Raw genomic sequence first — 110,696 nt, 5'->3', positions numbered from 1 at the left:
CCTGCACCCAGGCACCGCGGTCGGTTTGGATACCGAGCGTGGTAGACCTGGGTCTGCTGGTTGAATTCAGACGTTCGAGCTCGCCGCCGAGGTGCTGACCACGTACATCTACCGCGTTCGCGCGGCCGCGAAGCCCTTCCACTCTGGCACCGTGATGATGCTGCGAGCAAGATCGCCGACCTCCCGCACGCGGCGCACGCGAACGTCAGAATCGGCGTTGTGTCTAGCGCCGATGATTACGCCTGGTTCGAGAACGCCGAGCTGGGTCTGGCGGTTGCGTCTTGTCTGACCTTCGTCAGAGACGCTTCGGCGGCTGAGGTGGTCCGTCGGCTGGGCGGAGCTGAGGTTGCCCGGTCGGAGGGGCTGGACCGGTTCGAGCGGTACTCGGACGCGGTCACGGTGCCGCCGGAAGCCTACGGCGAGAGCTTCGACCACGGTGCAAGCACGGGCCGGGAGTTCGCCGCCGTCTGTGACCTGCCCGGTGGCGCCTTCATGCTGGAGGCTTACGGCGCGCTGGGCAGCAGAGATGACGTCCTCGGACGGTTGTCATCGGGAACGTCGGTCGCCGCGGTGTTCAGCACCGAGCACACCGATCCGCGGTTCGCCTGGGCTGAGAACGGAGTTGTCCGGGTTGCGTTCGACCCGTTCCAGGCGGGGTGGCGCGAGGGCAGCACACCTGACGCGCTTCTCCCACAGATGCAAGAGCTGGGCTTCAACCTGATCGACGAGGACATCGATCCGGACGACCCGTCCCCGGTTGCACGTCGTCGGACCGGACGAGGAGGGCTCAGGTGATCGAGTCGGTTCTGGAGTTCGACGAAATGAAAGGCTCGGCCCGCTACAACCGCTACCGGGGCCGAGCCGCAAACGGAGGCGATCACATCTGCTCCACGTACCCCATGCCATCGATCTTCATGAGTTGAGATCGATGAGTGAATATCGATGGCATGGGGCTGCGCGTGTTTCAGCGGATTGTCGCGGCGTTACGTTCTCGCATCACCGCGGCGAGTTGGCTCCGGGCGACACGGGGGAAGGCGAAGTGGTGTCGCCGGGCCGTCCGCGTGGATCAGTAGTAGGCGATGCCGCTGAAGTCGCGGTCGCGATTTTCATTGGTGTAGTCCTCCGGGGCGAACCAGATGTAGAAGTCCTGCCGCCCGGCACTGTTGGCGATGATGTGCGCGCCCGTCTCGCCTCTGCGCCAGCAGACCTCATTACCGATCTGGGCGCCGGTGCTGGAATTCACGAACCAGATGCAGAGGCCGTCGGCGATGTTGTTCTGCAGGTTGACCTTGATGGCGCTCGTGTCGGTCTTGTGCCGGACGGCGCCGTGCCGCGCCGTGCCATTGGCGTTCGTGGTGCCCGAGATGCTGTTGTTGCCGGCGGCGAGTGCCGCCTCCGGCACCACGAACACGGCCGCCGCCATGGCTGCCGTGATGGCCGCAGCCGCTCCCAAGATGCGCTTCATAGCTTTCCAATCTGTGACGTGGACATCCCTCACCCTGATCGATGTCTTCGATCTTCCGGGGACGCTGTTCCAGGATTGGCGGTCGCCGCCGCGGGGCCAACGCCCATCTGTCCCCGTCCTGGTCAGATGTGTCTTCAGGGGACAGCTAGGTTTGAGCTCCCCCCGGTTTGGTGGAGCTTCTCAAGCTGGAGCGTTGCTTTTCCTGCGATACGACTCTCATCGGCAGATACGGACGCTCGGAGGTGCCGGACCGCGGTTCGCGCGTGGCCTGCTGTCTGGAAGGCCTGGGGCCGGTAAAGCCATTGAGCACGGACACGTGCCAGCCGAACGGATCTGCCACGGGTCCCGGGTCCGGACACCCCCCGCCCACCTCTTCCACCGGTCACAACGAGTCGCCCGGTTCCGTCGCGCCGTGGGGACAATCGGCGAGGTCGGGACGGTAACCGGGTCGACTATGGCCTCGGGCGCCTGGTGCGCCTGTTGTCGGGACCAGGTGATTGTCATATGCAGGCTGCGACAGCCGATGGTCAGCGGGGCGCGACGGTCACCGTGATCGTGTCCCCGCGGCTCGGATCGATGCCGGCGGCGGCGCTGACCATTCGCTCTACCTGAGCGAGATCGATGGTGGCCGAGGCGCCAGGGAAGATCCGGACTACCACGTCGAGCCGCATCATCAGTCCCGGCTCTGAGCTGCGGACCTCATCGACCTGGTTGATCGCGTTGTTCCGGGTCATCCCGTCACCCGGTGCCGCCTCCGCATGGCTGCTCCCGAGAGCAGCGACGGCCGGGTCCGGAATCGAACTCGACGCGGACGGGCGGAGCTCCGCGGTCGTGACCACGGTGCTGTTGCCCGGACCGAGAACGCTGTCCAGCATCTTCTGCAGCGACCGATCAAGCTTTCCCTGAACCGCCTGCGCCGCTGGATCGACCACGCGCGAGGGCACACGCGTCCCGCCCGACCCGGCGGTCGAAGGCCGCGACGCGCTGGGCCGCGCTGACCGTACGCCGAAGAGGACTCCGACACCGAGAAGCGTGACGACCAGGACGGCGATCAGCGAGAAGGTGCGCGCCCGGCCACCGAGGTTCGCCATGTCGGACCCTGCCATTCGTGTTCTGACAATGCCGTACTGACCCATCGGCACGTGATGCGCCAACTTGACTTTCTCGGGCATCTCATCAGCACACGCTCACAACCATCGGGGCTCAAGTCCGAACGCACGGAAAGCGAATGGGAGCGCCTGACGCACCGGAGCTCGATTGTCAAACCGTCGAAGTGGATCTCGCCTTCGTCACCGAAAAGTACACGCCGCTCCCCGACATCGAGGGCGCTCGCCCGGCGATGCCGCAACACCACGTCGAGACTGTTGAAGAAATGCCGGTCTCGCAACACCAGATCATCGGCGGAGGCAGCGCCAGACAAGATCTTCTTGGACAGCGGTGGACGGTCGTAAGGCAGACCGGGCTCTTCGCCGATCAGCGACAGCCTGCCCGAGAAGCCCTCCAACCGGAGAGCTTCGACAGCGCTCACCCACGCAGCCCACCCAGTACGGATCCGGCCGGCTGGGCCGGGCGGCCACAATGTCCCGCCGGCCACGGGGCTCGTCTGCTTTCCTGGAAACGTGACCTACGCCTGGCTCGACGCTCCCGCGACCGCAGTCGCCGACACCGCACGCCAGCTCCTCGGCTGGCTGGCGGTCGCCAACGGCGTCACCATCCGGATCACCGAGACCGAGGCATACGCAGGACTGGGCGGCGACCCCGCCAGCCACGCCCATCGAGGCCGAACATCACGTAACGCGGCCATGTTCGGGCCGGCCGGCCACCTCTATCTCTACCGCATATACGGAATGCACACCTGCGCCAATGTGACATGCGGATCGGCCGGGCAACCCGCGGCCGTCCTCCTACGCGCGGGGCACGTCGTGCACGGTGTCGACCTCGCCCGCTCCCGACGGCCCGCCGCGAAGCGCGACGCCGATCTCGCCTCAGGACCGGCCCGCCTCGTCGAGGCACTCGACCTGCCACTCACCGCCTACGGCACCTCGGTGGTTGACGGCACCGGCCCACTGACCCTGCATCCCCCGACCGAGCCCGTCCCGGACGAACGCGTCCTGGCTGGCCCTCGAGTCGGCGTAACCGCCGCACACGATCTAGCCTGGCGATTCTCGATCGCCGGCGACCCGACCGTCAGCGTCTACCGTCGCCACGTCCCGCGTAGCGGTGCCAAAGATCCTGAAAGTATGCCTTGACCCATTTTGCAAGGTAGACGTACGAGATCCCGGCCGGCCCGAACATCACCCGATTGCGCCCGGTCACGCCCCGATGCGCGTGCGACGCCGGCTGGTGTGGGGTTTGAAAGGGTGACCACTTAAGCACGTAGCCCGAAGGGCCCTCGGCGTGAGCGACGGTCAGCACCACCCACCGAGCTACGACATCAGGACCTTGATCTTGGTGTTGCAGCTCCGGGATCACCGGGTTTCGCGGCGGCCCGGCGGGTTCGGGCCGGCGGCCAGTTCACTGACGGCGGACGGCCCGGCGGACCGGTCGACGTCGAGCGCGGTCCGCAAGTATGCCGTGGTCAGCCGCTGGAACCGAGCAGTGTGGACACGGTCCGCGCGCCCCCACGAATGGCCGGCCACCGCGACGCGCGACGGGTCGGCCGGCACCGGCAGCCGGTCGAGCCGCGACACCACTTCGGAGATCTGGGCGATGCGGGTACGCCAGACGTGCGGCGCCAGCGGGTCGGCGGCACCGAGCCGCCGCGAGTCCGGATGTGTGGGCTCGGCGGCGGCCCAGTGGTCGGTGAGCGGGCGTACTCGTCCATCGACCAGGCGAAGCCGTGCGAGAAGACGATTACCTGCCCCGATCATCCGGACCCACCACGCCGAGACGCCGCCCCGGATCGAGTACGAGATCAGTTCGTTCGGCGCCAGCCTGGGGCCGCTCTTCGACCAGCTGTCGGACTGGGGCAGAAGGGCACATGCCCGACATCGAGAAGGCGCGGGCGGTCAGTTCATCTGGGTGATCTGGATCAGGTTGCCGCAGGTGTCGTCGAAGACGGCCGTGGTGACCGGGCCCATCTCGGTCGGCTCCTGGGTGAATCGCACGCCCAGGCCGCGCAGCCGTTCGTATTCGGCCCGCACGTCGTCGACGGCGAAGAACGTGTAGGGAATCCCGTCGCCGGCCAGCGCCTCCTTCCACGGCTTGGCCGCCGGGTGGGCATCCGGCTCGAGCACCAGCTCGACGCCGTCCGGGTTCTCGGGCGACACGACGGTCAGCCATTTGTGCTCGCCCAGCGGGATCTCGGTCTTCTTCACGAAGCCGAGCGTCTCGGTGTAGAACTTGAGCGCCGCGTCCTGATCGGACACGAGAATGCTGGTCACGGTGATGCGCATGTCTACTCCTTGGCCGGGCGCCAGCGATCGGTGAGACGCCCGAGCGGTCGCGTGTCGATGTGGTGAAATTTGTAGCGGCCTTCGCGCCGGCTGCTGACCAGCCCCGCGCCTTCCAGCACGTCGAGGTGCTGCGAGACGGCCTGCCGGGACGAACCCAGCCCGTGCTTCATGGTCAGTCGCCCGCAGAGCTCGAACAGCGTCTGGCCGTCGCGCTCGGTGAGCTCATCCAAAATCTTCCGCCGCGTCGGGTCGGCCAGCGCCTTCCACAGCCCGGCGTCGTCCTCCACACGCCGCATCATAGGCAAGCGGCGACTTGCCTATCAACCCAACTTCAAGATCAAGAGCTTGATGTCGTAGCTGAGTGGGTGGTGCAGACCGTCGCTCCCGCCGGGTCGCTTCGCTCCACCTGCGTGCGTGGTCACCCTGTTTGACGAGCGCCCGCGGGGAGTCCAGCCTCGGCCGGGACGGCTACCGGCACACCGACATCACCGATATCACCGACATCACCGACTTCTCGCCGATGCGATGCGCGACGCGATCCCGGGCCGAGCCGAGCGGGCAGCCCGTGCCGACACACGGTAAGCAGCAACAATGCGACGTGACTGGCGAGCACCGCCTGAGCCTGGCATGGCGTACCGCCACCCGTCCCGAGTCGTCGCGGTCCGGAAACGCCTCAAGCGCGGCGGCCGGAGCGGGCCACGAACGGGATGACCGCCAGCGCCAGCACACCCCCGGCGATGGACAGCGTCGCATACGACGTGGCCGCCATGACGAAGCCGCTGCTGATGCCCGCCCCGGCGCCGGACAGGGCGATCAGCAGGTCGACCGTGCCCTGGGTCTTCGGCGACGCCGCGTCGGCGATCATGGCGGTACCGGCGACCAGGCCGAGGTTCCAGCCCAGGCCGAGCAGCGCCAGGGCCACGATGAGCAGGGGCACGGACTCCGAGGGGGCGGTCGCGCTGACGACCCCGGCCGCCAGCAGGGTGAGTCCGGCGGTCACGGCGACGGGAGTACGCCCGAAGCGATCGACCAGGATGCCGGTGACCGGCGACGGCAGGTACATGGCGGCGATGTGCACGGCGATGACCAGGCCGGTCGCCTGCAACCCGTGGCCGTGGTCCTGCATGTGCACGGGGGTCATCGTCATCACCGCGACCATGACCAGCTGGGTGAGCACCATGGTGGCCGCCCCGGCGATGATTCCGGTGCCCGCCCGTGGCCCGGCGACCGGCGCCGTGACCTGACGCTCCCGGGCGACCAGCAGCGGGTCGGGCCGGAGCAGCAGGGCCAGGATGAGGCCGGCCACCGCGTACGCGATCGCGGCCAGGGCGAACGGCCCGGCCAGGGCGGGGATGCCGAACGACGTCGCGGCCCGGCCGATCGGCGCGACCAGGTTGGGCCCGGCGACCGCACCGAGCGTGGTCGCCACCAGCACCGAGCTGATCGCGCGACCCCGCCGGGACGGCTCGGCGAGGTCGGTACCGGCGTACCGGGCCTGCAGGTTGGTGGCCGTGCCGGCGCCGTAGACGAGCAGCGACACCAGCAGTAACGCGACACTGCCGAGGGTGGCGGCCAGCACCACGCCGACCGCGCCGGTGGTGGCCAGGGCGTACCCGAGGGTCAGGCCGGCCCGGCGGCCGGAACGCTGGGAAAGCCGGCCGACGGCGAGCGCGGTGCCCGCCGACCCGAAGGTGAACAGGGCGCTGGGCAGGCCGGAGAGGCTGGCCGTGTGCAGCATGTCGGCGGCGAGCAGGGCGCCGACGGTCACCCCGGCGGCCAGCCCGGCCCCGCTGAACACCTGGGACGCCATCACGACCGAGATCGCGCGGTGCTGAATCGAGCCGACGGAGGGGGTAGCGGTCACGAGGTCGGTCCTTAACGTCTCGTCATGGTCGATCGTGATCGTCTCAGCAAGCCGCTCGCGCGGGAACGGGACAACTTCGCCGCCGATCTGCTTGGCTGACCCGGTCCGGCTGCCGATCAAAGAGCCATGCAGCGGGTCACGACGGTCGCCGGTGCCGTGCTGTTCGCCTTCAGCACGGCGTGGTTCGTGATCGGCCTGGGGCACGTCTGGTCCCACCCGCTGGTGGGCTGGCTGCCGCTGCCGGTGATCACGCTCCTGGGTGCGTACTCGTGTCTGCGGGTGGCCTGGCGCGACGGGATGGCCGAGCCGGTCCGCCGGTTCTGGCGGGACATGGGGTCGGGGTGCGGGCTCCTGTTCGCGGCCGTGATCTCCAACACCTACGACGCGCTCGGTCACGGCGCGGCGAACCAGCGGATCGGCGCGCTGACCTCAGCGCTGTACGTGGGCGCGGTGGCGATCGCGATGTGGGCGCTGCTGCGGCTGCCGGCCGGTCGGCGGACCGCCGGGGAATGGGCCCGGTTCGCTCTCGACTCCGGGATCGTGGTGCTGGCCAGCGGCGTGGCGATGTGGCACTTCTCGTTGCGCGGCATGTCCGCGTGGTCGCAGAAGAGCGGCTCGGTGGTGCCGGTGCTGTGCGTGATCGTCATCGCGTCGGTGTCGATCATCGCCCTGGTCAAGGTGGCGTTCGCTGGGACCGGGGGCCTGGACCGCGGCTCGCTGCGGCTGCTGTCGGCCGGGACCGCGCTGGCCACGGTCAGCGGCGCGGCGCTGACGCTGCTGAACGGGCGCGCGTACCTGTCCCTGACGATCCTGGCCGTGCCGATCGGCCTGATGGCGTTGATCCTGGCCGCGACCCGGCAGCTGACCGCCGGGCCGGGCCTGCCCCGGGCCGCCCCGGTCGGCCGCCGCATCAGTGTGCTGCCCTATCTCGCGGTCGCCGGGATGGACGCGTTGCTGCTCGCCACCCAGAGCGACGGCGACAGCGAGACCTGGCTGATCGTGCTGACCACGGTGGCGCTGACCGCGCTGGTGGCGGCCCGGCAGCTCGCCGCCCTGCGGGAGAACGCCCGGCTGCTGACCCGGGACACACTGACCGGCACGGCCAACCGGACGTTGTTCGCCCAGCAGGTCACCGACCGCCTGGCCACCGGCGAACGGTTCCATGTGGCGCTGCTCGACCTCGACGACTTCAAGGAGATCAACGACCGGCTCGGGCACGGCACCGGCGACGCGCTGCTGCGGGCGGTGACCCAGCGGCTGCACGAGGGCCTGCGCGCCGCCGACACGGTGGCCCGGCTCGGCGGCGACGAGTTCACCCTGCTGCTGCCGGGGATGAGCAACGGCGAGGTGGCCGCGCTGCTGCAGCGGCTGGTCGACCACGTGCAGCGGCCGCTGCTGCTGGACGGCGTCGAGACGGTCGCCCGGATCAGCGTCGGGGTCACCGAGTCGGCCGGCGGCGACTGCCCGGAGGAGCTGATCCGGCGGGCCGACGTGGCCATGTACGCGGCCAAGCACAGCGGCGGCGGCCGGTGGACCTGGTTCGACTCGATCATGGACCGAGTCGCCGATCTGGACGCGCGGCTGGCCGCCGACCTGCGCCACGCGATCGACCGGGCCGAGCTGTCGGTGGTCTACCAGCCCATCGTCGAGCTGCCGACCGGCCGGATCAGCGGGGTCGAGGCGCTGGTGCGGTGGAACCACCCGGACCACGGGCCGGTGTCGCCCGAGGTGTTCATCCCGCTGGCCGAACGCAACGGCTTCATCGTCGAGCTCGGCCGCTGGATCCTGGAGCAGGTGGTCGCCCAGGCCGCCGCGTGGCGGGAGCGGTTCGCCGGCGCGGCGCCGGAGACGGTCAGCGTCAACATTTCCGCCCGGCAGCTGCGCGAGCCCGGCTTCGCCGTCTCGGTCGCGGCGATGCTGGCCGCGGCCGGGCTGGACCCAGGGCATCTGCTGGCCGAGGTGACCGAGACCGCGGTGCTGGGTACCGGCGCCGGGCTGGACGCGGTCCGCGAACTGCACGCGATGGGCCTGCGGGTGGCCCTGGACGACTTCGGCACCGGCCAGTCGTCGCTGTCGTTGCTGGTCAGCTGCCCGGTGGACGTGCTCAAGGTGGACAAGTCGTTCGTCGCCGGGGTCACCGACCGCAGCCCGCAGGCGGTGGTGGTGGACGCGTTGATCGCGATCACCGACGGGTTGGGCGTACGCGCGATCGCCGAGGGCGTGGAGACCGCCGAGCAGTCCGACCGGCTGTACCAGGTCGGCTACCGCTACGCGCAGGGCTTCCACTTCGCGCGACCGGTGCCGGCCGAGCACATTGATGCCCTGCTGGCCGACATGGCCGTTCCATCGTCGTAAGTTCTCGAATCACGTTCGCGCGTTCTCTGTTTCGAGTGCCGCCGAATCTGGACCGGGCCGGGCACCGGCGGCAAAGTCTGGCCATGACCAGCTATCTGAGCCGGCGCGCGTTGTTGCGCGGTGCGATCGGTCTGGGCGCGGGTGCGGCCCTGGCCGGCTGCTCGACGCCGGTGCTCAGCGGGTTCGGCACCGGCGGAGACGCGGCCGGCTCGCTCGCCTACTGGAATCTCTTCGGCGGCGGTGACGGCGTCCGGATGACGTCGATGGTCGATGCCTACCGCGCCGCCAACCCCGCGATCGACCTCAAGGCCGTGACGCTGGCCTGGGGCAATCCCTACTACACCAAGTTGTCGCTGGCCACGCTGGGCGGGAAGCCGCCCGACGTGGCCGTCGCGCACCTGACCCGGGCCAAGACTCTGGTCGCCTCCGGGTTGCTCGAGGAGCTCACGCCGGACGAGCTGGCCCAGGTCGGCATCACCCCGGCCCAGCTCGATCCGACGGCCTGGAACGCGGGGCTGGTGGACGGGAAGGCGTACGCGGTCCCGCTGGACACGCACCCGTTCGTGATGTTCTACAACACCGACATCTGTCAGAAGGCCGGACTGCTGGACTCGTCCGGGGCTCTGGCCCCGCTGGACAGCCCGGAGAAGTTCACCGAGGCCTTGAAAAAGGCCAAGGACGTGACCAAGGGGTACGGCGGAACTGTCGCGATCACCGCCGACACCTCGACCCCGTGGCGGATGTTCCAGTCCTGGTACAGCCAGCTCGGCGGCCAGGTGCTCGCCGACGAGGGCCGCCGCGTGGTGATCGACGACGCCAAGGCCACCCAGGTGCTGACCTTCATGCAGAGCCTGACCGAGCAGGGACTGGTCGCGCCGACCCTGGACTACCCGGGTGCGATCGCCGCGTTCGCCACCGGCCAGGCCGGCTTCTACTTCCAGGGCGAGTGGGAGATCTCGACCTTCCAGACGGCCAAGACGCCGTTCTCGATGACGCTGTTCCCCAACCTGTACGGCGGATCCAAGTACGCCGTGCAGGCCGACTCGCACACCCTGGTGATCCCCAAGCAGCACCGGCCGGACGAGGCCCGCAAGCTGCGCGCCCTGGGCCTGATCAAGTCGTTCCTGGACCAGAGCAAGACCTGGGCCGAGGGCGGGCACGTGCCGGCCTGGCTGCCGTTCCGGGACAGCGCCGAGTTCAAGGCGCTGCAGCCGCAGGCCAACTACGCGGCCGCGGCCGAGGGGGCGTCGTACGACCCGGACGGCTGGTACTCCGGCTCCGGCTCGAACTTCGAGATCGTCACCGGCTCGAACATCGCCACCGTCCTCAACGGACAGCAGAAGCCGGCCGCCGCGCTGGCCCAGATGCGTTCCGCGCTCACCAATCTCGCCAATACGGCTTCGCCGATCTAGGGGGTACGACGGTGTCCACCACCGAAACCGCGGTACGCCCGCGGGCCGGCGCATCGGCACCCGAGCCGGCCGCCCGGCCGCGCGGCAACGGCCTGCCCGCCGCCGGGTTCCTCGCGCCGTTCCTGATCCTGTACCTGGCCTTCATCATCGGACCGGGCCTCTACGGCCTGGTCATGAGCTTCTTCGACACCAGCCTGGTCAAGCCCGGCCTGGGCTCGTTCGCCGGCCTGGGCAACTACGCCGAGGCGTTGCGGAGCCCGGACTTCTGGTCGGGGCTGTGGCACACGATCTGGTTCACCATCTTGACCACGCCGCCGCTGATCATCCTGGCCTTTGTGTTCGCGCTGCTGGCCGACCGGGTCAAGCGCGGGCGCTGGTTCTTCCGGCTGGCCTTCTTCCTGCCGTACATCCTGCCGTCGGCCGTGGTCGCCCTGATCTGGATCTTCCTTTACACGCCCGAGCTGGGCCTGCTCGACACCGGGCTGACCGCGATCGGCATCACGCCGCCGAACTGGCTCGGCGACCCGGGCGCGGCGATGCCGTCGCTGGCCGTCACCACGATCTGGTGGACGCTCGGCTTCAACTTCGTGCTCTACCTGGCCGGCCTGCAGGACATCCCGCGTGACCTCTACGAGGCGTCGGCGATGGACGGCGCCGGGCCGTGGCAGCAGATCTGGCGGATCACCGTCCCGATGCTGGGCCGCACCACCACCCTGGTCGCCGTGCTGCAGGTGATCGCCTCGCTCAAGGTCTTCGACCAGATGTACATCATGACCCAGGGCGGCCCGAACTTCGCCACCCGGTCGGCCCTGGAGTTCATCTACGACGAGGGCTTCACCAACCTCCGTACCGGCTACGCGGCGGCCGCGTCGATCCTGTTCTTCATCGTGGTGCTGGCTGTGTCCGCCATCTGGTTCGGGATCGTCCGCCGCCAGCAGAAGGAGGCCTGATGACCACCGTGGATGTGGGCCGGGTGGAATCCCGTACCAAAGTCTTCAACCGGGTCTGCGCGGGCGTGCTGATCGCCTTCGCGCTGATCTGGCTGGTCCCGATCGCCTGGGCGCTGGACACCGCGTTCAAGCCCAACGAGGAGACCACACAGACCCGGTGGCTGATCGACAACCCGACCTTCGACGCGTTCGGCCGGGTGCTGCGCGACACCGACATCCTGCGCTGGTTCGGCTCCAGCGTGATCATCGCGACGATCACCGCGCTGGGCACCGTGCTTGTGGCCTCGATGGCCGGGTTCGCTCTGTCCCGCATGCGGTTCCGTTACCGCAACGTGCTGTTCTGGGTGGTCCTGGCCGGCATCATGATCCCCAGCCAGGTGCTGATCGTGCCCCAGTTCCGCGAGATGGACTCGCTCGGCCTGCTGAACACGTTCTGGGCGGTCAGCGCGCCGCAGATCCCGACCGCGATCGCCGTGTTCATCTTCAAGCAGTTCTTCGACGGCCTGCCCCGCGAGCTCGACGAGGTGGCCCGGGTCGACGGCGCCGGTTTCTGGCGGATCTACCGCCGGGTGATCCTGCCGCTGTCCCGTCCGGCCATATCCGCGGTGGTGATCTTCGCGTTCGTCCAGTCGTGGAACGACCTGCTGTGGCCGCTGCTGGTGCTGAGCAACCCGGACATCATGACGATCCCGGTCGGCCTGGCCACCGTCCAGGGCTCGTTCGGCATCCGCTACGCCGACGTGATGGCCACCGCCGTGCTCGGCGCCGTCCCGCTCGTAGCGGTCTTCCTGCTGTTCCAGCGCAACATCGTCGAGGGCATCGCCGGCACCGGCCTGAAAGGGTGATCCATGCTCAACGCCTCCTTCACCGTCGACCCGTCGTTCCGGGTGGGTGAGGTCGACCCCCGCCTGTACGGATCGTTCGTGGAGCACATGGGCCGTTGCGTCTACACCGGCATCTACGAACCCGGGCACCCGTCGGCCGACGATTCCGGCTTCCGGCAGGACACGGCTGATCTGGTACGCGAACTCGGCGTGCCCCTGGTCCGCTACCCCGGTGGCAACTTCGTCTCCGGCTACAACTGGGAGGACGGGATCGGGCCTCTGTCCTCCCGGCCACGGCGGCTCGATCTGGCCTGGCGGTCGGTCGAGACGAACCAGGTCGGCGTGCAGGAGTTCATGAAGTGGGCGTCCTCGGTGGGCGTGGAGCCGATGATGGCCGTGAACCTCGGCACCAGGGGCATCGACGCGGCCCGGGACCTGGTCGAGTTCTGCAACGTGCGCGGCGGGACCGCATGGTCGGACAGGCGGGGCGGAGACCCGTACAACATCAAGCTCTGGTGTCTCGGCAACGAACTCGACGGTCCCTGGCAGATCGGGCACAAGACCGCTTCCGAGTACGCCCGGCTGGCCCACGAGACGGCCAAGGCGATGCGGCAGGTCGACCCCGGCATCGAGCTGGTCGCCTGCGGCAGCTCGAACCTGAACATGCCGACCTTCGGCACGTGGGAGAACATCGTGCTGACCGAGGCGTACGACGCCGTCGACTACGTCTCCATGCACGCCTACTACCAGCAGCACGGCGACGACCGGGACAGCTTCCTGGCCTGCGCGGCCGGCATGGACCGCTTCATCGACGCGGTGGTGGCCACGGCCGACCACGTCCGGGCGGTCGGCCGCCACCAAAAGAAGATCAACATCTCGTTCGACGAGTGGAACGTCTGGTACCAGAGCCGCTTCGCCGGCGAGAAGAACCTTTCCATCGAGGAAGCGCCCCGCCTGATCGAGGACGTCTATTCGGTCACCGACGCCGTGGTCGTCGGCAACCTGCTGATCAGCCTGCTCCGGCACGCCGACCGCGTGAAGATCGCCTGCCTGGCCCAGCTGGTCAACGTGATCGCCCCGATCATGACGGAGCCCGGCGGCCCCGCGTGGCGGCAGGCCAGCTTCCACCCGATCGCCCTGACCGCCCGCCACGGCCGGGGCACGGTCCTGCGGGTGGAGCCCACCGCGCCGGTGCACGAGACGGCCGAGCAGGGCGAGGTGCCGTTCCTGGACGCGGTGGCCGTCCTCGCCGACGACGGTGCGGTCACCGTCTTCGCGGTGAACCGGTCGCAGACCGACTCCTTGCAGCTCGACGTCGACCTGCGGGCCACCTCGCTGTCCCGGGCCACGCACACGGCCCTGGCCGACGACGACCCCGACGCGGTCAACACCATGGCCGCACCGGACCGGGTCGGCCCTCACCGGCGCGCGGACCCGAAGCTCGACGGCGGCCGCCTGCAGGCCGTGCTGCCGCCCCTGAGCTGGAACATGATCCAGCTCAGCTGACGTTTTCGCGGCGCCGGTCGCGGGCATCCGGTGGGTATGTTCCCCGCTGAGAACCTGCGCGACTGGCGCGGCGAAAAGGTCATCGACCCCAACGACGACAAGATCGGTGACCTGGAGGCGGTGTACGTCGACACGGCCACCGACGAGCCCGCCTTCGCCACCGTCCGGGTGGGGTTCATCGGCCGCCACAAGCTGGTCTTCGTCCCGCTCGAGGGCGCGACGGTGAAGCCGGCCGCGATCCGCGTCCGCTACGACAAGAAGCGGGTGGCCGACGCCCCCAGCATCGACCTCGACGGTGAGCTGACGGCCACCGACGAGCCGCTCGTGTTCGCCCACTACGAGTTGCCGTACCAGACCGGCGCGGCCGGCGAGCGCCGCCTGGCCCGCCGCTGACCCGCTCCCCGGCATCACGCCCGCCGCCGACGGCCCGCCCGGCCGCAGCACCCAGCCCGCCGGCTGCCACTCTCAGACCACCGGCCACTCTCAGACCACCGGCTGTTCTCAGGCCGGCGGCTGTTCTCAGGCCGGCGGCTGTTCTCAGACCACCGACTGCTCTCCGGCCGCGGGCAGGGAGCGGCGCCGGGCGATCACCAGCGTCGTGAGAATGATGGCGGCCGCCCCAGCGACCAGGAGGACGGCGGCCGGCCCGAACCGGTCGACCGCCACCCCCGCGACACCCGCGCCCACCGCGATGGCGCCCAGCCCGGTCGCCGTCAGCATGGTGAACGCCTCGACCGTTCGACCGTCCGGGCCGAGCCTCCCGACCAGGCCGAATCCGATCACCCCGGCCGGGCCGAGACACGCCCCGAGGGCGACCAGAGCCGTCGCGAACGCGATCGGGGAGGTCGTCACCGACGCGACGCTCAGCACGACCCCGCAGATAGCGGTCAGCGCGGCCAGACGGCCGGCCGGGCGGCCACTCTGAAGCCGGGTGCCGAGGGTCACCGCCCCGGCGAGGCTGCCGGCCGACAACGCCGCGTAGAGCATGCCGGCGATGCCGGTGAACCGCGCGGCCGCCGACACCTGGACCGCCCCGAGGATCATCCCGTGCCCGGCCGCGACGAGCAGCACGGTTCGCACCCGGCGCCTCGAACAGCACTGACGACAGGGTCATGGCCGCGGGCAGCAACGGTGGCGGCACCAGCGCCGGCCACAGGGCCCGGAGGCTGGCGTTCACCTGCGGCTCGCAGGCGCCGGTGAGGAAGGCGCACGCGAGCACGACGGTGACCGCCCCGGACCACGCGGCGACGACCAGGCCGGTCATGCCCAGCACCTGTGCTCCGGCCGCCGGGAGCAGGACCGGGGTCGGGCCGTACCGGTCGATCAGCCGGCCCTGCACCACCATGCCGAGAGCGGTTCCGGCGCCCAGCAGGCCGGCGGCCAGACCCGCCGACCCGAATCGGCCCTCGGCCTGCCGCACGAGGAGCAGCACCGCCAGGCCGAGCATGCCGATCGGGACGGAGGCGAGGACCGCTCCGGCGGCGGGGCGCAGCGTGCCGGGCCGGCGGAGGACGGCGAGAAGGGCGCCCGAGGCCAACCGGAGTCACTCCCCGATGAACGTAGGTCACCGGTGTCCGGGCGGGCACCGCGCACGGTCACCGCAACCGGAACCGTGGCGCGCCATTCATCAAACACCCGCCGACGGTCAGCTGGCCAGGCCGGCGACCGCGCGCCAGCCGTTCTCGTCGCAGAGGCGGCGGGCCGTCGCGACCAGGGCGACGGCGTGCCGGGACGGGTTCTGCGCCCGCCACAGCAGTGACCACGGGTAGTGCGGCACGGCCGGCTCCAGCGGCAGCCAGGTGAGCTCGTCGTCGCCGCGGCCGGCGGCCGAGCGGGGGACGCAGGCCACGCAGGTGTTCTGCAGGACCAGGTCGGCGGCGGCGCGGATGCTCTGCACGCTGCCGGGGAACATGGCCGGGAAGAAGCCGGCGGCGCGGCAGATGTCGGCGACGAACTCGTTGAACTCGGGGGCGCGGTCCTCGTCGGCCAGCAGCAGGGTCTCGTCGCGCAGGGCGCCGACCGGCACGGCGGTGCGGCCGGCCAGCGGGTGGTCCGCGCGTACCAGAACGCCCAAGGGGTCGAGGCGGAACAACTCGGAGGCCAGGGCGGGCGGGGCACCGGTCACCCGCCCGACGCCGATGTCGAGGCGGCCGTCGGCGAGCAGGCGGCACTGCTCCGGTACGCCCGCGGTGACCTGGTGGATCTCCAGGTCGGGGTGGGTGGCGCGGACGGCGCGGAGGATCGGGCGGATCGCGTCGTACCCCTCGTCGAGCACTCCGATCCGCAACGTGGGCGGGGTGGGCGCCGCACCCAGCGCGACCATCGCCGCGCGGTCGACGTGTTCGAGGATCTGCCGGGCCTCGATCAGGAAGCGGGCGCCGGCCGCGGTGAGCGAGATCTGCCGGCCGGTACGGTCGACCAGCAGCACGCCCAGCGTCCGTTCCAGCCGCTGCAGCTGTGTGGTCAGCGCCGACGGCGCGATGTGTTCACGGTTGGCGGCCCGGCCGAAGTGGAGTTCCTCGGCCACCGTCACGAAGAACCGCAGTTGGCGCAGTTCGAGACGGCCGCCGTCGGACATGGCGCGCACGACCCCGCTCCGGCTGGTCATGGGGACCTCCTCGACGGGATCGATCGGCTCCGCTGTCGACGAGTGTTATCGCTAACAATTCTGTAGTCAAGGCGTAAGAACTAGGAAACCTGGTGGATACGAGTCCCCTGTTAACGGTCACAACCCCGCGGCTCGATAGGCGGCGTCCTTGTCCAGCGTCTCGGCCTTGAGCAGGGCCCGGGCCAGCCGTTCGAGCTGGTCGCGGTGGGCCCGCAGCAGACGTACGGCCTCGCCGTGACATTCGTCGACAATGGCCCGCACCTCGCTGTCGACCAGCTCCCGGGTGGCCGGCGCGACACCGTCCAGGCCCAGCGGCGACTCGCTCCCGGGCGGCGGCAGCACGGTCACCGGCCCGATCGCGTCGGACATGCCCCACCGGCCGACCATCTGCCGGGCGATGTTGCTGACCTGGTCGAGGTCACTCTCCGCGCCGGTGGTCACCTCGCCGAAGACGATCTGCTCGGCCGCCCGCCCGCCGAGCGCCCCGATGATCCGGCCGCGCAGGTAGTCACGGGAGTACCCGTACCGGTCGGTGTCGGGACTCTGGAAGGTCACGCCGAGCGCCTGCCCGCGCGGGATGATCGAGATCTTGCGGACCGGGTCGGCGCCCGGCGTCAGCATGCCGAGCAGGGCGTGGCCGGCCTCGTGGAAGGCGGTGCGCTCCTTCTCCTCCGGGGTGAGCATGATGCCGCGTACCGTACCCAGCAGAATCTTTTCCAAGGCGTCGCCGAAGTCGGCCGCGGTGACCGTCTCGTGCCGCCGTCGCGCCGCCAGCAGGGCCGCCTCGTTGACCAGGTTGCGCAGATCCGCCCCGACCATCCCGGGCGTGGAAGCGGCCAACGACGCAAGATCGACATCGGGGTCCAGGGGTACGCCGCGCGTGTGCACGCGAAGGATCTGCTCCCGCCCGGCCAGGTCCGGTGGGCTGACCGTGACCCGCCGATCGAAGCGGCCGGGCCGCAGCAGCGCCGGGTCGAGGATCTCGGCCCGGTTGGTGGCGGCCAGCACCACCACGCCCTCGCTGCCGGTGAACCCGTCCATCTCGGTCAAAATCTGGTTGAGCGTCTGCTCGCGTTCGTCGTTGCCGCCGAGCGACTGCGCGCCACCCCGCGCCCGCCCTATGGCGTCCAGCTCGTCGATGAAAATGATCGCCGGCGCGACTCGTTTCGCCTGCTCGAACAGGTCGCGCACGCGGCTGGCGCCGACCCCGACGATCATCTCGATGAACTCGGACGCGGACATCGAGAAGAACGGCACCTTCGCCTCGCCGGCCACCGCCCGCGCGAGCAGCGTCTTGCCGGTGCCGGGCGGCCCCGACAGCAGCACGCCGTGCGGGATCCGCGCGCCCAGCCGCCGGTAGCGTTCCGGGTCGCTCAAGAAGTCGACGATCTCGGTGACCTCCTGCTCCACCTCCTCGATGCCGGCCACGTCGGCGAAGGTGGTCCGCGGCCCCGCCTCGGGCGAGAACAGCCGCGCCCGGGACCGGCCGAACCCGCCGATGCCACCGGCCGCGCCGGCCGCGGCTCGCCGGAAGAACCACACCATCAGGCCGATGATCAGCAGCGCCGGCCCGATGCCGAGCAGCAGCTGCTGCCAGAACGGCGCCGGGGCGTCCGGCGGGTTGGCGTTGACCGCCACGCCGTGCGCCTGTAGCAGCGCGAACAGGTTGTCCGCGGCGAACGTGGGTCGTTCCGTGGTGAACCGGTCGACCTGCTTCTTCTCGTACGTGACCTTCGCGCGGAACGTCCCCTCGATGGTGTCGCCGGTCGACGTGATCTCGGCGACGTTGGCCCGCTGGGCCTGCGTCACGAAGAACGTGTACGACACCGGGACCCGGGGCTCGGGCCGCAGCAGCGTCGAGGTGACCACCCAGTTGACCACCAGCAGCAGGAGCAACGTGACGGCGAGCCGCATCCACGGCGGGCGGGTGCGCTTCGGTGGGCCGCCTTCGACACGCCAGGGTTTCGGCGGGTCCGGCGCCGGTGCTGTCATGATCCCGGTTTACCCCCTGTCGGCCCTCCCCTGCCACCGCTATGTTCACTTCTCCGACTGGCTTAGTAGACTTCGGGAATGGATCTCACCCTGGCGCTGGCCGGTCTCGGCGTCGGCATCGTCGTAGGGCTGACCGGCATGGGCGGCGGCGCCCTGATGACCCCCATCCTGGTGCTGTTCTTCGGCGTCCCGCCGGTCGCCGCGGTCTCCAGCGACCTCGCCGCCAGCGCGGTGATGAAACCATTCGGCGGTTTCGTGCACGCGCGGCGCGGCACCGTCGACTGGCGCCTGGTCGGCTGGCTCTGCGCCGGCAGCGTGCCGTCGGCCTTCCTCGGCGTGCTGCTCCTGCGGGCGATCGGCGACGACGCGACGGTCCAGCACGCGATCAAGATCGCGCTTGGGGTGGCGTTGCTGCTGGCCGCCGGGGGCCTGCTGCTCAAGGCCTGGGCGGCCCGGCGCCGGCCGGGCGGCGGTCCGGCTTCCCGCGTCCGGGTACGCCCGGCGCCCACCCTCCTCCTCGGCGCGGCCGGCGGCCTGATCGTCGGCCTGACCTCGGTCGGCTCCGGTTCCCTGATCATCGTGGCGCTGCTCGCGCTGTACCCGGCCCTGCGCGCCAACGACCTGGTCGGCACCGACCTGATCCAGGCCGTCCCGCTGGTCGCCGCGGCCGCCCTGGGCCACGCCCTCTTCGGCGACCTGCACCTGGACATCGCCGGCGCGGTCCTCCTCGGCTCGATCCCGGGCGTCCTGATCGGCGCCCGCGTCTCCTCCCGCGCGCCGGCCGCCCTGGTGCGTTCCGCCCTGGTCATCGTCCTGCTGGCCAGCGCCCTCAAGCTCCTCGACGTCCCCAACGAGATCGTCGGCGTCGTGGTGGCCGCCGCCCTCCTCCTGGCCGCTGCCGTCGCGGTCGTCCGCCGCACCCGCCGCCGTAACGACGTAGCCGTGCCGACCCAGCCCACGAACACCGCCCAGTCCCAGCCGGAGCGCGCCGCCCCGCGCTGACCGCCGCTCGCGAAGAGCCCCCGCTCCACGAGCCGAACCGCGCATTCCCGGCCAATCCACCCGGCCGACCCTCCCGGCCACCCCTCCCGGCCGACCCTCCCGGCCACCCCTCCCGGCCGACCCTCCCGACCGACCCGACGGCCGACCGCGACCGGCCGCGACCGGCCCGCCGGCCAACCCATCCGCCCGACCGCGACCAACCCGGCCGACCAACCGCGGCCAACCTTCCCGGCCGACCGCGACCAACCCGCCGGGCCGACCGCGACCGACCGTCTCAGGTGAGCAGGGCCTCGGCCACCGCGTCGGGGTGCGTCAGCATCGACTCGTGGCCGCCGGGCAGCATGCGCGGCGTGCGGCCGATCCGGGCGGCCAGCTCGGTGCCGGGCCGGGCCAGCGCCAGGTCGTTCTCACTGAGCAGATAGTCGACGGGCACACCGAGACCGGTCACGTCGTCCACATCGATCGCCTCGGTGAAGTAGGTGCCCGGATGTGGGACGAGCAGGTCGAAGAACAGCCGCCGCGTCTCCTCCGAGCTGTCCGGCAGCAGCAGCGGCACCTGCTCGGGCACCACGGCGACGCTGCCGTCGGGCGAGGCCGCGATCGCCGCCCGAAGCATCTGCCGGTAGTCGGCGTTCTCGTCGATCAGCGGAACACCCCGGCGCGGGACGATCGCGTTGTAGTAGACGATCCGGCTCACCCGCTCGGCCACCTGGTGCGCCGCCGCGGTGAGCGGGTATCCGCCCCAGCTCTGCCCGACCAGGACCACGTCCCGCAGGTCGCGGTCGTCGATGACCGAAACCACGTGCCCGGTCGCGTCGGCCAGGTGCAGGCCGGTACGGGCGTCGCCGTCGGCCAGGCCGGGCAGGGTGAGCGTGACGGCGGCCCGCCCGGCGGCGCGCAACCGCCGGGCCACCGGCTGCCAGGACCAGGCCCCCTGCCAGGCGCCGGGGATGAGGACGTAGGTCGAGCGATCGGAGTTCATCGGGTTGCCTCCCGGGTCGATGGTGCGGTCATCGACACGAGTCGGCGCAACGCCTCAGGGTTCGGTGGCGGCGCGATGAAAAAGCCGCAACCCGCACACCCGGCCCACGCCCAGAGACATCAGCCGGTCGCGGCACGATGAAAAAGCCGCAACCGGCACACCCGGCCCGCATCCAGGGACATCAGCCAGTACGCGCGGGGCGGGCAGCCGTCGGCCAGATCCGCCGGATTGAGCACGTCGAGTTCCCACAGCACCAGGCCACGGGTGGCGGCGACGTCCGCGACCCGCTGCCGGATGCCCGCCGCCATGCTGACGTTCATGACCTCGACCAGCGGCGCCGTCCCGCGCAGGCGCAGCCCGCTGGCCCAGGCGGCGTCCACGTCGGCGTGCCAGCCCGCCCGTAGGTAACTCTCGAATGTGCCCGCATGCCCGGCCGCGACCGCCTGCTCGGCCTCGGCGCGACGGCCGGCGATCCGCCCGGCGCCGTCGACGGCCCGGTCGCGGGTGGCCAGCAGCGCCGACGTGAGCACCCGCCGCGACTCGTGCAGCCGGCGCTTGACCGTGCCGACCGGAACTCCGCAGAGCGCGGCGATGTCCTGGTGGCTGGTGACCGTGCTGAAGTACCGCAGCAGCGTGACCGTACGCAGTGGATCAGTGAGTTGCCCGACGGCGTACGCCACCCAGTCCCGCATCGCGTGCCGTTCCAGCAACTCCGCCGGGTCGGCCGAGAGTGCGCGCGGTTCCGGCACCTGGGCCATCGGAACCGCCTCGCGGGCACGTAGCCGCGCCCGGCTGTGGTTGCGGACGATGGTTTTCAGCCAGGGTCCGGCCGCGGCCGGGTCGCGCAGCTGCCCGATACGGGCCAGCGCTGTGAGTGCGGCCTCCTGGACCACGTCCTCGGCGTCATCGGGGCGGCGGAGCACGCTCAGCGCGACGGCCATCATCGCCGCCCGGTGCTCCCGCAACAGCGCGCCCAGCGCCGGCACGTCGCCACTCCGGGCCCGCTCGGCGAGTTCCCGCCCGGCGTCCGTCACGCCGCCGAAGGTAGCAGGCATCCGGTTGCTAATAGACGTATACGTCTATACGGTTGGGCTGTGCCTCTGGACGCGTCCCGCAACAGTCTCGTCGTACCCCTGCTTGGTCTGCTCCTGGAGCAACCCACGCACGCCTACGCCTTGACCGCCAGCCTGACCAGCCGTTATCCGCAGCTCCGGGCGACTCGGAGCACCGTCACGACGCTGCTGAAGAGCATGGAACGGGCCGGTACGATCGCCCCGCGCACGCCGGAGAGCGTCGGCAACCGGCCCCCGCGCACCGGCTACGAGCTGACCGCGGCCGGCGTGGCCGAGTTCAGCCGCCGGATCGAGGACGGCCTGCGCGACGCCCAGCCCGCGTCCACCGAGCTGATCGTGGCGGTGGCCTATCTGGGCATCCGGCCCGCCGCCGACGTCGCGGAGCTCCTCGACGCCCGCGCCGACCGGCTGGGGAACGGCCGGTTCGAGGTACCCGCCGGCATCCCCGAGGTGCAGATGCTCGAAGTGGACTACTGGAACGCCGTCGTCGACGCCGAGATCACGTGGCTGCGCACACTGGCCGGCCGCATCCGGACGCGCGACATCGCCTGGCTGGAAAGGACCGCACCGTGAAGTTCGGCATCTACCCCGGTGGCCGCGCCGGGACCATGTGCTCCCGCCCGTCCGAGCCCGAGGCGGTCGGCCGACTGGTCGACGAGTTGGCCGGCGGCGGCCCGTTCGTGATCCGCGAGTACGTCCACTACCTCGGCGACGACCCCGCACCCGAGAGCGTCGCGGCGATCGGGGCGGAACACGAGCTCACCCGCCTGACCATGCCCGACGACTGGTATGCGCGCGACGGCCGCGAGCTCGACCTGGTCGCCAGCTACCTTCCGCCGGCCGCCGACCTTCCGGGCTGGCTGCGGTTCCTCGACCGGATCATTGACCGGTACGGGCACCTGACGCGTTTTCTCCAGGTCACCCTCGAGCCCAATTTCCCCGTACCGTTGATCGACGGCAGCTCCCCCGGCGTGCTCGACGCGCTGACGCGGGGCCTGCCGCACGCCCGCGCCGCGCTCGACCGTCGAGGCCTCGGCCACGTCCGGGTCGGTTTCTCGGTGGCCGAACCGGCCGAATGGCTGGGCGGCGACGACGCGTTCTGGCAGCACTTGGCGGCGATCCCCGGGAGCGCGTTCGCGGCGCACCTGGACTACGTCGGCCTGGCTCTCTACCCGGACGCGTTCTCACCCGTGGCCCCGGAACACGTCGCACCGATGACCGCCCACGCGATCGAACAGTTGCGCGCCCGCATCCCGGCCGGCGTGCCGATCCACGTCGTCGAGAATGGTTCACCGAGCGGCGCACCGATCCCCCTCGTCGAAAACGCCCCGCCGCCCGACGCACCGAACCACGCCGTCGAAAACACCCCACCGCCCGGCGCCCCGAACCACCTCACCGAAAACACCCCACCGACCAGCGCACCAAACCACCTCACCGAAAACACCCCACCGATCGGCGCCCCGAACCACTTCGACGAGAACGGCTCACCGACCGGCCGGCCGCGCACCGAGGCCGATCAGGCGCGTTCGCTGCGGACCATGATCGAGACCATCCGGGCCGCCGGCGTCGGGCAGTACGAGCTGTTCGGCCTGCGCGACGCCGACAGCGGATCGCCCGAGCCGCTGGGCCATCTCGGCCTGGTCACCGACGCGTACCGGCCCAAGGAGGCGTTCGCCGCCTACCGCGACATCGTCACGACCAGCTTGCCGACCGTGTGATCGCGGGTGAAGTCGACCAGTGCCCGCACCCCGTCGTCGAGCCGGTAGCGGCGGCTGATCGTCGGCGTCAGCCCCGCCACCTCGGACATCCCACCGAGCGTGCCGTCCACGTCGAGCACGAGTTCGAAGTGGACGTCGGCACGGTCGAGGAACTCGGGCCGCGGAGGCGGGAAGGTGATCGTATAGAGGCGCCCACCCGGTCGCAGCGCCCGGCCCGCGCGGTGCAGGCGGTCGCTCGGAAGCACCAGGTTGAGGACGAGGTCGACGCCGTCCGGGTAGTCGTCGTCGTACCCGATGATCTCGCTCGCGCCCTTGGCTCCGAGGAGGGCGGCGTCGCCCGGGCGGCCGGTCGCGATCACCCGGTGGTCACGGAGCAGCGGCAGCAGGGTGGTGCCGACGCCGCCGGTCGCACCGATCACCAGGATGGTGTCGCCGGTCCCGGGGCGCGCGGTGGCGAGCAGGGCGTTGGCGGTCAGGCCGACGGTGGGCAGCGCGGCCGCGTCGGCCACGTCCAGGCCGGCCGGGCGGTGCGCGAGAAACGGGGTGTCGGCCTCGAAGACCGCGTACTCGGCCAGCGTCCCCGTGGTCATGCTCGGTCGCTGGGCGCCGGCCATCCGAGCCAGGGCCCGCGGCACGGCATGACCAAAAATCTCATCACCCTCCGTGTACGCGGTGACGCCGGCCCCCACCGCACTGACGGTGCCGGCGAAGTCGTTGCCCGGCACATGCGGAAACGTCAGCGGCGCGGTGTCCCGGTAGTCGCCGCGCGGGATCACCACGTCGCCCGGGTTGATCGACGCGGCGGCCACCCGAACCTGAATCTGACCCCGCCCCGGCTCGGGAACGGGCAGATCGTCAACCCGGAAGCTCTCCGGTTCCCCGTAACCGCGGGCGACAACAGCCTTCATGATCTTCTCCTCTAACCGGACCGGGTGGTCAGGTTAGCCATAAGCGGACCGCGCGGTCAACTTCGCGTCCCGGCCTCCGCGCGACCCAACGCCCCGCATGATCGCGGCCAACGTCGCATGCCGGCCTCCCCGCGAGCCGGCGCCCCAAATGATCACGGCCAACATCGCACGCCGGCCTCCCCGCGAGCCGGCGCCCCAAATGATCACGGCCAACGACGCACGCCGGCTTCCGATGCCCCGCATAATCGGACCACCCGGTCAACTTTTGTATGCTGGCCCTCGTGCGAGCCGATGCCCTGCGTAACCGGACGGCGTTACTGGCCGCGGCCGAGGCCGAGTTCGCCGACCGCGGTATGGACGCCTCGGTCGCCGACATCGCCCGCCGCGCCGGCATCGGCAAGGGCACCCTGTTCCGTCATTTCCCGACCAAGGACGACCTGCTGGCCGCGGTCGTGCTGGACCGGATCACCGGTCTCACCGCCCTGGCCGGCGACCTGAGCCGAGCACCCGACCCCGGGGCCGCCCTGGCCGAGTTCATGGCCGCCGCGGCCGGCCGCCAGCAGCAGCTCGACCTGTCTTTCCTACGCGCGTCCGGCGCCCTGAACGACCGGCTGGCCGAGACCCGCGAGCAGCTGTTCACCGCGATCCTGACCTTGGTCACCCGGGCCCAGCAGTCCGGCGCACTCCGCACCGACATCACCGGCATGGACGTGATCCTGTTGATGTGCGCGCCCAACCACGTGGTCAGCTTCGTTCCCGACGCCCCACCCGACCTGTGGCGCCGCTACCTGGCCATCATTCTCGACGGCCTCGCCCCCCAGGGCGCCCGCCCACTCCCCGCCCCACCACCCGGCGCCTGACTCCTTCCTACCCCAGTCGTCTCGCGGCTCCCGACCTGGCTCAGACAGCGCCGCCACCGAGCCGAAGCCCTGCCCGCGTCAGCCGCCTGGACCGCGCCAACCGACCGGCCGATCCCGAACCATCACAGCTCAACCCCGACAGCCACACCACTACCACCCGAGCGGCGACACCCACTCACGACACCCCAACCACCGCCCCACAACCACCCAAGCAGCCACACCCACTCACGACACCCCAACCACCGCCCCACAACCACCCAAGCAGCCGACTCCGACGGCCGCGCCACACACACCACCCGGGGCGGCCGCACCCCACCGACTCACTCCAACGGCCGCGCCGCTGGGCCGCGACCCCCGGCGGCGTGCTCACACATGCGGGCCCGCCGCCGGGGACCTACCGTCCTACCCCGCCGCGACGCTGGCTCCGGCCGCCTTGACCAGGGCGATCGTCTGCTCGATGGTCTGCGCCCGGTCGGCCGCGAACGCCTGGTCGATGATCACCAGCGGGTCGGCCGGGTAGACCAGAGCCGAGATGTGCAGGTGCCCGCCCGGGATGTCGGTCGCACCCAGGGCCAGCCGCAGCCGGTTGGAGCGGTACATGCTCTCGTTGGACAGATAGTTGCCGCCCCCACCCGACTGGGCCTGGCCGCCCGGCGTCGGGCCGGTGGTCTTGCAGGTCACCGTGCCAGTTGGGCGGTCGCCGGCGGCCCACTCGCAGATCTGCTGGTTAAGCCGGGTCGGCCATGGCGTGGTCCGGGCGTCGATCATCGCCTGGTACGGCAGCGTCGTCTCGATGAACTCCGGCTGCGGGCTGGGCTGCGGCCAACCGGCGGCGGGCGGGATCGGCTCCGGCGTGCCCTCGTTGTTGTTGTCCGGGCTGCCGCCGCGCCAGGCGCCGGCCCACTGCTCGATGTTCATCGTGCCCCGGTTGCCCTGACTGATCGTCATGATCAGGTCGGCCCGCTGGCCGCCCGCGTCCGGCGCCAGGTGCGGGCCGAACGCGTCCTCGACGATGCCCGCGTTGAAGCCGGACCAGGTCACCGGCAGGGCCACGGTCTGGATCTGGATCGTCCGGTGACCAGATTTGAACGTGACGCCGTCGAGCTGCAGCGCCGATGCCCCGGACGGGTTGGAGCGCCGGATCTCATTGTTCAGCTGGTACGGGTCGAAGCCGCTGACCAGGACCTTGGTGACCGCTTCGCGGTTGGGGAACTTGCTGGTGGTGATTCCACGCGAGGCATATTCGAAGGTACGCAGCAGAGCGGCACGTGAGTCGGCCGAGACGGTGAACGAGGGACGCCACTGGCGGAGGTCGCGCGTACCCATCAGCCGGGCCCAGTAGAGCGGGCGGTCGTCGTACCTCTCGATCGTGCCCATCCACAACCGGCCCTGGGCCCGCTCCACCGCGTCGTGCCACAACGTCTGGCCGCGCTGTTTCAAAAGCCGCTCCGCCGCCGCGACCGAGCGGGCCTGGCAGAGATCCTTACGCAGCCCATCCACATAGGAGTCGAAGCCACCCGCGGTGACCAGCGCGGACGGCACCTGCGGCCCGCCCGGCAGCGCGGGCGTGTCGATCCGCGACTCCTCGAACGTGGCCGGCGCCCCGCGGTCGAAGCAGGAGGGCGGCGCAGCCGACGCGGCCGGCGCGGCGACAAGGGGCCCAGCCAGCGCGATAGCGGCCGCGGCAAGCTTGCGAGACATGATCAAGGTGACCTCCGATCGATGTCCGCCGATCCTATCGACCGGCGAGCCACCCGTCAGCGCGCGTCGATCAGCCCGGCCTGAACGACGACGGGGCGGCGGGGCCGGGTGCCGACGACCACGTTCGCCGCCAGTCGCCCCGAGAAGCTCGTCCACCAACGGGTGTCCAGGCCCGGCGAGGTCGCGACGATCTCCCGATAGATGTCGTCGGCGACCGGGCCCGGCAGCGCGACCTCCTGAGCGGCCCAGGCTTCAAGCGCGTCGTCGAGATTCATGGCTGTTCCACCTCCTGCTGCTTCGGCGCGTGCCTCTCCGGCGCGCGTCGCACCGGCACGTCCTGATTCTGCGCGTGCTTCTCCAGCGCGTGCTTTACCGGCGCGTCCTGCTTCGGCACGTGTTTCACCGGCGCGTCCTGATTCTGCGCATGCTTCTCCAGCGCGTGCTTTACCGGCGCGTCCTGCTTCGGCGCGCGTTTCACCGGCGCGTCCTGATTCTGCGCATGCTTCCCCGACGCGTGCTTCCCCGACGCGTGTTTCTCCGGCGCTTCGTCATAGGCGACCAGGGCTTTGGACAGGGTGCGGCGGGCCAAGGACAGGCGGTAGCGGACCGTGCCGGCCGGGACGCCCAGTGCCGTGGCGATCTCAGCGCTGGTCAGCCCGCCCGCCGCGGTCAGCGTCAGGGTGACCCGCTGCTGCTCCGGAAGCTGCTTGATCGTGTCGGCGACCACGGCCACCCGTTCCGCGGCGATTACCGGGGTGCTGGCCGGCGGCGCCACGTCGGACGGCTGGGCGCGGAGCGCGGTGGCGGTGGCGGCACGCGTACGGGCGGCCCGATGCTCGTCGATCGACAGGTTGCGGGCAACCGTGAAGATCCACGCCCGCTGCCCGTCGCCGCTCAGCCCGGTCAGCTCTGGCAGCCGCCGCCACGCCCGCAGGAACGTCTCCTGCATCAGGTCAGCGGCCAGCCACCGGTCACCGACGCGCCCAGTGAAGTAGGCGTGCACGGCCGCCCGGTGCGCGTCGTACAGCCGGCGGAACTCAAGTGTGCGATCCATCAGCGACCCGGATCTGGCCCATGAGGGCCGTGGCCAGCACCTGGATGGCCGGGACAGCCCCGGCCGGCGCGAGAACGTCGCCGAGCAGGACCAGGTCGGCCACGTTCTCGCGGATCAGGTCGGTGGTGACACCGGCGCCGATGGTCAGATCGCCGAACACGACCAGGCTGATCGGGTGGTCGAGCAGCCGGAAGAAATCCGGGCCAAGCTCGATGTCGTCCAGAAAGATCCGTGGGTCGCCGGAGCGGTACCAGACCGTCTGCCCCTGCGCCTCCATGCATGATTCGAGCTGCGCCTGGGCCGCCTCCGGGGCGACCACCTGACCGGCGATGAGGATCTGGCTGTAGCCGACCGGCCCGACCTCACCGGTGATGATCACCTGGCCGGCCGCGACCAGGATGTCGCTCGGGTCGCCGCCCTGGTTGGCCAGGGCGGCGCCGGTCAGCCGGACCTGGCCGCTGAGCATCTTGACGTGCGGCCCGTCCGAGCCCTCGGGCCGGCGGTAGTAGGTGACCGTCCCCACGCCACCGCCCGACACCCGGCCGAGCGCCGCCTCACTGCCCCGCGGCGCGTACACCGATCCGATGACGCTGATCCGGGCCGGCAGTTCCCCGGTGACCGGCCCGGTGACCACCAGAACACCGACGACGATCAGCATCTCGTCCGGCCGCCCTATCCCGTCCCCGCCGACGACCAGCGGCCCGACGTGGATCCGGGCTTTCAACCCGTCGGGCACGAAGACCGTCACGCCGACCTCGGAGACCGGGATCGCCGCGTACGCCCCCGCCAGCCTCTCGGGCACGACGACCGCGCCCACCTCGCTGATCCGGCTGATCGCCGCCAACTCGTCCGCGCTGGTCAGATGGCTGAGGTCGAGCACCGCCCGCTCCCCGATCACGCCACGCTCGTCGCTCATCGCGCCCCTTCCACAACATTGCCGGCCACCTCGGGCGAGAGCCGCCGCGCCGCCGCCACCAGCCACTGTGCCAGCACGATCCGCGACCGGCGCACCGTCCTGAAATCCGCCTGAGGCGCATTCCCCCGATATGCCATCTCCACCTCACGCCGCAGTTCCTTCATTCGCACCGCGGCGAGCAGATAAAGGTCAGTCATCCGTCTCACTCCCTTCATGGAGTACGACGGGCGCCCCCAAAAAGTGTTGGGCCCGGCCCGCCCCGCAGCCAGCCGCGCCATCGCCCACAGGCCCGCACCCGCCCCGCGCACCCGCGCCCCGCCCCGCACTCCCCCGCGCACCCGCGCCCGCACCCGCCCCGCGCACCCGCGCCACAGGCCCGCACCCGCCCCGCGCCACAGGCCCGCACTCGCCCCGCGCACCGCGCCACGGGCTCACTTCGCCTATTCGCGTCGCGCGCCCGGGCCGGAAAGTTCTCACGGACGCCCGATGGGCGCGGCCGCGATAGCCCTCCCGGCCAGCCGGACCGCCGTCCGATCAAAAAGGCTGACTTTTCATGCGAGCTGCCAACTCTTGTTCCTGCGCAAGCATCTTCACCGTGAGCAAAGTCATCCGCGCCGCCGGCCTGGCGCTGCTGCTGGCGCTGGCCGGCTGCGACGACTCCCACGCCGCCTCCCCTGCCCCGGCGGCCTCGCCGGCCGCGAACTCGCCCAGCGACTCACCCGCCCCGAGCGCCCCCGCGCCGTCCGGGACGCAGCCGGCCTCCGGGACGCAGCTGGCGACCTTCGGCGGCGACGGCCGGCTCACCGCCGTGTCGAACGTCCACAACGACGGTTTCGTGGTCGTCGACAGTCTGCTCTCGGCCGGGGCGGAGCAATCGACCCTTCAGGTGTACGACCGGTCCGGCCATCCGCTGGCGCAGCTCCCGGCGGGCAGCTTCACCGGCGAGTGCGGCGCGGCCGACGTGCTCACCACCCGCGGCCGGCTGATCGTCACCGAGCTGGCCACCCAGAAGCCGGCCGAGGGCATCGCCAAGGCGACCAACGCGCTCACGCTGACCGCCACCGACGCCGCGACCGGCAGCACCGTGTGGACCGCCGACGTCGTGACGAAGTCCGAGGATCCGTTGCTCTGCCAGGCCTTCGACGGCGAGTTGTGGAACTTCAGCGCCACCCTGGACGGCCGTTGGGGCGCTCTGCTCTGGGACTCGGGCGACACTTCGATCGCCGTCGCGGTCGATCTGGCCACCGGCAAACTGCACCCACGCAAAGATCTGATGGGTACGCTCGGCAGCTTCCTGGTCACCGGCAGCAAGGACGCGGCTACCCTGACGACTCCTGACGGCTGGGCGCGGCTGGGCCGGCTCAAGACCGACGGCTCCTCCGGCGGCTCGGTTCCGCTCGACGGTCCCGGCGAGTACGCCCCCACCGGCCAGCTGGCCAACCGCGGCTTCAGCAACCCGCCGCGGATGGAGGTGACACCCGACGGTTCGGTCCTGGCCGGCGTCCTGGAGTCCAACGACGGTTCCGACTCGCACATCGACGGCTATGCCCTGCCCTCGATGCGCCGCCTGTGGCGGGTGCCGACGGCGGGTTCGTCCACCGACACGGTCGCCGGCATCAACGGCAACATCCTGCTCATCAACCGCGAGACGAACGGCGCGAGTGGCGGCGCCCTGCTGGCGCTGGACGTACACACCGGCAAGAAGCTCTGGAGCATCGACGTGGACGGCGGCACAGTGTGTGACGTCACCGGCAGCCAGGTGCTCGTCAACACTCACGACCAGCTGGCCACCTTGAGCACCGCCACCGGCGAGCAGCTCTCGTTCGCCGACAACCCGTACCGCGATCCGGCCACCGGTGTCACCGACTGCCCGCACACCCTCGAAGGCGCCCTGGGCGGCGTGGGCCTGGGCGACGGCACTGTCGTCCAGCTCCTCCAGCCCTGACCACCCCCGACCATCCAGGAGTCCACCGTGAAGTCTTTCCTCATAGTGGTTGGTTTCATCGTGATCATCGTCGTCGTGCGCATGGTCGTCTCCCGCGTCCTGGGCCTGGCCTTCAACCCTCTCGAGGCCAAACTCCGCCAGAAGCTCCTCGGCACGGGTCCCGCCCCCACCACCCAGACCACCACCGGCGGTGGCACCACCGACTGGACCACGACCACCACCCGGCCCAGCACCACGGGATCCATCGGCGGAGCAGCCTCCCGCACAGTCGCACCGCCGGCCGGCAACGACGTCGCCGCGGATCCGGCTCTTTCCGGGCTGGAGTCCTTCCAGGTGGTCAACCGAGCCGTCACCGCGCTCGCCATCCACCTGCCCGAGGCCGCCACCGCCAGCGGCGCAGCCCGAGCCTTATTCGACGCCGTGGCCGAAGCACTGCGCGCCGAGGACGAAGCCTCCCTGCTGGACGATTTCGTCCGCAACCCGCAGGACGACAGCCAGGTCAAGCGGACACTCCGCCAACACCTTCGCAGCCACCCCGAGACCGCCGCTGAACTCTCCCGCCTCACCGCCGCCGCCTGACAAGAGCCACAAACCGCGCCGGTCATACGGAGGCCAAGGCCGGCGCAGCCCCGGCCGACGGAGCCAAAGCCGGCGAGGGCCCCCAAAGAAGCCAGCCGACAGAGGCCAAAACCAGCGAAGGCCCCCAAAGAAGCCAGCCGACAGAGGCCAAAACCAGCGAAGGCCCCCAAAGAAGCCAGCCGACAGAGGCCAAAACCAGCGAAGGCCCCCAAAGAAGCCAGCCGACAGAGGCCAAAACCAGCGAAGGCCCCCAAAGAAGCCAGCCGACAGAGGCCAAAACCAGCGAAGGCCCCCAAAGAAGCCAGCCGACAGAGGCCAAAACCAGCGAAGGCCCCCAAAGCCAGCGAAGGCCCCCCAAAGAAAGCCCGGCCGAACGGGGGCACAACCGACGGCGGGCGCTAGGACGAGATCTCGGCCCGCGCCTGCTCGGCCATGCGGGCGACGACCGAGGCGTCGTTCCCCGCAGCGAGCCGAGCGGCCTCGTCAGCGAAGGCCAGCCCTTCCTCCCGGTCGCCCTGGGCTGCGGCGACATAGGCCAGCCCGACCAGATTGGCCGCCACCCCGGGCAGAAAGCCGAGCTCGCGGCGCAACCGGTTGGACTCCTCGAAGCGCCCCCGCGCCTCGTCGAACCGCCCCGCACCGTGGTCGGCGATCGCGAGGTGGCGCAGCGCGTACGACACCGTCAGCGAGTCGCCCAGCTCGCCCGCGCGTTCCAGCAGTGGAAGGGCCGCCCCCTCGTCGCCCCGGACGACCTGGTGGAACAGACCGGCCCAGAGCCACGCCGCCCCTTCACCGCGGGCGTCACCGGCCGCACGATACAGCCTGGCCGCCCGCTCGAAGAGTTCCAACTCGTGCTGGTCCTCGGCGCGGTCGGCCAGGAAGCGGGCGTGGAGCACCTTTCCCCGGGCAAGGGCCAGGTCGGCCTCGACCCCGTCCAGGTGCCGCTCGGCGACCGCAAGCCCGTCGTGCTCGCCGCCGAACATGGAGCGTTCGGCGAGATGTGCTGCCAACGGGATACGGTCGTCGCTGGTCAACGCGGCCCCCGGTGCACGCCGCCGAACACGAAGCGCTCGGCGAAGTGCGCGGCCAACACGCCGCCGAACACGAAGCGCTCGGCGAAGTGCGCGGCCAACGGGATACGGTCGTCGCTGGTCATCGCGGTACGACTGTCTCGATCGCCCACTGGCGGCAGGTGTCGAGGCGGTGCTGGACCAGGGCCAATTGCTCGGCCACCGGGCCGGGGCCGGTCGAGCCGGGTGTGGTCCGGGCGGCCAGCGCCGATCGCACCGAGAGGACCTCGCGCACCGACGGGTCGAGGTGCTCGCTGATCGTCTTGAGGTCGTCGTCGGAGACGTCCTCCAGCTCGCACTCGCGGGCCGAGCACAGCGCCACCAGCTTGCCGGTGATCTCGTGGGCGTCGCGGAACGGCACGCCCTTGCGGACCAGCCAGTCGGCGACCTCGGTGGCCAGGGAGAACCCGACCGGCGCGGCCGCGGCCAGGCGGTCGACCCGGACGGTCATCGTGGAGATCATGCCGGCCAGCGCGGGCAGCAGGAGCTGGAGCGTGTCGACGGCGTCGAAGGCCGGCTCCTTGTCTTCCTGCATGTCGCGGTCGTAGGTCAGCGGCAGGCCCTTGAGCATGGTCAGCACCGCCACCAGGCCGCCGGTCAGCCGGCCGCTCTTGCCGCGGGCCAGCTCAGCGATGTCCGCGTTCTTCTTCTGCGGCATGATCGACGAGCCGGTGGCGAAGGCGTCGTCCAGTTCCACCCAGCCGAACTCGGTGGAGGTCCAGAGCACGACCTCTTCGCCCAGGCGGGACAGGTGCACGCCGATCAGGGCGGTGACGAAGAGGAACTCGGCCACGAAGTCGCGGTCGGCCACGGCGTCCATGGAGTTGGCCGCGGGCGCGGTGAAGCCCAGTTCCTTGGCCACGGCGGCCGGGTCGAGGGGCAGCGAGGACCCGGCCAGGGCACCGCTGCCGAGCGGGGAGATCGCCGCCCGGCGGTCCCAGTCGGCCAGCCGGTCCAGGTCGCGGATCAGCGGGTGGACGTGGGCGAGCAGCCAGTGCCCGAAGCTGACCGGCTGGGCGTGCTGGAGGTGGGTCATGCCGGCCGCGGGGGTGTCCACGTTCAGCGCGGCCTGCTCGGTCAGCGCGTCGGCCAGCTCGATCAGCGCGGCGGCCACCCCGCGGGCGTGGTCGCGCAGGTAGAGCCGGAGGTCGGTGGCGACCTGGTCGTTGCGGGACCGGCCGGCCCGCAGTTTGCCGCCGAGCGAGCCGAGCCGTTCGAGCAGGCCGCGTTCCAGCGCGGTGTGCACGTCCTCGTCGTCGACGGTGGGCCGGAACTCGCCGGACGCGCACGCCGCCTCGAGGTCGTCGAGGGCGGCGAGCATCTTGCCGAGCTCGTCGGGGTCGAGCAGGCCGGCCGCCGCGAGCACCCGGGCGTGGGCGCGGGAGCCGGCGATGTCGTAGGGAGCCAGCCGCCAGTCGAACTGCACGCTGACGGAGAGCCGGGCGAGGGCCTCGGCCGGGCCGCCGGCGAACCGGCCGCCCCACAACGAGGTCTTGTTGTCCGATGAGCTCATGCGAGCCGCTTGTCCCGCGCCGACGCCATCCGCGAGGGCAGCCCCCACAACTGCACGAATCCCTTTGCGAGGGACTGGTCGAAGGTGTCCCCGGTGTCGTAGGTCGCCATCCCGAAATCGTAGAGGCTGGCCTCGGAGCGCCGTCCGGTGACCACCGCACGGCCACCGTGCAGGGTCATCCGCACTTCGCCGGTCACGTGCTGCTGGGTCTCGGCGATGAACGCGTCCAGGGCGTTACGCAGCGGCGAGAACCACAGGCCGTCGTAGACGAGCTCGCCCCACCGCTGGTCGACGGTGCGCTTGAACCGGGCGACGTCCCGCTCGACGGTCACCGCCTCCAGTTCCTGGTGCGCGGTAATGAGTGCGATCGCGCCGGGCGCCTCGTACACCTCACGGCTCTTGATCCCGACCAGGCGGTCCTCGACCATGTCGAGCCGGCCGATCCCGTGCGCGCCGGCCCGGCGGTTCAGCTCGGCGATGGCCTCGAGCGGGGTGACCGTCTCGCCGTCGATCGCGACCGGGTTGCCCTGGTCGAAGGTGATGGTGACCTCGTCGGCGTCGCGCGGCTCGGCCGGGTTCGACGTGTACGAGTACAGCTCCTCGATCGGCGCGTTCCAGATGTCCTCGAGGAAGCCGGTCTCGACCGCGCGCCCCCACAGGTTCTGGTCGATGGAGTAGGGCGACTTGTGCGACACGTCGATCGGCAGGCCCTTCTCTTCGGCCAGGGCGATCGCTTTGTCCCGGGTCCACGCGAAGTCCCGGGCCGGGGCGATCACCCGCAGGTCGGGGGCGAGCGCGCCGATGCCGACCTCGAAGCGGACCTGGTCGTTGCCCTTGCCGGTGCATCCGTGCGAGACCACGGTGCCGCCGTGCTGCTTGGCCGCCTCGACCAGGTGCCGCACGATCAGCGGCCGGCTGAGCGCCGAGACCAGCGGATAGCGGTCCATGTACAGGGCGTTGGCGCGCAGCGCGGGCAGACAGAAGTCGGCTGCGAACTCGTCGCGGGCGTCGACCACGACGCTTTCCACGGCGCCGCAGTCGAGGGCCCGCTGCCGGATGACCTCCATGTCCTCGCCGCCCTGCCCGACGTCGAGGGCGACGGCGATCACCTCCCCGCCCAGCTGGTCGGCGAGGTACGGGATGGCGACGGAGGTGTCCAACCCTCCGGAGTATGCGAGGACGACCCGCTCGGTCACGGGATGCTCCTTTCGATGGTGTCGTTGGTGTGGCCGGCCCAGTCGGCGAGTTTGTCGGCCAGGGCCTTGCCTCCGGTGACGTCGCGGGATACGACGAGGATCGTGTCGTCGCCGGCGATGGTGCCGACGACGTCGGAGAGCCCGGAGCGGTCCAGCGCGCTGGCCAGGAACTGCGCCGCCCCGGGCGGGGTTCGGAGGATCGCGAGGTTGCCGCTGGCGTCCACCCCGGTGAGAAGTTCACGGAGCAGCCGGATGAGCCGGGCCGGCGCGTGTTCGGCGTCGCGCAGCGGGCGGCGGCCGTCCTCGGGAATGACGTAGGCGCCGCTCACCTTGACCGCGTTCAGCTCTTCCAGGTCGCGGGAGAGCGTGGCCTGGGTGACCTGCACCCCGTCGGCGGCCAGCAGCTCGCCCAGCTCGGTCTGCGAGCGGACCGCGCGCTCCCGGATCAGCTCGACGATGCGGGCGTGCCGGCCGGCCCGCGTCCCGGGCCCGGTCACGACTCCTCGCCGTGTTCGACCAGCCAGGCGAGCAGTGCCTTCTGCGCGTGCAGCCGGTTTTCGGCCTGGTCGAAGACGGCGCTGCGCGGCCCGTCCATCATCTCGTCGGTGATTTCCTCGCCCCGGTGGGCGGGCAGGCAGTGCAGCACGATCGCTTCGGGCGCGGCGGCGGCCAGCAACTCGGCCCGGACCTGGTACGGCCGGAACGGCGTGAGCCGGTCACGACCGTCGGACTCCTGCCCCATCGACGTCCAGGTGTCGGTGGCGACCACGTCGACCCCGTCGACCGCCTCGAACGGGTCGCGCAGCACCTCGACCGAGCCGCTGGTCCAGGCGGCGATCTCGGCCGCCCGGGCGACCACGGCGCTGGACGGGTCGAAGCCGGCCGGCGCCGAGACCCGTACGTGCATGCCCGCTGTCGCCCCGGCCAGCAGGTAGGAGTGCGCCATGTTGTTGGCCGCGTCACCGACGTAGGCCAGCTTGACCCCCTTGGTGCCGCCCAGCCGCTCGCGCACGGTCTGCAGGTCGGCCAGGAGCTGGCAGGGGTGGTAGCCGTCGGTCAGCGCGTTGACGACCGGGACGCGGACGTCGGAGGCCAGCTCGGCCAGCCGGTCGTCGCCGTGGGTCCGGAGCACGATCGCGGACACGTAGCGCGACAGCACCCGCCCCGCGTCGGCCAGTGTCTCGCCCCGGCCGAAGTGCGTGTTCTGGGTGTCCACGATGATCGGGTTGCCGCCCAGCTCGGCGATGCCGGCCTCGAAGGACAGCCGGGTCCGCAGGCTCGGCTTGTCGAAAATGACCGCGACCGACTGCGGGCCGGCCAGCGGCTTGTAGCCGTACCGGTCGGCCTTGAAGGTGGCGGCCAGGTCGAGCACCGCACTTTGCTCGTCGGGCGACAGGTCGTCGTCGGCGAGGAAGTGCTTGATCACGGGAGTACCCCTTTCAGGGCGGCGAGGAAGGAGTCGGCCTGGTCGGCGGAGAGGATCAGCGGAGGGGCCAGCCGGATCACGGCCGGCTGCACGGGATTGACCAGGAAACCCTTGTCGCGCAGGGCCGTCGCGAGGCGGGCCGAGTCGGGGCCGGCCAGCTCGATGCCGAGCAGCAGACCCGATCCGCGTACGCCGAGCCCGAGCGCCTCGATGCCGCGCCTCAGCTGCTCACCGACCCGCTTGACGTGGTCGAGCAGCCCGTCCCCGGCGATGGTCCGGATCACCGCGAGCGCCGCCGCGCAGCACACCGGGTTGCCACCGAAGGTGGTGCCGTGCGAGCCCGGGGTGAAGAGCTCGGCGGCTCGCCCGAAGGCCAGGCAGGCACCGATCGGCAGGCCACCGCCGAGCCCCTTGGCCAGCGTGACGATGTCGGGTTCGATGCCGTCGGCCTGGTGGGCGAACCAGTGCCCGGTGCGGCCGATGCCGGTCTGCACCTCGTCGAGCACGAGCAGCGCGCCGGTGGCGGTGCAGATCTCGCGGGCCGCGGCCAGGTAACCGGCCGGTGGGACGACGACACCGTTTTCTCCCTGGATCGGCTCCAGGATCACCATCGCGGTCTCGCCCGTGACGGCGGCCCGCAGCGCGTCCACGTCGCCGTACGGGATGTGGGTGACCTCGCCCGGCAGCGGCCGGAACGGGTCGGCCTTGGCCGGCTGCCCGGTCAGCGCGAGCGCGCCCATCGTGCGGCCGTGGAAGCCGCCCTGGGTGGCCACCACATGGGTACGCCCGGTCAGCCGGGACAGCTTGAACGCGGCCTCGTTGGCCTCGGCGCCGGAGTTGCTGAAGATAACCCGGCCGTCGCGCCCGGCCAGGGCCAGCAGGAGCTCGGCCAGCGCGACCGGCGGCTCGGCGATGAAGAGGTTGGAGACGTGGCCCAGCGTCGTGATCTGCTTGGTGACGGCGTCGACCACGGCCGGGTGGGCGTGCCCGAGCGCGTTCACCGCGATGCCACCGAGCAGGTCGACATAGTCACGGCCGTCCTCGTCGGTGACCACGGCGCCGGAGCCGCGGACCAGCGCGAGCGGCGGCGTGCCGTAGTTGTCCATCATGGAGTCTTGCCAGCGGCCGGTCAGCCCGCTCATGACGGCGTCACCATGGTCCCGAAACCCTCCGACGTGAAGACTTCCAACAGGATCGAGTGGGCGACGCGACCGTCGACCACATGCGCGGCGGGCACCCCGCCGCGGACCGCGCGCAGGCAGGCCTCCATCTTGGGGACCATGCCGGACTCGAGCGACGGCATCAGCTTTTCCAGGTCGGCGGCGTCGATCCGTGTGGTCAGCGACGAGGTGTCGGGCCAGTTGGTGTACAGGCCGGGCACGTCGGTGAGGACGACCAGCTTGCGGGCGCCGAGCGCGACGGCCAGCGCGGAGGCGGCCGTGTCGGCGTTGACGTTGTGCACGACGCCGTCCACGTCGGGGGCGACGGTGGCGACGACCGGGATGCGGCCGGCCGCGATCAGGTCGTCGACCGCCGAGGTGTCGACCGCGGCCACATCGCCGACCTGGCCGATGTCGACCGGCTCGCCGTCGACGATCGCGTGCCGCCGCTCGGCGGTGAACAGCCGCGCGTCCTCGCCGGAGAGCCCGACCGCGAACGGGCCGTGCTGGTTGATCAAGCCGACCAGCTCGCGGCCGACCTGGCCGGTGAGGACCATGCGGACCACGTCCATCGCCTCGGGCGTGGTGACTCGCAGCCCGCCCTTGAACTCGCTGGCGATGCCGAGCCGGCCCAGCATCGCGTTGATCTGCGGGCCGCCGCCGTGCACCACGACCGGCTTGATCCCGGCGTAGCGCAGGAAGACCATGTCGGCCGCGAACGCCGCCTGCAGCGCCGGGTCGATCATCGCGTTGCCGCCGTACTTGATGACGACCGTCTCGCCGTGGAACCGCTCGAGCCACGGCAGCGACTCGATGAGGACCGCGGCCTTCTGGTGCGGGGTCATGGTCATGACGAGTACGCCGAGTTCTCGTGCACGTACGCGTGGGAGAGGTCGGTAGTCCAGATCGTCGCCGACATCTCGGCCTCGTGCAGGTTGACCTGGATGGAGACGTCGCGCCCGGAGAGGTCCACGGTGGAGCGATCCTCGGCCGCCGCCCCGCCCTTGCACACCCACACGCCGTTGACCGCCACGTCGATCCGGTCGGGCTCGAACGCCGCCCCGGTGGTGCCGACCGCGGCCAGGATCCGCCCCCAGTTGGGGTCGTTGCCGAACAGCGCGGTCTTGACCAGGTTGTTGCGGGCCACGGTCCGGCCGACCTCGACCGCGTCGGCCTCACTGGCCGCACCGAGCACCTCGATCGCGACGTGCTTGGTGGCGCCCTCGGCGTCGGCGATCAGTTGCTGGGCCAGGTCGTGGCAGACCGCGGTGACGGCGGCGGTCAGCTCGGCCTGGCTGGGCTGGACGTCGGAGGCGCCGCTGGCCAGCAGCAGCACGGTGTCGTTGGTGGACATGCAGCCGTCGGCGTCGATCCGGTCGAAGGTCAGCCGGGTCGCCTCGCGCAGCGCCTCGTCGAGCGCGTCGTTGCCGGCGACCGCGTCGGTGGTGACCACGACGAGCATGGTGGCCAGCGCCGGCGCGAGCATCCCGGCGCCCTTGGCCATGCCGCCGACGCTCCAGCCATCACCGGTGACGACCGCCGATTTCGACACGGTGTCGGTGGTCATGATGGCCTCGGCGGCGGCCGTGCCGCCCTGGCCGGACAGCTCCTTGGCCGCGTGCGCGACGCCGGGCAGCAGTTTGTTCATCGGCAGCAGCTCGCCGATCAGGCCGGTCGAGCAGACCGCGACGTCGCCGGCGCCGATCAGCATCGGCTTGGCCCCGCCGCGGAGAACGGCCGCGGTGTGCTCGGCGGTGGCGTGCGTGTCGCGGAAGCCCTGGCTGCCGGTGCAGGCGTTGGCGCCGCCGGAGTTGAGCACGACGGCCCGGACGACACCGCCCTTGAGCACCTGCTCGCTCCAGAGCACCGGCGCGGCCTTGACCCGGTTGCCGGTGAAAACGCCGGCGACGGTGAAGTCGGGGCCGTCGTTGACGACCAGCGCGACGTCGGACCGGCCGCCGTCTTTGAGCCCGGCGGCGACGCCGCTGGCCCGGAAGCCTTTCGGAGTGGTGACGGTCATGGCGCGACTCCCAGGGCGGACAGGCCCGCGGTCTCCGGCAGGCCGAACATCAGGTTTGCGTCTTGCACGGCCTGCCCGGCCGCGCCCTTGCCGAGGTTGTCGAGAGCGCTGACCACGATGATCCGGCCCGAATCGATGTCGACCGTTGCCTGCAGGTGACAGGAGTTGGAACCGGCGGTGGCCGCCGTGTGCGGCCACACGCCCTCGGGCAGGACGTGGACGAACGGTTCGTCGGCGTAGGCGGCGGCGAGCACCGCGCGCGGGTCGGGACCCAGAGCTTTCGCGGTGACCGTGGCCAGGATGCCGCGCGGCATCGGGGCGAGCACCGGGGTCATCGACAGGGAGGTGGCGCCGGTGGCCTGCTTGATCTCGGGGACGTGTTGGTGGGCACCCACCTTGTAGGGCGACAGGTCGCCCATGACCTCGCTGGCCAGCAGATGAGTCTTGGCCGAACGGCCGGCGCCGCTGCTGCCGGAGGAGGCGACCACGACCACGTCGGCCGGGTCGGCCGCCCCGGCGGCGATCAGCGGGGCCAGCGCGAGCGTGATCGTCGCCGCATAACAACCCGTGTTGGCCACTCGGTCGGACGCCGCGATCGCCGCGCGCTGACCCGGCAGCTCGGGTAACCCGTAGGTCCACGTGCCGGCGTGTTCGCCGCCGTAGTACTTCGTCCACAGGGCGGCGTCCTGCAGCCGGAAGTCGGCGCCCAGATCGACTATCTTGACGCCGGCCGGCAGCTGCGCCGCGAGAGCGGCCGACTGCCCATGGGGCAAGGCGAGAAAGACCAGGTCAGCGTCGGCCAGAGCGGCCGGATCGGTCGAGCCCAGCACCAGGTCGAGACCGGTCAGCTGCGGGTGCACCGCGGCCACCGGCAGACCGGCCTGACTGTGGGCGGTGGCCGCCACCAGCTCGAGCTCGGGGTGGCCCGAGATCAGGCGCAGCAGCTCACCGCCCGCGTATCCGCTCGCTCCCGCGACCGCGACTGAGTAACCCATGCAGCCCTCCGTATGACTATGCAGAGGACCGTATCAAGTAACAGGACGCGGCCACAACCGTGCCGTACGTCACCAGTCGTGCAGGGTGCCGTCCTTCAAGCGGTTGATGGGCAAATAGGCGGTTTGGTAGGGAAAGCGACCAGCGGCATCGAGATCCAGGCCCACGCCGAGGCCCGGAGCGGAGCCCGGATGCAGAAGCCCATCGGTGAAGGTGAACGACTGCGAGAAAACAGAGTCGGTCAGGGCGCCATGCTTCATGTATTCCTGGATGCCGAAGTTGTGCACGGCGAGACCGAGATGCAACGCCGCCGCCATGCCCACCGGCGAAATGTCGGTCGGCCCGTGAATGCCGGATTTGATGCCGTACTGCCCCGCGTACTCCAGAATGCGTTTGAGGTGTGTGATCCCGCCCGTGTGCGTCACCGCCGACCGGACGTAGTCGATCAGCCGCTCCGAGATGAGCGACCGATAGTCGTAGACCGAGTTGAACACCTCACCGATCGCCAGCGGGGTCGTGGTGTGCTGCCGGACCAGCCGCAACGCCGACGTGTCCTCGGCCGGCGTGCAGTCCTCCAGCCAGAACAGGTCGTACGGTTCCAGCTCCTTCCCCAGCCGCGCCGCCTCGATCGGCGTAAGTCGGTGATGCACGTCGTGCAACAGCGGCAACGAGGGCCCGAACTCGGCCCGCACCGCCTCGAAAACGCCCGGAATGTGCCGCAGATAGGACCGGCTGTCCCAGTCTTCCTCGACCGGCATCGGCACTCGTCCCGCCGGTTCGTACAAGGCAGAAGAGCCGACGCCGTAGACCTTGGAAAGGCCCGGCACGCTGGTTTGCACGCGAATGGCGCGATAGCCCTCTTCGAGCAGCTGATGAATGGACTCGAACAACGAAGGGAGAGAGGGTCCGGACGCGTGACCATAGGCGAGGAGGCCGGTCCGCGACGCCCCGCCCAGCAGCTGGTAGAGCGGCATTCCCGCGGCCTGCGCCTTGAGGTCCCAGAGGGCGACGTCCACGGCGGCGATGGCGGCCATGGTGACCGGCCCGCGCCGCCAGTACGCCCCGCGGTAGAGGAACTGCCAGGTGTCCTCGATGCGGTGCGCGTCGCGGCCGACGAGCAGCGGCGCGACATGCTCGGCGAGGTACGCCACCACGCTCCGCTCGCGCCCGTTGAGGGTCGCGTCGCCCAGCCCGACCAGCCCGTCGTCGGTGGTCAGGCGGAGCGTGACGAAGTTGCGGTCGGGGCTGGTCACGACTACTTCGGCGGATTCGATGATCATGAGCGGCCTTTCCGGGAGGGTTCCGGGCGAACCGTAGTAGAAAGAGCATGTGGCCAACGAGGTGACGGTCCCGCTGCTTCCCTGCCGGGACGTCGACGAGATCATCGCCTTCTACGCGGTGCTGGGCTTCCGGGCGACCTACCGGCAGCCCGGGTACGTCGCGCTGCGCCGCTCCGACCTGCATCTGCACTTCTTCGTGGTGCCCGAGTTCGAGCCCGAGACCTCGTACGGCTCCTGCCTGGTCCTGGTGGACGACATCGGCGCGCTGCACCGGGCGTTCGCCGACGGCATGCGGACCGCGTACGGCCAGGTCCTGGTCTCGGGCGTGCCGAGGATGACCAGGCCACGGGTACGCGCGACCGCGCTCAGCGGCTTCAGCATCGTCGACCCGGCCGGCAACTGGATGCGGGTGATCGCCCGCGGCATCGAACGCGCCCCCGGCCCGCAGACCCCGCTCGCCCGCGCCCTCGAACACGCCGTGGTGCTGGCCGACGTGCAGGACGACCACGAGCGGGCGGCGACCGTGCTGGACGGCGCGCTCGGCCAGGTGCCGCCGGACGAGGACCCGGCGGTGATGGCCGAGGCTTTGGCGTACCGTGCGGAACTTGCTTTGATCCTCAACGACGAGCGCACCGCCGCCGCGGCCCTGGAGCGGGCCCGCGAGCTCGACGCGACCGGGGCCGAGCTGGCCGAGTTCGCCTCGGAGCTGGACCGGCGGGTGCGCGACGTCACCGCGACGGTCTGAACGGGCAAACCACTGACACGTGTAGGTTCCGGAACCGTCCCGGGGTGACGGAACCGGTTCCGGGCTGTCAGACTGCGGTTTAGCCCCAAATCCGACCGCTGCCCCACCGCCACCCTTGACCGGACTAAAAGACTGCGTCCGTCGATCTTCCCGGAGGACCCCCACAGTGCCCGCTGACGATCCCTACCGTAATCCCGCGCTCACCGTCGACGAGCGCGTGGCGGATCTGCTGGGCCGGATGACCCTGCCCGAGAAGGTCGGGCAGATGCTCCAGCTCGACTCCCGCGGCGACCTCAAGGAGATCGTCACCGACAAGCTGGCCGGGTCGATCCTGCACACCTCGCCGCAGAAGCTGCTGGAGGCCATCGACCTCGCCGCCGGCACCCGGCTCGGCATCCCGCTGATCACCGCCGAGGACTGCATCCACGGGCACTCGTTCTGGCCCGGCGCGACGATCTTCCCGTCGCAGCTCGCGATGGCCGCCAGCTGGGACGCCGGCATGGTCGAGCGGGTGGCCCGCACCACCGCCGTCGAGGTGTCCGCCACCGGCGTGCACTGGACCTTCTCCCCCGTCCTGTGCATCGCCCGCGACCTGCGCTGGGGCCGGGTGGACGAGACGTTCGGCGAGGACCCGTTCCTGATCGGCGAGCTGGGCGCGGCGATGGTCCGCGGCTACCAGGGCGGCGGGCTCACCGACCCGACCGCGATCATGGCCACCGCCAAGCACTTCGCCGGGTACTCCGAGACCCAGGGCGGCCGGGACGCCAGCGAGGCCGACCTCACCCCGCGCAAGCTGCGCGCCTGGTTCCTCCCGCCGTTCGAGCGGGTGGCCCGGGAGGGCGTGGCCACGTTCATGCTCGGCTACCAGTCGATGGACGGCGTACCCATCACCACCAACCGCTGGCTGCTCAACGACGTGCTCAAGCAGGAGTGGGGCTTCACCGGCACGCTGGTCACCGACTGGGACAACGTCGGGCGGATGGTCTGGGAGCAGCAGGTCGCGGCCGACATCGCGGAGGCCGCCGCGGCCGCCGTCCGGGCCGGCAACGACCTGATCATGACCACGCCGAGCTTCTTCGAGGGCGCGCAGGAGGCGATCGAGCGCGGGATCCTCGACGAGGCCGAGATCGACGAGGCCGTCCGCCGGATCCTGCGGCTCAAGTTCCGGCTCGGGCTGTTCGAGAACCCGCGCGGCCCCGACTCGGCCCGGCAGGCGGCGGTCATCGGCGCGCCCGAGCACACCGGGCTCAACCTCGAGATGGCCCGCCGCTCGCTGGTCCTGCTGCGCAACGACGGCACGCTGCCACTCCGGAACAAGACGAAGATCGCGGTGCTCGGCCCCAACGCCGACGACGTGTCGGCCCAGCTCGGCGACTGGGCCGGCGACTCCGGCCAGGTCGACTGGCTGCCCGACGGGCACCCGCGGGAGCTCACCGAGACCGTGCTGGACGGCTTCCGCGCGCTGGGCGCGGACGTGACCTACGCCCGCGGCGCCGGCATCGTCGAGCTCGTTCCCGACCCCGCGGGTACGCACTTCCCGGACGGCCAGCCGCGCCCGCCGATCGCCCAGGGCATCGCCGTCGACGAGACCGAGCTGGCCGAGGCGGTGGCCGCTGCCCGGGCCGCCGACGTGGCCGTCGTGGTGGTCGGCGACACGGTCGCGCTGACCGGCGAGAGCAAGTCGACGGCCACGCTGGAACTGCAGGGCGGCCAGGCGGCGCTGCTGGCGGCGGTCGCGGCCACCGGAACGCCGATGGTCGTCGTGCTGATCAACTCCAAGCCGCTGGTCCTGCCGCCCGCGGCGGTCGGCGCGGCGGCGCTGATCCAGGCCTTCAACCCCGGTATGCGCGGCGGCCGGGCCATCGCCGAGCTGGTGCTGGGCGCGATCGAGCCGACCGGCCGGCTGCCGATCACCATGCCCCGGCATGTCGGCCAGCAGCCGGTCTACTACAACCAGATCCGGGGCCAGCACGGCCGCCGCTACGCCGACCTGACCCAGGAACCGCAGTTCGTCTTCGGCGAGGGCCTGAGCTACACCACCGTCGAATACTCGGACCTCGTCCTGGACCAGACCGAGCTTCCGGCCGGCGGCACGATCCGCGCGACGGTCAAGCTGACCAACCTCGGCGACCGGCCGGCGCTCGAGACCGTGCAGGTCTATCTCTCCGACCTCGTCACCAGCGTGACCTGGGCCGAGCGGGAGCTGAAGACCTACCGCCAGGCCACCGTCCCGCCCCGGGGAGAGACGACCGTCGACCTCGAACTGCCGGTGCGGGAGTGCACGCTGGTCACCGCGGACGGGCGCCGGGTGGTCGAGCCGGGCGCGTTCGAGCTCCAGGTCGGACCGAATTCTCGTGACCTGATCGTCGCGCGTTTCTCGGTCACGGCCTGACAGAATCGGGCGGGTGCAGAGCCTGCCCGACGACTTCGACACCGATGAGCTCGCCGCCGCCGTGACCCGTGAGTGGGGCGTGGCGGTGGCGAAACTCGAGCACGCGCCGGTCGGCTTCGGCAGCCATCACTGGACGGCGATCGACCCGGCCGGTGGGCGCTGGTTCGTGACCGTCGACGACCTCGAGATCGGCCGCTTCGCGGCTTCCGAGAACCACGACGACGCGTACGCCCGGCTGAGCCGCGCCCTGACCACGGCCCGCGCGTTGCGGGACGGCGGCGCGACCTTCGTCGTGGCGCCGTTCCCGACCGCGGGCGGCCAGGCGACGGTCCGGCTCGCACCCCGCTGGGCGGCGGCGTTGTACCCGCACGTCGACGGCACCGCGTACCAGTGGGATCAGTGGGCCGGCGACGAGCATCGCCGCGGCGTACTCGACATGGTTGTCTCGGTCCACGCCGCACCACCCGCCGTGCGCGAGAAAGCCGGCGTGGACGACCTCGTCGTGCCCCGCCGCGACGCGGTGGCGGCCGCCCTGGCCGGCGAGCCCGGCGGCGACGGCCCGTACGCCACCCGCGCCGCCGGCCTGATCCGCGAGCACGCCGACGCCGTGGCCGCCCGTTACGCCCGCTACGACGAACGCCGGGCCACTGTCGACCGCGGCGGCGACGTGCTGACCCACGGCGAACCGCACCCCGGCAACACGATGCGCACGCCCGGCGGCTGGCGCCTGATCGACTGGGACACCACGCTGGTCGCCCCGCCGGAACGCGACCTGTGGCTGCTCGGCCCGGCCATGGAACAGCCGTACGCCGAGGCCACCGGCCGCCCGCCGCGCCCCGAGGTCCTGTCCCTCTACCGCGAGTGGTGGGACCTGGCCGACCTGGCCATCGGCGTGGCCCGCTTCCGCGGCGTCCACCACGGCGGCACGGACGACGACGACACCTGGGAGATCATCTCCCGCGTCGTCGCCGAGTCATAACCTCACTTCCAGAGCCGTTCGGTGGCGATCCGGGCGCCGTCGCTCATCGCCCGGAACTTCGCCCACACGACGGTCGGGGCGATGGCGTCCATTCCCGCGACCGGGCCGAACCCGCAGTCGGTGCCGGCCACCACGTTCTCCCGGCCGACCACCCCGGCGTACTGGACGAGCCGCTGCGCGATCCACTCCGGATGCTCGACGACGTTGTTGCCGATGTCGACCATGCCCGGGATCAGGTACTTGCCGTCCGGCAGCCGGGTCTCGGCGAAGACCTCCCACTCGTGGGCGTGCCGGCCGTTGGCCGCCATCACCATCAGGCCGGCCGGCTTGGCCGGCAGCAGGTCGTCGATGATCTCGTGCAGCCCGATGTCGGTCGTCCGCGGCATCTCGCCGCCACCCCAGCAGACGTGCATGCGCACCGCTTCGGCCGGGATGCCGGACAGCGCGTGATTGAGCGCCTCGACCCGCATCCGCACCTGCCGCCGGAAGTCTTCGACCGAGTCGAAGACCGGTGCCACCATGGCCAGATCCGGGCAGTCGACCTGCAGGACGAAGCCCGCGGCGTGAATCGCCTCGTACTCGACCCGCATCGCCTCCGCGAGGGCGAAGAGGTAGTCCTCCTCGGTCGCGTAGTGCCGGTTCGGGGCGAACTGGGCGAGCAGGCCCGGCGACGCGGCGGTCATGAAGACCTCGTCGGTGCCGGCGGCCCCGGCCGCGGTCCGCAGGGTGGCGATCTCGGCCGCCACCTGCTCGTGGCCGATGTAGGACACCGGTCCGTCACAGGCGTACAGCCGCAGTTGAACCGCCGACCCCATCACGCCCAGGAGACGCTCGGCGAAGTCCGGGAAGTCGCGGATGGCGATACCCATCCAGCGCGCGAAGTTCGGGAATCCGTCCGCCGGCGGCACGGTGTCCGGTACGAACCCGCTGAGCCGGTCGACCGCGTACGACACGAACGCCGCCTTGCCGAACTCGCCGTCGTTGAGCACGTCGACGCCGGCCGCCGCCTGCTGCCGGGCGACCTCCTCCACCGCCGACCGCACCTCGTCGCTCAGCTTCCCGGCGTCGACGTCCTCGCCGGCCTCGCGCCCCATGACAAGATCGACCAGGCCCCGGGGCCGCGGGAGGCTGCCGGCGTGGGTGGTCACGATTCGGTCGGTGGTACGCAGCGCTGTCATCGTTGTCCTTCGGTCGAGCCGATCCAGATTCGGCCGCCACGCTAGACGCTCGAAGATCGAATTCCGCCGCGCTGCGGCCCGGTCTTCCCCGACGCACCGCCGGTCGTGCGCCGAACGGCCAGGCCTCTCCTCCCATCGTCACCGAGCCCTCACAGCGCGATCAGATGCGCGGGCCGAGTCGATCTACCTCACGGCCGCCAGGCCGCCACGATGTCGTCCGGACCCCAGACCACGGCTCCGGCGCCGGCGCCGGCGGGCAGATCAACGCCGGACCGGCTGACGACGAGCAACCCCGTGTGCACGGGACCGAAGCCTGGGACCCGGGCGGCGCCCTCCCGAAGCTGATGCAGGTCACGCGGGTCGAACGGGGTCCCCAGCCACTTCAATGATCCACAGAAGTGGATCCGTGCCGCCACCGGGAGCCGATCGGCGCCCACCACGTCGATCTCCGGGTCGAACTGCCGGTTCCACCACCCGCCGGGCGATGTCCGGGTTGGGGAACCCGACGAACTTCGGAAACCCACTCACGTAGGCTCAATCTACGTAGATTGAATCTACCTCACCACCGCGGGCTGGGCGGTCATCAGCGGGCGAAGGCTGTAGCCGAGGCGCCGGTAGGTGCGCTGGGCCGCCTCGTTCCAGACGTCGGTCAGCAGGGCCACCCGGCCGGCCGAGCGCATCAGGTCGTTGGTGACGAACCGGCACAGCGCGCCGGCCAGACCCTGCCCGCGCCGGTCGGGGTGGGTCGCCACGCCGGCGATGAAGCCCAGGCCCGGTGCCGACCACGCCTCGGCCGCCGTCGCGATCAGGGCGCCGTCGTCGTCGCGGACCGCCGCCCAGCGCCGCACGCCGGTGCCACCGGGCATCGCGAACGATCGCGGCGCGGCCATGGCCAGGAACTCGGCCACGCCGTCGTCGGTCTCCAGCCAGGCCCCCCGCTCGTCCCCGGGGGCCGGATCGGTCGTATCCATCCACAGGAAGTGCCCGGTCGCGCCGAGACCGGGCAGGGCCGCCATCACATCCTCGTCGCCGACGGCGTGATAACCCGGTCCCGTTTCGGCGTACGCCTCGGCCAGCAACCCGGCCACCGCCGCGGGCCGGCCGGACACCACCAGCCGGTCCCGCCGGGCCAGGTCGGGCGCCGCGACCACGATCGCGTCGTCGTTGCGCCAGCGCCTCGTCTCGGCCTGGGCCGCCCATTCGATCAATGGATCCACCCGTCCTTTCTACAAGTCTTGACCGGGGGTGAGAGAGTCGGCCCGTGCTGAGGAAATGGTTCCGCCGGGTGATCGTCGCGGGCGCGCTGGCCGTGGCTGCGGCGGTGCTGACGATGGCCGCCGGCGCCCTCTGGGTCAAAGGCGTCTCCGCAGGTCATGTGCACGCCACGGCGGCCGGCGCACCGACTGCGCCGGTGGCTCTGGTGCTGGGTGCAGAGATCTACCCGCACGACGTTCCCTCACCGTTCGTGGTGGCTCGGCTGGAGATCGCACGGCAGCTGTACGCCGCCGGCAAGGTCAAGGTGATCCTCGTCTCCGGGGATCACGGGCAGTGGACGTACAACGAGCCGGGCGCGATGTTCCAGTGGCTCGTCGAGCACGGTGTCCCGGCCGGGCGGGTGGTGCTCGACCACGCCGGCTTCGACACCTACGACTCGTGTGCACGGGCGCGGCAGATCTTCGGCGTACGGAAGGCCATTGTCGTCACGCAGAGCTACCACATCGAGCGGGCGGTGGCGCTGTGCCGGAAGCTCGGCGTGGACGCGGACGGGGTCGGCGACGACTCGGTCCGGATCTACCGGCAGCCATGGCTGTCCAGCTCCGGCCGGGAGCGGATGGCCGTCGTCAAGGCCATGCTGGACGTCGTGTCGGGCCGCGATCCGGTGTTCCTGGGGCGGCACGAGACGTCCGTCGACGATGCCCTGCGCTGATCGCCGTCCGTATGCATCATTTGACATAGATGACCGTAGACACGCAAGGCGATGTAGACCAAAGTGTCCGGTATGGCAGACCGGCGAGCCTTTCTTTCCGCGTCCGCCGCGGCAGCCGTCGCGGCTCCGTTCCTCGGCCGCCCCGGCCAAGCCCTGGGCAGCACCGAGGCCAGCGCGTCGCCCCGCACCCGGCTCAGCCCGCAAGAACCCGACCGCCAGCTCAAACAGGTGCTACGTGAGATCGATCCGCGGCGCATCGAGCGGATCGTCCGCCGCCTCGCCGCGTTCGGCACCCGGCACACGCTGTCGGCGCAGGACGACCCGGCCCGCGGGATCGGCGCCGCCCGGGACTGGATCTTCGAGCAGATGCAGGGGTACGCCGCCGCGTCGGCCGGCCGGATGACGGTCGAGCTCCAGTCGTTCATCCAGCCGGTCAGTCCCCGGGTGCCGGAGCCGACCCGGATCACCAACGTCGTCGCCACCCTGCACGGCACCACCGATCCCGGCCGCACGTACGTGGTCACCGGCCACTACGACTCACGGGTGACCGACGTGATGAACGCGACGGCCGACTCCCCCGGCGCCGACGACGACGCGTCCGGCGTGGCCGCCGTGCTGGAGATGGCCCGGGTCTTCGCCACCCGGCCGACCGAGGCGACGATCGTGTTCGCCGCCGTCGCCGCCGAGGAGCAGGGCCTGTACGGCTCGGACCACATGGCCCAGGCGTTGAAGGACGCCGGCTCCGACGTGCAGGCGATGTTCAGCAACGACATCATCGGCACCGGTGACGCGCACGACGGCACGCCGCCCGAGCACCGCACGGTCCGGCTGTTCGTGGAGGGCGTACCCACCTCGGAGACACCGGCCGAGGCAACCACCCGGCAGTCGGTCGGCGGCGAGAACGACGGCCCGTCCCGCCAGCTCGGCCGGTTCGTCCGCGACGTGGCCGAGAACCCCGACACCGGCATGAAGATCCGAGTCGTCTGGCGTCGCGACCGCTACCTCCGCGGCAGCGACCACGTCTCGTTCCTGCGCCGCGGCTACCCGGCCGGCCGCTTCACCGAGCCGCGCGAGAACTTCCGCCACCAGCACCAGGACGTCCGCGTCGAGGACGGCGTGCAGTACGGCGACCTGCCCCGGTTCTGCGACTTCTTCTACATCGCCCGGGTGGCCCGGGTGAACGCCGCGGTCCTGTGGTCGCTGGCCCAGGCCCCGTCGACACCGCGTGACGTGGTCATCGACACCACCCAGCTGACCAACTCGACGACGCTGCGCTGGCGGGCCGGCACCGACGACGACCTGGCCGGCTACGAGGTGGTCTGGCGCGAGACGACGGCCCCCGACTGGACCCACGGCACCCTGGTCGGCGCGGTCACGTCGGCCACGGTCGACATCTCCAAGGACAACGTCCAGTTCGGCGTACGCGCGATCGACCGCGCCGGCCACCGCAGCCCGGTCGCCGCGCCTCGCCCCAGCAGCTAGAAAAGCCGCCTGCTCGGGCCGAACGCGTCGGCGCGCCGTTCCCCGAGCGCGCGAACACGGACGGCGCGGTCACGTTCCTCCTGGACCGGATTCGTTCCGCCGGTTGCGGCGGGCCGCACCCCAGGCGTTCAGGCCGACGGCCCACACCACGGCGACGACCGCCCACCGCACCCAGGACAGGGCCGTCATCTCACCGGACAGCAGGTGCAGGACGGTCGCGTACGGCGTCACCCACTCCCGGACCGGCCGCAGCGCCGGCGCCAGGCCGAGCAGCAGGTAGAGACCCAGCGGCAGCACGATCGTGGCCAACCCCGCGATCACCGGCCGCCGCGGCAGCAACAGCCCGAACCCGGTCCCGACGAACTGGGCGACCACCTGGACGAGCACCCCGCCCACGGCGACCAGCACGGCGTCGTCCCAGTCGCCCGACGTCGCCAGCACGGCCACCACGGCCAGCACCACACCGAACCCGCCGACCGCGACGGCCAGGAACGTCGCGCGCAGCCACATCTCCGGCAGCCGCACCGCCGCCCGCGCCAGCAGCACCCCGGTGAACGGCAACGTGACCGACATCAGCATCTGCACCGCCTGCGACACCAGCACGAACGTCGCGTCGTCGGGAGCCCCCGCCGCCAGCCCGACCGCGCCCAGCACGCCGAGCAGCAGCGTCACTCCAAGTAGGACCCGTAGTGCCATAGCGTCAGGTTGCCGTGCCCGGCGCCCCCGTTCAAGGTGATTTGATGGGCGGCATGGATTACTTGGTCGTCGTGGCCGCCGTGCTGTCCGTCGCCGGCCTCGTCATGCTGATCGCCGGTTCGCGCGGACAGGACCGCCGCGCCACCGCGCTCCGCCTGGCCGCCATCGAGCGCAAACTCGACCTGATCATGAAGCATCATGGCATCGTCGAGCCCCGCGCCGAGGAACCCGACGTCCTCCAGCACCTGATGCGGGGCCAGAAGATCCAGGCCATCAAGGTCTACCGCGAGCGCACCGGCGTGGGCCTGGCCGAGGCCAAGGACGCGGTCGAGCGCATCGCCCGCGAACGCGGTCTCGACGCCCGCTGACCCGCACCCGCGGCCGGCCGGCTAGGGGCGTTGGTCGAGCCGGGCGACGCGGCGGACGCCGGCGGTACGCCGATAGCTGGCGTCCAGCAGTTCGGCGATCTCGGCCCAGTCGGTGTCGTCGCCCAGGTCGACGCCCAGCCAGCCGGACGGTCCCAGGTAGGCCGGCACGAAGCAGCGGCCCGGCCCGGACAACATCGCCGCGCGTTCGTCGGGGTCGGTCAGCACCAGCAGGGCGCGTTCGTGGCGGATCCATTCGCCGTCGCGTTTGACCGAGCCGCCGTAGTACGCGAACACCTTGGTCGTGTAGAAGGCCGGATGCCCATGCGAGATCTTCTCGGCCGCGTCGGGGAAGGCGAGGGCCAGGTCGCGGACGCGGGTCAGCAACGGATCGTCGTCGTCGAACATGATCGGGTGCGTCACGGTCAGCAGCCTGGCACAGATCGCCGGTGGCGGCCGCAAAGGGCTCGGCCGCCACCGGAAAAAGCATCGTCCGGGGCTGATCCGGACAAAACCCTACGAACGGTCTTAAAACTCAGGCCCCGCGCAGGACCGCCCCGGTGCTCTCCGCCGCGGCCGCCACGGCCGTGTCGCGAGCCGCCACCGCCTCCTCGACGGTCAGCGTCCGGTCGGGGGCACGGAACGTCAGCTTGTAGGCCAGCGACCGCATCCCCACGCCGAGCTGCTCCGACGCGTACACGTCGAAGAGCCGGACCGACTCCAGCAGCGAGCCCGCCCCGGAGACCAGCGCCGTCTCGACCTCGGCGGCGGGAATGTCGGCCGGCACCACCAGGGCCACGTCGATCAACGCCGGCGGGTACGTGGTCAGCCGCCCGGCCTGCGTCACCTCGCGCGGCGGGACCGAGTCGAGGTCGAGTTCCATGGCACAGACCCGCTTGGGCAGCTCGAGCGCGCTGAGGACACCGGGGTGCAGCTCTCCGGCGTACCCGACGATCTCGCCGTCGACGCAGACGGCCGCGCACCGGCCGGGGTGCCAGGGCGCGTACTCGGCCGCGCGTACCGACACCCGCCCGGAGGGCACGCCCGCCGCCGACAGAGCGGTCCGCGCCGCCTCCACCGCATCGCCCCACGTGGCCGCGCGCCCCTCGCCCCACCACCCGGCCGGGTCGAGCTCGCCGGTCAGCACCGCCGCGAGATGCCACGGCTGGTGCGGGACCAGGGCGTTGGCCGCCGCCCACTCGTCGGCCGACGGCCGGCGGTCGACCCCCAGGACCGGCGGCGGGGTGTCCACCGCCTGCGGGAGGACCACCTCACCGAGCTCGTAGAGGGCCAGGTCGCGCAGACCCCGGCCGAGGTTGCGGCGGAGCGTGCCGAGCAGGGTGGCCAGCAGCGACGTACGCAGCTGGGGTTCCTCCTCGGACAGCGGGTTGGTCAGCCGGACGGCGCTGCGCCGGGGGTCGTCGGCGGCCAGGCCGAACGCGTCGTGGACGGACGGCGCGACGAACGGGTACGACAGCACCTCGACGTAGCCGTTCTCGGCCAGCGCCCGGCCCACCGAGCGGCGGCGTTTCTGGGTGGCGGTCAGCCCGCCACCGCCCGGCGCCGGCGGCAGCACGCTGGGGATGTCGTTGTAGCCGCCGAGCCGCGCCACCTCCTCGACCAGGTCGGCCGGGTCGATCAGGTCGGGCCGCCACGACGGCGGTGTGACCTCCCAGGTCGACGCGACAGTGCAGCCCACCCGGGCCAGCAGCCCGGCGACGTCGTCGTCCGAGTAGGCCAGCCCGATCCGCCGCGACGGCAGCCCGGGGTCGAACTGGATCGGCGCGGACGCGACGACGTTGTCGATGTCGAGCACGGATGGATCCGGTTCGCCGCCGGCGAACGAGGTGAGGATGTCGACCGCCCGCTGCAACGCGACCAGCGGCAGCCGCGGGTCGACGCCACGCTCCCAGCGCTTGGCCGCCTCGCTGAACAGCTTGTGCCGCCGGGCCGTGCGCCCGACCATCACCGCGTCCCAGTGGGCGGCCTCCAGCAGCACGTCGACCGTGCCCGGCTGCCACTCGCTGGTCTCGCCGCCCATCACCGCGGCCAGCGAGATCGGCCCGGTGTCGTCGCAGATGACCATGTCCTCGGCGTCGAGCACCCGGGCGACGCCGTCCAGGGTGGTCAGTTTCTCGCCCGGGGTGGCCCGCCGGACGACCAGGCCGCCGTGCAGCCGCTGCAGGTCGAACACGTGCATCGGCTGGCCGAGCTCGACCATCAGGTAGTTGGTGATGTCCACCGGCAGCGAGATCGACCGGATCCCGGCCGCGGTGAGCCGCCGTTTCATCCAGTCCGGCGACTGTGCGTCGGGGTCGATCCCCCGGACGACGCGGGCGGCGAACCGGTCGCACCCGATCGGGTCGTCGATCCGCACCGGCCAGGGTGACTCGTCGGTCTTGGGCGCCGCCGCGACCAGGGCCGGATCGGTGTAGGCCGATTCATAGGCGTAGGAGAGCTCGCGCGCCATTCCGCGCATGGACATCTCGTAGCCCCGGTCCGGCGTGATCTCCACCTCGACCAGCACGTCGTCCAGCCCGATGACCGGCCGCGCGTCGGCCCCCGGCTCAGCCGTGCCGGCGGGCAGCACGAGGATGCCCGCGTGATCGTCGCCGATGCCGAGTTCCCGTACCGAACAGATCATGCCGTTGGAATTGCGCCCGTAGGTCTTCCGCGCCCCGATCTTGAACCCACCCGGCAGCTCGCCGCCGGGCAGGATCACGACAACCAGGTCATCGACGGCGAAGTTGGAGGCCCCGCAGACGATCTCCTGCGGCTCGGCCCGCCCCACATCGACCCGGCAGAAGCGGATCGGCTTCTTGAACCCGGTCAGTTCCTCGATCTCCCGCACCCGGCCGACCACCAGGTCACCGAGCACGGTGGCGGCCTGGTCGACGACCGACTCGACCTCCATGCCCAGGTTGGTCAGCGTCTCGTCCAGCTCCGCGGCGGTCAGCGACGCGGGCAGCTCGACATAGTCACGAAGCCACGACAGTGACGTCTTCATCGCGTCAGACCTCCATTCCGAACGTACGGGTGAACCGGGCGTCGCCCTCGACCATCTCGCGCATGTCGCTGACCCCGTTGCGGAACATCAGCGTGCGTTCCACACCCATCCCGAACGCGAAACCGGAATAGCGCGCGGGGTCCAGGCCACAGGCCGTCAGCACCCGCGGGTTGACCATGCCGCAGCCGCCCCACTCAACCCAGCGCGGCCCGTCCCGGTGCTGCTCGAACCACACGTCGAACTCGGCCGACGGCTCGGTGAACGGGAAGTAGTGCGGCCGCCACCGGGTCTTCGCGTCCGGCCCGAACATGGCCCGGGCGAAGTGGTCGAGCGTCCCGCGCAGGTGGGCCATCGTGATGCCCTCGTCGACGACCAGGCCCTCGATCTGGTGGAAGACCGGACTGTGGGTGGCGTCGAGCTCGTCCGACCGGTAGGCCCGGCCCGGGCTGACCACATAGATCGGCGGGGTCCGGGTGAGCATGGTGCGCACCTGCCCCGGCGACGTGTGCGTGCGCATGACCAGGCCCGGCAGGTCGACATAGAACGTGTCCATCGACCCGCGGACCGCGTTGTCCGGCCCGATGTTGAGCGCGTCGAAGTTCGCCCACTCGAGTTCCAGCTCAGGGCCGTCGACGATCTCGTAGCCCATGCCGATGAACAGGTCGGCCATGTGCTCCATGAGCGTGGTCAGCGGGTGCCGGGCGCCGCGCGGGCGCCGGTCCCACGGCAGGGTGACGTCGACGCGCTCCTCGACCAGCACGCGGGCGGCCCGCTCGAGCTCGAGGTCGGCCTTTCTCTGGTCGAACGCGGCTTGGATCGCGACCCGGGCCTCGTTGACACGCTTGCCGGCGTCGGACTTGGCCGCCGGCGGCAGGGAACCGATCTCTCGGCGGGCGAGCGAAACGGGCGAGCGGTCACCGAGATGCGCCGGTTTCAGACCACCGAGCGCGTCGAGATCTTTGGCCGCGTCGAAATCCGCTGTCGCGGAGGCCACGGCGGCGTCGAGCGCGGCCGGGTCGAGCAGGGCGGCCTGCTTCGGATCGTACGGATCGTTGCGATAGGACATGATGCGGCGAACTCCCTCACACCGGATGAGCCATCGGGCAGTTTACGGACGGCTGTGCCGCAGCCCGCCGGTCGGTATGAGGAATCGCGCAAGGAGAGACCCGTCAACCAGCGGGCCGCGTAAACCATCTCCCTATCGCCATGCCGAGAATCATAGACCACCCCTCAAGATCAAGAACTCCATATTCCCGCCCAGGTGCGGGTACAGACCGTATGCTCCCGCGGGCTCACGGTGCGTGATCCCCAAGGTCTCCGCTCCAAGGCGGCTCCCCCTTAGTGGTAGCCCAGCGTGCCATCCGCACCCCAAACACCGCCCGGCCCACCACCAAGAACCACGGTGGTAGCCCAACGCGGCATCCGGGGCCCGGGGCTCCGCCCGGGCCTACCACTGGGGTCAGCGGTTGAAGCGCTCGCGCCGCACCGTAGGCCGCTTGCCGCGGATAGTGCTGTGCTGCAGCGAGCGGATCACCCGATCGGCATCCGCCTCGGGCACCTCGACCAGCGCGAACCGATCCGTGATCTGAATCGCCCCGATCTCCCGCGACGTCAGCCCGGCCTCACCGGTGATCGCGCCGACCAGGTCCTGCGGCCGCAGCCCGGACCGGCGCCCGATCCCGACGAACAACCGGGTCGTGTCGTCGGGGACCGACCGGTTGCGCCCCCGCCGGTCGTCGTCGCTCCGCTTCCCGCCCGGGCGCCGCTCCTCACGCTCCCGGACCGGGGCCGCCGCCGGGATCTCCGGTTCGTCGATGTCGCCACCGTTGGCGTCGTGCAGCAGCTTCAGCCCGGCCAGGGCCACCAGCTCGATGTCGGCGTCGTCGATCAGCCGGTCGAGGATCGGCCGGAACCGGTCGAGGTCGTCGTCCTCCAGCGCCTCCTGCACGGTGCTGCGGAGCAGTTCCAGGCGGCGGGCGCGCAGGTCGGTCACGGTGGGCAGCTTCTCGGGGGTGATCCGCTGCCCGGTGAGCCGTTCGATGGCCTTGAGCATGCGCTGCTCACGCGGCTCGGCCAGGGTGATCGCGGCGCCTTCCCGGCCGGCCCGCCCGACCCGGCCGATGCGATGCACGTAGGCCTCGGGCGCCGACGGGACGTTGTAGTTGATCACGTGGGTCAGCTGCTCGACGTCGAGCCCGCGGGCGGCCACGTCGGTGGCGACGAGCAGTTCGGTGGCGCCGCTGCGGAGCCGGCTCATGACCCGGTCGCGCTGGTCCTGGCTCATGCCGCCGTGCAGCGCCTCGGCGCGGTAGCCCCGGCCGTTCAGGCTCTGGGTGACCTCGTCGACCTCTTCGCGCGTACGGCAGAAAACGATCGCCGCCTGCGGCATCTCGACATCCAAGACCCGCCCGAGAGCGGCCATCTTGTGGGCTCGGGCGATCAAGAACGCACTTTGGCGTACGCGGGGAAGGGTGTCCGCCGCGGCGGTGTCCCGGCCCATGGTGATCCGCAGCGGATCGCGCAGGTGCCGCCGGGCGATCGCATCGATCCGGGGCGGCATGGTCGCCGAGAACAGCACGGTCTGCCGGCCGGCCGGCGTCTCGGCCAGGATCGCCTCGATGTCCTCGGCGAAGCCCATGTCGAGCATCTCGTCGGCTTCGTCCAGCACCACGGCACTGATCTCGCCGAGCTGGAGCGTGCCCCGCTCGATGTGGTCGAGGACCCGGCCCGGGGTGCCGACGACGATGTCGACCCCGCGCCGCAGCACCTGCAACTGGCGGCTGATCGGCTGCCCGCCGTACACGGGAAGAACCCGCACCCCCAGCTCCCGGCCGTAGCGGTGAACGGCCTGGGACACCTGCTCGGCCAGCTCGCGGGTCGGCACCAGCACCAGCGACGCGGGTTCGTTCCGCTCGCCGCCGGTGAACCTCTGCAGCAGCGGCAACGCGAACGCCGCGGTCTTTCCGGTGCCGGTCGCGGCCTGTCCGACCAGGTCCTTGCCGGCGATCAGGGGTGGGATCGCCTCGCGCTGGATCGGTGTCGGTTCCTCGTAGCCGAGGCCACTCAGCGCGGCGAGCAACTCTTGTCGCAGTCCGAGCGCGACGAAGTCCGCGGCGGCATCAACATGGCCATCATCCATGCGCACCAGCTTACGAAGGCTTGCCGAAACCTCCCCGAGTGGTGTCGGATCGGGCTACCGCCGTTCGTTGGAGATGACATGACTGGATATCTGATCGCCTTCAACGCTGACTGGGTTCCCGACCTCACCGACGAGGACATCCGCCGGGCTTCGCAGGCCAACGGCGTGGTGATGGCCGAGATGAAGGCCGCCGGGGTGCTGGTCGCGGCCGGGGGCTTCGACGGCTCGACCCCGGTGTTCAGCGTCGACGCGTCGAGCGGCACGCCGCTGTTCACCGACGGCCCGTACGTCGAGTCCAAGGAGCATCTCGGCGGGTTCACCGTGGTGGAGGTGGCCGACGAGGCGGCGGCAAGGCATTGGGCCGGGAAGATCGCGGCGGCCTGCGGCTGGCCTCAGGAAGTGCGGCTGTTCCGATAGAGGTAGCCGCCTCAAGGCGCGTTCTGGGCCGACCCCGCCGACGCCGCCACGCGGGCCGGCGCGTTCGACGGCCCGCCGGCCGCTGCGGCCGGCGGGCACGTTGGCTGGGTGGGCGCTGACCAGGTGGTTCGGCCGTCCTCAGGCCAGGAAGTCGTCACCGAGCATGGCGCGCAACCGGGCCAGCGCCCGCTGGTTGCGCATCTTCACCACCGACACCGAGACCTTGAGGATCGTGGCCACGGTCTCGACGCTGTGGTCCTCGGCGTGCCGCAGCACCAGGACCGCGCGGTCCTCGACGCTCAGCCGGGCCAGCACGTCGACCAGGGCCATCCGCAGCTCGGGTGAGCCGGCGCCGGCCCGGTCGGGCTGGTCCGGCAGCTCGGCCAGGACGAGTTCGGAGCCACTGCGCCGCTTGTGCTGGTCGAAAACCAGGTTCATCAGAACCCGGCGGCTGTACGCCTCCAGGTTGGTGCCGGTGCGCAGGCGCGACCAGGCGGCGTACATCTTGGCGAAGGTCTGCTGGGTCAGGTCCTGTGCGAGGTGCCAGTCGCGGCACATCAGGTATGCGCTGCGCCGCAGCCGGGTGCCGGCCGAGGCCACGAACTCGGTGAACTCGGCGTCCTGGGCGGCTTTGGCGCGGCGGCGGCCCGCACCCCAGCCCTTCCGGGTCGCCTCGGCGGGGTTCTCCACGGGCCGGGACTGCGTCACGGTGCTGGTCACAGAACCCCTCCGACCGGCGCGCTCTCCGGGCAGGAGCGGCCGATGATGTCCTGTACGCCGGCCTTCCGCCCGTAATCGCGGTTGAAGGCGACGAACGTGGCCGGGCTGGCCAGCCGCAGCCGGAACGACTCGGGCAGCGACCGGGGCGTCACCGACTTGACGAAGTCGGGGTTGTCGGCCCAGAGCTTGACGAACTTTGCGTACGCCTCCTGGCGGCTCTCGAAGAGCACCTTGGTGACCCGCGCGTCGTCGTTGAGCGCTTTGCTCAGCGCCGTCCGCTGCCGGTCGGTCACTTCGTCGGTCAGGAAGATGGCCACGTCGGTGGCGTCGGTCTCGACCGTCCGCACCGAGCAGTCCGGCGCGGCCAGCATCATCCCGGCGGCGATCGTCTCCCGTGGGTGGTCGGGCACCCTCGTGCCGAGCAGCGGGCCCATGCCGGCCGCGGTGACCAGCACGACCACCACGCCGGCGGCCGCACCGGCGATGGCCAGCTGCCGTCGCTTGCGCCGGCTCCGGCCGCCCTGGGCCATGGCGGCCGCCGCCATCTCGCCCGGGTCGGCGCCCGGGTCGGCGATGACCGCCAGGTCGAAATGCTTGCGCAGGTTCGGTTCCACTGCCGCGTCTCCTCGTGTCCGTTCCGGTCCTGATTGATAGGACCGGATGGCACCCCGTTCAGGTCACACCCGCCGACCGGACCCGCGAATTCTATGGCTTAAGATTCGGACATTTCGGGCAAGGAGGACTCATGAAGATTTCCATCGCAGCCGCCGCCCTGGGGGCCGCGGCCCTGGTCGCGACCACTGCCGTACCGGCCTCGGCGGCACCCGCCTACACACCGGCTGGAGTCTGCGGCGCCGGCTACGGCGTCCAGCGTTCGAAGGCACTCCCCGGCGCGGTGACCTACCAGCTCTACAACGGCTCGACCACCTGCGTCGTCACCATCAAGACGGCCGACAAGGGCAAGTCCACCCGAGTCACCGCCGGCCTGCAGGTCAAGGGCGGCGGCTGGTCCTACGACACCGGCGACTACAAGTACTACGCCGGCCCGGTCAAGCGCGCGAGCAAGGGCAAGTGCGTCCGCTTCTTCGGCTATTCCCGCGGCACGAGCTACACCAGCGGGTACGCCAACTGCGGCTGACGCCCAGGGCTGTTGCGCGAGCACGTTCGGGTCGCCGTAGGCCACGACCACCGAGCCGCCGGCTCGCAGGCGCATGGGGTGCCGGTCGGCGGTTCGGCTGGCCGGGAAATTCGGTCTCGATCGAAGCGCCCGCACGCGAATCAGCGACAGCCCCTGGAGCAAAGCAACAGCGCTAGGGCCTAGAGCAGAATCGTTGTGATCCCGGCCTGGGGCGCCGGACGGTCCATCGCCATCAGGGCCGCCGGCGCCTCGTCGAGCGTGATCGTACGACCGACCAGAGCCGCCGGGTCGAGCCGCCCGTCGGCTACCATGGCCAGCATGTCCGGGTAGCCGGCGGCGGCCATCCCGTGCGAGCCATAGATTTCGAGCTCCCGCGCCACCACCAGGTCCCAGGGCAGCGCCGCGTTCGCGTCGGGCCCGAGCATCAGCCCGACCTGCACGTGCCGGCCGCGCCGGCGCAGGCTGCGCACCGCGGCGTCGGCCGTGACGGCGGAGCCGGCCGCGTCCAGCGTCACATGCACCCCACCCGGCACGATCGCCTCGATCACCGACGGATGGTGCAGCGTCAACGTCGACGAATAGGCAGCGCCGCCCGAGTCATCCGCGCCGGAAACGTCATCGCCAACCGCGCCGAAGACGTCAGCCGCGCCAGCCGCACCAGAGACGTCAGCCGCGCCAACCGCACCAGAGACGTCAGCCGCGCCAACCGCACCAGAGACGTCAGCCGCGCCAACCACACCGAAGACGTCGGAGCCGTCAGCCGCACCGGAAACGTCAGAGACGCCGGCCGCGCCGACCCAGTCGGAGACGTCAGCCGCGCCGGAGAAGCTGGTCGTGATCTCGACGGCGTGGTCGGCGCCGAGGGCGACGGCCCGCGCCCGGGCGGCCGGCGACGGGTCCACGGCGATCACGTGCGCCCCGAGCGCCTTGGCGATCAGCACAGCCGACAGGCCGACGCCACCGCAGCCCACGATCGCCACCCACTCGCCCGCGGCCAGCCTGGCCTGGGCGGTCAACGCCCGGAAGGCCGTGGCGAACCGGCACCCCAGCGCGGCCGCGCCCGCGAAGCCGAGATCGCCGGGCAGCCGCACCAGGTTGGTGTCCGCGCCCCGCACCACGACCAGCTCGGCGAACGACCCAGGGTCGGTGAATCCGGGCTGCGTCTGGTCCGGACACACCTGGGCGTCGCCGTCCCGGCAGTACCCGCAGACCCCGCACCCGTTGACGAACGGGCTGGTGACCCTGTCCCCCACCGCGAAGTCCCGCACCCCGGCACCGACCTCGACGACCTCACCGGCGAACTCGTGCCCGGGGATGTGCGGCAACGCCACCGGTTCGTGCCCTCGCCACGCATGCCAGTCCGACCGGCACACCCCGGTCGCCCGCACCGCCACGATCGCCCCGCCGGGCGGACACTCCGGCGCCGCCACCGACTCGATAACAGGCGCCGCCCCGACCTCGTGATAAACAACCGCCCGCATCAGCACCCCACCCGGCCCGCGCAGAAACCGACGCCCGCGCGATGAACAACGGCCCCGCGATGAACGACGGCCGCGTGATGAACAACGGCCCCGCGATGAACAACGGCCGTGTGAGAGACAACCGCCCGCATCAGCGCTGAGCCCGAGCCGAGGCATAGAGGCAGACCGCGGCGGCCGCGGCCAGGTTGAGACTTTCGGCGCCGCCATAGATGGGCACGCGCACCCGCGCATCCGCCGCGCCCAGCAGTTCGTCCGACAGTCCGTGCGCCTCCGACCCGAACAGCCACGCGGTCGGCGCCCCCAGCGACCCGTCGTCGACCAGCTCGTCCAGGCTCACGTCGCCGTAGCCGGTGGCCGCGAGCACCCGCACCCCGCCCGATCGCAGCGTCGACACGACGTCCACAGCGGACCGCGACCGCACCACGTCGACGTGGAAGAGCGACCCGGCCGACGCCCGCACACACTTGCCGTTGTACGGATCCACGGCCTCCCCGGCGAAGACCACCGCCTCGGCGCCGGCCGCGTCGGCCGTACGCAGAATCGTGCCCGCGTTGCCCGGGTCGCGGATGTCGGCCAGCACCGCGGTCAGCCGGCGGGCCGACAGCGTGGCCTCGGCCTGCTCGCACACCGCGACCACCCCCTGCGGGTGCACGGTCTCGGCCAGCGCGGCCAGCGCGTCCTCGGCCACCGCGGTCGCGGCCGAGGCGAACGGGTACCGGGCGATGGCGTCGGGCGTGGCGAACAGCTCGACCACCACTCCGGCGGTCAGGGCGGCGGCGACGGCCTGCGGCCCTTCGGCCAGAAAGCGGCCGGTCTGGTCCCGGTCACGCCGGCGTTGCAGCCGCCGGGCGGCGACGATCCGGGGGGTACGGGACGTGAAAAGGCGCCCTCCACCAGGGGAGGACGCCTCTGTCACGGGCAAGGTGCTCAGGCGGCCTGGGCAGCGGCGCCGCCGGTGCCCTCGGCCGCCACCGCGGCCCGGGCGACCTCGACGATCGCGGCGAACGCGGCCGCGTCGTTGACCGCCATGTCGGCCAGGATCTTACGGTCGACCTCGACCTCGGCCAGGCGCAGGCCCTGGATGAGGCGGTTGTACGTCATACCGTTGGCCCGGGCGGCCGCGTTGATGCGGGTGATCCACAGCTGGCGGAAGTCACCCTTGCGGTCGCGCCGGTCGCGGTACGAGTACTGCATCGAGTGCAGCACCTGCTCCTTGGCCTTGCGGTACAGGCGCGAGCGCTGTCCACGGTAGCCACTGGCGGTTTCGAGCAGCGTGCGGCGCTTCTTCTGGGCATTTACAGCCCGCTTGACGCGTGCCATCTTCGACTCCTAAATGGTCTAAAAAGGGCGCGTCAGCGGCCCAGCAGCTTCTTTACTCGCTTGGTGTCGGCCTTGGCCACCACAACGGTGCCGGTCATCCGGCGGGTGACGTGGGACGACTTGCCCTCGAGCAGGTGGCGCTTGCCGGCCTGCTCGCGGACGATCTTGCCCTTGCCGGTGACCCGCACCCGCTTACCCATGCCGGTGTGGCTCTTCATCTTCGGCACTTCGAACGCCTCTTTCCGTGCTCCCCGGAGGGAGGCTGTCTACTCTGCGGTGGTGTCGGCGGTTGTCACGGCCGGCGCAGCGCCGGCACCATCGCCCTCCCGCGGCGGGCGGGTCCTGCTGCCCTGGGCCGCGGTCTCCGCCGCCACAGCGGCGGCCTTGGTGGCCCGATGCGGGGCCAACACCATGATCATGTTGCGGCCGTCCTGCTTGGGACTGGCCTCGACGAAGCCGAGCTCGGAGATCTCCTCGCTGAGCCGGCGGAGAAGCCGGAAGCCCAGCTCGGGCCGGCTCTGCTCACGACCACGGAACATGATCGTGACCTTGACCTTGTCGCCCGCCTTGAGGAAGCGGACCACGTGACCCTTCTTGGTCTCGTAGTCATGCGGGTCGATCTTCGGCCGCAGCTTCATTTCCTTGATGACGGTCTGTTGCTGGTTACGCCGGGCTTCGCGCGCCTTGAGTGCCGACTCGTACTTGAACTTGCCGAAGTCCATGAGTTTGCACACGGGCGGGCGGGCCATCGGCGCCACCTCGACCAGATCCAGATCGACGTCCGCGGCCAGCTGCAGGGCGCGCTCGAGCGGGACGATGCCCACCTGCTCACCCTCAGGACCGACCAGTCGGACCTCTCTCGCCCGGATCTGCTCGTTCACGCGTGGTTCGACGCTGATGTGGCCTCCTCAGAACGGTTCCTCCACCACGGTCTGTGGCGAAGGCGTTGCCAATGTCGGTCGGCCATCACGACGCCCCGGGTACGGGCGCCGGGAAAGCAGAAGGCCCCGACGTATATGCCAGGGCCCGCTCGACCGGTCATCGGCGCCCCTGTGAGGACGCGCACCGAACCCCGGTTATTCCCGAGGGCGGTTGACCGGACCCGACCGCTAGTCGCGGCACAGGTGGGAACCAGCGGGCTCCTCTTTCGCACGAGCACCCATCGAAACGGACACACGTGTGGTCGACTGCAGGCGAGTCTACCAGGCAGAGCGTGACATCGTCCGGCGGGGCCACACGTTGTCACGCTCGGCCCGACACGTCAGGCCGCGGCCGCACCCGCGTGCAGGGCCCGGAGGACGCGAACTGCGCCCACCGCGTACTCCTCAGGCCGCGGCCGCACCCGCGTGCAGGGCCCGGAGGGCGCGGACGCCATCCACCGCGTACTCCTTGTCGGCGGCCTGCAACGCGTGGACCGAGACCGTCTCGTCGTCGTGCAGCTCGAGGGTCGCCCAGGGCGAGTTGCGGTCGAAGCGCACCGCCCGCACCGCCGACCACGGCAGGTCGTAGCCGCCGACCACGTTGCGGATCACCACGTGCTCGGCGTCGGCGGTGACCCTCGGCCGGGTGAAGGCGAGGACACCGAGGCCGATGAGCACGCCGAGGCCGATCATGGCCAGCTGGTCGCCCCGCTGGAACTGGCCGAACCCGTCACCGGTGGCCCCGTGCAGCCCGAAGCTCAGCACCGTGAACAGCAGCACGACGGCACCGGCGATGACGCCGGCGACCCAACGGATCCTGCGGGGCTGGAAAACCACGATCTCGATGGTACGCATCAGAGCCGGCAGTTCGAGATGTCGGTGGCGATGATCGCGCGGGCGCCCAGGTCGTACAGCTCGTCCATGCTCCGGTGCACGTCGTCGCGCCGGACCATGGCCTGCACGGCCACCCAGCCCTCGCGGGCCAGCGGTGACACGGTCGGCGACTCGATGCCCGGGGTCAGCGCGGTCGCCTTGTCGATCAGGTCGGCCCGCACGTCGTACGCCAGCATCACGAAGCTCCGCGCGACCAGCACCCCCTGCAGGCGCCGGATCAGCTGCGCGGCCCGGGCCCCGACGTCCTCCGAGGCCGAGGCCCCGCCGATCAGGATGGCCGACGACTTGAGCAGCGGCTCGCCGAGCGTGACGAGCCCGGCCTGCCGCAGCGTGGCGCCGGTCTCGACGACGTCGGCGATCAGGTCGGCCACACCCAGCCGGACCGCGTTCTCGACGGCGCCGTCCAGCCGCACCACCTCGGCGGTGATGCCGTGCTCGGACAGGTGCCGCTGAACCACTCCCGGGTACGCGGTGGCGATGCGCCGCCCACCGATGTCGTCGGCCGAGTCGAGGGTTCCGGCCGGCGCCGCCCAGCGGAACGTGGCCCCGCCGAACCCGAGATCGAGCAGCTCGGTGGCGGGGACGCCGGAGTCGACCAGCAGGTCGCGACCGGTGATGCCGAGGTCAAGGTCGCCGGTGCCGACGTAGGTCGCGATGTCCCGAGGGCGCAGATAGAAGAACTCGACGTCGTTGGGCTCGTCCCGGCAGATCAGGTCTTTCGGATCGGTGCGCTGACGGTAACCGGCATCTCGCAGCATCTGGGACGCCGGGGCAGACAGGGTTCCCTTGTTCGGAATGGCTATGCGCAACATCTCTGTGTGCTCCTGGTCACGAATCGAATAGGACAAAGCAGGAGGGTCTTCGGTCCCGCCGAGGTGGTGGCGGGGCCGCGGACGGCACATCACAGATGTCGGTACACGTCCTTGAGGTCGAGTCCGGTGGCGATCATCAATACCTGCGCCTGGTAGAGCAGCTGGGAGATCTCCTCGGCGGCCCGCTCGGGTCCTTCGTGCTCGGCGGCCATCCAGGACTCGGCGGCCTCCTCCACCACCTTCTTGCCGATGAAATGCACGCCCTTGTCGAGCGCGGCGACCGTGGACGAACCCGGGTCGCGCTGCTCCGCCTTGGCCCGCAACTCGGCGAACAACTCCTCGAAGGTCTTCACGAGAGGCGATTGTTGCAGCTCATTACTTAACGGCCACGGACGGCCCCACGTGGTGAGACGTGCCCTAGGCTGCCGTTCATGGTCAGGAGTTCTACCCTTGCCGCGCTGGGCAGCGCGGCAGTCATCGTCGCCGTCCTCACGGCCTGCGCCCCGGTCGACGAGAGCACCGGAGCCAAGGCTTCCCCCTCCCCTTCGGCCGACCCTTGCCCGCAGGGTCAGCTGCCGACCAAGGTGACCGGCAAGATCACGATCGGCACCGACAACCCGGCCTACGAGCCGTGGTTCACGGACAACAAACCTCAGAACGGTCAGGGCTTCGAGGCCGCCGTGGCCTACCAGGTCGCCGACCGGCTCGGCTACAAGGCCCCGAACGTGGTCTGGACTCAGGTTCCGTTCAACAACGCGATCCAGCCCGGGCCCAAGGCGTACGACTTCGACGTCAACCAGTTCTCGATCACGCCCGAGCGGAAGAAGGCGGTCGACTTCTCGTCCGCCTACTACCTGGTGCGGCAGACGGTCATCACCACCAAGGGCAGCAAGATCGAGAACGCGACCTCGATCGCCGCACTGAAGGACGCCAAGCTCGGCGCCCAGGTCGGCACGACCAGCCTGCAGGCGATCAACGACCTGATCAAGCCGACGGCCCAGGCGCAGGTCTTCAACAGCAACGACGACGCCAAGAAGGCGCTGCAGAACGGCACGATCGACGGTCTCGTGGTCGACCTGCCGACGGCGTTCTACATGACCGGCGCCGAGCTCGACAACGGCGTCATCGTCGGCCAGTTGCCGCAGGTCGGCGTGCCCGAGCAGTTCGGTCTGGTCCTGGACAAGGACTCGGCGCTCACCGACTGCGTGAAGGACGCCGTCGACGAGCTGCGCCAGGACGGCACCCTCGCGGTGCTGGAGAAGACCTGGCTGGCCGGCAGCACCGGGGCACGCGAACTGCAGTGACGGTCAGCGACGTCCAGAGGGAGCGAGTCGCCTACCGCCGGGGCCGGGCGATCCGCTCCGTTCTGCTGGCCGCCGTGTCGACGCTGATCACCGGCACGGTGCTGGTGCTCGCGGTGACCGGGTCGCCCGGGTGGGACCGGGTGCGAGAGTCGTTCTTCAGCTTCGACCTGGGCCGGGACGCCCTGCCGGCGGTGCTGGACGGGCTCTGGCTGAACATCCGGCTGCTGGTGGTGTGCGCGCTCGCGGCGCTCGCGCTCGGCTTGCTGGTGGCGATCCTGCGTACGCTGCGCGGCCCGGTCTTCTTTCCGGCGCGGGCGCTGGCCACCACGTACACGTACACGTTCCGTGGCGTCCCGCTGATCATCGTGATCTACCTGTTCGCGTTCGGCGTGCCCGGCCTGCGGCTGCAAGGCACGCCCGGCGTCCTCGTGCTGGGCGGGGCAGCGCTGGTGGTGACCTACGGTGCGTACCTGGCCGAGGTGTTCCGGGCCGGCATCGAGTCGGTGCACCCGAGCCAGCTGGCGGCGGCCCGGTCGCTCGGGCTGACCTACCGGCAGACGATGCGCCACGTGGTGCTGCCGCAGGCGGTCCGCCGGGTCGCGCCGCCGCTGCTCAACGACACCGTGGCCCTGCAGAAGGACGTCGGGCTGGTGTCGCTGGCCGGTCCGATCGATGCGGTACGCGCGGCGCAGATCTCCACCGCCGAGACGTTCAACTACACGCCCTACATCGTCGCCGCGGTCCTGTTCGTGCTGCTGGCGCTGCCGCTGATCGCGGTCACCGACGGCGTGACGATGCGCGCCGCCCGGCGACAGAACGCGGGCTCCTGATGCTGCTGTCGGTGACCGGGGTGCGGAAGGTCTTCGGATCGTCGGTCGTACTCGACAATCTGGATCTGACCGTCGACGAGCATCAGGTGGTGGCGCTGATCGGTGCCTCCGGCTCGGGCAAGTCGACCCTGCTGCGCTGCGTCAACCTGCTGACCGAGGTCGACGACGGGGTCATCCGGCTCGACGGCGAGGACATCACCGACCCGCGCGTCAATCCCGATCGGGTACGCCAGAAGATCGGTATGGTCTTCCAGTCCTACAACCTGTTCCCGCACATGACCGTGCTCGACAACATCACCCTGGCACCGACCCGCGTCCATCGGCGGGCGGCGAAGGAGGCCCGGGACCAGGCGATGGAGTGGCTCGACCGAGTCGGCCTGTCCGACAAATCAGGCAGCTACCCGGACCGGCTGAGCGGCGGCCAGCAACAGCGCGTGGCCATCGTGCGGGCGCTGGTCAACGGCCCCCGCCTGCTGCTGCTCGACGAGGTCACCAGCGCCCTCGACCCCGAGCTGGTCGGCGAGGTGCTCAGCATGATCCGCGACCTCAAGACCGAGGGCATGACCATGGTGCTGGCCACCCACGAGATGGGTTTCGCCCGTCAGGTCGCCGACCGGGTCGCGTTCCTGGACGGCGGCAAGGTCCTCGAGGAGGGCCCACCGGAGCAAGTCCTGGGCGACCCGGCCGAAGCGCGTACCCGCCAGTTTCTGTCCCGCATCATCGAAGCCGGCCGCCTCTAAAAGAGGCAGCCAAACGCCCCCCACCCCGCGCTACCACCAACACCACCAGTGGCAGCCAGACCCGGCATCCGCAGCCCAGACACCACCCCGCGCTACCACCAACACCACCAGTGGCAGCCAGACCCGGCATCCGCAGCCCAGACACCGCTCCTCGGGGCTACTACTTTGTTCAGCTCAGGGAGCGGATCGCCACGGCGGCGTCCAGGGCGGCCACGGTCGACTGCCAGCCCTTGTCCTCGATCGAGTCCTCCAGGCCGGCCCGGTCCTTGGCCTGGCCCAGCGACTCCACCGTCAGCACGCCGTGCGCGACCGGCGTCCGCTCGTCCAGCGACACCCGGGTCAGGCCGGCGGTCACCGCGTCGCAGACGTACTCGAAGTGCTTGGTCTCACCGCGGATGACCACGCCCAGCGCGACCACCGCGTCGCACCGCTGGGCCAGGGCCTGCGCCACCACGGGCAGCTCGACCGAGCCGGCCACCCGGATCACGATCACGTCGTCCACCCCGCACGCCTTGCCGGCCTGCTGGGCCCGGTCGACCATGTGGTCGACCAGGTTGCTGTGCCAGCGCGAGCCGACGATGCCGAGTTTGAGCCCGGCGGCGTCGACGGTCTCCATGTGCGGGTCACCGAAGCCGGCCATGTCGCCATCCCTTCGTAGGTGTGGTCAGTCTCCACCCGGCGACATCCGTGTCGCCGGGGAACTGCGATTAAGAGGCCCGTACGGCCGGACGGCCCCTCAGCCGAGCGCCTCGAACAGGTGGCCCATCCGGTCACGCTTGGTCCGCAGGTAGCGGACGTTCTCGGCGTGCACCCGCACCGGCAGCTCCTCGCGGCCGGTGACGGTCAGCCCGTACCCCTCCAGCCCCGCCCGTTTCGCCGGGTTGTTGGTCAGCAGCCGCATCGAGCGCACGCCCAAGTCGTAGAGGATCTGCGCGCCGGTGCCGTAGTCCCGGGCGTCGGCCGGCAGCCCGAGCTCCAGGTTGGCGTCGACGGTGTCCAGGCCTCGGTCCTGCAGCTGGTACGCCTGCAGCTTGTGCAGCAGCCCGATCCCCCGGCCCTCGTGCCCGCGCATGTAGAGCACCACCCCGCGCCCGGCCGCGGCCACCCGCTCCAGCGCCGCGTCCAGTTGCGGCCCGCAGTCGCAGCGCACCGAGCCGAAGACGTCACCGGTCAGGCATTCCGAATGCACCCGGACCAGCACGTCGTCGCCGTCGCCGAGCTCACCGAGGACCAGCGCCACGTGCTCGGCGCCGTCGGACAGCGCGCGGTAGCCGACCGCGGTGAACTCGCCGTGCTCGGTCGGCAGCCGGGTCTCGACCACCCGCTCGACCTGCTGCTCGTGCCGCCGCCGGTAGGCGATGAGCTCGGCGATGCTGATCAGCGCCAGGTCGTGTTCGGCCGCGAACGCCTCCAGGTCGGGCAGCCGCATCATGGTGCCGTCGTCGTTGACCATCTCGCACAGCACGCCGGCCGGTCGGAGCCCGGCCAGCTCGGCCAGGTCGATGGCGGCCTCGGTGTGGCCGGGCCGGCGCAGCACCCCGCCGACCTTGGCCCGCAGCGGGACCACGTGGCCGGGGCGGGACAGGTCGCCGGGCTGGGTGGCCGGGTCGGACAGCAGCCGGATGGTGTGCGCGCGGTCGGCGGCCGAGATGCCGGTGCCGATGTTCTCCCGGGCGTCGACAGTGACCGTGTACGCGGTGCCGCGCCGGTCTTGGTTGGTGTGATGCTGCGGCGGCAGGTCGAGCCGGTCGGCCTCGGCCTCGGTGATCGGGGCGCAGATGTAGCCCGAGGTGTAGCGGCGCATGAAGGCCACCAGCTCGGGTGTCGCCTTCTCGGCCGCGAAGATCAGGTCGCCCTCGTTCTCGCGGTCCTCGTCGTCGACGACGATCACGGCCTTGCCCGCGGCGACGTCCTTGATCGCGCGCTCGATGTCATCCAACATGACGGTCCCCCAGCATCTTCTCCACGTACTTGGCGATCACGTCGACTTCGAGATTGACCGGGTCGCCGATCGCTTTGGCGCCCAGGACCGTGAGTTTGAGGGTCGTCGGGATCAGCCCGACGCTGAACGACTGCTCGTCCACGGCCATCACGGTCAGCGAGACGCCGTCGACCGTGATCGAGCCCTTCTCCACCACGTACCGGGAAAGCTCCGAAGGCAGTGCGAACCGCAGCACCTCCCACTCGTCGGCGGGCTCGCGGGCGATGATCCGCGCGACCCCGTCGACGTGGCCCTGCACCAGGTGCCCGCCCAGCCGGCTACCCACCGTCGCGGCCCGCTCCAGGTTGACCGGACTGCCCGGCCGCAGTGCGCCCAGCGACGAGCGGCGCAGCGTCTCGCCCATCACGTCGGCGGTGAACACGCCGTCGACGTTGTCGAGCACGGTCAGGCAGACGCCGTTGACCGCGATCGAGTCGCCGTGCCGCGCGTCCGAGGTGACCAGCGGCCCCCGGATGGCGATGACAGCCGCGTCGCCCCCCGCGTCGGTGAGGTAGTTGACCTCGCCCAGTTCCTCGACGATGCCGGTGAACATCAGGACTCCTTCTGCCGGATGGTGGCGGTGAACCGCAGGTCCGGTCCGATCCGCGTGACGTCGGTGAGGTCGAGGTCGATGGCCTCGGCGATGGTGGTGACCCCGGCGGCGGCGAGCGCGTTGGCTCCCGCCCCGAGCAGCTTGGGCGCGACGTAGCCGGTCACCCGGTCGACCAGCCCCGCGGCCAGGAACGCGCCGGCCAGCGTCGGGCCGCCCTCGAGCAGCGCCGACCGCACACCCCGGTCGAAGAGCGCGGTGGTCAGCGCGTTCAGGTCGGTGCGGCCGTCCGGCCCGCGGCCGGTCTCGGCCGCTGTCGCGATCCAGGTGGGCGCGCTCTCGTCGCGGACTTTGGCCGATGATGGGGTACGCCCGGACGAGTCGACCACGACCCGCAGCGGTTGCCGCACCTCGCCGCCGGCGCCACGAACCGTGAGCTGGGCGTCGTCGGCCAGGATGGTGCCGACGCCGGCGATGATCGCGTCCACCGTCCCGCGCAGCCGGTGGACGTCGGCCCGGGCCTCGGCCGAGGTGATCCACTTGCTGGTGCCGTCGGCTGCCGCCGAGCGCCCGTCCAGCGTCGCGGCGAACTTCCAGGTCAGGTGCGGGCGTCCGCGCCGCACCGCGGTCAGCCAGACGGCGTTGCCCCGCTCGGCCTCGTCGCGCCGCAGCCCGGTGACCACCTCGACGCCCGCCGCCCGCAGGGTGCCCGTGCCACCCCCGGCCAGCCGGGTCGGATCGTCGACGGCGATCACCACGCGGCGTACCCCGGCCTTGATCAGCGCCTGAGCACAGGGCCCGGTGCGACCGGTGTGGTTGCAGGGTTCCAGCGTGACCACCGCGGTGGCCCCACGCGCCCGCTCACCGGCGTCGGCCAGCGCCACGATCTCGGCGTGCGGCCCGCCGGCCCGCTCGTGAAATCCTTCGCCCACGATCTCGCCATCGGAAAGCAACACACAGCCGACGACGGGGTTGGGATGCGTCGTACCGAGCCCGCGAGCGGCCAGCGCGACAGCGTGGCGCATCGCTTGATCCTCGGAGATCACCATTCCCCCTTCCAGGCGCGGCACGGTCACGCGCTGAAGGAGGAGAAAACGCAGGAAACGGACAGGAACGCCTAATCCCGTCACCCAGAAAGCCGGGCCCGGCACTTTCCAGCCGGCACCCCTGCCCCCAAGGCGGCGGTCAGGCGCAGCCTGACCGTTCCGCGCGCTCGCTCTCATCCGGACTGTCGATCAGGCCCCTCCAAGGGGTCGATCACCGTCGGCCCTGGGTTCTCACCAGGTCCACCGTCCGCCCTCTAGGGGCGTCCGGGTCGCGGGCTTACCTTCACTCGCGCGAAGGATCACCGCCGGTTCGGAATTTCACCGAGTCCCGCCAGCGCGTGGTGGGTCACCCCGAAGTCTTGCACTAAATCCGGGCGGTGACACCAGGCGCGTCTCGAAGGTCACACCTCGCCGGACGGATCGTCGGACGGGCTGCTACGACGCTGATCGATGGCCACGTACGAGCCGGGCTGGCTCTTGGCGACCTTTTTCATCTCCGAGGCCACCGCGACCACGACCCGCGCGTCGTCGAACCGCCGCCCGCCCGCCTTCGACTCGGCCACCCCGATCGAGAGCGTGACCAGCGCCGCCCGCTGCTTGTTGCCGCGCCGGTCGGGCACCTCGATGTAGCCTCGCTGCGCGTCGCTCGGGTCGTAGAGCTGGTCGGCCGCGTTCTCGAAGTCGGCCACCATCCGCTTGGTCAACGGCAGCACCTGGTCGGGCGTGCAGATGAAGACGAAGTCGTCGCCGCCGATGTGGCCCAGGAACACCGGCGGGCGGCCGGAGGTGGCCACCGCCCGGTGCAGGCTGCGGGCCAGCGCGGTGATGAACTCGTCGCCGCGGTCGAACCCGTACACGTCGTTGACGCTCTTGAACCGGTCGATGTCGATGTAGCCGACCGAGTAGTCGCCGCCGGCCCGCATCCGGTCGACGATCTCGCGCCGGACCCGGGCGTTGCCGGGCAGACCGGTCAGCGGGGAGACCTCACGGAACTCCTTGTTGCGCCGCAGCGTGGAGGCGACCCGGGCGATCAGCTCGGCCGTGTCGAACGGCTTGACCAGGTAGTCGTCGACGCCCGCGGTCAGGCCGACGACCTTGTCGACGGTCAGGCCCTTGGCGGTCAGCATGATCACCGGGAGGGCGCTGGTCAGCGGCTCGGCGCGCAGTCGGCGGGTGAGCTCGACGCCGTCCATGGCCGGCATCATCCAGTCGATGACGGCGAGATCGGGACGGACCTTCTCCATCATGTCGAGGGCTTCCTGACCATCCTTGGCCCGGACCACCTCGAAGCCGTGCACCTTCAGGTTGAACGCGACAAACCCGGCGATGTCGTCGTCGTCGTCGACCACCATGATGGTGTCCGGGCCCGCATTCGGCTCCCCGGGCAGATCGGTCGCCTCCGCGCGAACGCCACTACTCACGACGACACTCCGCTCCGCTTCGCTCCCTCACGCTCGTACCCCCGTCTTGGAAGCTTGTTCCTTGAGCTTGCGCACCGCCTCGGCCGGGTCGTCGGCGCCGTAGACCGCCGTGCCGGCCACGAACGCGTCGGCACCGGCCTCGGCCGCCTGCTCGATCGTGTCGGCCGCGATGCCGCCGTCCACCTCCAGCCGCACCTCGAGGTCCATCGCGCTGATCCGGCGGCGCACGTCACGCACCTTGCCGAGCATCTCGGGCAGGAACTTCTGCCCGCCGAAACCGGCCTTGATCGTCATGATCAGCAGCGTGTCCACAAAGGGAAGCAGCTCGAGGTAGGGCTCGACCGGCGTGTCCCGGTCGATCGCCAGACCCGCCTTCGCCCCGGCCGCGCGCAGCGTCTTGGCCAGCGCGAACGGGTTGTCGCAGGCCTCGGCGTGGAAGGTCACGTTGTACGCGCCGGCTTCCGCGTACCCGGGGGCCCAGCGCTCCGGATCGGTGATCATCAGGTGCACGTCGAACGGGATGTCGGTCGCCTCGCGCAGGCTCCGCACGACCGGTAGGCCGATCGTCAGATTCGGGACGAAGTGGTTGTCCATGACGTCCACGTGCACCCAGTCCGCGGCGCCCTCGATGGCGCGTACCTCGTCGGCCAGATGAGCGAAGTCGGCGGCCAGGATGCTCGGCGCGATGATCGGCGAAGGCTTCACGCTCGAAGTGTAGAACCTGCACCGCCCGCCCGGGCTTCGCTCACCCGCGACGAGCCGCAATACTGATCGGTGACGATCCACCCTCTCGCCCGGGAGACCCCTTGCCGACTGTTCACCGCCTGCGCCTGTTCGTGCTGGTCGCGGCCCTCCTGACCGCCCTCGCCGGGTGCGGGAGCAAGCCTGCGGGGATTGACGGCGACCTGGGCGACGACTGGGGCCAGCCCGGTCAGGTGGCGCCCTTCCGCCCGGCCGTGCACGGGTGCTTCGACAAGATGGAGGCGACCGCGCCGCTGGCTCAGTACGCGCCGTTCGACTGCGCCGAGCGGCACGCGGCCGAGTCGTTCTACGTCGGTGACCTGCCGCGGAGCGCCACCAACCGGGACAAGGCCGAGCTGGTGGCCGGGGCCGAGTGCTCGAAGCGGGCCGACGGGTTCACCGGCGGCACATGGCGCACGGGTGCGCTGCGTCTGCAGCCGGTGCTGCCCGGGCCGGCCGGGTGGTCGTCCGGCGCCCGCTGGTTCCGCTGCGACCTGGGCCAGGTCGAGCCGGGTACCGACAAGGTGGTCAGCCGGGGTGGCACGCTCAAGGCGGCGCTGACCGGGGCGGCGCCGCTGATGTTGCGCTGTTTCGACCCGGTGGTGGACGGCACCAACGTCAAGCAGATGAAGCCGGTGGCGTGCGATCAGCCCCACCACGCCGAATTCACCGGTTTGTGGGACGCCCCGGAGGACGCGGCGCTGATCAAGCTGGACGACGACAGCCGGATGGCGAAGGGCTGCCGCACCTCGATCGCGGTTTACGCCGGCGTGCCGAACGACGGCAACCTGCAGTACCGCGCGGGCTGGCTGGCCTTCGCCCCGAGCAGCAGCGAGTGGTCGGTCGGCATCCGCGCGGTGCAGTGTTTCCTGTGGCTGGCGGACGAGCCGATGCGCGGCTCGTACTCCGGCGCCGGGTCAGGCAAGCTGCCGATCCACTACGAGTGAGACCGGAGCCGCTCCTGGAAGGCGGCCGTGTCGTTCAGCCGGGGAAAGTCGTTGCTGGGCACGGGCACCCCGAGAAATTCGCACAGCGGCGCCCAGCCCTGCTTCACCTCGAACTCGAGCAACCGGTCGGCGGGCACCTCACGGCGTACCGCCTCGTTGTGCTCTTCGAAGACGCCGATCACGAAGTCGCGGTCGTTGCACCGGCCCTTGAACGTCCCGTCCATCACGATCCGCTGCGCCACCCGGCCGGCTGGCGGCGCGTCCGGGGCCGAGGCCCGCTGCGCCGCCGCCACGAAGATGGTCTTGGACATGCTCTCGTACCAGGCCTTGGGGTCGCGCACGGTCAGCAGGACCTTGGCCTCCGGGTCGCGTTCGATGAGCTCGCGCCAGAAGTAGACGCCGGGCCAGTCCACCGTGGACCGATGACCGTCGATCGCGGCGTCCAGCGCGCCCGGCACCCCGTCGGCGGCGTCGATCCACCGCAGCGCGCGCTCGGGGTCGCCCATCAGCGGCAGGAAATGGGCGCACGGGCCGAAGCCCACCTGCTCCAGTGCCGCCTTGAGACTGAGTGTTCCGGTCCGTCCGAATCCCGCGCCGATGACATCCATGCCTGTCACCGTACCCAGAGTTTTTCGACCCGAAAGGTGAACTTTCGCTAGGAAGTGCGTCGGAGGACGGCCAGGAACATCGCGTCGGTGCCGTGCCGGTGCGGCCAGAGCTGCACCGTCGGGCCGGCGCCCAGATGCGGCATCCCCGGCGGGAGCAGCGGACGCGCGTCGACGAAGTCCACGCCGACACCGCTGCGGCGGGCGCCCTCGGTGACCGTCACCTGGGTTTCGACCATGTGCGGCGAGCACGTGACGTAGGCCACGACACCGCCGGGGCGTACCGCGCGGAGGGCGGCCACCAGCAGCTCCCGCTGCAACCGGGTCAGCGGCGGCAGGTCGGCCGGCGTACGGCGCCAGCGCGACTCCGGCCGGCGCCGCAGCGAGCCCAGTCCCGTGCAGGGCGCGTCCACCAGCACCCGGTCGAACGACTCCTCGGGCAGATCCGGGTCGCGGCCGACCGACCGGCCGTCCACCGGCAGCACGGTCACCGGCATGCCCTCGGTCGCCTGCTCGACCAGCCGGGCGCGGTGCTCGGCCACCTCGACCGCTGTCACCTCGGCGCCCCGGGCGGCGGCGATCGACCCGATCAGCCCGGTCTTGCCGCCCGGGCCGGCGCACAGGTCGAGCCAGCGGGTGTCCTGTCCCTCGATCGGGGCAGCCAGCAGTGCCGCCGCGACCAGCTGCGACCCCTCGTCCTGGACGTGGGCGCGGCCCTCGCGGATCGCGGCCAGGTCGCCGGGCGCCCCGCCGCCGAGATAGACGGCGTACGGCGAGAACGCCCCCGGCACGCCACCCACCTCGTCGGCCAGCTCGACCGCGTCGGCCCGCCCCGGCCGCGCGCACAGGTGCACGGCCGGCGGCTGGTTGTCCTCGATCAGCAGCCGGCGGGTGTCGTCGAGGTCGCCGCCCAGCGCCTCGCTGAACGCCCGGATGATCCACTGCGGATGGTTGTGCAATACCGCGAGGTTCCCGACCGGGTCCTCGTCGTAGCCGGGGGCCAGCTTGGTCAGCCACGTGTCGAGGTCGCCGCCCTCGGACACCTCCCGCATCACCGCGTTGGCGAAGCCGGCCGCGCCCGGCGCCACCGACCGGACCAGGTCGACGGTCTGGTTGACCGCGGCGTGGGCCGGCACCCGGGTGTAGAGCAGCTGGTAGACGCCCAGGCGGAGGGCGTCGCGGGCGGGCGGGTCGATCCGGGCCACGTCGCGCCCGGCCGCCGCCCCGATGACCAGGTCGAGGGTGCCGTGCGCGCGCAGGGTGCCATAGGTCAGCTCGGTCGCGAACGCCGCGTCCCGCCCGGCCAGCCGCAGCCCGCGCAGGATGTCGTTCAGGACCAGGTTGGCGTACGCGTCATCGCGGTGCACCGCGGCGATCGCCTCGTACGCGGCCTGCCGGGCCGGATCCCCCGGCGGGCGGCCGGACCGTGGACCGCGTCCCGTCCGCGCGTCCCGCTGCTGGCCCCGGCCTCCGCTGTAGCCCGGGCCGCCCGGCCGCCGGGGCCGTCCCGATCCGTGCGGCCGATCGGCCTGATGTCCCGTCATGCGAACGTCTCCCCCGCCTCGAGGCGGAGTCCCCGCGCCCAGTCAGTCGCGGACATCGGCTTCTTGCCGGCCGCGCGTACCTCACCCAGTGCCACCGGTGTGGTGGCCGTACCCGCGAAGACCTGGGTCCGCTCGACCCGGATCTCGCCCGGCTTCAGCGGCTCGGCGTTGGCCACCGGATGCACCGGACCCAGTTTGAGCCGGTCTCCGCGCAACGTCGTCCACGCCCCCGGCGCCGGGGTGCAGGCCCGGACGCGCCGGTCCACCCCGAAGGCCGGATCTCCCCACCGGATCCGCGCGTCCTCCACGGTGATCTTGGGTGCCAACGACACGCCCTCGGCCGGCTGCGGATGCGCCCGCGCCGTGCCGTCCTCGATGGCGTCGAGCACCGCCACCAGCAGCCCCGCACCCTCGGTGGCGAGCCGGTCGAGCAGGTCACCGGAGGTGTCGGCCGGGCGAACCCGCTCGGTCAGCGTCCCGTAGACCGGTCCGGTGTCGAGTCCCGCCTCCAGGTCGAAGACGCTGGCCCCGGTCACCTCGTCGCCATGCAGGACGGCATGCTGCACGGGCGCGGCGCCGCGCCAGGCCGGCAGCAGGGAGAAGTGCAGGTTGACCCACCCGTACCGGGGAATCTCGAGGGCGCTCGGTGGCACCAGCGCGCCGTAGGCGACCACCGGGACGCAGTCGGGGCCGATCTCGCGCAGCCGTTCCTGAAACTCGGGCTCACGTGGACGCTGCGGCGTCAGCACCTCGATGCCCCGCTCGTCGGCCCACGCTCCGACGGGCGAGCGGACCAGCTTGCGTCCCCGTCCCGACGGCGCGTCCGGGCGCGTGACCACGGCCACCAGTTCGTGTCGGGACCCGGCCACGGCGTCCAGGGCCGGCAGAGCCACTTCGGGCGTACCCGCGAAAACCAGCCGCATGCTCAGAGCCCCCGCCCGAAGATCCCGCGCCCGTGCGGGCTGTCCTTGACCACCGGCGGCTTCCCCGCGTCGTACCACTCGGCCGCCCGGATCTGCTTCATCGCCTCCTTGCGCCCGGCCGAATCCAGCCGGTCGAGGAAGAGAACGCCGTCGAGGTGGTCGGTCTCGTGCTGCACGCACCGCGCCATCAGTCCGGTGCCGACCAGCCGCACCGGGTCGCCGTGCTCGTTGAAGCCGGTCGCGACCACGTTTTGCCGCCGCTTGGTGTCGATGTAGATGCCCGGGATCGACAGGCAGCCCTCGGGCCCGTCCTGTTCCTCGTCGTCCGGGAACGCGAGGACCGGGTTGACGATGTGCCCGACCACGTCGTCCACGTCGAACGCGAACACCCGCAGCCCGACCCCCAGCTGCGGCGCGGCGAGCCCCGCGCCCCCTTCGTCCCGCATCGTCTCGGTCAGGTCCCTGACCAGCCCGCGCAGCTCCTTGTCGAAGTCGACGACCGGATCGGCCGCGGTGCGCAGCACCGGGTCCCCGAAGAGGCGGATGGGCTGAACAGTCACGCGACGCAACTCCTACCTAGGCGGTCCACTCACGGGAAGTCTACGGACCCGCTTTTTTCTGATGTACGCCCGACGTCACCTCCCGGGGCGCACACGCCGGCTGAGCGGTCGGTCACCCTCCGTGCCCACGCTGCGGGTTGTCCTGCCACACCTTCCGCACCAGCGCCTCGAGGCGGCGCTCCCCGTCCGGGGTCTGCGCGCCGGCCTCGATGGCGTCGCTCATGATGCGCAGCGCGACCGGATTCAGCAGGGCCATGCCGACCTCGTCCTCGACCAGCAGCGCGCCGGAGTGGTCGGCCGGTGGCAGCGCGCGCTTCACCGCCGGAATCACTCCGTCGGGGAGCGCGGCGATGTCGCGTGCGGTCCTGGTCACGTACTCGTCCAGCTCATCGGCGGGCAGCGCCCGGTTGATCCAGCCGTAGGCGGCCGCCGTGGCCGCGTCCACGCTGTCGCCGGTCAGGATGACCTCCATGGCCCGGTTACGGCCGATGCGCTCGCGCAGGTATTGCGTTCCGCCACCGCCGGGGATGATGCCCATCAGGGATTCGATCTGACCGATGCGGGCGGTCTCCAGGGCGGCGAAGGTCAGGTCGGCAGCGGCGACGAACTCGGCGCCGCCACCGCGGGCGATACCGGCCAGTTTGACGATGGTCACCTGCGGCTGATGGCGGATGAGTTCCCCGACCGCCTGGAAGACGTTCAGTCCGGCCGGCGCGGCGGCGACGAGCTCATCGAAGGTCTGCTTCTCGTCGAGGATGCGGATGTCGACGTGTGCCAGGAAGAACTCGCTGTCGGCGCTGTCGAACACGATGACCCTGATCGACGGGTCGTCCCGCACCGCGGCCAGCCGGTCGTGCAGTTCCCGCATCATGGTGGCGCTGAGCACGTTGACCGGCGGGTTGTGCAGCGTCACGGTCAGCACGCCGCCGCTCACGTGGGTAGTGATGGTGCGGTCCATCGGTGGTGTCCCCTCCCAGTAGGTATGCGATGCATACCTACTTTTGATTGCCTGGTTACCATGGTCAAGAACGCACTTTCGGCCAACCAGGGATGCTCGGGGATACCGATGCGGGACGACGCCGAGCCGGTGTTCCGGGCTGACTGCCCGAGCCGGCCGATTCTGGATCAGATCGCGGACAAGTGGTCGATGATGGCGATGGCCGTGCTGGATAAACCGGCGCGCTTCAACGAACTGAAGCGTCGCTTGCAGGGCATCACCCAGCGAGTACTGACCCAGACGCTGCGCCGGCTGGAACGGAACGGGATGATCACCCGCGTGGTGCTGCCCGGGCCTCCACTCGGCGTCGAATACTCGTTGACGCCGCTGGGCCGATCCTTACGAGAGCCGTTCATGCACCTGTACGGCTGGACCGTCGAGCACAGCGCCGAGATCGCCGCACATCAGCGGTCGTACGACGACAGGGCGTCCGCCTAGAACAAGGTGGCCGGGTCCATCTGCAGGCGGACCGGGTGGGCGGCCTTGCGGGCGCTGCGCATCGCAGCCGCCTCGTGCAGGGCGTGGGCCAGTTCGGCGGCCTTGCCACGGGAGACGCGCAGCAGGAAACGTTCCTGCTCGTTGTCGGCCGGCACCGGCCCCAGCACCTCGGTGCCGGCCGGCAGCCGGGCGATCTTCAGCAGGTCGGCGACCGCGTCGGCCGGCCCGGTGACGTCGGCCATCCGGGCTGCCGGAGGAAAGCGCAGTTCGCGCCGTTCAGCCAGTTCGCGGGCGGCGAACCAGCCCGGATCCCAGCGCAGCAACGCCTGCACCGTGGCCAGGGACCCGTCGGCGACCACGATGACCGAGCCGTCGGGCCGGGCCAGCGCCGCCGCGTTGAACCATCGCCGCATGGTCTCCTCGCCGGCGCGCAGGTCGGAGCGGGTCAGCAGGGCCCAGGTGTCGAGCAGCAGCACACAGCCGAAGCCGTCCTCGGCCACCGGCTCGGCGCCCGGCGTGGCCACCACGACGGCGGCCTCGGCCGGGACGGTGTCGAGGACCTCGTCCCGCCCGGAGGTGCGGACGGTCACGCCGGGGAAGGCTCGGCCCAGTTCTTCCGCGGTACGCCGGGCACCGGTCACCGACGCCCGCAGACGCCGGCCGCCGCAGGCCGGGCAGGCATAGTCGGCCGACACCCGTGCACACCACCGGCAGGTCGGCACGTCGCGCGCCCCCGCCAGACCGAGCGGCCCCGAGCAGTGCGGGCACCGGGCCGGCGTGCGGCACTCGGCGCAGGCGGTGGACGGCAGGTAACCCCGGCGCGGCACCTGCACCAGCACCGGCCGCCCGGCCTGAAGAGCAGTGCGGGCGGCCTGCCACCCGAGGCTGGGCAGCCGCGCCGTGGCCGCACCCGGGTCCCGGGCCAGCTGCGGATCGTCGCCGGTGGGCTGGATCCGGGCCACCCGCCCCCGGAGCGTGTCCCGCGAGGCGCTGATCTCTCTGGCCCAACCGGTCTCCAGCAGCAGTTGCGCCTCACCGGTCCGGGCGAACCCGCCGATCAGCGCCGAGCACCCGGCCAGCTGGGCCCGGGTCAGCAACACCTCGCGGGCGTGCGGGTAGGGCGCCCGCGGCTCGGCGTACAGATCGTCACCGTCGTCCCAGATGACCACGAGCCCGAGATCCCGTACCGGAGCGAACATCGCCGCCCGCGTGCCGGCCACAACCGACACCTGATGCCGGCTGGCGGCCAGAAACCGCCGGTACCGCTCGGCCGGCCCCGCCGCGGCGTTCAACGCGACATGCCGCCCGTCGCCGAGGGCCGCCCCGAGGGCACGATCCACCCGTTCGAGGTCGCGGGCGTCCGCGACCAGCACCAGCGCCCCATGCCCGCCGCGCACGGTCGTCGCGCAGGCCTCCGCGATCCGGGCCGGCCAGTCTTCACCGGGCAACGCCGACCACACCGCCCGGGCCGCCCGGCCCTCGGCCAGCGCCCGCAGAAACGCACTCCCGGCGACGTAGTCACCCCACCGATCCCCGCCCACGACGCCGGCCGGCCCACCCTGTGCGGAGTCAGAGCCGGCGTCGCTCTCCCCGCCCGGCGCCGGCGCGGGTGCCGGGCTCGACGAAGACGCCGGGTCGGGCGTGGACGCCGGGTCGGGCGTGGACGCCGGGTCGGGGTCGGGGTCGGGGTCGGGCGACGATGCCGGGTTCTGCGGAGACGCCGGATCGGGCGAGAGCGCCGGGTCTTGCGGAGATGCCGGGGCAAGCGAGGATTCCGGGCTCTGCGGAGACGCCGGATCGGGCGAGAGCGCGGAAGCCGGAGAGAGCCCGGGAGGCGGGGCTTTCTGGGACTCGACCCGGGCGTGGCGGGGCGGGACGGCCAGGCGGAGGACGTCCTGGAGGCTTCCCGCGTACCGGTCGGCGATCGCCCGGGCCAGGCGTGCCACCGCCGGGTCGAGGACGCGCTCGGCCGACACCACCTTGTCGAGGAACGCGAGTTTGCCGTCATGCCCCGACGACTCGGCCCGCTCCAGCAGGAAGCCGCTCACCAGTTGCCCGGCGAACCGGACCCGGACCCGCACCCCGGGCTGAGCCGCCTCGTCGTCGGACTCGGCCACCAGATAGTCGAACGGCCGGTCGAGGTGGGGCAGCGGCACGTCGACCGCCACCCGCGCCACCGGCCGGGTCGCGGCGGGCGACCGGGGCGGTTTGGCCTTCGCCCGCTTCCCGGAAACTTCCACGGCCCGATTCTCGACCGCCGGTACGACAGTTTCCCGCGCGGCCGCCGCGGAAGACCCAGCCGCCACCGAAGACGCGGACGACGCGGAAGAATCGGGAGGCCGAGCCGGCGCGGAAGACGCGGCGGCGGGAGGCGCAGCGAAAAGGGGCACCTCGCCGGATGACGAGGCGCCCCTTTCCGGAGGACCGCTAGGCAGCGGCGTTCTTCAGGTCCTGGGCGCGGTCCGTGTTTTCCCAGAGCAGCTCGGGGATCTCACGGCCGAAGTGCCCGTAGGCCGCGGTCTGCTGGTAGATCGGGCGCAGCAGGTCGAGGTCGCGGATGATCGCGGCGGGGCGCAGGTCGAAGACCTCGTTGATGGCCTTCTCGATCCGCTCGACCGACACGTTCTCGGTGCCGAAGGTCTCGACGAACAGCGACACGGGGTGGGCCTTGCCGATCGCGTACGCCACCTGGGTCTCGCACCGCTCGGCCAGCCCGGCGGCGACCACGTTCTTGGCCACCCACCGCATCGCGTACGCCGCGGACCGGTCCACCTTGGACGGGTCCTTGCCCGAGAACGCCCCGCCGCCGTGGCGGGCGTACCCGCCGTACGTGTCGACGATGATCTTGCGGCCGGTCAGGCCGGCGTCGCCCATCGGGCCGCCGATCTCGAAGCGGCCGGTCGGGTTGACCAGCAGGCGGTAGCCCTCGGTGTCGAGGCCGAGGCCTTCCAGCTCGGGGGCGATCACGTGCTCGCGGACGTCGGGCGTGAGCAGCGACTCGAGCGAGATGTCGGCGGCGTGCTGCGAGGACACGACAACGGTGTTGAGGCGGACCGGCTTGAGCCCGTCGTACTCGATGGTGACCTGGGTCTTGCCGTCGGGACGCAGGTAGGGAATCGTGCCGTCCTTGCGGGTGGCGGACAGCCGGCGGGCCAGGCGGTGGGCCAGCGCGATCGGCAGCGGCATCAGCTCGGGGGTCTCGGAGCAGGCGAAGCCGAACATCATGCCCTGGTCGCCGGCGCCCTGGGCGTCGAGGACGTGCTCGGAGCTGCCTTCGCGCAGTTCGACGGCGCTGTCCACGCCCTGGGCGATGTCCGGTGACTGCGAGCCGATCGAGACGCTGACTCCGCAGGACGCGCCGTCGAAGCCCTTCTTCGACGAGTCGTACCCGATGTTCAGGATGGTCTCGCGAACGATGCTCGGGATGTCCGCGTACGCCTGGGTGGTCACCTCGCCGGCGACGTGCACCTGACCAGTCGTGATCAAGGTTTCGACCGCCACGCGGCTGCGCGGGTCCTGCGCCAGCAGCGCGTCGAGAATGCCGTCGCTGATCTGGTCAGCGATCTTGTCCGGGTGGCCTTCCGTGACCGACTCGGAGGTGAACAGGCGGCGTGCCACGGTGCTCCTCAGATTCGTCGAACAGTTCGTTCCGCGGAAGTGTAGTCAACCCCGCGCCCTACGTGTCATGCCGTCCCATCGGACACGACCAGTCGTTTAACGACTTCGTCCCAGACCGCGTCGGCGACGTCGTCCTTGGGGCGTTCGCCGAGGTCGGCCACGGTGCCCTGGGCATCGAGAACGGTGACGGTGTTCGCGTCGGATCCGAAGACCCGGTCGACGCCCACCTCGTTCACCACGATCAGGTCGGCACGTTTCCGGACAAGTTTCGCACGTGCGTTCTCGATCGCGTCGTGAGTCTCGGCCGCGAACGCGACAAGCAGCTGACCTGGGGCCTTGGCCGCGCCGAGTTCGGCCGCGATGTCCGGGTTGGGAACCAGTTCGAGGGTGGGTACGGCGCCGTCGGCGGTCTTCTTGATCTTCTGCACGGCCATCGTGGCCGGCCGGAAGTCGGCCGGTGCCGCGGCCATCACGATCGCGTCGGCGCCGGCCGCGGCCCCCACGGTGGCCTTGCGTAGTTCCTCGGTGGTGGCGACGCGGATCACGTCGGCGCCGGCCGGATCGGGCAGTGTGACGTTCGCCGCGATGAGTGTGACGCGCGCCCCACGAGCCACGGCGGTACGCGCGAAGGCGTACCCCTGCTTGCCCGATGATCTGTTGCCGAGGAATCGGACCGGGTCGAGTGGCTCGCGGGTGCCCCCGGCCGTGACGACCACGTGCCGGCCGTGCAGGTCGCGGGGCCGGCCGGCCAGCGCGCGGCGGGCGATCTCGAAAATCTCGGCCGGTTCCGGAAGCCGGCCCTTGCCAGTGTCGGCGCCGGTGAGCCGCCCGACCGCCGGCTCGATGACCAGGTGGCCGCGCTGGCGGAGGGTGGCGACGTTGGCCCGGGTGGCCGGGTTCTCCCACATCTCGGTGTGCATGGCCGGCGCCCACACGATCGGGACGGTGGCGGTGAGCAGGGTGTTGGTGAGCAGGTCGTCGGCGATGCCGTGGGCGGCCTTGGCCAGCATGTCGGCCGTGGCGGGGGCGATCACCAGCAGGTCGGCGTGCCGCCCGATGCGCACGTGCGGCACCTCGTGGGCGTCGGCCCAGACCTCGGTGGCGACCGGTTGCCCGGAGAGGGCGGCCCAGGTGGGCTCGCCGACGAACTTCAGGGCCGAGGCGGTGGGCACCACGCGTACCCGGTGTCCGGTTTCGGTAAAGAGCCGCAAAAGCTCGCAGGCCTTGTACGCGGCGATCCCACCGCACACACCGAGTACAACGTTGGTCACAACTAACGCCCCCATAACGAAATGGCCCCGCGCCCACTATGCGGGACGCAGGGCCAACATTAACTAGCGGTTCAGGGGTTGTCGGTCGCCTCGGCGGTCAGCAGGCCGGCGTTGATCTCGCGCATCGCGATCGACAGCGGCTTCTCCTGCGGGGTCGTCTCGACCAGCGGTCCGACGTACTCGAGCAGGCCCTCACCGAGCTGGCTGTAGTAGGCGTTGACCTGCCGGGCGCGCTTCGCCGCGAAGATCACCAACGAGTACTTCGACGAGGTCTTGTCGAGGAGCTCATCGATCGGCGGGTTGGTGATTCCTTCGGGATTTGCGATGGTTCCCACGGTTTTGACAATCCTTAATGTTCTGGCGCCTGTGCTGGGGTCAGGTATGACGAACCGAGCAATCCTACCAGCTCATCAGCGGCACGCTCGACGAAATCATTGACCACCGTTCGGTCGAATTCTTTCTCCGCCGCGAGCTCGGAGTCCGCGTGCGCGAGGCGCTTGCGGATGGTCTCCTCGTCGTCGGTCCCGCGACCGATCAGCCGGCGTTTCAGCTCCTCGACGCTGGGCGGGGCCAGGAAGACCAGCTGCGCGTCGGACATGGTGGCACGGACCTGACGGGCGCCCTGAAGGTCGATCTTCAACAGAACGGGCCGGCCCTGTGCGAGCCAGCCCTCAACTTGCGCCCGGGGTGTGCCGTAGAGGTTCCCCGCGAATTCCGCCCATTCGAGCAGTTGCCCGCCGTCGATCAGGCGTTGGAACTCGGTCCTGCTCACGAAGTGATAATGCTCGCCGTCGGTCTCGTAGTCACGTTTCTTGCGGGTGGTCACCGAAACGGACAGCTTGATCCATGGCGAGCGCGCCCGGATCAGCTCGATCACGCTGTCCTTACCCACCCCGGAGGGGCCGGACAGGACGGTGAGTCGGGCTGCCGGGCGCGCGTCGTCATCCATGCTCACGGCTCATTCCTACACGAGCCGACGAGTCAGTTCGCAGCGAACTCCCCCAGGAGGGCCTTACGCTGCTGCTCGCCCAGACCGCGCAGACGACGGCTGTCCGCGATCTTGAGCTTCTCCATGATCTGGGTCGCCCGGATCTTGCCGATGCCCGGAAGCGCCTGAAGCACCGCCGAAACCTTCAGCTTGCCGACGACGTCGTCGCCTTCCGCACGGTCGAGGACGGCGGCGAGGGTGGTCTTGCCAGACTTGAGCTGATCCTTCAGCTCGGCCCGAGCCTTGCGAATCTCCGCGGCCTTCTCCAGCGCTGCGGCACGCTGCTCGGGGGTCAATGACGGGAGCGGCACCAGTTCTCCTCAGGTCCCTATCGCGCTGGTCGTTGAATACCGGCGCATCTGTGAAACGTGGTGTGCCAGGGAACCAAAGGGGCATGTGGTTCCTGGCGACTCGGAAAACTAGCGGTCAGGGAGGGTTTCGGCAACGTGGGGGTACCCCTCGATCACCTCCCGCCCAGCCTGCTAAGACGCTCGTTTCACCCGAGCGCGGCGCGGCAGTCGTCCGCCGCACGCCGCGCGGCGGCGCGCAAGGCGGTCACGTCGGGTCCCGCTCCGAGGACCTCACGTGAGTACGAAGGCAGCACGTTTGGCCGACTTTCGCCGAAGATCGTCCGGAGTTGATCAGGCGTCCCACCCTGTGCTCCCAGGCCCGGAGCGAGCAGTGGACCGTTCACCTTGGACAGCTCGTGACCGGTGTCGCCAATGGTCGCCCCGACCACCAGGCCGATGCTCCCGAGAGGACTCGCACCCGCGTTGAGCTGGGAAATCTCATCGATCACGGTCTGCCCGACGGTGCGGCCGTCCGCAGTGACGGCATGCTGGACGACCGGTCCCTCCGGGTTGGACGTGAGCGCCAGCACGAAGACGCCGGCGCCGTGCCGGGCCGCCGCGTCGAACGCGGGGCGCAACGAGCCGACGCCCAGATAGGGACTCACAGTAATCGCGTCGACACTCATAGGATTCGATGGATTTAGATACGCGTCGGCGTACGCGGCCATCGTCGAGCCGATATCTCCGCGCTTAACGTCAAGCAGGATGATCACTCCGGCTTCTCGTGACTGTCGGATAATTGACTCAAGAACGTGGATGCCACGTGACCCAAATCTCTCGAAAAACGCCGACTGCGGCTTGAGAACGGCGACCCGATCGGCGAGCGCCTCGGCCACCGTGAACGCGAAGCGTTCCAGGCCGGACACGTCGTCGGGCAGGCCCCAGCGACTCAGCAGAGCGCTGTGCGGATCGATGCCCACACACAGCGGCCCGCGCTCCTCGACGGCCCGATGCAGACGTTCTCCGAAGGTCGGCGTGGCCATGAGTCATCCTCTTCCTGTCAGCTCGCGGACACCGCGGCAGCGATTCCCTTGATAATGCGGGCGACGTCGGCGTCGTCCGTCACGTAGGGCGGCATGGTGTAGATCAGATCCCGGAACGGGCGCAGCCAGACCCCGGCGCCGGCCGCGGCCGCGGTGGCCGCCGGCACGTCCACGTCGTGGTCGAGCTGGACCACGCCGATCGCGCCGAGCACCCGCACGTCGGCCACCCCGGCCGCGCCCCTGAGCGGCTCCAGACCGGCACGGAGACCCGTTTCGATGCGCGATGTCGCGGATGCCCAGGAACCGTCGCCCAGAAGGCTCAGGGAGGCGTTGGCCACCGCGCAGGCCAGCGGGTTGCCCATGAAGGTCGGCCCGTGCGCCAGGCCGCCGCCCGGCCCGGCCGAGATCAGGTGGGCCACCTCGGGCGTGCACAGGGTCGCCGCGAGGGTCAGGTAGCCGCCGGTGAGGGCCTTGCCCAGGCACATGATGTCGGGCGTGACGCCGGCCCGGTCAGCGGCGAACATCGATCCGGTACGCCCGAAGCCCGTCGCGATCTCGTCGAAAATCAGCAGAATGTCCCGCTCCCGGGTGACCTCCCGCAGCACCCGGAGGTAGCCGGGGTCGTGGAAGCGCATGCCACCGGCGCCCTGCACGACCGGCTCGACGATGACCGCGGCGAGTTCGTCCGCGTTCCGTTCGACGGTCTCGACCAGCTCGGCCGCGTACCCGTCATCGAAGTGAGCCGGCGGCGGCGGCGCGAACACCTGCACCGGCAGCACCCCGGTCCACAGCGAGTGCATGCCGCCGACCGGGTCACAGACGCTCATCGGGTGGAACGTGTCGCCGTGGTAGCCGCCCCGCCAGGTGGCCAGCCGCCGGCGGCCGGGGCGGGCCTGCAGCGCCATCTTGATCGCCACCTCGACGCCGACCGAGCCGGAGTCGCACAGGAAGACGTGCTCCAGCCCGTCCGGGGTGAGGTCGACCAGCCGGGTGGCCAGCTCGACGGCCGGCGCGTGGGTGAGCCCGCCGAACATCACATGGCTCATCCGGGACGCCTGGTCGGCCAAAGCGGCGTCCAGCACCGGGTGCCGATAGCCGTGGATCGCCGCCCACCACGACGACATGCCGTCGACCAGTTCCCGGCCGTCGGCCAGGCGCAGGCGGACGCCCTGGGCGCTCTCGACCAGGTACGGGTCGGAGCGCCCGGGCATCGGCCCGTACGGATGCCAGACATGCGCCCGGTCGAGCGCCAGAAGCCGATCAGCCTCGCCCGGCGCCGGGCTGGGGGCCCGGGACGGGCGGGCGGTCACGACGGTCGCCGGTCGGCGGCCGGATCGAAGGCTCGGACGATCGCCCGGGTGAGGGCGGGACCGCGGTAGACGAAACCGGAGTACAACTGCACCAGCGCGGCGCCGGCGTCGAAGAGCCGGCTCGCGTCGTCCGGGTCGAGGATCCCGCCGACCCCGATGATCGGCAGCCGCCCGCCGGTCTCCTCGTGCACGAAATGCACGACCTTGCGGGCCTTCTCGGTCAGCGGTCGCCCGGACAACCCACCCGCCTCGGCCGCCCGCGGCTGGTCGGCCGGGGCCAGCCCGTCCCGGGCCAGCGTGGTGTTGGTGGCGATCACCCCGGCGGCGCCGTAGGCCAGGCAGACCTCGAGCAGCTCGGCGATGGCCGGCTCGGCCAGGTCCGGTGCGATCTTCACCAGCACCGGCGTCTTGCCGGCCAGTGCGCCCAGCAGCGCCCCGATCGCCGACTTGTCCTGCAGGGTCCGCAGCCCGGGAGTATTGGGCGAGGACACGTTCACCGCGATGTAGTCGGCGTGTTCCTGGACCAGGTTGTACGAGGTCAGATAGTCCTCGACGGCCTCGTCCAACGGCGTGACCTTGGACTTGCCGAGGGAGACGCCGACCGGGATGCCGACGTCACCGGCCGCGGCCAGCCGACCGGCCAGCGCGGCGGCGCCCTCGTTGTTGAAGCCCATCCGGTTGATGATCGCTTCGCTGTCGCGCAGCCGGAACAGCCGCGGCCGGTCGTTGCCGGGCTGCGGGTGCGCGGTGACCGTACCCACCTCGACGAAGCCGAAGCCCATGGCCGGCCACGACGCCAGTGCCACACCGTTCTTGTCCATCCCGGCGGCCAGCCCGACCGGGTTGGGGAACCGCACGCCGAAGACCTCGACCGGCTTCGATACCGCATAACGCGAGCGCAACGCTTTCATAAACGGCGCGCCCAGCCCGGCCAGCCGCGAAAGGGTGAACTCGTGCGCCCGCTCGGCGTCGCCCCCGCCGACCCGGAACAGGATCGGCCGGAGCGTCCGCTCGAAGACGGTCATCCGTCGCTCCGCAGCAGCGCGTGCAGCTCCTGCAGCGGGCGGACGGCCAGGTCACCGCGCATCAGCGCCTCGATGCCCATCACCGCCGCGGCGGCGCCGGGCACGGTCGTGATGCTCGGGATGTCGTTGGTGACGGCGGCCGACCGCAGCTCGTACCCGTCGGATCGGGCCGACGCGCCGGAACCCTGCGGGGTGTTGATGATCAGCGCGATCTCCCCGGCCGTGATCAGCGCGATCGCGTTCTGACCGGGGCTCTCGAAGTGCTTGGGCACGACCTCGCAGGCGATGCCGTGCCGGCGCAGCACCTCGCCGGTGCCGGCCGTGGTCACGATCGTGAAGCCCAGGTCGGCCAGCCGCTTGATCGGGAAGATCATCGAGCGCTTGTCCCGGTTGGCCACCGAGACGAAGACCTTGCCGCTGGTCGGCAGCGACCCGTACGCGGCGGCCTGCGACTTGGCGAACGCCTGCCCGAAGCCGGCGTCGATGCCCATCACCTCGCCGGTCGACTTCATCTCGGGCCCGAGCAGGCTGTCCACGCCCTGACCGGCCGGCGTGCGGAACCGCTTGAACGGCAGCACCGCCTCCTTGATCGCGATCGGCGCCGACTCCGGGGTGGAGCCGCCGTCGCTCGTCCGGAGCAGCAGTCCCTCGTCGCGCAGCTCCTGGATGGTGGCGCCGAGCATGATCCGGGCGGCCGCTTTGGCCAGCGGTACCGCTGTCGCCTTGGAGACGAACGGCACGGTCCGCGAGGCCCGCGGGTTGGCCTCGAGGACGTACAGACTGTCGTCCTTGAGGGCGTACTGGACGTTGAGCAGGCCGCGGACGCCGACGCCGCGGGCGATCGCCTCGGTGTAGCGGCGCACCTCGGCCAGGTGCGAGCCGGCCAGGGTGATCGGGGGCAGCGAGCAGGACGAGTCGCCGGAGTGAATGCCGGCCTCCTCGATGTGCTCCATCACGCCGCCCAGGTAGACCTCGCCGGTGGCGTCGCAGAGCGCGTCCACGTCGATCTCGATCGCGTCGTCCAGGAACCGGTCGACCAGCACCGGGTGGTCGGGCGAGATCTCGGTGGCGCGGTCGATGTACGCGTTCAGCGTCGGCTCGTCGTACACGATCTCCATGCCGCGCCCGCCGAGCACGTACGACGGCCGGACCAGCACCGGGTAGCCGATCGTGTCGGCGATGGCCTTGGCCTCCTCGAACGAGGTGGCGGTGCCGTGGTCGGGCGAGCGCAGCCCGGCCTTGGCCAGCACGTGGCCGAACTGGCCCCGGTCCTCGGCCAGGTCGATCGACTCGGGCGAGGTTCCCACGATGGGTACGCCCGCGGCCTTCAACCGCCGGGCCAAACCGAGGGGTGTCTGCCCGCCCAGCTGCACGATCACGCCGACCACGCCCGGCCCGCCGGCCGCCTGGCCGGAAGAGTCCTCGGCGTGCACCACCTCGAGCACGTCCTCGAAGGTCAAAGGTTCGAAGTAGAGCCGGTCGGCGGTGTCGTAGTCGGTGGAGACCGTCTCCGGGTTGCAGTTCACCATCACGGTCTCGAAATCGACACCCCTCAGTGCCATGACCGCGTGTACGCACGAATAGTCGAACTCGATGCCCTGCCCGATCCGGTTCGGCCCCGAGCCCAGAATGATCACCTTGGGCCGGTCGGACGGCGCGACCTCGGTCTCCTCGTCGTAGGACGAGTAGTGGTAGGGCGTGTTGGCCTCGAACTCGGCCGCGCACGTGTCGACGGTCTTGTAGACCGGTCGCACCCCGAGCCGGTGCCGCAGCGACCGCACGCCGTCCTCGCCGGCGAACTCCGGCCGCAACGCCGCCAGCTGCCGGTCGGACAACCCGGCCCGCTTGGCCTTGCGCAGCAGCGCCTCGTCCAGCACCTTTGCGTCCGAGATATCCCGCCGCAACTCAACGAGCGCGGCGATCTCCTCCAGGAACCAGGGGTCGATTCCCCTGCTGGCTTCGTGCACCTCCTGAACGGTGGCGCCCAGCCGGAGTGCGCGCTCGACCGTATAGAGACGCCCGTCGTGCGGAGTTCGCAGAGCTTCCAGAGTCTCTTCCAGCGAAATGCCGGAATCGTCGGTGGTCCAGAAACCGGCCGCGCTCGTTTCGAGCGAACGCATCGCCTTGTTCAAGGCCTCGGCGAAATTGCGGCCCAGTGACATCGCCTCGCCGACCGACTTCATCGTGGTGGTCAGCTCGGCGTCGGCCCCGGGGAACTTCTCGAACGCGAACCGCGGGATCTTCACCACCACGTAGTCCAGCGCCGGCTCGAACGCGGCCGGCGTCTTCAGCGTGATGTCGTTCGGGATCTCGTCCAGCGTGTAGCCGATGGCCAGCTTGGCCGCGATCTTGGCGATCGGGAAACCGGTCGCCTTGGAGGCCAGCGCCGACGACCGGGACACCCGCGGGTTCATCTCGATCACGACCAGGCGCCCGTCGGCCGGGTTGATCGCGAACTGGATGTTGCAGCCCCCGGTGTCCACCCCGACCTCGCGCAGCACGGCGATGCCCAGGTCGCGCAGCTTCTGGTACTCCCGGTCGGTCAGCGTCATGGCCGGGGCCACGGTCACGCTGTCGCCGGTGTGCACGCCCATCGGGTCGACGTTCTCGATCGAGCAGACCACCACGACGTTGTCGTGCTTGTCGCGCATCAGCTCGAGCTCGTACTCCTTCCAGCCGAGCACGCTCTCCTCGATCAGCACCTCGTGCACCGGGGAGTAGGCCAGACCGGCGCCGGCGATCCGCTCGAGATCCTCGTCGGTGTGAGCCATGCCGGAGCCGAGGCCACCCATGGTGAACGACGGCCGGATGACCACCGGCAGCCCGAGCTCGGCGACCGTGGACCTGACCTCGTCCATCGAGTGGCAGACCTTCGAACGCGGTGTCTCCCCGCCGGCGAGCGCCACGATGTCCTTGAACAGCTGGCGGTCCTCGCCCTTGCGGATGGCGTCGATGTTGGCGCCGATCAGCTCGACGCCGTACTTGTCCAGGACGCCGCTCTCGTGCAGCGCGACCGCCGTGTTCAGCGCGGTCTGCCCGCCCAGCGTGGCCAGGATCGCGTCCGGCCGCTCCTTGGCGATGACCAGCTCGACGAACTCCGGGGTGATCGGCTCGACGTAGGTGGCGTCGGCGAACTCAGGGTCGGTCATGATCGTGGCCGGGTTGGAGTTGACCAGCGAGACGCGCAGCCCCTCGGCCCGCAGCACCCGGCAGGCCTGGGTGCCGGAGTAGTCGAACTCGCACGCCTGCCCGATGACGATCGGCCCCGAGCCGATCACCATGATGTGCCGCAGATCTTCACGCTTGGGCATGCGTCAGCCCTTCTTCTCGACGAGCTCGACGAAGCGGTCGAACAGGTAGTCGGCGTCGTGCGTGCCGGCTGCCGCTTCGGGGTGGTACTGGACCGTGAAGGCGGGCACGTCCTTGGCCCGCAAGCCCTCGACCACATTGTCGTTGAGGCACACATGGCTGACCTCGACCCCGCCGAAGTCGGTGTCGATCACCTGGTTGAGCGGGGCGTCCACGGCGAACCCGTGATTGTGCGAGGTGACCTCGACCTTGCCGGTGGTCCGGTCGAGCACCGGCTGGTTGATGCCGCGGTGGCCGTACCCCAACTTGTAGGTGCCGAAGCCCAGCGCCCGGCCCAGGATCTGGCTGCCGAAGCAGATGCCGAACAGCGGCACCTCGCGGCGCAGCACGTCGCGGGCCAGCGCGACCGGGTGGTCGGCGGTGGCCGGGTCGCCCGGGCCGGGGGAGAAGAACACCGCGTCCGGGCTCACCGCCAGCAGGTCCTCGACGTTCGAGGTGGCCGGGAGGATGTGCGTGGTCACGCCGCGGGCGGCCAGCCGGCGGGCGACGTTGCGCTTGATGCCCAGGTCGAGCGCGGCGACCGTGTACCGGTGCTCGCCCTCGGCCTCGACCGTGTAGCGGGAGCCGGTGGTGACCTCGGCCGACAGGTCGGCGCCGAGCATCTGCGGCTGGGCCAGGACCCGTTCGCGCAGCTCCCCGGGGTCGGTGGTGACCGACGAGATGCCCACCCGCATGGCGCCGCGGGAACGCAGGTGCCGGGTCAGCGCCCGGGTGTCGACCCCGGCGATGCCGACCACGCCCTCGGTGGCCAGGCGCTCGTCCAGCGAGGCGGTGGACCGCCAGTTCGACGGCCGGCGGGCCGGGTCGCGGACGACGTAGCCGGCCACCCAGATCCGGTCGGACTCGTCGTCCTCGCCGTTCACCCCGGTGTTGCCGATCTGCGGAGCGGTCTGCACCACGACCTGCCGGTGGTACGACGGGTCGGTCAGCGTCTCCTGGTAGCCGGTCATGCCGGTGGTGAACACGGCCTCACCGAACGTCTCACCGACCGCACCGTAGGCGTTCCCCCGGAAGGTGCGGCCGTCCTCGAGCACGAGGATCGCTTCGGTCATTTCTGTGCCTTCCCGTCGAGAACCGTCGGCTCGCCCCTCAGGAAGGTCGCGACGATGCGGCCCGGCAGGGTGGTGCCCGCGTACGGTGTGTTGCGGCTCTTGCTGGTCAGACCGGAGGGGTCGACGACGCGGCGCGCGGCCGGGTCGACCAGGGTGAAGTTGGCTGTTTCGCCCGGCTGCAAACCACGCCCGTGCGAGGTGAGACCGGCGATACGCGCGGGGGTGAGCGACATCCGGTCGGCGATCAGATCCCACCTCTCCCCGAGGACTTCGAGGACGATCGGGAGGGCGGTTTCCAGACCCACCATCCCAGGGCGTGCGTACGCCCACTCGCACTCCTTGTCCTCCACCGCGTGCGGGGCGTGATCCGTGGCGACGATGTCGATCACGCCCTCGATCAGGGCGGCTCGCAGCGCCTCGACGTCGCGGGCGGTGCGCAGCGGCGGGTTGACCTTGAACACCGGGTCGTAACTGGCCGCCAGCTCGTCGGTCAGCAGCAGGTGATGCGGGGTGACCTCGGCGGTCACGCGTACCCCCCGGGCCTTGGCCTGGCGCAGCACCTCGACCGACCCGGCGGTGGAGACGTGGCAGACATGCAGCCGGCTGCCCACGTGCTCGGCCAGCAGCACGTCGCGGGCGATGATCGCCTCTTCGGCGACCGCGGGCCAGCCGGTCAGACCGAGCCGGGTCGACACCTCGCCCTCGTGCATCTGCGCGCCCTCGGTCAGCCGTGGCTCCTCGGCGTGCTGGGCGATGATGCCGTCGAAGGCCTTCACGTACTCCAGCGCGCGGCGCATCAGCCGGGGGTCGGCGACGCAGTGCCCGTCGTCGGAGAAGATCCGGACGTTGGCGGCCGAGGCCGCCATCGCCCCGAGCTCGGCCAGCTGCTTACCGGCCAGCCCGACGGTGACCGCGCCGATCGGCTGCACGTCGACCAGCCCGGCCTCGCGCCCGAGCCGCCACACCTGCTCGACCACGCCGGCGGTGTCGGCGACCGGCGAGGTGTTGGCCATCGCGCAGACCGCGGTGTAGCCGCCCATCGCCGCCGCACGCGAACCGGTCTCGACCGTCTCGGCGTCTTCCCGGCCCGGTTCCCGCAGGTGCGTATGCAGGTCGACCAGACCCGGCAACGCCACAAGACCTTCGGCGTCGACAACCTCCGCCTTCTCGCTGATCGCGTCGACCAGCACCCCGTCCCGTACGAAGAGATCGGCCGGCGCCGCGCCCAGAACCGAAGCGCCTCTGATGACGTACGAGGTCACGCCTTGCCTCCCAGCAGAAGATAAAGAACGGCCATCCGAGCCGAGACGCCGTTGGCGACCTGCTCGACGATCGTGGATCTGGTCGAGTCGGCCACCTCGGGCGCGATCTCCATGCCCCGGTTCATCGGGCCGGGATGCATGACGATCGCGTGCTCGGGCAGCTTGCGCATGCGCGACGCGTCGAGTCCGTAGCGGCGGCTGTACTCACGCGCCGACGGGAAGTAGGAGTCCTGCATCCGCTCGGTCTGCACCCGCAGCATCATCACCACGTCGACGTCGGGCAGGACGCTGTCCAGGTCGAAGGACACATCCGCACCCGGCCAGAGCGGGATCAGCGTGGGCGGCCCGACCAGGGTGACCTTGGCCCCCAGAGTGGTCAGCAGCAGGACGTTGGAGCGCGCCACCCGGCTGTGCAGCACGTCGCCGACGATGGCCACCCGCAGCCCGTCGAGTTTTCCGAGCCGAGAGCGCATGGTGTACGCGTCGAGCAGCGCCTGCGTCGGGTGCTCGTGGGTGCCGTCCCCGGCGTTGATCACCGAACCGTCGACCCAGGACGACAACCGGTGCGGCGCGCCCGAGGCCGGGTGCCGGATGACCACCGCGTCGGCGCCCATCGCCTGCAGGGTCAGCGCGGTGTCCTTGAGGCTCTCGCCCTTCGACACACTGGAACCCTTGGCCGAAAAGTTGATCACGTCGGCGGAGAGCCGCTTGGCCGCCGCCTCGAACGAGATCCGGGTCCGGGTCGAGTCCTCGTAGAAGAGGTTGACCACGGTCCGGCCGCGCAGCGTGGGCAGCTTCTTGACCTCGCGACCGGCCAGCGCGGCCATCTCGCCCGCGGTGTCCAGGATCAGCGTGGCGGTGGCCGCGTCCAGATCGGCGGCGGAGCGAAGGTGCTTGATCATCGGGGGCCTCCGGTCAGCTTGACCTCGTCCGTGCCTTCGTCGGTCTCGGCCAGCGACACCCGGACACTCTCGTCCAGCGCGGTCGGGATGTTCTTGCCGACGTAGTCGGCGCGGATCGGCAGCTGCCGGTGGCCGCGGTCGACCAGCACGGCCAGCTGCACCGAGCTGGGCCGGCCGACGTCGTTGATCGCGTCCAGGGCGGCCCGCACGGTACGCCCGGAGAACAGCACGTCGTCGACCAGGATCACCCGCCGGCCGTCGATGCCGCCGCCGGGGATCTCGGTCTTGCCGAGGGCCCGGGTCGCGTGCAGGCGCAGGTCGTCCCGATAAAGCGTGATGTCGAGGGACCCGAACGGAATGTCCACTCCCTCGAAGGCGTGGATCCGGCCGGCCAGCCGATGGGCCAGCGGGACGCCTCGGGTCGGGATTCCGAGCAGGACGGTGTCGGTCGCGCCCGACGTCTTTTCCAGGATCTGATGCGCCATGCGATCGACAACGCGTTGGATGTCGGCAGCGCCGAGAATAACCTTCGACCCCGCGCCAGAGCTTGCGCCGGTCATATTGGCATGCGGCTGCGCATGCATAAAGGACCTCCTTATCCGCCTCACGGGACGGCTCGTTAAAGGATGTCTTCTATGTCACGGACCCGCTTGATCAGCGGGCCGTGGCTGACGCTACGTTACCAGTGCGCAGTGCGTTGACCATGGTGACGTGGCTGACGTCGAGTCGGGGATCACAGAGGGAAAACATAGGCAACTTTCCCAGGAGTCCCACGACACATCGGCGACCAACACTTGACCAGAGGTCGCAACGGCCGTACCGTCACGCTGCGTAGCGATCGCGGAGGAAGAACCCTCCGGGCCAGCACAGTACTGGGAGTGTCCGAATGCCGTCTGAGTACGCCAAGTCGTTGGGCGCCCGCCTGCGCTCGATCCGCCAGCAGCAGGGCCTGTCCCTGCAGGGCGTGGAAGAGAAGTCGAACGGCCGTTGGAAGGCCGTCGTGGTGGGCTCGTACGAGCGCGGCGACCGTGCGGTCACCGTCTCGCGTCTGGCCGAGCTGGCCGATTTCTATCGGGTTCCCGTGTCCGAGCTGCTGCCCGACGGCAGCGGCATCCGGCTCGAGGCAACCAACAAGATCGTGCTCGACCTCGAGAAGCTGTACGACACCACGGGTGAGGACCTGGCCTACGTGGCCCGGTACGCCCGGGCGATCCAGCAGCAGCGTGGCGACTACAACGGCCGGGTCCTCTCGATCCGCGCCGACGACCTGCGCGCTCTCGCGATCGTGTACGACATCTCGCCGTCCGGCCTGATCGAGCGCCTGACCGAGCAGGGCGTGCTGGTCGCCGACCCGCGCGCGTTTTTCGCGAGCTGACGCTCAACACAAGAAAGGGGAGCCCAGGCGGGCTCCCCTTCTTCGTATGCGTGAAAAAGATCAGCGAGTGGCGAACTCCGCGATGCGGCCGAGGATGCCGTTGAGGTAGCGCGGGCTGTCGTCGGTGGACATCTGCTTGGCCAGCTCGACCGCCTCGGTGATCGCGACCGGGTCGTCGATCTCGGAGACGTAGAGCAACTCGTACACCGCGATCCGGGCCAGGTTGCGGTCGACCACCGGCATGCGGTCGATGGTCCAGCCCTCGGCGTAGCTGGCGATCAGCTCGTCGATCCGGTCGAGATGCTGCGCCACCCCGTCGACCAGGCTGATCGTGTAGGCCAGATGGTCGGGGTGCGGCTTCTCGATGCGTTCGAGGTAGGTCCGCATGACCTCGTTCGGCGACAGGTCACGCAGGTCGGCCTCGTACAGCACATCGAGGGCACGCTTGCGCGCCTTGCGGCGCGCCGGCATCTGCGTCTTGGGGCCCTCAGCCATCAGGTCAGCTGCGGCCGAGGTAGCGGCCGTCGCGGGTGTCGACCTTGATCTTTTCCCCGGTGGTGATGAACAGCGGCACGTTGACCGTGGCGCCGGTCTCGACCGTGGCCGGCTTGGTGCCGCCGGTCGACCGGTCACCCTGCAGGCCCGGCTCGGTGTAGGTCACCTCGAGGAAGACGCTGGTCGGCAGCTCGATGTAGAGCGGGACGCCCTCGTGCTGAGCGACAGTGGCCTCGGCCTCGGGCAGCAGGTAGTTTGCCGCCTCGCCGACCGTGCCGCCGGCCACCTGGATCTGGTCGTAGGTGTCCAGGTCCATGAAGACGTAGTCGTCGCCGTCCTGGTAGAGGTATTGCATCGTGCGCTTGTCGACGGTCGCCGTCTCGACCTTGGTGCCGGCGTTGAAGGTCTTGTCGACGACCTTCCCGGAAAGCACGTTCTTGAGCGTGGTGCGCACGAACGCACCGCCCTTGCCCGGCTTGACGTGCTGGAACTCAATGACGGACCAGAGCTCGCCGTCGAGGTTGAGCACGAGACCGTTCTTGAGGTCGTTGGTGGAAGCCATGTCCTGCCTTGTTCTCGTCGGTGACCGACCGAGTCTACCGGCGCGGCGGCCGCCCTGCTAACCGGGGTTTTGCGCGACGTATCGAAGAGCCAGCCGATAGCCGTCCACACCCAGGCCCGCGATCACCCCGGTGGCCATGGCCGACACGACCGAATGGTGCCGGAACTGCTCACGTGCGTGGATGTTGCTGATGTGCACCTCGACGAGCCGGTTGCGCAACATGGCACACGCGTCCCGGATCGCGTAGTTGTAGTGCGACCACGCCCCCGGGTTGAGCACCACCGGCGCCTCCTCGTCGGCCGCGGCGTGCAGCCAGCCCAGCATCTCGTGCTCGGCGTCGGTCTGCCGCACCACCACGTCCAGGCCCAGCTCCTGCCCGGTCGTCTGACAGAGCTTCACGAGATCGGCGTACGAGGTCAGCCCGTACACGTCGACCTGCCGGGTGCCGAGCCGGCCCAGGTTCGGGCCGTTGAGCACATACACGCGGGTCATCGCGCCACCTCCGCATAGGCGTTGGCCAGCAGTTCCGGGCCGGGACCGGCGAGGATGCCGGGCTTGGCCAGGCCGTCCAGCACCACGAACCGCAGCGTTGCGGCGCGGGCCTTCTTGTCGACCCGCATCGCCGGCAGCAGCTCGGGCCACGCGTCGGCCGGGTACGAGGTCGGCAGCCCCACCGAGGTCAGCACGTCACGGTGCCGCTGGAACAGGGCGGAGTCGATGCGGCCGGAGAGGTGGGCCAGGGCGGCGGCGAAGATCAGGCCGACCGACACGGCGTGACCGTGCTTCCAGGCGTACCCCTCGCGCCTCTCGATCGCGTGCCCCAACGTGTGGCCGTAGTTGAGAATCTCGCGCAACCCCGACTCGCGCAGGTCTTCGCTCACCACGTCGGCCTTGACCTGGATGGCCCGCTCGACCAGCTCGCGCAGGACCGGGCCGCGCGGGTCGAGGGCCGCGGCCGGATCGGCCTCGACCAGGTCGAGGATGAGCGGGTCGGCGATGAACCCGGCCTTGATGATCTCGGCCAGGCCGGCGACCAGGTCGTCGGCGGGCAGCGTGTCCAGCATGTCCAGGTCGCAGAGCACGCCGGCCGGTGGGTGGAAGGCACCGACCAGGTTCTTGCCGGCCGCGATGTTCACCCCGGTCTTGCCGCCGACCGACGCGTCGACCATGCCGAGCAGCGACGTCGACACCGGCACCCAGCGGACGCCGCGCAGCCAGGCCGCGGCGATGTAGCCGGCCAGGTCGGTCACCGCTCCCCCGCCCACCCCGACCACCACGTCGGTGCGGGTGAAGGCGGCCGCGCCGAGCTCGTCCCAGCAGCGGGCGGCGACCTCGACGGTCTTGCCCGCCTCGGCGTCGGGAACCTCGATGAGCAGCGGCGACGGCAGCTCGCGGGCCACCGCTTCGGCCCGTTCCCGCAGCGGCGCGGCGAACAGCACCGCGGCACGGGCGGCCCCGCCGATCAGTTCGGGCAGGTGCTTGGCGAGGTCCCGGCCGACGAGGACGTCGTAGGGCCGATCGCCACGCACGGCGATGCGTGTGGTCACACGGTGCACAGTATTCGGCCGCCTCTGGGGTTATATCTTTCTAACCCCAGACGGGTTACAACTGTCGCATGCCGAAAATCAACGTCTACCTTCCCGACGAGCTCGCCGACGCCGTCCGCGACGCCGGACTCCCGGTCTCCGCCATTTGCCAGCGCGCCCTGGAATTCGCCGTACGCCGCATCACCACGATCCGGCAGACCGTGCTCAGCGCGATCGACGACGAGGAGCTCGGCACCCAGCTGACCTCGTTCACCGCCCGCGCCGTGGCAGTCCTCAAGCTGGCCCGGGACGCGGCCGGCGGCGGCCAGATCGGCACCAGCCACCTGCTCCAGGGCATGATCACCGAGGGTTCGAACATGGCCGTCGCCATCCTCCGGTCGATGGAGATCAACCCGTCGCGCCTGACCTCGCCGGCCGACGAGACCGGCGACGGGGGCTTCAGCCGGCCCGCCGCGACCGCGCTGGAACTGGCCGTCGCCGAGGCCACGGCCCTGGGCCACAACTACGTCGGCTGCGAACATCTGCTGATCGGGCTGGCCGTCGAGACCGAGGGCGGCGCCGGCCGGGCGTTGCGCGAGGCCGGGGCGGACGCCAAGTCGCTGCGGCGCTCGGTGTCGGCCGCGCTGGCCGGCTACACCCAGGCCAAGAACCCGGCCGCGCAGAACAGCGCACTGCTGATGCTCGTACGGCGTGAACTGGCCCCCCTGATCAAGCGGGTGGAGGCTCTTGAATCCCGGTAGTCAGCAGTTTCGCGATCTCGGCCGCGATCTCCTCGGGCTCGCGGTCGTCGGTGGCGACCGTGTGCGTGGCGACCTCGGCGTACAGCGGGCGACGCTGATCCAGCAGGTGCTTGAGGGTGGCGCGCGGGTTGACCGACAGCAACGGCCGGCCCGCGCCCAGCCCGACCCGCTTGATCGCGGTCGCGAACTCGGCCGACAGATAGAACACGGTCTGCCCGCGCAGCCCCGCCCGGGTCTCCTCGCGCAGCACGGCGCCGCCGCCCAGTGCCAGCACACCGTCGAAAGTGGACAGCGCGTTGGCGATGGTCTCGACCTCGAGCCGGCGGAACTCGTCCTCACCGTCGTCGAAGAAGATCTCCGGGATCGGCTTGCCCGCCACCGCCTCGATCAGCGTGTCCGAGTCGGCGAACGGCACGTCCAGCCGCAGCGCCAGCGTCTCACCGACCGTGGTCTTGCCCGCGCCCGGCGCACCCACCATCACGGCCACCGGGGCCATCAGCTGATCACCAGGCTGGCCAGGTAACCGGCCAGGTTGCGGCGCATCTCCTCGGCCGAGTCGCCACCGAACTTCTCGACCGCGGCCTCGGCCAGCACCAGCGCGACCATGGCCTCGGCGACCACCGCGCCGGCCGGGACCGCGCACACGTCGGACCGCTGGTTGATCGCCGTGGCGGGTTCGCCGGTGGTCACGTCGACGGTCTGCAGGGCCCGGTTCAGCGACGAGATCGGCTTCAACGCCGCGCGTACCCGCAGATTTTCGCCGTTGGTGATGCCACCCTCGAGGCCGCCGGCGCGATCGGTGACCCGCCGCACACCGTCCGGCGTCGGGATGATCTCGTCGTGCGCGACCGAGCCCCGCGACCGGGCCTGCGTGAAGCCGTCGCCGATCTCCACACCCTTGACCGACTGGATGGACATCAGCGCGGTGGCCAGGCGGGCGTCCAGCTTGCGGTCCCATTGCACATGAGAGCCCAATCCCGGGGGTACGCCGTAAGCCAGCACTTCCACGATGCCGCCCAGGGTGTCGGCGTCCTTCTTGGCCGCGTCGACCTCGGCCACCATCCGGGCGCTGGCCTCCGGGTCGAGACAGCGCAACGGGTCGGCGTCGATCCGGTCGGCGTCCTCGGGCATCGGGATCAGGCCGGACTTGGCCGCCACCGACCCGAGCTCGATCACATGCGACACGATGTCGATGCCGAGCGTCTGCTTCACGATCGCCTTGGCCACCGCGCCCACCGCGACGCGGGCGGCGGTCTCGCGGGCACTGGCACGTTCCAGAATCGGGCGGGCGTCGGAATGCCCGTACTTCTGCATGCCGGCCAGGTCGGCGTGGCCCGGGCGGGGCCGGGTCAGCGGCGCGTTGCGGGCCTGGGCGGCCAGCTCACCCGGGTCGACCGGGTCGGCCGACATCACCGTCTGCCACTTGGGCCACTCGGAGTTGCCCACCCGGATCGCGACCGGACTGCCCTGTGTCACCCCATGCCGGATGCCGCCGATCAGCTCCAGCTCATCCTGCTCGAACGACATCCGCGCGCCGCGCCCATAACCCAGCCGCCGGCGCGCCAGATCCCGCCCGATGTCATCGCTCGTCACATGCACCCCGGCGGGCACGCCTTCAAGCAGCGCGACGAGCGCCGGACCATGCGACTCACCTGCGGTCAACCAGCGCAACACGGCTGACAGTCTGTCACGCCGCGCTTCCTGTCCCCACACCCGCCCGCCGCCCTTTGCTCTGAGCACACATAGGCATCACCAGCCCGGCCCGGGCGAACCCAGCTCAGCCCGACGCCTCAGCGTGAGTGGTAGGCGCCGGTCAGGAAGTGCGGAGGGCGGCGGCCGCGGTCAGGGCGTCGCGCATCGCGGATTCGGGCGCGGGGCGTACCCCCGTGAACTGCTCGAACTGGGACAGCGCCTGGGCGAGCAACAGGTCCAGGCCGGACGCCACCCGGAGGCCGGCGGCCGTCGCGGCGGCGGCCAGGGGCGTGGGCCACGGGTCGTAGATGGCGTCGAACAGGACCGTCCCGGGGCGCCAGTGAACCGCCGTCGCCAAGTCGTCGGCCGCGCCCTTCGGGACGGTGGAGATCACCGCGTCGGCGGCGAACGCGCCGGGGGCGGCGGCCCAGTCCAGCGGGTCCAGCGCTATACCGAGGGCGGCCGCCACCGGCGCCAGTTCGGAAGCAGCGGCCGGCCGGCGGGTCACCAGCGTCACCCGCGGCGCACCCAGCAGCGAAGCCGCTGCCAGGGCGGCCCGGGCGGTGCCACCACCGCCCAGCACCGTCACTGTCGGCGCCGACGCCACCCGGGCGTCGCGGAGCACCCGGACCATGCCCGGAATGTCAGTGTTGTCGGCGTGCCACGAGCCGTCGGGGCGGCGGGCCAGAGTGTTGGCCGCACCTACCGCCGTCGCCTCGGCGGAGGCCGACGCGCCCAGCGTGAGGCCGACCTCCTTCAGCGGCATGGTCAGCGACAGCCCGGCCCACTCGGGGCCGAGCCCGGCGACCAGGTCCGGTAGCTCCGCCGCGGCGCACTCGATCGCCGTGTACGTCCAGTTCAGCAGCCCGGCCGCGGCGAACCCGGCGGTGTGGATGACCGGCGACAGCGAATGCGCGATCGGCTTGCCGCACACCGCGGCCCGACGGCCTTCGGTCACAGGACGCCGTTCTTCTCGGCGATCTTGCGGTTCTTCTCGTGCTGCTCGTTCGTCGCCGCGAACGCCGAATGGCCCTGCTTGTCGATCGCCACGAAGTACAGCCACGGACCGGCCGGCGGGCTCTCCGCGCCCTTCAGCGCGTCCTGGCCGGGGTTGTTGATCGGCGTCGGCGTCAGACCGGGCTTGTTGTGCGTGCGGTACGGGTTCTTCAGGTCGTTCAGCTCGGCCCTGGTCATGTTCTTGGAAGGCTTCTTGGGCTTGCCCTGGAGCTGGTAGTAGTAGTTGATCCCGACGTCGAACTGCAGGCAGTTGCACGGGAAGGTGTTGCTGTAGAGGCGGTTGTAGGCGACCCGCGCCACCTTGCCCAGATCATCGGAGTTGCCGGCCTCGGCCTGCGCCAGCGACGCGACGGTCAACGCCTCGTACGGGCTGATCTTGCGCTCGTCCTGGACCTTGTTCACGAAGTCGAGGCTCTCGGTGACGGTCAGGAAGTGCTGCACCATCTCGGAGAGCATCTGCTCGGCGGTCGCCTTGGGCTCGAACTCGTAGGTGTCCGGGAACAGGAAGCCCTCGATCGACTTGGTGACCTTCTGCTTGTCCGTGCGGTTGAACCAGAACGCCGGCACACCCAGGGCCTCGGGATCCTTCGCCGCGGCCTTGAAGTCGTCGACCTTCACGCCGGTGGCCTTGGACAGGATGGCGTACACCTCGAGCGCGGTCTTGCCCTCGGGGATCGTGATGCCGTTGCTGACCCGGCTCTTCGGATCGAGCAGCGCCGCCACGGCCGCGTCGGCGGACATCTGCTTCTTCAGGTTGAACGTGCCGGACTGGATGTTCTTGCCGCGGGGGTTCTTCTCCGCCGCCTGAGTGAAGGCCTTTGTGCTCTTCACCACATCTTTGTCGACGAGCACGTTGCCCATGTCGGTCAGTGACGAGTTGGCTTTGATCTGCACCTGGATCGTGCCGGTGCCGGCGCCGTCATAGTCGGCCGCGGTGAAGAAATCCCGGATCTTGCTGTATCCGAGGTAGACGCCACCGCCGAGGACGGCCAGCAGGATGAAGGCCATCAGGAAGGCGACCACCGAGCGGCCACCACCGCCGCCCTTGCCTCCCTTGCCCCGGCGGTGCCGGGGTTTGCCGCGTTCGGCGTGATCCTCGAACGCCAGGTCAAGCTCGTCGATCATCTGCTCTGCCTCCGCTGCGCGTCCAGCCAGCTCTGCAGGATCTCCACCGCGGCGGCCTGATCGACCACCGCCCGCTGCCGCTTACCCCGGACGCCACGTTCGGCGAGCCGGCGAGTCGCGACCACGGTCGACATCCTCTCGTCCGCCAGGACGACCGGAACGGGCGATATGGCACCCGCCAGTCGCTCAGCGTACGCACGAATGTCAATGGCGGCAGCCCCCTCGTCGCCATTCAGACGCACCGGGAGGCCCACCACGACCTGCACCGTCTCGTGTTCCCGCACGAGCCGGCCGAGCTCAGCTATGTCAGCGGGTACGGAATCGGCGGCCGCACCCATGTCACGGGACACCGTGGCCAAAGGGGTTGCCAGGATCCCGTCGGGATCGCACAGTGCGACCCCGACACGGACCTTACCCACGTCGACACCCAGCCGCCTACCCCGAGGCAGTACGGACACGGCCACCCCCTGTAATCAGGCGGCCTCGACGACCGCCTTCTCCACCGCCGCGAGCAGGGACGGAACCTGGTCGGCGGGAACACCGCCACCCTGCGCAAGGTCGGCGTTACCGCCACCCCGGCCGGACAGCGCGCCCTTGACCAGATCGCTCGCGGAGAGCCCACGCGACTTGCCCGCCGCGTTGACCGCGACGATCAGCGACGCCTTGCCGTTGGCCCGGGCCGCCACCGCGACCACCGCGGGACGGCTCTGGTCGATCTTGCCGCGGATCTCCTGAGCCAGGGTACGCACGTCGTTGCCCGCCGCGCCCTCCGGCGCCTCGGTTCCGACGAACGCCACGCCACCCAGGTCACGGGCCTGCTGGGCCAGCGCACCGGCCCCACCCAACACCATCTGCGCGCGCAGCTTCTCCAGTTCTTTCTCGGCGTCCCGCAACGCCGTCACCGTCTGCTCGACCCGGTCGGCGACCTGCTCGCCGGGCACCCGGAACAGCTCGGCCAGCCGGGACACCAGCAGGTGCTCCTTGGCCAGGAAGCCGAACGCGTCGATGCCGACCAGCGCCTCGACCCGGCGGACCCCGGAACCGATCGACGACTCGGTGAGGATCTTCACCAGGCCCAGTTGACCTGATCGCGCCACGTGTGTTCCACCACACAGTTCACGCGCGTAGTCACCGACCTCAACCACGCGGACCTCGTCGCCGTACTTCTCACCGAACAGCGCCATCGCACCCAGCCGGCGCGCTTCCTCCTGCGAGGTGATGAACGCGTGCACCTCCAGGTCGCGCAGCAGCACCTCGTTGACCTGCTGCTCCACGTCGAACAGCACGTCCGGGGAGACCGCGCCCGGGGTGTTGAAGTCGAACCGCAGCCGGCCCGGCGCGTTCAGCGAACCGGCCTGCGTCGCCGACTCGCCCAGGAACGCCCGCATCGTCTGGTGGATCAGGTGGGTCGCGGTGTGCGACCGGGAGATCGCCTTGCGCCGGGTCACGTCGATCTCGGCGAAACCCGCTTCTCCGGTGCGTACCTCGCCCCGCAACACCCGCGCCTTGTGCACGATCAGCCCGGGCACCGGCGTCTGCACGTCGACCACCTCGAGCCGGCCGCCGCCCACGTTGATGATGCCGGTGTCGGCCTGCTGGCCACCGCCCTCGGCGTAGAACGGCGTGTGGTCGAGCACCAGCTCGACGTAGTCGCCCTCGCCGGCCACCGGCAACGCCTCGCCGTCACCGCCGAGCAGCGCCCGCACCCGCGACTCGCGGCTCACCTCGGCGTAGCCGGTGAACTCGACCGGCCCGCCCTGGTCGAGCACGCTGCGGTACGCCGACAGGTCGGTATGACCGGTCTTGCGCGCCGCCGCGTCCGCCTTGGCCCGGGCCCGCTGGTCGGCCATCAGCCGGCGGAAGCCGTCCTGGTCGACCTCGAGACCCTGCTCCTGCGCGATCTCCAGGGTCAGGTCGATCGGGAAGCCGTACGTGTCGTGCAGCTGGAACGCCTTGTCCCCGGAGAGCTGAGGCTGCTTGGCCCGCTTCGTCTCGGTGATCGCGGTGTCCAGGATCGTGGTGCCCGCGCGCAGGGTGGAGAGGAACGCGTCCTCCTCGGCGTACGCGTACGTGGAGATCCGCCCGAACTCCTCGGCCAGCTCCGGATAGGACGGCGACATGCAGTCCCGCGCCACCGGCAGCAGTTCCTGGAACGACTGACCCTGCCAGCCGAGCAGGCGCATCGAGCGGATCGCGCGGCGCATGATGCGGCGGAGAACATAGCCGCGGCCCTCGTTGGAGGGGGTCACGCCGTCACCGATCAGCATCAGCGAGGTGCGGACGTGGTCGGCGATCACGCGCAGGCGCACGTCGTCGGGGTGGCTCTCGGACGCGGCGTGACCGGACTTGCCGTACGTCGTGCCGGTCAGCTCGGCCGCGCGGGCCAGGACCGGCCAGACCTCGTCGATCTCGTAGAGGTTGTCCTTGCCCTGCAGGATCGACGCGATGCGCTCCAGGCCCATGCCCGTGTCGATGTTCTGTTTCGGCAGGTCACCGACGATCGTGAAGTCCTCCTTCGACTTCACGTCGGTGATCTCGTGCTGCATGAAGACCAGGTTCCAGTATTCCAGGAACCGGTCCTCGTCGACCTCGGGGCCGCCGTCCGGGCCGTACGCCGGGCCGCGGTCGTAATAGAGCTCCGAGCACGGACCGGCCGGCCCCGGAATGCCCATCGACCAGAAGTTGTCCTTCTTGCCGCGGCGCACGATACGGTCCGGTGACATGCCCGGCTGCTGCTTCCAGATCTCGATCGCCTCGTCGTCGTCGAGGTAGACCGTCGCCCAGATCTTTTCCGGGTCGAGACCGAAACCACCCTGCTCGACCGGCTTGGTCGACAGCTCCCAGGCCAGCGGGATCGCGCCCGCCTTGAAGTAGTCGCCGAACGAGAAGTTGCCGTTCATCTGGAAGAACGTGCCGTGCCGGGACGTCTTGCCGACCTCGTCGATGTCCGGCGTCCGGATGCACTTCTGCACGCTGACCGCGCGCGGGTAAGGCGGCGTCCGCTGACCCAGGAAGAACGGCACGAACTGCACCATGCCGGCGTTGATGAACAACAGGTTGGGGTCATCGATGGCGGGCAGCGGGGCACTCGGCACGACCGTGTGCCCGTTGGCCTCGAAATGCGCCAGATAGCGCCGCTTGATCTCCGCCGTTCTCATCGCTGATGACCCTCCTGGGCGTGACGCCCCACCGTGCCGCCCTGCGCGTCGTCACGCAGCTCGGCGAATTCGTCCTGATACAACTCGCCCGCGGCGAAGGCCTCGTGGATCTCTTCTTCCCGTTCGGCCATTCCCTCGCGTACGTCGTCCACGAAGTTACGTACCGACTCGACCAGGCCGCCAGCGGATTCCGACAGCGACGTCGCGATCCCCGACGGCGTGTACTGCTGGGCCTTGCGCGTCAGCTGACGGACGACCAGGGCTCCGACGGCCAGGCCGGCCCCCAGCCAGAGCAGGCGCTTCATGTGCGGTTTTCCCTTCGTGGGGTCAGCGGGACCGGGCGGCCTTGCGGCGCTGCTTGAGCGTGGCGCGGACCTCACGCTCGTCCTCGGCCTTGCGGCGGGCCGAGGCGGCCTTGCGCAGCCCGTACCCGAAGGACGCGACCTTGATCAACGGGTTCGCGGCGGCGGCCGACACCACGGTGGCCAGGTTGGCCACGCTGGCCGTGACGTTCTGGGCGTGGCTGGTCATGGTGTCGACCTTGGCCAGCTGCACATTCACCCCGTCGAGCGAGACCTGCACCTGACCCAGGGCGGTGTTCACGCCCTCGACGGTTTCGTTGACGTTGCCGAGCAGCGGCCCGGTCCGCTCGGTCACCTCGTTGATCGCCCGGGTCGCGGCGTCCACCGTGCGGCCCAGCTTGAGGATCGGCACGGCCAGGAACAGAACGAGCATCAGGAAGGCGCCCGCCGCGATGAGACCTGCGATTTCTCCGGCGTCCATGAAGCCTCTCCTCTTTTGCAACCGATCGACAGCGGCAGGACAACGTGCAGACCCTACCGTCCGTTACCGGCCGCCGCTCCGCGACACCTCACGACTGTGTCGGGGACGGCTCCAGGAGAGGATCGCTGGGCACCACCGGGTCCGGCGTCTCGCCCACCAGCGACGGATTCACCGCCGGTTGCGGCTTGCCCCGCTGATCGGCGATGGCCGCCTGCACCTTGATACTGACCGTCGAGCCGGTGCAGTTCTTCGGCGGCCCGGTCGGCACGACACCGTCCGGCCCGAGCGACGGCAAGGTGGCCGGATCCTGGGCGGCGACCGCGTCCACGGCGCACTCCGGCTGGCGCACCCACAGGTCCAAGGTGAACTCGTCCCGCCGCCAACAGGTGTACTTACCGTCCGAAATGGGCTGTTCCGGACACGACTCGACCTTCCACGGCTGCCAGCCCGCGGTCGACAGAGCCGCGGTGTACGCCTTGGCCGTGGCCTCCGTCGGCTGCCCCGACTGCACGGTCCGCTCCCGGAACTTGCACTCCTCCAGGCACCACCGGCTGCCGCTGCTGCGGTCGTCGACCTTGGTGGTGGCCCAGCCCGGCAGATCCAGCGAGTCGAGCGACGCGTAGACCGGGTCGCTGCCCATCGACCGCAAGGCGACCAGCGCCGGCAATAGGATCAGCGCGATGATGCTGGCGCCGATCAGCACACCGACCCGCAGGCGGCGCTGCGACCGCAGCTTGGCCAGGATGGGGTTGGTCTCGGCTTCGTCCGGGTCCGGCTCTTCCTGGGGTACGCCCAAAGCCCCGCTGCGCTCACCCAGGTCCGCCCCCGGCACCGCCACCGACGCCCGCCCCGGCACGGCCTGACCCACGTCACTGGGCACCGCAACCGAAGCGCGCCCCGGCAACGCCTGACCCACGTCACTGGGCACCGCAACCGAAGCGCGCCCCGGCAACGCCTGGCTCACGTCACCCGGCACCGCAACCGACGCCCGCCCCGGCACGGCCTGGCTCACATCACCCGGCGCGGCCACCGACGCCCGCCCCGGCAACGCCTGACTCACATCACCCGGCACCGCAACCGACGCCCGCCCCGGCACGGCCTGGCTCACATCACCCGGCGCGGCCACCGACGCCCGCCCCGGCACGGCCGGGCTGACGTCCCCCGGTGGGGTGACAGCGGCTCGGCCCGGGCTCGCTTCCGCCGGTGTCGCACGGCCCGGCACCGCGTGGCCGACATCACTGGGGACGCTGACGCTGGCCCGCCCGGCCGGCTCGGGCGTCCCGTGCCGCGGACCGCCGTCCCCCGGCGCCGCGACCGAAGCCCGCCCCGCCCCGCGCGCCCGCACCTGTTGGAACTCACCACTGTGCCGTCCCACCGGCTCGCTCGGCGCCGGCACGGAAGCCCGCCCCGCCGGCTCACCCGGCGGCGGAACACTGGCGGCACCACTGTGCCGCCCACCCGGCTGCACCTCGGTGAACTCCCCGCTGTGCCGCCCACCTTCAGGCGGCTGCACCTGCGTGAACTCACCACTGTGCCGCCCACCGCGCCGCATCCCCGGCCGCCCGGCGGCGTCGTCGGCCGGCGACACCGGCCGCACGCTGGGCGCGGCACTCTCCGCGGCCCCCGTCAGCGAGGCCCGGCTGAACTCCCCCGTGGCGAACCGCGCCCGCGGCCCGGTCTGCTCCCCCGGCGGAGGCGGCACGGACGCCCGTCCCGGAGTCCCCGCCTCAGGCACAGGCACACTGGCCCGCCCCGGCGCCGCCGACCGAACCCCAAGCCCCTGGCTGTCCTCAACCCCAGGCTGCCGCCCACGACGCCCCGGCAACCCTTGACTGTCCTCCACGCCGGGCGCCCGACCGGCCCCGGCCGCGAAACCCTGACTGTCCTCAACACCAGGCCGCCGACCCACCCCAGCCGCAAAGCCCTGACTGTCCTCAACACCAGGCCGCCGACCCACCCCAGCCGCAAAGCCCTGACTGTCCTCAACACCAGGCCGCCGACCCACCCCAGCCGCAAAGCCCTGACTGTCCTCAACACCAGGCCGCCGACCCACCCCAGCCGCAAAG

115 protein-coding genes, 1 pseudogene and 1 riboswitch are annotated in these 110,696 nt (G+C 70.8%); of the genes and pseudogenes, 31 read left to right on the top strand and 85 right to left on the bottom strand.

Annotation, left to right across the window (positions count from 1 at the left end):
- Window positions 1-219: 219 nt before the first annotated feature.
- Window positions 220-795, top strand: coding sequence for a DUF6461 domain-containing protein (locus tag ACGFIO_RS34115; protein WP_392832809.1), 576 nt, complete (start codon window positions 220-222; stop codon window positions 793-795).
- Window positions 796-1,066: 271 nt separating this feature from the next.
- On the opposite strand, the gene ACGFIO_RS34110 is transcribed toward ACGFIO_RS34115, so the two are convergent.
- Both ACGFIO_RS34110 and ACGFIO_RS34105 read right to left on the bottom strand, forming a co-directional pair.
- On the bottom strand, window positions 1,067-1,465 hold the full coding sequence (locus ACGFIO_RS34110; protein WP_392832808.1) for a hypothetical protein: 399 nt from the start codon (window positions 1,463-1,465) through the stop codon (window positions 1,067-1,069).
- Between the two features lie 527 nt (window positions 1,466-1,992).
- Complete coding sequence (locus ACGFIO_RS34105) at window positions 1,993-2,637, bottom strand: flagellar M-ring protein FliF C-terminal domain-containing protein (protein WP_392832806.1); 645 nt, start codon at window positions 2,635-2,637, stop codon at window positions 1,993-1,995.
- A 447-nt stretch (window positions 2,638-3,084) separates the two neighbouring features.
- Between ACGFIO_RS34105 and ACGFIO_RS34100 the strand changes: the two genes are divergently transcribed.
- Window positions 3,085-3,714: a DNA-3-methyladenine glycosylase gene (locus ACGFIO_RS34100; protein WP_392832804.1), complete on the top strand. Its 630-nt coding sequence runs from the start codon at window positions 3,085-3,087 to the stop codon at window positions 3,712-3,714.
- Here ACGFIO_RS34100 and ACGFIO_RS34095 read toward each other — a convergent pair.
- Both ACGFIO_RS34095 and ACGFIO_RS34090 read right to left on the bottom strand, forming a co-directional pair.
- Window positions 3,653-3,841, bottom strand: coding sequence for a DNA-3-methyladenine glycosylase (locus tag ACGFIO_RS34095; RefSeq protein WP_392832885.1), 189 nt, complete (start codon window positions 3,839-3,841; stop codon window positions 3,653-3,655). The genes ACGFIO_RS34100 and ACGFIO_RS34095 overlap by 62 nt on opposite strands.
- Window positions 3,842-3,933: 92 nt before the next feature.
- On the bottom strand, window positions 3,934-4,335 hold the full coding sequence (locus tag ACGFIO_RS34090; RefSeq protein ID WP_392832889.1) for a hypothetical protein: 402 nt from the start codon (window positions 4,333-4,335) through the stop codon (window positions 3,934-3,936).
- On the opposite strand from ACGFIO_RS34090, the pseudogene ACGFIO_RS34085 reads away from it, so the two are divergent.
- Window positions 4,331-4,393: pseudogene (locus ACGFIO_RS34085) on the top strand (transcriptional regulator); the annotation flags it as partial. The gene ACGFIO_RS34090 and the pseudogene ACGFIO_RS34085 sit on opposite strands and share 5 nt — an antisense overlap.
- A gap of 80 nt (window positions 4,394-4,473) precedes the next feature.
- On the opposite strand, the gene ACGFIO_RS34080 reads toward ACGFIO_RS34085, so the two are convergent.
- The 3 genes from ACGFIO_RS34080 to ACGFIO_RS34070 form a co-directional block, all read right to left on the bottom strand.
- Window positions 4,474-4,860: a VOC family protein gene (locus ACGFIO_RS34080; protein WP_392832802.1), complete on the bottom strand. Its 387-nt coding sequence runs from the start codon at window positions 4,858-4,860 to the stop codon at window positions 4,474-4,476.
- A gap of 2 nt (window positions 4,861-4,862) precedes the next feature.
- Entirely contained in the window at window positions 4,863-5,156 is a 294-nt protein-coding gene (locus tag ACGFIO_RS34075) for an ArsR/SmtB family transcription factor (RefSeq protein WP_392832799.1), read from the bottom strand.
- A gap of 377 nt (window positions 5,157-5,533) precedes the next feature.
- On the bottom strand, window positions 5,534-6,724 hold the full coding sequence (locus tag ACGFIO_RS34070) for an MFS transporter (protein WP_392832796.1): 1,191 nt from the start codon (window positions 6,722-6,724) through the stop codon (window positions 5,534-5,536).
- Window positions 6,725-6,850: 126 nt separating this feature from the next.
- On the opposite strand from ACGFIO_RS34070, the gene ACGFIO_RS34065 reads away from it, so the two are divergent.
- The 6 genes from ACGFIO_RS34065 (at window position 6,851) to ACGFIO_RS34040 (ending at window position 14,164) form a co-directional block, all read left to right on the top strand.
- Window positions 6,851-9,079 carry a putative bifunctional diguanylate cyclase/phosphodiesterase gene (locus tag ACGFIO_RS34065; RefSeq protein WP_392832793.1) on the top strand — a complete coding sequence of 743 codons (2,229 nt, stop codon included), beginning with the start codon at window positions 6,851-6,853 and terminating at the stop codon, window positions 9,077-9,079.
- Between the two features lie 83 nt (window positions 9,080-9,162).
- Window positions 9,163-10,491, top strand: a complete 1,329-nt coding sequence (locus ACGFIO_RS34060) for an extracellular solute-binding protein (RefSeq protein WP_392832791.1) — start codon at window positions 9,163-9,165, stop codon at window positions 10,489-10,491.
- Window positions 10,492-10,502: 11 nt separating this feature from the next.
- Window positions 10,503-11,441, top strand: coding sequence for a carbohydrate ABC transporter permease (locus ACGFIO_RS34055; protein WP_392832789.1), 939 nt, complete (start codon window positions 10,503-10,505; stop codon window positions 11,439-11,441).
- The gene (locus ACGFIO_RS34050; RefSeq protein ID WP_392832786.1) at window positions 11,441-12,286 is read left to right on the top strand and encodes a carbohydrate ABC transporter permease; all 846 of its coding nucleotides are present in this window, start codon (window positions 11,441-11,443) and stop codon (window positions 12,284-12,286) included. Before ACGFIO_RS34055 ends, ACGFIO_RS34050 begins: the two co-directional genes overlap by 1 nt.
- A gap of 3 nt (window positions 12,287-12,289) precedes the next feature.
- Window positions 12,290-13,771 (top strand): alpha-N-arabinofuranosidase, encoded by a 1,482-nt coding sequence (locus ACGFIO_RS34045; RefSeq protein WP_392832783.1) that lies wholly within the window; start codon window positions 12,290-12,292, stop codon window positions 13,769-13,771.
- Window positions 13,772-13,807: 36 nt separating this feature from the next.
- The gene (locus tag ACGFIO_RS34040) at window positions 13,808-14,164 is read left to right on the top strand and encodes a PRC-barrel domain-containing protein (RefSeq protein ID WP_392832781.1); all 357 of its coding nucleotides are present in this window, start codon (window positions 13,808-13,810) and stop codon (window positions 14,162-14,164) included.
- Between the two features lie 144 nt (window positions 14,165-14,308).
- Here the strand turns inward: ACGFIO_RS34040 and ACGFIO_RS34035 are convergent, their stop codons facing one another.
- From ACGFIO_RS34035 to ftsH, 3 genes are all read right to left on the bottom strand, one after another.
- Window positions 14,309-14,851, bottom strand: a complete 543-nt coding sequence (locus tag ACGFIO_RS34035) for a hypothetical protein (protein ID WP_392832778.1) — start codon at window positions 14,849-14,851, stop codon at window positions 14,309-14,311.
- Between the two features lie 565 nt (window positions 14,852-15,416).
- A complete protein-coding gene (locus tag ACGFIO_RS34030; protein ID WP_392832776.1) occupies window positions 15,417-16,379 on the bottom strand; it encodes a LysR family transcriptional regulator in 963 nt (320 codons plus the stop codon).
- Between the two features lie 117 nt (window positions 16,380-16,496).
- Window positions 16,497-18,371 carry an ATP-dependent zinc metalloprotease FtsH gene (ftsH, locus tag ACGFIO_RS34025; protein WP_392832773.1) on the bottom strand — a complete coding sequence of 625 codons (1,875 nt, stop codon included), beginning with the start codon at window positions 18,369-18,371 and terminating at the stop codon, window positions 16,497-16,499.
- A 78-nt stretch (window positions 18,372-18,449) separates the two neighbouring features.
- On the opposite strand from ftsH, the gene ACGFIO_RS34020 reads away from it, so the two are divergent.
- Entirely contained in the window at window positions 18,450-19,373 is a 924-nt protein-coding gene (locus ACGFIO_RS34020) for a sulfite exporter TauE/SafE family protein (protein ID WP_392832770.1), read from the top strand.
- Window positions 19,374-19,647: 274 nt separating this feature from the next.
- Here the strand turns inward: ACGFIO_RS34020 and ACGFIO_RS34015 are convergent, their stop codons facing one another.
- Window positions 19,648-20,355 carry an alpha/beta fold hydrolase gene (locus tag ACGFIO_RS34015; RefSeq protein ID WP_392832769.1) on the bottom strand — a complete coding sequence of 236 codons (708 nt, stop codon included), beginning with the start codon at window positions 20,353-20,355 and terminating at the stop codon, window positions 19,648-19,650.
- A gap of 119 nt (window positions 20,356-20,474) precedes the next feature.
- Window positions 20,475-21,389, bottom strand: a complete 915-nt coding sequence (locus ACGFIO_RS34010) for an RNA polymerase sigma factor (protein ID WP_392832766.1) — start codon at window positions 21,387-21,389, stop codon at window positions 20,475-20,477.
- Between the two features lie 60 nt (window positions 21,390-21,449).
- Here ACGFIO_RS34010 and ACGFIO_RS34005 point away from each other — a divergent pair, with 60 nt between their 5' ends.
- Window positions 21,450-22,001: a PadR family transcriptional regulator gene (locus tag ACGFIO_RS34005; RefSeq protein ID WP_392832763.1), complete on the top strand. Its 552-nt coding sequence runs from the start codon at window positions 21,450-21,452 to the stop codon at window positions 21,999-22,001.
- Window positions 21,998-23,146: a hypothetical protein gene (locus tag ACGFIO_RS34000; protein WP_392832761.1), complete on the top strand. Its 1,149-nt coding sequence runs from the start codon at window positions 21,998-22,000 to the stop codon at window positions 23,144-23,146. The genes ACGFIO_RS34005 and ACGFIO_RS34000 overlap by 4 nt, the downstream gene beginning before the upstream one ends.
- On the opposite strand, the gene ACGFIO_RS33995 is transcribed toward ACGFIO_RS34000, so the two are convergent.
- A complete protein-coding gene (locus tag ACGFIO_RS33995) occupies window positions 23,107-24,054 on the bottom strand; it encodes an NADP-dependent oxidoreductase (protein WP_392832759.1) in 948 nt (315 codons plus the stop codon). The two genes, ACGFIO_RS34000 and ACGFIO_RS33995, sit on opposite strands and share 40 nt — an antisense overlap.
- A gap of 281 nt (window positions 24,055-24,335) precedes the next feature.
- Between ACGFIO_RS33995 and ACGFIO_RS33990 the strand changes: the two genes are divergently transcribed.
- Window positions 24,336-24,914 carry a TetR/AcrR family transcriptional regulator gene (locus tag ACGFIO_RS33990; RefSeq protein ID WP_392832757.1) on the top strand — a complete coding sequence of 193 codons (579 nt, stop codon included), beginning with the start codon at window positions 24,336-24,338 and terminating at the stop codon, window positions 24,912-24,914.
- 402 nt (window positions 24,915-25,316) lie between these two features.
- Here the strand turns inward: ACGFIO_RS33990 and ACGFIO_RS33985 are convergent, their stop codons facing one another.
- The 5 genes from ACGFIO_RS33985 to ACGFIO_RS33965 are packed head-to-tail and all read right to left on the bottom strand — an operon-like array spanning window position 25,317 to window position 28,782.
- Window positions 25,317-26,615 carry a hypothetical protein gene (locus ACGFIO_RS33985; RefSeq protein WP_392832755.1) on the bottom strand — a complete coding sequence of 433 codons (1,299 nt, stop codon included), beginning with the start codon at window positions 26,613-26,615 and terminating at the stop codon, window positions 25,317-25,319.
- Window positions 26,616-26,671: 56 nt separating this feature from the next.
- Entirely contained in the window at window positions 26,672-26,890 is a 219-nt protein-coding gene (locus ACGFIO_RS33980; RefSeq protein WP_392832753.1) for a hypothetical protein, read from the bottom strand.
- A complete protein-coding gene (locus tag ACGFIO_RS33975) occupies window positions 26,887-27,669 on the bottom strand; it encodes an RNA polymerase sigma factor (protein WP_392832751.1) in 783 nt (260 codons plus the stop codon). Before ACGFIO_RS33975 ends, ACGFIO_RS33980 begins: the two co-directional genes overlap by 4 nt.
- A complete protein-coding gene (locus ACGFIO_RS33970) occupies window positions 27,653-28,585 on the bottom strand; it encodes a hypothetical protein (RefSeq protein ID WP_392832748.1) in 933 nt (310 codons plus the stop codon). The genes ACGFIO_RS33975 and ACGFIO_RS33970 overlap by 17 nt, the downstream gene beginning before the upstream one ends.
- Window positions 28,582-28,782 (bottom strand): hypothetical protein, encoded by a 201-nt coding sequence (locus ACGFIO_RS33965; RefSeq protein WP_392832746.1) that lies wholly within the window; start codon window positions 28,780-28,782, stop codon window positions 28,582-28,584. Before ACGFIO_RS33965 ends, ACGFIO_RS33970 begins: the two co-directional genes overlap by 4 nt.
- A 398-nt stretch (window positions 28,783-29,180) precedes the next feature.
- Between ACGFIO_RS33965 and ACGFIO_RS33960 the strand changes: the two genes are divergently transcribed.
- Both ACGFIO_RS33960 and ACGFIO_RS33955 read left to right on the top strand, forming a co-directional pair.
- On the top strand, window positions 29,181-30,530 hold the full coding sequence (locus ACGFIO_RS33960) for a PQQ-binding-like beta-propeller repeat protein (RefSeq protein ID WP_392832744.1): 1,350 nt from the start codon (window positions 29,181-29,183) through the stop codon (window positions 30,528-30,530).
- A gap of 27 nt (window positions 30,531-30,557) precedes the next feature.
- Complete coding sequence (locus tag ACGFIO_RS33955) at window positions 30,558-31,109, top strand: hypothetical protein (RefSeq protein WP_392832741.1); 552 nt, start codon at window positions 30,558-30,560, stop codon at window positions 31,107-31,109.
- 398 nt (window positions 31,110-31,507) lie between these two features.
- On the opposite strand, the gene ACGFIO_RS33950 is transcribed toward ACGFIO_RS33955, so the two are convergent.
- The 11 genes from ACGFIO_RS33950 to manD all read right to left on the bottom strand — a co-directional run bounded on the left by ACGFIO_RS33950 (window position 31,508) and on the right by manD (window position 41,767).
- The gene (locus tag ACGFIO_RS33950; RefSeq protein WP_392832739.1) at window positions 31,508-32,119 is read right to left on the bottom strand and encodes a tetratricopeptide repeat protein; all 612 of its coding nucleotides are present in this window, start codon (window positions 32,117-32,119) and stop codon (window positions 31,508-31,510) included.
- A 20-nt stretch (window positions 32,120-32,139) separates the two neighbouring features.
- Window positions 32,140-32,265, bottom strand: a complete 126-nt coding sequence (locus ACGFIO_RS33945; RefSeq protein ID WP_392832737.1) for a hypothetical protein — start codon at window positions 32,263-32,265, stop codon at window positions 32,140-32,142.
- A complete protein-coding gene (gene argH / locus ACGFIO_RS33940) occupies window positions 32,262-33,692 on the bottom strand; it encodes an argininosuccinate lyase (RefSeq protein WP_392832734.1) in 1,431 nt (476 codons plus the stop codon). The genes ACGFIO_RS33945 and argH overlap by 4 nt, the downstream gene beginning before the upstream one ends.
- Entirely contained in the window at window positions 33,689-34,888 is a 1,200-nt protein-coding gene (locus ACGFIO_RS33935; protein WP_392832732.1) for an argininosuccinate synthase, read from the bottom strand. The genes argH and ACGFIO_RS33935 overlap by 4 nt, the downstream gene beginning before the upstream one ends.
- Complete coding sequence (locus ACGFIO_RS33930; RefSeq protein WP_392832729.1) at window positions 34,885-35,385, bottom strand: arginine repressor; 501 nt, start codon at window positions 35,383-35,385, stop codon at window positions 34,885-34,887. Before ACGFIO_RS33930 ends, ACGFIO_RS33935 begins: the two co-directional genes overlap by 4 nt.
- Window positions 35,382-36,314, bottom strand: a complete 933-nt coding sequence (gene argF, locus ACGFIO_RS33925) for an ornithine carbamoyltransferase (RefSeq protein WP_392832726.1) — start codon at window positions 36,312-36,314, stop codon at window positions 35,382-35,384. The genes ACGFIO_RS33930 and argF overlap by 4 nt, the downstream gene beginning before the upstream one ends.
- On the bottom strand, window positions 36,311-37,456 hold the full coding sequence (locus ACGFIO_RS33920; protein WP_392832725.1) for an acetylornithine transaminase: 1,146 nt from the start codon (window positions 37,454-37,456) through the stop codon (window positions 36,311-36,313). Before ACGFIO_RS33920 ends, argF begins: the two co-directional genes overlap by 4 nt.
- Window positions 37,453-38,319, bottom strand: a complete 867-nt coding sequence (argB, locus tag ACGFIO_RS33915; RefSeq protein WP_392832882.1) for an acetylglutamate kinase — start codon at window positions 38,317-38,319, stop codon at window positions 37,453-37,455. The genes ACGFIO_RS33920 and argB overlap by 4 nt, the downstream gene beginning before the upstream one ends.
- Window positions 38,320-38,321: 2 nt before the next feature.
- Window positions 38,322-39,494 carry a bifunctional glutamate N-acetyltransferase/amino-acid acetyltransferase ArgJ gene (argJ, locus tag ACGFIO_RS33910; RefSeq protein ID WP_392832722.1) on the bottom strand — a complete coding sequence of 391 codons (1,173 nt, stop codon included), beginning with the start codon at window positions 39,492-39,494 and terminating at the stop codon, window positions 38,322-38,324.
- Window positions 39,491-40,489, bottom strand: a complete 999-nt coding sequence (gene argC, locus ACGFIO_RS33905) for an N-acetyl-gamma-glutamyl-phosphate reductase (RefSeq protein ID WP_392832720.1) — start codon at window positions 40,487-40,489, stop codon at window positions 39,491-39,493. Before argC ends, argJ begins: the two co-directional genes overlap by 4 nt.
- A 69-nt stretch (window positions 40,490-40,558) precedes the next feature.
- Entirely contained in the window at window positions 40,559-41,767 is a 1,209-nt protein-coding gene (gene manD, locus ACGFIO_RS33900) for a D-mannonate dehydratase ManD (protein ID WP_392832880.1), read from the bottom strand.
- Window positions 41,768-41,816: 49 nt separating this feature from the next.
- On the opposite strand from manD, the gene ACGFIO_RS33895 reads away from it, so the two are divergent.
- The 3 genes from ACGFIO_RS33895 (at window position 41,817) to ACGFIO_RS33885 (ending at window position 45,883) form a co-directional block, all read left to right on the top strand.
- A complete protein-coding gene (locus ACGFIO_RS33895; protein ID WP_392832718.1) occupies window positions 41,817-42,512 on the top strand; it encodes a VOC family protein in 696 nt (231 codons plus the stop codon).
- 166 nt (window positions 42,513-42,678) lie between these two features.
- Window positions 42,679-44,904 carry a glycoside hydrolase family 3 N-terminal domain-containing protein gene (locus tag ACGFIO_RS33890; RefSeq protein ID WP_392832716.1) on the top strand — a complete coding sequence of 742 codons (2,226 nt, stop codon included), beginning with the start codon at window positions 42,679-42,681 and terminating at the stop codon, window positions 44,902-44,904.
- A 13-nt stretch (window positions 44,905-44,917) separates the two neighbouring features.
- Window positions 44,918-45,883, top strand: a complete 966-nt coding sequence (locus tag ACGFIO_RS33885) for a phosphotransferase family protein (RefSeq protein WP_392832713.1) — start codon at window positions 44,918-44,920, stop codon at window positions 45,881-45,883.
- A gap of 2 nt (window positions 45,884-45,885) precedes the next feature.
- Here the strand turns inward: ACGFIO_RS33885 and ACGFIO_RS33880 are convergent, their stop codons facing one another.
- From ACGFIO_RS33880 to ACGFIO_RS33870, 3 genes are all read right to left on the bottom strand, one after another.
- Window positions 45,886-47,061, bottom strand: coding sequence for a cobalamin-independent methionine synthase II family protein (locus tag ACGFIO_RS33880; RefSeq protein WP_392832711.1), 1,176 nt, complete (start codon window positions 47,059-47,061; stop codon window positions 45,886-45,888).
- A 188-nt stretch (window positions 47,062-47,249) separates the two neighbouring features.
- Complete coding sequence (locus ACGFIO_RS33875) at window positions 47,250-47,585, bottom strand: hypothetical protein (protein ID WP_392832709.1); 336 nt, start codon at window positions 47,583-47,585, stop codon at window positions 47,250-47,252.
- Window positions 47,586-47,615: 30 nt separating this feature from the next.
- Entirely contained in the window at window positions 47,616-48,278 is a 663-nt protein-coding gene (locus tag ACGFIO_RS33870) for a GNAT family N-acetyltransferase (RefSeq protein WP_392832708.1), read from the bottom strand.
- Window positions 48,279-48,391: 113 nt separating this feature from the next.
- On the opposite strand from ACGFIO_RS33870, the gene ACGFIO_RS33865 reads away from it, so the two are divergent.
- Entirely contained in the window at window positions 48,392-48,988 is a 597-nt protein-coding gene (locus ACGFIO_RS33865) for a vancomycin high temperature exclusion protein (protein WP_392832878.1), read from the top strand.
- Between the two features lie 72 nt (window positions 48,989-49,060).
- Window positions 49,061-50,470 (top strand): M28 family metallopeptidase, encoded by a 1,410-nt coding sequence (locus ACGFIO_RS33860; protein WP_392832706.1) that lies wholly within the window; start codon window positions 49,061-49,063, stop codon window positions 50,468-50,470.
- A 69-nt stretch (window positions 50,471-50,539) separates the two neighbouring features.
- On the opposite strand, the gene ACGFIO_RS33855 is transcribed toward ACGFIO_RS33860, so the two are convergent.
- Complete coding sequence (locus ACGFIO_RS33855) at window positions 50,540-51,166, bottom strand: hypothetical protein (RefSeq protein WP_392832703.1); 627 nt, start codon at window positions 51,164-51,166, stop codon at window positions 50,540-50,542.
- Between the two features lie 53 nt (window positions 51,167-51,219).
- Here ACGFIO_RS33855 and ACGFIO_RS33850 point away from each other — a divergent pair, with 53 nt between their 5' ends.
- Complete coding sequence (locus ACGFIO_RS33850; protein WP_392832702.1) at window positions 51,220-51,534, top strand: ribosomal protein L7/L12; 315 nt, start codon at window positions 51,220-51,222, stop codon at window positions 51,532-51,534.
- A gap of 21 nt (window positions 51,535-51,555) precedes the next feature.
- Here the strand turns inward: ACGFIO_RS33850 and ACGFIO_RS33845 are convergent, their stop codons facing one another.
- The 4 genes from ACGFIO_RS33845 to ACGFIO_RS33830 all read right to left on the bottom strand — a co-directional run bounded on the left by ACGFIO_RS33845 (window position 51,556) and on the right by ACGFIO_RS33830 (window position 57,677).
- Window positions 51,556-51,954 carry an MmcQ/YjbR family DNA-binding protein gene (locus tag ACGFIO_RS33845; RefSeq protein WP_392832700.1) on the bottom strand — a complete coding sequence of 133 codons (399 nt, stop codon included), beginning with the start codon at window positions 51,952-51,954 and terminating at the stop codon, window positions 51,556-51,558.
- Between the two features lie 112 nt (window positions 51,955-52,066).
- The gene (gene pheT / locus ACGFIO_RS33840) at window positions 52,067-54,538 is read right to left on the bottom strand and encodes a phenylalanine--tRNA ligase subunit beta (RefSeq protein ID WP_392832699.1); all 2,472 of its coding nucleotides are present in this window, start codon (window positions 54,536-54,538) and stop codon (window positions 52,067-52,069) included.
- Between the two features lie 4 nt (window positions 54,539-54,542).
- On the bottom strand, window positions 54,543-55,604 hold the full coding sequence (locus ACGFIO_RS33835) for a phenylalanine--tRNA ligase subunit alpha (RefSeq protein ID WP_392832697.1): 1,062 nt from the start codon (window positions 55,602-55,604) through the stop codon (window positions 54,543-54,545).
- Between the two features lie 393 nt (window positions 55,605-55,997).
- Window positions 55,998-57,677 carry a DEAD/DEAH box helicase gene (locus ACGFIO_RS33830; protein WP_392832693.1) on the bottom strand — a complete coding sequence of 560 codons (1,680 nt, stop codon included), beginning with the start codon at window positions 57,675-57,677 and terminating at the stop codon, window positions 55,998-56,000.
- A gap of 78 nt (window positions 57,678-57,755) precedes the next feature.
- Here ACGFIO_RS33830 and ACGFIO_RS33825 point away from each other — a divergent pair, with 78 nt between their 5' ends.
- Window positions 57,756-58,094: a YciI family protein gene (locus tag ACGFIO_RS33825; RefSeq protein WP_392832690.1), complete on the top strand. Its 339-nt coding sequence runs from the start codon at window positions 57,756-57,758 to the stop codon at window positions 58,092-58,094.
- Between the two features lie 138 nt (window positions 58,095-58,232).
- Here ACGFIO_RS33825 and ACGFIO_RS33820 read toward each other — a convergent pair whose 3' ends face one another.
- Window positions 58,233-58,814 (bottom strand): SigE family RNA polymerase sigma factor, encoded by a 582-nt coding sequence (locus ACGFIO_RS33820; RefSeq protein ID WP_392832687.1) that lies wholly within the window; start codon window positions 58,812-58,814, stop codon window positions 58,233-58,235.
- A complete protein-coding gene (locus ACGFIO_RS33815) occupies window positions 58,811-59,428 on the bottom strand; it encodes a permease-like cell division protein FtsX (protein WP_392832685.1) in 618 nt (205 codons plus the stop codon). The genes ACGFIO_RS33820 and ACGFIO_RS33815 overlap by 4 nt, the downstream gene beginning before the upstream one ends.
- Before the next feature lie 131 nt (window positions 59,429-59,559).
- Here ACGFIO_RS33815 and ACGFIO_RS33810 point away from each other — a divergent pair, with 131 nt between their 5' ends.
- Window positions 59,560-59,952, top strand: coding sequence for a hypothetical protein (locus tag ACGFIO_RS33810; protein ID WP_392832683.1), 393 nt, complete (start codon window positions 59,560-59,562; stop codon window positions 59,950-59,952).
- Window positions 59,953-60,131: 179 nt separating this feature from the next.
- On the opposite strand, the gene ACGFIO_RS33805 is transcribed toward ACGFIO_RS33810, so the two are convergent.
- The 8 genes from ACGFIO_RS33805 to ACGFIO_RS33770 all read right to left on the bottom strand — a co-directional run bounded on the left by ACGFIO_RS33805 (window position 60,132) and on the right by ACGFIO_RS33770 (window position 65,732).
- Window positions 60,132-61,433, bottom strand: coding sequence for an alcohol dehydrogenase catalytic domain-containing protein (locus tag ACGFIO_RS33805; RefSeq protein ID WP_392832680.1), 1,302 nt, complete (start codon window positions 61,431-61,433; stop codon window positions 60,132-60,134).
- A gap of 130 nt (window positions 61,434-61,563) precedes the next feature.
- The gene (locus ACGFIO_RS33800) at window positions 61,564-62,349 is read right to left on the bottom strand and encodes a TrmH family RNA methyltransferase (protein ID WP_392832677.1); all 786 of its coding nucleotides are present in this window, start codon (window positions 62,347-62,349) and stop codon (window positions 61,564-61,566) included.
- 11 nt (window positions 62,350-62,360) lie between these two features.
- Window positions 62,361-62,753: a 50S ribosomal protein L20 gene (gene rplT, locus ACGFIO_RS33795; RefSeq protein ID WP_392832674.1), complete on the bottom strand. Its 393-nt coding sequence runs from the start codon at window positions 62,751-62,753 to the stop codon at window positions 62,361-62,363.
- A 32-nt stretch (window positions 62,754-62,785) separates the two neighbouring features.
- A complete protein-coding gene (gene rpmI / locus ACGFIO_RS33790) occupies window positions 62,786-62,980 on the bottom strand; it encodes a 50S ribosomal protein L35 (RefSeq protein ID WP_392832672.1) in 195 nt (64 codons plus the stop codon).
- 39 nt (window positions 62,981-63,019) lie between these two features.
- On the bottom strand, window positions 63,020-63,634 hold the full coding sequence (gene infC / locus ACGFIO_RS33785; protein WP_392832671.1) for a translation initiation factor IF-3: 615 nt from the start codon (window positions 63,632-63,634) through the stop codon (window positions 63,020-63,022).
- A gap of 444 nt (window positions 63,635-64,078) precedes the next feature.
- Window positions 64,079-64,528, bottom strand: a complete 450-nt coding sequence (locus ACGFIO_RS33780) for a PH domain-containing protein (protein ID WP_392832669.1) — start codon at window positions 64,526-64,528, stop codon at window positions 64,079-64,081.
- On the bottom strand, window positions 64,528-65,379 hold the full coding sequence (gene hisG / locus ACGFIO_RS33775) for an ATP phosphoribosyltransferase (protein ID WP_392832666.1): 852 nt from the start codon (window positions 65,377-65,379) through the stop codon (window positions 64,528-64,530). The genes ACGFIO_RS33780 and hisG overlap by 1 nt, the downstream gene beginning before the upstream one ends.
- Window positions 65,380-65,468: 89 nt before the next feature.
- Entirely contained in the window at window positions 65,469-65,732 is a 264-nt protein-coding gene (locus ACGFIO_RS33770) for a phosphoribosyl-ATP diphosphatase (RefSeq protein WP_392832664.1), read from the bottom strand.
- 78 nt (window positions 65,733-65,810) lie between these two features.
- On the opposite strand from ACGFIO_RS33770, the gene ACGFIO_RS33765 reads away from it, so the two are divergent.
- From ACGFIO_RS33765 to ACGFIO_RS33755, 3 genes are read left to right on the top strand one after another with little or no spacing between them, the layout of a single operon-like run.
- Window positions 65,811-66,683 carry an ABC transporter substrate-binding protein gene (locus tag ACGFIO_RS33765; RefSeq protein WP_392832662.1) on the top strand — a complete coding sequence of 291 codons (873 nt, stop codon included), beginning with the start codon at window positions 65,811-65,813 and terminating at the stop codon, window positions 66,681-66,683.
- Window positions 66,680-67,513 (top strand): amino acid ABC transporter permease, encoded by an 834-nt coding sequence (locus ACGFIO_RS33760; protein WP_392832660.1) that lies wholly within the window; start codon window positions 66,680-66,682, stop codon window positions 67,511-67,513. Before ACGFIO_RS33765 ends, ACGFIO_RS33760 begins: the two co-directional genes overlap by 4 nt.
- Window positions 67,513-68,253, top strand: a complete 741-nt coding sequence (locus tag ACGFIO_RS33755) for an amino acid ABC transporter ATP-binding protein (protein WP_392832659.1) — start codon at window positions 67,513-67,515, stop codon at window positions 68,251-68,253. Before ACGFIO_RS33760 ends, ACGFIO_RS33755 begins: the two co-directional genes overlap by 1 nt.
- Window positions 68,254-68,422: 169 nt before the next feature.
- On the opposite strand, the gene ribH is transcribed toward ACGFIO_RS33755, so the two are convergent.
- The 6 genes from ribH to rpe all read right to left on the bottom strand — a co-directional run bounded on the left by ribH (window position 68,423) and on the right by rpe (window position 73,956).
- A complete protein-coding gene (gene ribH, locus ACGFIO_RS33750) occupies window positions 68,423-68,893 on the bottom strand; it encodes a 6,7-dimethyl-8-ribityllumazine synthase (protein WP_392832656.1) in 471 nt (156 codons plus the stop codon).
- Window positions 68,894-68,989: 96 nt separating this feature from the next.
- On the bottom strand, window positions 68,990-70,195 hold the full coding sequence (locus ACGFIO_RS33745; protein WP_392832653.1) for a bifunctional 3,4-dihydroxy-2-butanone-4-phosphate synthase/GTP cyclohydrolase II: 1,206 nt from the start codon (window positions 70,193-70,195) through the stop codon (window positions 68,990-68,992).
- Window positions 70,185-70,787, bottom strand: coding sequence for a riboflavin synthase (locus ACGFIO_RS33740; RefSeq protein WP_392832650.1), 603 nt, complete (start codon window positions 70,785-70,787; stop codon window positions 70,185-70,187). The genes ACGFIO_RS33745 and ACGFIO_RS33740 overlap by 11 nt, the downstream gene beginning before the upstream one ends.
- Window positions 70,787-71,833 carry a bifunctional diaminohydroxyphosphoribosylaminopyrimidine deaminase/5-amino-6-(5-phosphoribosylamino)uracil reductase RibD gene (gene ribD / locus ACGFIO_RS33735; protein WP_392832875.1) on the bottom strand — a complete coding sequence of 349 codons (1,047 nt, stop codon included), beginning with the start codon at window positions 71,831-71,833 and terminating at the stop codon, window positions 70,787-70,789. The genes ACGFIO_RS33740 and ribD overlap by 1 nt, the downstream gene beginning before the upstream one ends.
- Before the next feature lie 158 nt (window positions 71,834-71,991).
- Window positions 71,992-72,170, bottom strand: a riboswitch (FMN riboswitch).
- Between the two features lie 61 nt (window positions 72,171-72,231).
- Window positions 72,232-73,182 (bottom strand): response regulator, encoded by a 951-nt coding sequence (locus tag ACGFIO_RS33730; RefSeq protein ID WP_392832873.1) that lies wholly within the window; start codon window positions 73,180-73,182, stop codon window positions 72,232-72,234.
- 96 nt (window positions 73,183-73,278) lie between these two features.
- A complete protein-coding gene (gene rpe, locus ACGFIO_RS33725) occupies window positions 73,279-73,956 on the bottom strand; it encodes a ribulose-phosphate 3-epimerase (protein ID WP_392832647.1) in 678 nt (225 codons plus the stop codon).
- 101 nt (window positions 73,957-74,057) lie between these two features.
- Between rpe and ACGFIO_RS33720 the strand changes: the two genes are divergently transcribed.
- Window positions 74,058-74,939, top strand: coding sequence for a septum formation family protein (locus ACGFIO_RS33720; protein WP_392832645.1), 882 nt, complete (start codon window positions 74,058-74,060; stop codon window positions 74,937-74,939).
- Here ACGFIO_RS33720 and ACGFIO_RS33715 read toward each other — a convergent pair.
- From ACGFIO_RS33715 to ACGFIO_RS33695, 5 genes are all read right to left on the bottom strand, one after another.
- A complete protein-coding gene (locus tag ACGFIO_RS33715) occupies window positions 74,930-75,547 on the bottom strand; it encodes a sulfotransferase family protein (protein WP_392832643.1) in 618 nt (205 codons plus the stop codon). The two genes, ACGFIO_RS33720 and ACGFIO_RS33715, sit on opposite strands and share 10 nt — an antisense overlap.
- 47 nt (window positions 75,548-75,594) lie before the next feature.
- Complete coding sequence (locus ACGFIO_RS33710) at window positions 75,595-77,088, bottom strand: RsmB/NOP family class I SAM-dependent RNA methyltransferase (RefSeq protein ID WP_392832642.1); 1,494 nt, start codon at window positions 77,086-77,088, stop codon at window positions 75,595-75,597.
- The gene (fmt, locus tag ACGFIO_RS33705) at window positions 77,085-78,011 is read right to left on the bottom strand and encodes a methionyl-tRNA formyltransferase (protein ID WP_392832639.1); all 927 of its coding nucleotides are present in this window, start codon (window positions 78,009-78,011) and stop codon (window positions 77,085-77,087) included. The genes ACGFIO_RS33710 and fmt overlap by 4 nt, the downstream gene beginning before the upstream one ends.
- 2 nt (window positions 78,012-78,013) lie before the next feature.
- A complete protein-coding gene (gene def, locus ACGFIO_RS33700) occupies window positions 78,014-78,571 on the bottom strand; it encodes a peptide deformylase (protein ID WP_392832638.1) in 558 nt (185 codons plus the stop codon).
- Window positions 78,572-78,683: 112 nt separating this feature from the next.
- The gene (locus ACGFIO_RS33695; RefSeq protein ID WP_392832635.1) at window positions 78,684-79,529 is read right to left on the bottom strand and encodes an enoyl-CoA hydratase/isomerase family protein; all 846 of its coding nucleotides are present in this window, start codon (window positions 79,527-79,529) and stop codon (window positions 78,684-78,686) included.
- 108 nt (window positions 79,530-79,637) lie between these two features.
- On the opposite strand from ACGFIO_RS33695, the gene ACGFIO_RS33690 reads away from it, so the two are divergent.
- Window positions 79,638-80,006: a winged helix-turn-helix transcriptional regulator gene (locus ACGFIO_RS33690; RefSeq protein WP_392832634.1), complete on the top strand. Its 369-nt coding sequence runs from the start codon at window positions 79,638-79,640 to the stop codon at window positions 80,004-80,006.
- On the opposite strand, the gene ACGFIO_RS33685 is transcribed toward ACGFIO_RS33690, so the two are convergent.
- The 14 genes from ACGFIO_RS33685 to pyrR all read right to left on the bottom strand — a co-directional run bounded on the left by ACGFIO_RS33685 (window position 80,003) and on the right by pyrR (window position 96,696).
- Window positions 80,003-82,246, bottom strand: coding sequence for a primosomal protein N' (locus tag ACGFIO_RS33685; RefSeq protein ID WP_392832633.1), 2,244 nt, complete (start codon window positions 82,244-82,246; stop codon window positions 80,003-80,005). The genes ACGFIO_RS33690 and ACGFIO_RS33685 overlap by 4 nt on opposite strands.
- Window positions 82,247-82,433: 187 nt before the next feature.
- Window positions 82,434-83,624 carry a methionine adenosyltransferase gene (gene metK, locus ACGFIO_RS33680; protein WP_392832631.1) on the bottom strand — a complete coding sequence of 397 codons (1,191 nt, stop codon included), beginning with the start codon at window positions 83,622-83,624 and terminating at the stop codon, window positions 82,434-82,436.
- 65 nt (window positions 83,625-83,689) lie between these two features.
- Window positions 83,690-84,895, bottom strand: coding sequence for a bifunctional phosphopantothenoylcysteine decarboxylase/phosphopantothenate--cysteine ligase CoaBC (gene coaBC / locus ACGFIO_RS33675; RefSeq protein ID WP_392832629.1), 1,206 nt, complete (start codon window positions 84,893-84,895; stop codon window positions 83,690-83,692).
- 71 nt (window positions 84,896-84,966) lie between these two features.
- Entirely contained in the window at window positions 84,967-85,230 is a 264-nt protein-coding gene (gene rpoZ / locus ACGFIO_RS33670; RefSeq protein ID WP_015623990.1) for a DNA-directed RNA polymerase subunit omega, read from the bottom strand.
- 14 nt (window positions 85,231-85,244) lie between these two features.
- The gene (gmk, locus tag ACGFIO_RS33665; protein ID WP_392832626.1) at window positions 85,245-85,844 is read right to left on the bottom strand and encodes a guanylate kinase; all 600 of its coding nucleotides are present in this window, start codon (window positions 85,842-85,844) and stop codon (window positions 85,245-85,247) included.
- Window positions 85,845-85,876: 32 nt separating this feature from the next.
- Window positions 85,877-86,194 carry an integration host factor, actinobacterial type gene (gene mihF / locus ACGFIO_RS33660; protein ID WP_285684834.1) on the bottom strand — a complete coding sequence of 106 codons (318 nt, stop codon included), beginning with the start codon at window positions 86,192-86,194 and terminating at the stop codon, window positions 85,877-85,879.
- 185 nt (window positions 86,195-86,379) lie between these two features.
- On the bottom strand, window positions 86,380-87,216 hold the full coding sequence (gene pyrF, locus ACGFIO_RS33655; RefSeq protein WP_392832623.1) for an orotidine-5'-phosphate decarboxylase: 837 nt from the start codon (window positions 87,214-87,216) through the stop codon (window positions 86,380-86,382).
- Window positions 87,217-87,233: 17 nt separating this feature from the next.
- A complete protein-coding gene (locus ACGFIO_RS33650; RefSeq protein WP_392832621.1) occupies window positions 87,234-88,526 on the bottom strand; it encodes an adenosylmethionine--8-amino-7-oxononanoate transaminase in 1,293 nt (430 codons plus the stop codon).
- Entirely contained in the window at window positions 88,523-89,551 is a 1,029-nt protein-coding gene (locus ACGFIO_RS33645; protein ID WP_392832619.1) for a quinone-dependent dihydroorotate dehydrogenase, read from the bottom strand. The genes ACGFIO_RS33650 and ACGFIO_RS33645 overlap by 4 nt, the downstream gene beginning before the upstream one ends.
- A complete protein-coding gene (carB, locus tag ACGFIO_RS33640; RefSeq protein WP_392832616.1) occupies window positions 89,548-92,862 on the bottom strand; it encodes a carbamoyl-phosphate synthase large subunit in 3,315 nt (1,104 codons plus the stop codon). The genes ACGFIO_RS33645 and carB overlap by 4 nt, the downstream gene beginning before the upstream one ends.
- 3 nt (window positions 92,863-92,865) lie before the next feature.
- A complete protein-coding gene (gene carA / locus ACGFIO_RS33635; RefSeq protein WP_392832613.1) occupies window positions 92,866-93,972 on the bottom strand; it encodes a glutamine-hydrolyzing carbamoyl-phosphate synthase small subunit in 1,107 nt (368 codons plus the stop codon).
- On the bottom strand, window positions 93,969-95,234 hold the full coding sequence (locus ACGFIO_RS33630) for a dihydroorotase (protein WP_392832610.1): 1,266 nt from the start codon (window positions 95,232-95,234) through the stop codon (window positions 93,969-93,971). Before ACGFIO_RS33630 ends, carA begins: the two co-directional genes overlap by 4 nt.
- Window positions 95,231-96,136 carry an aspartate carbamoyltransferase catalytic subunit gene (locus tag ACGFIO_RS33625; RefSeq protein ID WP_392832609.1) on the bottom strand — a complete coding sequence of 302 codons (906 nt, stop codon included), beginning with the start codon at window positions 96,134-96,136 and terminating at the stop codon, window positions 95,231-95,233. Before ACGFIO_RS33625 ends, ACGFIO_RS33630 begins: the two co-directional genes overlap by 4 nt.
- Entirely contained in the window at window positions 96,133-96,696 is a 564-nt protein-coding gene (pyrR, locus tag ACGFIO_RS33620) for a bifunctional pyr operon transcriptional regulator/uracil phosphoribosyltransferase PyrR (RefSeq protein ID WP_392832607.1), read from the bottom strand. The genes ACGFIO_RS33625 and pyrR overlap by 4 nt, the downstream gene beginning before the upstream one ends.
- A gap of 326 nt (window positions 96,697-97,022) precedes the next feature.
- On the opposite strand from pyrR, the gene ACGFIO_RS33615 reads away from it, so the two are divergent.
- Window positions 97,023-97,511: a transcriptional regulator gene (locus ACGFIO_RS33615; protein ID WP_014446326.1), complete on the top strand. Its 489-nt coding sequence runs from the start codon at window positions 97,023-97,025 to the stop codon at window positions 97,509-97,511.
- A 60-nt stretch (window positions 97,512-97,571) separates the two neighbouring features.
- Here the strand turns inward: ACGFIO_RS33615 and nusB are convergent, their stop codons facing one another.
- Genes nusB through aroB form a run of 4 tightly spaced genes read right to left on the bottom strand, consistent with a single transcriptional unit; the run spans window position 97,572 to window position 100,115 of the window.
- Window positions 97,572-97,982 carry a transcription antitermination factor NusB gene (gene nusB / locus ACGFIO_RS33610; RefSeq protein WP_392832870.1) on the bottom strand — a complete coding sequence of 137 codons (411 nt, stop codon included), beginning with the start codon at window positions 97,980-97,982 and terminating at the stop codon, window positions 97,572-97,574.
- Window positions 97,983-98,010: 28 nt separating this feature from the next.
- Window positions 98,011-98,568: an elongation factor P gene (gene efp / locus ACGFIO_RS33605; protein WP_392832603.1), complete on the bottom strand. Its 558-nt coding sequence runs from the start codon at window positions 98,566-98,568 to the stop codon at window positions 98,011-98,013.
- 57 nt (window positions 98,569-98,625) lie between these two features.
- The gene (gene aroQ / locus ACGFIO_RS33600; protein WP_392832600.1) at window positions 98,626-99,060 is read right to left on the bottom strand and encodes a type II 3-dehydroquinate dehydratase; all 435 of its coding nucleotides are present in this window, start codon (window positions 99,058-99,060) and stop codon (window positions 98,626-98,628) included.
- On the bottom strand, window positions 99,057-100,115 hold the full coding sequence (aroB, locus tag ACGFIO_RS33595) for a 3-dehydroquinate synthase (protein WP_392832598.1): 1,059 nt from the start codon (window positions 100,113-100,115) through the stop codon (window positions 99,057-99,059). The genes aroQ and aroB overlap by 4 nt, the downstream gene beginning before the upstream one ends.
- Window positions 100,116-100,183: 68 nt before the next feature.
- Between aroB and ACGFIO_RS33590 the strand changes: the two genes are divergently transcribed.
- Window positions 100,184-100,855, top strand: coding sequence for a Clp protease N-terminal domain-containing protein (locus tag ACGFIO_RS33590; RefSeq protein ID WP_392832596.1), 672 nt, complete (start codon window positions 100,184-100,186; stop codon window positions 100,853-100,855).
- Here ACGFIO_RS33590 and ACGFIO_RS33585 read toward each other — a convergent pair.
- The 9 genes from ACGFIO_RS33585 to ACGFIO_RS33545 all read right to left on the bottom strand — a co-directional run bounded on the left by ACGFIO_RS33585 (window position 100,824) and on the right by ACGFIO_RS33545 (window position 110,332).
- Window positions 100,824-101,351, bottom strand: a complete 528-nt coding sequence (locus ACGFIO_RS33585; RefSeq protein ID WP_392832593.1) for a shikimate kinase — start codon at window positions 101,349-101,351, stop codon at window positions 100,824-100,826. The two genes, ACGFIO_RS33590 and ACGFIO_RS33585, sit on opposite strands and share 32 nt — an antisense overlap.
- Complete coding sequence (aroC, locus tag ACGFIO_RS33580) at window positions 101,351-102,529, bottom strand: chorismate synthase (RefSeq protein WP_392832590.1); 1,179 nt, start codon at window positions 102,527-102,529, stop codon at window positions 101,351-101,353. Before aroC ends, ACGFIO_RS33585 begins: the two co-directional genes overlap by 1 nt.
- Window positions 102,530-102,668: 139 nt before the next feature.
- Window positions 102,669-103,505: a shikimate dehydrogenase gene (locus tag ACGFIO_RS33575; protein WP_392832587.1), complete on the bottom strand. Its 837-nt coding sequence runs from the start codon at window positions 103,503-103,505 to the stop codon at window positions 102,669-102,671.
- Window positions 103,502-104,689, bottom strand: a complete 1,188-nt coding sequence (gene mltG / locus ACGFIO_RS33570) for an endolytic transglycosylase MltG (RefSeq protein WP_392832585.1) — start codon at window positions 104,687-104,689, stop codon at window positions 103,502-103,504. Before mltG ends, ACGFIO_RS33575 begins: the two co-directional genes overlap by 4 nt.
- Window positions 104,686-105,147, bottom strand: a complete 462-nt coding sequence (gene ruvX / locus ACGFIO_RS33565) for a Holliday junction resolvase RuvX (protein ID WP_392832582.1) — start codon at window positions 105,145-105,147, stop codon at window positions 104,686-104,688. Before ruvX ends, mltG begins: the two co-directional genes overlap by 4 nt.
- 15 nt (window positions 105,148-105,162) lie before the next feature.
- On the bottom strand, window positions 105,163-107,847 hold the full coding sequence (gene alaS / locus ACGFIO_RS33560) for an alanine--tRNA ligase (RefSeq protein WP_392832581.1): 2,685 nt from the start codon (window positions 107,845-107,847) through the stop codon (window positions 105,163-105,165).
- Entirely contained in the window at window positions 107,844-108,152 is a 309-nt protein-coding gene (locus ACGFIO_RS33555) for a hypothetical protein (protein WP_392832579.1), read from the bottom strand. The genes alaS and ACGFIO_RS33555 overlap by 4 nt, the downstream gene beginning before the upstream one ends.
- 22 nt (window positions 108,153-108,174) lie before the next feature.
- Window positions 108,175-108,630 (bottom strand): DUF948 domain-containing protein, encoded by a 456-nt coding sequence (locus ACGFIO_RS33550; protein WP_392832576.1) that lies wholly within the window; start codon window positions 108,628-108,630, stop codon window positions 108,175-108,177.
- Window positions 108,631-108,718: 88 nt separating this feature from the next.
- On the bottom strand, window positions 108,719-110,332 hold the full coding sequence (locus tag ACGFIO_RS33545) for a hypothetical protein (protein WP_392832573.1): 1,614 nt from the start codon (window positions 110,330-110,332) through the stop codon (window positions 108,719-108,721).
- A gap of 126 nt (window positions 110,333-110,458) precedes the next feature.
- Here ACGFIO_RS33545 and ACGFIO_RS33540 point away from each other — a divergent pair.
- Window positions 110,459-110,696: hypothetical protein (locus ACGFIO_RS33540; RefSeq protein ID WP_392832571.1), on the top strand; the 238-nt coding region annotated here is incomplete at its 3' end.

The organism is Actinoplanes sp. NPDC049265 (assembly GCF_043197135.1).
Classification (GTDB): Bacteria; Actinomycetota; Actinomycetes; order Mycobacteriales; family Micromonosporaceae; genus Actinoplanes.
This window is presented reverse-complemented; position numbering and strand designations above follow the sequence as displayed.

Excerpts from the sequence above, each read along its gene's own strand:
- ACGFIO_RS34110 (WP_392832808.1), bottom strand. The coding sequence starts at position 1,465 with ATGAAGCGCATCTTGGGAGCGGCTGCGGCCATCACGGCAGCCATGGCG.
- ACGFIO_RS34105 (WP_392832806.1), bottom strand. The coding sequence starts at position 2,637 with ATGCCCGAGAAAGTCAAGTTGGCGCATCACGTGCCGATGGGTCAGTAC.
- ACGFIO_RS34090 (WP_392832889.1), bottom strand. The coding sequence starts at position 4,335 with ATGATCGGGGCAGGTAATCGTCTTCTCGCACGGCTTCGCCTGGTCGAT.
- ACGFIO_RS34080 (WP_392832802.1), bottom strand. The coding sequence starts at position 4,860 with ATGCGCATCACCGTGACCAGCATTCTCGTGTCCGATCAGGACGCGGCG.
- ACGFIO_RS34075 (WP_392832799.1), bottom strand. The coding sequence starts at position 5,156 with ATGCGGCGTGTGGAGGACGACGCCGGGCTGTGGAAGGCGCTGGCCGAC.
- ACGFIO_RS34065 (WP_392832793.1), top strand. The coding sequence starts at position 6,851 with ATGCAGCGGGTCACGACGGTCGCCGGTGCCGTGCTGTTCGCCTTCAGC.
- ACGFIO_RS34060 (WP_392832791.1), top strand. The coding sequence starts at position 9,163 with ATGACCAGCTATCTGAGCCGGCGCGCGTTGTTGCGCGGTGCGATCGGT.
- ACGFIO_RS34050 (WP_392832786.1), top strand. The coding sequence starts at position 11,441 with ATGACCACCGTGGATGTGGGCCGGGTGGAATCCCGTACCAAAGTCTTC.
- ACGFIO_RS34045 (WP_392832783.1), top strand. The coding sequence starts at position 12,290 with ATGCTCAACGCCTCCTTCACCGTCGACCCGTCGTTCCGGGTGGGTGAG.
- ACGFIO_RS34040 (WP_392832781.1), top strand. The coding sequence starts at position 13,808 with ATGTTCCCCGCTGAGAACCTGCGCGACTGGCGCGGCGAAAAGGTCATC.
- ACGFIO_RS34030 (WP_392832776.1), bottom strand. The coding sequence starts at position 16,379 with ATGACCAGCCGGAGCGGGGTCGTGCGCGCCATGTCCGACGGCGGCCGT.
- ftsH (WP_392832773.1), bottom strand. The coding sequence starts at position 18,371 with ATGACAGCACCGGCGCCGGACCCGCCGAAACCCTGGCGTGTCGAAGGC.
- ACGFIO_RS34020 (WP_392832770.1), top strand. The coding sequence starts at position 18,450 with ATGGATCTCACCCTGGCGCTGGCCGGTCTCGGCGTCGGCATCGTCGTA.
- ACGFIO_RS34015 (WP_392832769.1), bottom strand. The coding sequence starts at position 20,355 with ATGAACTCCGATCGCTCGACCTACGTCCTCATCCCCGGCGCCTGGCAG.
- ACGFIO_RS33995 (WP_392832759.1), bottom strand. The coding sequence starts at position 24,054 with ATGAAGGCTGTTGTCGCCCGCGGTTACGGGGAACCGGAGAGCTTCCGG.
- ACGFIO_RS33985 (WP_392832755.1), bottom strand. The coding sequence starts at position 26,615 with ATGTCTCGCAAGCTTGCCGCGGCCGCTATCGCGCTGGCTGGGCCCCTT.
- ACGFIO_RS33980 (WP_392832753.1), bottom strand. The coding sequence starts at position 26,890 with ATGAATCTCGACGACGCGCTTGAAGCCTGGGCCGCTCAGGAGGTCGCG.
- ACGFIO_RS33975 (WP_392832751.1), bottom strand. The coding sequence starts at position 27,669 with ATGGATCGCACACTTGAGTTCCGCCGGCTGTACGACGCGCACCGGGCG.
- ACGFIO_RS33970 (WP_392832748.1), bottom strand. The coding sequence starts at position 28,585 with ATGAGCGACGAGCGTGGCGTGATCGGGGAGCGGGCGGTGCTCGACCTC.
- ACGFIO_RS33965 (WP_392832746.1), bottom strand. The coding sequence starts at position 28,782 with ATGACTGACCTTTATCTGCTCGCCGCGGTGCGAATGAAGGAACTGCGG.
- ACGFIO_RS33945 (WP_392832737.1), bottom strand. The coding sequence starts at position 32,265 with ATGACCAGCGACGACCGTATCCCGTTGGCCGCGCACTTCGCCGAGCGC.
- argH (WP_392832734.1), bottom strand. The coding sequence starts at position 33,692 with ATGAGCTCATCGGACAACAAGACCTCGTTGTGGGGCGGCCGGTTCGCC.
- ACGFIO_RS33920 (WP_392832725.1), bottom strand. The coding sequence starts at position 37,456 with ATGAGCGGGCTGACCGGCCGCTGGCAAGACTCCATGATGGACAACTAC.
- argB (WP_392832882.1), bottom strand. The coding sequence starts at position 38,319 with ATGACCCCGCACCAGAAGGCCGCGGTCCTCATCGAGTCGCTGCCGTGG.
- argJ (WP_392832722.1), bottom strand. The coding sequence starts at position 39,494 with ATGACCGTCACCACTCCGAAAGGCTTCCGGGCCAGCGGCGTCGCCGCC.
- argC (WP_392832720.1), bottom strand. The coding sequence starts at position 40,489 with ATGGGTTACTCAGTCGCGGTCGCGGGAGCGAGCGGATACGCGGGCGGT.
- manD (WP_392832880.1), bottom strand. The coding sequence starts at position 41,767 with ATGATCATCGAATCCGCCGAAGTAGTCGTGACCAGCCCCGACCGCAAC.
- ACGFIO_RS33880 (WP_392832711.1), bottom strand. The coding sequence starts at position 47,061 with ATGACAGCGCTGCGTACCACCGACCGAATCGTGACCACCCACGCCGGC.
- ACGFIO_RS33865 (WP_392832878.1), top strand. The coding sequence starts at position 48,392 with ATGGCCGCCGGCGCCCTCTGGGTCAAAGGCGTCTCCGCAGGTCATGTG.
- ACGFIO_RS33860 (WP_392832706.1), top strand. The coding sequence starts at position 49,061 with ATGGCAGACCGGCGAGCCTTTCTTTCCGCGTCCGCCGCGGCAGCCGTC.
- ACGFIO_RS33855 (WP_392832703.1), bottom strand. The coding sequence starts at position 51,166 with ATGGCACTACGGGTCCTACTTGGAGTGACGCTGCTGCTCGGCGTGCTG.
- ACGFIO_RS33850 (WP_392832702.1), top strand. The coding sequence starts at position 51,220 with ATGGATTACTTGGTCGTCGTGGCCGCCGTGCTGTCCGTCGCCGGCCTC.
- pheT (WP_392832699.1), bottom strand. The coding sequence starts at position 54,538 with ATGAAGACGTCACTGTCGTGGCTTCGTGACTATGTCGAGCTGCCCGCG.
- ACGFIO_RS33835 (WP_392832697.1), bottom strand. The coding sequence starts at position 55,604 with ATGTCCTATCGCAACGATCCGTACGATCCGAAGCAGGCCGCCCTGCTC.
- ACGFIO_RS33830 (WP_392832693.1), bottom strand. The coding sequence starts at position 57,677 with ATGGATGATGGCCATGTTGATGCCGCCGCGGACTTCGTCGCGCTCGGA.
- ACGFIO_RS33825 (WP_392832690.1), top strand. The coding sequence starts at position 57,756 with ATGACTGGATATCTGATCGCCTTCAACGCTGACTGGGTTCCCGACCTC.
- ACGFIO_RS33810 (WP_392832683.1), top strand. The coding sequence starts at position 59,560 with ATGAAGATTTCCATCGCAGCCGCCGCCCTGGGGGCCGCGGCCCTGGTC.
- ACGFIO_RS33805 (WP_392832680.1), bottom strand. The coding sequence starts at position 61,433 with ATGCGGGCGGTTGTTTATCACGAGGTCGGGGCGGCGCCTGTTATCGAG.
- rplT (WP_392832674.1), bottom strand. The coding sequence starts at position 62,753 with ATGGCACGCGTCAAGCGGGCTGTAAATGCCCAGAAGAAGCGCCGCACG.
- ACGFIO_RS33780 (WP_392832669.1), bottom strand. The coding sequence starts at position 64,528 with ATGCGTACCATCGAGATCGTGGTTTTCCAGCCCCGCAGGATCCGTTGG.
- hisG (WP_392832666.1), bottom strand. The coding sequence starts at position 65,379 with ATGTTGCGCATAGCCATTCCGAACAAGGGAACCCTGTCTGCCCCGGCG.
- ACGFIO_RS33765 (WP_392832662.1), top strand. The coding sequence starts at position 65,811 with ATGGTCAGGAGTTCTACCCTTGCCGCGCTGGGCAGCGCGGCAGTCATC.
- ACGFIO_RS33755 (WP_392832659.1), top strand. The coding sequence starts at position 67,513 with ATGCTGCTGTCGGTGACCGGGGTGCGGAAGGTCTTCGGATCGTCGGTC.
- ribH (WP_392832656.1), bottom strand. The coding sequence starts at position 68,893 with ATGGCCGGCTTCGGTGACCCGCACATGGAGACCGTCGACGCCGCCGGG.
- ACGFIO_RS33745 (WP_392832653.1), bottom strand. The coding sequence starts at position 70,195 with ATGTTGGATGACATCGAGCGCGCGATCAAGGACGTCGCCGCGGGCAAG.
- ACGFIO_RS33740 (WP_392832650.1), bottom strand. The coding sequence starts at position 70,787 with ATGTTCACCGGCATCGTCGAGGAACTGGGCGAGGTCAACTACCTCACC.
- ribD (WP_392832875.1), bottom strand. The coding sequence starts at position 71,833 with ATGGTGATCTCCGAGGATCAAGCGATGCGCCACGCTGTCGCGCTGGCC.
- ACGFIO_RS33730 (WP_392832873.1), bottom strand. The coding sequence starts at position 73,182 with ATGGTGGTCGACGACGACGACGACATCGCCGGGTTTGTCGCGTTCAAC.
- ACGFIO_RS33715 (WP_392832643.1), bottom strand. The coding sequence starts at position 75,547 with ATGGATGTCATCGGCGCGGGATTCGGACGGACCGGAACACTCAGTCTC.
- ACGFIO_RS33710 (WP_392832642.1), bottom strand. The coding sequence starts at position 77,088 with ATGACGGGACATCAGGCCGATCGGCCGCACGGATCGGGACGGCCCCGG.
- fmt (WP_392832639.1), bottom strand. The coding sequence starts at position 78,011 with ATGCGGCTGGTTTTCGCGGGTACGCCCGAAGTGGCTCTGCCGGCCCTG.
- ACGFIO_RS33695 (WP_392832635.1), bottom strand. The coding sequence starts at position 79,529 with ATGGACCGCACCATCACTACCCACGTGAGCGGCGGCGTGCTGACCGTG.
- ACGFIO_RS33690 (WP_392832634.1), top strand. The coding sequence starts at position 79,638 with ATGCGGGACGACGCCGAGCCGGTGTTCCGGGCTGACTGCCCGAGCCGG.
- gmk (WP_392832626.1), bottom strand. The coding sequence starts at position 85,844 with ATGGATGACGACGCGCGCCCGGCAGCCCGACTCACCGTCCTGTCCGGC.
- pyrF (WP_392832623.1), bottom strand. The coding sequence starts at position 87,216 with ATGGCCACGCCGACCTTCGGAGAACGTCTGCATCGGGCCGTCGAGGAG.
- ACGFIO_RS33645 (WP_392832619.1), bottom strand. The coding sequence starts at position 89,551 with ATGACCGTCTTCGAGCGGACGCTCCGGCCGATCCTGTTCCGGGTCGGC.
- carB (WP_392832616.1), bottom strand. The coding sequence starts at position 92,862 with ATGCCCAAGCGTGAAGATCTGCGGCACATCATGGTGATCGGCTCGGGG.
- carA (WP_392832613.1), bottom strand. The coding sequence starts at position 93,972 with ATGACCGAAGCGATCCTCGTGCTCGAGGACGGCCGCACCTTCCGGGGG.
- ACGFIO_RS33625 (WP_392832609.1), bottom strand. The coding sequence starts at position 96,136 with ATGATCAAGCACCTTCGCTCCGCCGCCGATCTGGACGCGGCCACCGCC.
- pyrR (WP_392832607.1), bottom strand. The coding sequence starts at position 96,696 with ATGACCGGCGCAAGCTCTGGCGCGGGGTCGAAGGTTATTCTCGGCGCT.
- ACGFIO_RS33615 (WP_014446326.1), top strand. The coding sequence starts at position 97,023 with ATGCCGTCTGAGTACGCCAAGTCGTTGGGCGCCCGCCTGCGCTCGATC.
- nusB (WP_392832870.1), bottom strand. The coding sequence starts at position 97,982 with ATGCCGGCGCGCCGCAAGGCGCGCAAGCGTGCCCTCGATGTGCTGTAC.
- efp (WP_392832603.1), bottom strand. The coding sequence starts at position 98,568 with ATGGCTTCCACCAACGACCTCAAGAACGGTCTCGTGCTCAACCTCGAC.
- aroQ (WP_392832600.1), bottom strand. The coding sequence starts at position 99,060 with ATGACCCGCGTGTATGTGCTCAACGGCCCGAACCTGGGCCGGCTCGGC.
- ACGFIO_RS33590 (WP_392832596.1), top strand. The coding sequence starts at position 100,184 with ATGCCGAAAATCAACGTCTACCTTCCCGACGAGCTCGCCGACGCCGTC.
- ACGFIO_RS33585 (WP_392832593.1), bottom strand. The coding sequence starts at position 101,351 with ATGGCCCCGGTGGCCGTGATGGTGGGTGCGCCGGGCGCGGGCAAGACC.
- mltG (WP_392832585.1), bottom strand. The coding sequence starts at position 104,689 with ATGATCGACGAGCTTGACCTGGCGTTCGAGGATCACGCCGAACGCGGC.
- alaS (WP_392832581.1), bottom strand. The coding sequence starts at position 107,847 with ATGAGAACGGCGGAGATCAAGCGGCGCTATCTGGCGCATTTCGAGGCC.
- ACGFIO_RS33555 (WP_392832579.1), bottom strand. The coding sequence starts at position 108,152 with ATGAAGCGCCTGCTCTGGCTGGGGGCCGGCCTGGCCGTCGGAGCCCTG.
- ACGFIO_RS33550 (WP_392832576.1), bottom strand. The coding sequence starts at position 108,630 with ATGGACGCCGGAGAAATCGCAGGTCTCATCGCGGCGGGCGCCTTCCTG.